72 protein-coding genes and 1 other RNA gene (1 of these 73 running past the window's edge) are annotated in these 85,416 nt (G+C 56.4%); 28 read left to right on the plus strand and 45 right to left on the minus strand.

From position 1 onward, the window contains the following. Window positions 1-201, minus strand: partial view of a calcium-binding protein gene (locus tag H7848_RS07015; protein WP_208349352.1) — the beginning only. 993 nt of this gene lie to the left of the window's left edge; 201 of the gene's 1,194 nt are visible here — the first part of the coding sequence; its start codon is at window positions 199-201; the stop codon falls past the left edge of the window. 251 nt (window positions 202-452) lie between these two features. Continuing rightward, window positions 453-1,610 carry a calcium-binding protein gene (locus H7848_RS20175; RefSeq protein ID WP_272874388.1) on the minus strand — a complete coding sequence of 386 codons (1,158 nt, stop codon included), beginning with the start codon at window positions 1,608-1,610 and terminating at the stop codon, window positions 453-455. A gap of 214 nt (window positions 1,611-1,824) precedes the next feature. Here H7848_RS20175 and H7848_RS07025 point away from each other — a divergent pair, with 214 nt between their 5' ends. The 3 genes from H7848_RS07025 to H7848_RS07035 are packed head-to-tail and all read left to right on the plus strand — an operon-like array spanning window position 1,825 to window position 3,937. Beyond that, window positions 1,825-2,598 (plus strand): 3-hydroxybutyrate dehydrogenase, encoded by a 774-nt coding sequence (locus H7848_RS07025; RefSeq protein WP_208349358.1) that lies wholly within the window; start codon window positions 1,825-1,827, stop codon window positions 2,596-2,598. Next, on the plus strand, window positions 2,595-2,909 hold the full coding sequence (locus tag H7848_RS07030; RefSeq protein WP_208349360.1) for a pentapeptide repeat-containing protein: 315 nt from the start codon (window positions 2,595-2,597) through the stop codon (window positions 2,907-2,909). The genes H7848_RS07025 and H7848_RS07030 overlap by 4 nt, the downstream gene beginning before the upstream one ends. After that, window positions 2,906-3,937 carry a patatin-like phospholipase family protein gene (locus tag H7848_RS07035; protein WP_208349362.1) on the plus strand — a complete coding sequence of 344 codons (1,032 nt, stop codon included), beginning with the start codon at window positions 2,906-2,908 and terminating at the stop codon, window positions 3,935-3,937. Before H7848_RS07030 ends, H7848_RS07035 begins: the two co-directional genes overlap by 4 nt. Window positions 3,938-3,962: 25 nt before the next feature. Here the strand turns inward: H7848_RS07035 and H7848_RS07040 are convergent, their stop codons facing one another. The 5 genes from H7848_RS07040 to H7848_RS07060 all read right to left on the minus strand — a co-directional run bounded on the left by H7848_RS07040 (window position 3,963) and on the right by H7848_RS07060 (window position 8,284). After that, window positions 3,963-4,787: an isocitrate lyase/PEP mutase family protein gene (locus tag H7848_RS07040; RefSeq protein WP_208349364.1), complete on the minus strand. Its 825-nt coding sequence runs from the start codon at window positions 4,785-4,787 to the stop codon at window positions 3,963-3,965. Window positions 4,788-4,863: 76 nt separating this feature from the next. Beyond that, window positions 4,864-5,568 (minus strand): DUF502 domain-containing protein, encoded by a 705-nt coding sequence (locus tag H7848_RS07045; protein ID WP_208349365.1) that lies wholly within the window; start codon window positions 5,566-5,568, stop codon window positions 4,864-4,866. 54 nt (window positions 5,569-5,622) lie between these two features. Then, the gene (locus H7848_RS07050; RefSeq protein WP_208349367.1) at window positions 5,623-6,567 is read right to left on the minus strand and encodes a pseudouridine-5'-phosphate glycosidase; all 945 of its coding nucleotides are present in this window, start codon (window positions 6,565-6,567) and stop codon (window positions 5,623-5,625) included. Further along, window positions 6,564-7,454, minus strand: coding sequence for a PfkB family carbohydrate kinase (locus H7848_RS07055; RefSeq protein ID WP_208349370.1), 891 nt, complete (start codon window positions 7,452-7,454; stop codon window positions 6,564-6,566). The genes H7848_RS07050 and H7848_RS07055 overlap by 4 nt, the downstream gene beginning before the upstream one ends. 29 nt (window positions 7,455-7,483) lie before the next feature. Next, window positions 7,484-8,284, minus strand: a complete 801-nt coding sequence (locus H7848_RS07060) for a DUF4198 domain-containing protein (protein ID WP_208349371.1) — start codon at window positions 8,282-8,284, stop codon at window positions 7,484-7,486. Between H7848_RS07060 and H7848_RS07065 the strand changes: the two genes are divergently transcribed. Beyond that, window positions 8,271-9,404 (plus strand): HupE/UreJ family protein, encoded by a 1,134-nt coding sequence (locus H7848_RS07065; protein ID WP_208349372.1) that lies wholly within the window; start codon window positions 8,271-8,273, stop codon window positions 9,402-9,404. The two genes, H7848_RS07060 and H7848_RS07065, sit on opposite strands and share 14 nt — an antisense overlap. A 116-nt stretch (window positions 9,405-9,520) precedes the next feature. Then, the gene (locus tag H7848_RS07070) at window positions 9,521-11,278 is read left to right on the plus strand and encodes a sugar phosphorylase (protein ID WP_208349373.1); all 1,758 of its coding nucleotides are present in this window, start codon (window positions 9,521-9,523) and stop codon (window positions 11,276-11,278) included. A gap of 36 nt (window positions 11,279-11,314) precedes the next feature. Here the strand turns inward: H7848_RS07070 and H7848_RS07075 are convergent, their stop codons facing one another. Further along, window positions 11,315-11,821: an RNA polymerase sigma factor gene (locus H7848_RS07075; RefSeq protein ID WP_208349374.1), complete on the minus strand. Its 507-nt coding sequence runs from the start codon at window positions 11,819-11,821 to the stop codon at window positions 11,315-11,317. Between the two features lie 265 nt (window positions 11,822-12,086). On the opposite strand from H7848_RS07075, the gene H7848_RS07080 reads away from it, so the two are divergent. Next, window positions 12,087-12,329: an EF-hand domain-containing protein gene (locus H7848_RS07080; RefSeq protein WP_208349375.1), complete on the plus strand. Its 243-nt coding sequence runs from the start codon at window positions 12,087-12,089 to the stop codon at window positions 12,327-12,329. Between the two features lie 264 nt (window positions 12,330-12,593). On the opposite strand, the gene H7848_RS07085 is transcribed toward H7848_RS07080, so the two are convergent. The 3 genes from H7848_RS07085 to H7848_RS07095 are packed head-to-tail and all read right to left on the minus strand — an operon-like array spanning window position 12,594 to window position 14,588. Continuing rightward, window positions 12,594-12,905, minus strand: coding sequence for a P-II family nitrogen regulator (locus H7848_RS07085; RefSeq protein ID WP_208349376.1), 312 nt, complete (start codon window positions 12,903-12,905; stop codon window positions 12,594-12,596). 3 nt (window positions 12,906-12,908) lie between these two features. Beyond that, a complete protein-coding gene (locus H7848_RS07090) occupies window positions 12,909-13,889 on the minus strand; it encodes a sodium-dependent bicarbonate transport family permease (protein ID WP_208349378.1) in 981 nt (326 codons plus the stop codon). Between the two features lie 51 nt (window positions 13,890-13,940). Next, the gene (locus H7848_RS07095) at window positions 13,941-14,588 is read right to left on the minus strand and encodes a carbonic anhydrase (RefSeq protein WP_208349379.1); all 648 of its coding nucleotides are present in this window, start codon (window positions 14,586-14,588) and stop codon (window positions 13,941-13,943) included. A 151-nt stretch (window positions 14,589-14,739) separates the two neighbouring features. Here H7848_RS07095 and H7848_RS07100 point away from each other — a divergent pair, with 151 nt between their 5' ends. The 4 genes from H7848_RS07100 (at window position 14,740) to H7848_RS07115 (ending at window position 19,436) form a co-directional block, all read left to right on the plus strand. Then, complete coding sequence (locus tag H7848_RS07100; RefSeq protein WP_208349380.1) at window positions 14,740-15,120, plus strand: hypothetical protein; 381 nt, start codon at window positions 14,740-14,742, stop codon at window positions 15,118-15,120. Between the two features lie 69 nt (window positions 15,121-15,189). After that, entirely contained in the window at window positions 15,190-16,575 is a 1,386-nt protein-coding gene (locus tag H7848_RS07105) for a leucyl aminopeptidase family protein (RefSeq protein WP_208349381.1), read from the plus strand. Beyond that, window positions 16,575-17,402 carry a C40 family peptidase gene (locus H7848_RS07110; protein WP_237072633.1) on the plus strand — a complete coding sequence of 276 codons (828 nt, stop codon included), beginning with the start codon at window positions 16,575-16,577 and terminating at the stop codon, window positions 17,400-17,402. Before H7848_RS07105 ends, H7848_RS07110 begins: the two co-directional genes overlap by 1 nt. 282 nt (window positions 17,403-17,684) lie before the next feature. Continuing rightward, entirely contained in the window at window positions 17,685-19,436 is a 1,752-nt protein-coding gene (locus H7848_RS07115; RefSeq protein WP_208349383.1) for an acetolactate synthase 3 large subunit, read from the plus strand. 49 nt (window positions 19,437-19,485) lie between these two features. On the opposite strand, the gene H7848_RS07120 is transcribed toward H7848_RS07115, so the two are convergent. Next, window positions 19,486-20,103, minus strand: coding sequence for a YceI family protein (locus H7848_RS07120; protein WP_208349384.1), 618 nt, complete (start codon window positions 20,101-20,103; stop codon window positions 19,486-19,488). 210 nt (window positions 20,104-20,313) lie between these two features. On the opposite strand from H7848_RS07120, the gene ilvN reads away from it, so the two are divergent. Then, window positions 20,314-20,877: an acetolactate synthase small subunit gene (ilvN, locus tag H7848_RS07125; RefSeq protein WP_208349389.1), complete on the plus strand. Its 564-nt coding sequence runs from the start codon at window positions 20,314-20,316 to the stop codon at window positions 20,875-20,877. A gap of 58 nt (window positions 20,878-20,935) precedes the next feature. Here the strand turns inward: ilvN and H7848_RS07130 are convergent, their stop codons facing one another. From H7848_RS07130 to H7848_RS07175, 10 genes are all read right to left on the minus strand, one after another. Then, window positions 20,936-21,166: a hypothetical protein gene (locus H7848_RS07130; protein ID WP_208349392.1), complete on the minus strand. Its 231-nt coding sequence runs from the start codon at window positions 21,164-21,166 to the stop codon at window positions 20,936-20,938. A 189-nt stretch (window positions 21,167-21,355) separates the two neighbouring features. Continuing rightward, entirely contained in the window at window positions 21,356-22,381 is a 1,026-nt protein-coding gene (locus tag H7848_RS07135) for an aspartate-semialdehyde dehydrogenase (protein WP_208349396.1), read from the minus strand. Between the two features lie 115 nt (window positions 22,382-22,496). Continuing rightward, window positions 22,497-22,845: a transfer-messenger RNA gene (ssrA, locus tag H7848_RS07140) on the minus strand. Next, entirely contained in the window at window positions 22,812-23,639 is an 828-nt protein-coding gene (locus tag H7848_RS07145; protein WP_208349530.1) for a DUF817 domain-containing protein, read from the minus strand. The genes ssrA and H7848_RS07145 overlap by 34 nt, the downstream gene beginning before the upstream one ends. A 64-nt stretch (window positions 23,640-23,703) precedes the next feature. Then, window positions 23,704-24,312 carry an SH3 domain-containing protein gene (locus H7848_RS07150; protein WP_208349398.1) on the minus strand — a complete coding sequence of 203 codons (609 nt, stop codon included), beginning with the start codon at window positions 24,310-24,312 and terminating at the stop codon, window positions 23,704-23,706. A 57-nt stretch (window positions 24,313-24,369) separates the two neighbouring features. After that, window positions 24,370-24,720 carry a DUF4345 family protein gene (locus tag H7848_RS07155; RefSeq protein ID WP_237072634.1) on the minus strand — a complete coding sequence of 117 codons (351 nt, stop codon included), beginning with the start codon at window positions 24,718-24,720 and terminating at the stop codon, window positions 24,370-24,372. A gap of 118 nt (window positions 24,721-24,838) precedes the next feature. After that, window positions 24,839-25,867, minus strand: a complete 1,029-nt coding sequence (locus H7848_RS07160) for an extracellular solute-binding protein (protein WP_208349401.1) — start codon at window positions 25,865-25,867, stop codon at window positions 24,839-24,841. Window positions 25,868-25,969: 102 nt separating this feature from the next. Then, complete coding sequence (locus H7848_RS07165) at window positions 25,970-27,418, minus strand: TRAP transporter large permease (RefSeq protein WP_208349403.1); 1,449 nt, start codon at window positions 27,416-27,418, stop codon at window positions 25,970-25,972. Window positions 27,419-27,421: 3 nt separating this feature from the next. Beyond that, on the minus strand, window positions 27,422-28,054 hold the full coding sequence (locus H7848_RS07170) for a TRAP transporter small permease subunit (protein WP_208349404.1): 633 nt from the start codon (window positions 28,052-28,054) through the stop codon (window positions 27,422-27,424). Window positions 28,055-28,099: 45 nt separating this feature from the next. Continuing rightward, window positions 28,100-29,104 carry a C4-dicarboxylate TRAP transporter substrate-binding protein gene (locus H7848_RS07175; protein WP_208349406.1) on the minus strand — a complete coding sequence of 335 codons (1,005 nt, stop codon included), beginning with the start codon at window positions 29,102-29,104 and terminating at the stop codon, window positions 28,100-28,102. Window positions 29,105-29,351: 247 nt separating this feature from the next. Here H7848_RS07175 and H7848_RS07180 point away from each other — a divergent pair, with 247 nt between their 5' ends. The 4 genes from H7848_RS07180 (at window position 29,352) to H7848_RS07195 (ending at window position 36,329) form a co-directional block, all read left to right on the plus strand. Then, entirely contained in the window at window positions 29,352-30,686 is a 1,335-nt protein-coding gene (locus H7848_RS07180) for an NAD(P)-dependent oxidoreductase (protein ID WP_208349409.1), read from the plus strand. 17 nt (window positions 30,687-30,703) lie between these two features. Then, window positions 30,704-32,008, plus strand: a complete 1,305-nt coding sequence (gene preA / locus H7848_RS07185; RefSeq protein WP_208349411.1) for an NAD-dependent dihydropyrimidine dehydrogenase subunit PreA — start codon at window positions 30,704-30,706, stop codon at window positions 32,006-32,008. Window positions 32,009-32,239: 231 nt separating this feature from the next. Further along, on the plus strand, window positions 32,240-33,388 hold the full coding sequence (locus H7848_RS07190) for an ABC transporter substrate-binding protein (protein ID WP_208349414.1): 1,149 nt from the start codon (window positions 32,240-32,242) through the stop codon (window positions 33,386-33,388). 64 nt (window positions 33,389-33,452) lie between these two features. Beyond that, window positions 33,453-36,329: a methyl-accepting chemotaxis protein gene (locus H7848_RS07195; protein WP_208349417.1), complete on the plus strand. Its 2,877-nt coding sequence runs from the start codon at window positions 33,453-33,455 to the stop codon at window positions 36,327-36,329. Window positions 36,330-36,441: 112 nt separating this feature from the next. Here H7848_RS07195 and H7848_RS07200 read toward each other — a convergent pair whose 3' ends face one another. Next, entirely contained in the window at window positions 36,442-37,605 is a 1,164-nt protein-coding gene (locus H7848_RS07200) for an NAD(P)/FAD-dependent oxidoreductase (protein WP_208349420.1), read from the minus strand. A gap of 101 nt (window positions 37,606-37,706) precedes the next feature. Here H7848_RS07200 and aroQ point away from each other — a divergent pair, with 101 nt between their 5' ends. Together aroQ and H7848_RS07210 are read left to right on the plus strand one after the other, a co-directional pair. Further along, the gene (gene aroQ, locus H7848_RS07205; RefSeq protein WP_208349422.1) at window positions 37,707-38,150 is read left to right on the plus strand and encodes a type II 3-dehydroquinate dehydratase; all 444 of its coding nucleotides are present in this window, start codon (window positions 37,707-37,709) and stop codon (window positions 38,148-38,150) included. Continuing rightward, window positions 38,147-38,902, plus strand: coding sequence for a helix-turn-helix transcriptional regulator (locus H7848_RS07210; protein ID WP_208349424.1), 756 nt, complete (start codon window positions 38,147-38,149; stop codon window positions 38,900-38,902). The genes aroQ and H7848_RS07210 overlap by 4 nt, the downstream gene beginning before the upstream one ends. 475 nt (window positions 38,903-39,377) lie before the next feature. On the opposite strand, the gene tsf is transcribed toward H7848_RS07210, so the two are convergent. From tsf to H7848_RS07235, 5 genes are all read right to left on the minus strand, one after another. Next, complete coding sequence (tsf, locus tag H7848_RS07215; RefSeq protein ID WP_208349426.1) at window positions 39,378-40,253, minus strand: translation elongation factor Ts; 876 nt, start codon at window positions 40,251-40,253, stop codon at window positions 39,378-39,380. Window positions 40,254-40,325: 72 nt separating this feature from the next. Continuing rightward, window positions 40,326-41,132: a 30S ribosomal protein S2 gene (gene rpsB / locus H7848_RS07220; RefSeq protein ID WP_208349428.1), complete on the minus strand. Its 807-nt coding sequence runs from the start codon at window positions 41,130-41,132 to the stop codon at window positions 40,326-40,328. A 153-nt stretch (window positions 41,133-41,285) separates the two neighbouring features. Then, complete coding sequence (locus H7848_RS07225; RefSeq protein WP_208349431.1) at window positions 41,286-43,694, minus strand: ATP-dependent helicase; 2,409 nt, start codon at window positions 43,692-43,694, stop codon at window positions 41,286-41,288. A 93-nt stretch (window positions 43,695-43,787) separates the two neighbouring features. Further along, window positions 43,788-44,564: a hypothetical protein gene (locus H7848_RS07230; protein ID WP_208349441.1), complete on the minus strand. Its 777-nt coding sequence runs from the start codon at window positions 44,562-44,564 to the stop codon at window positions 43,788-43,790. 14 nt (window positions 44,565-44,578) lie between these two features. Then, a complete protein-coding gene (locus H7848_RS07235; RefSeq protein WP_208349443.1) occupies window positions 44,579-45,097 on the minus strand; it encodes an RNA polymerase sigma factor in 519 nt (172 codons plus the stop codon). 123 nt (window positions 45,098-45,220) lie between these two features. Here H7848_RS07235 and H7848_RS07240 point away from each other — a divergent pair, with 123 nt between their 5' ends. Then, window positions 45,221-46,750 carry a S8 family serine peptidase gene (locus tag H7848_RS07240; protein WP_208349445.1) on the plus strand — a complete coding sequence of 510 codons (1,530 nt, stop codon included), beginning with the start codon at window positions 45,221-45,223 and terminating at the stop codon, window positions 46,748-46,750. Window positions 46,751-46,753: 3 nt separating this feature from the next. On the opposite strand, the gene H7848_RS07245 is transcribed toward H7848_RS07240, so the two are convergent. Beyond that, window positions 46,754-47,068, minus strand: coding sequence for a phosphoribosyl-ATP diphosphatase (locus H7848_RS07245; RefSeq protein WP_208349447.1), 315 nt, complete (start codon window positions 47,066-47,068; stop codon window positions 46,754-46,756). Beyond that, window positions 47,069-47,827 carry an imidazole glycerol phosphate synthase subunit HisF gene (hisF, locus tag H7848_RS07250; protein ID WP_208349449.1) on the minus strand — a complete coding sequence of 253 codons (759 nt, stop codon included), beginning with the start codon at window positions 47,825-47,827 and terminating at the stop codon, window positions 47,069-47,071. Between the two features lie 86 nt (window positions 47,828-47,913). Between hisF and pdeM the strand changes: the two genes are divergently transcribed. From pdeM to yaaA, 3 genes are all read left to right on the plus strand, one after another. Beyond that, the gene (gene pdeM / locus H7848_RS07255) at window positions 47,914-48,588 is read left to right on the plus strand and encodes a ligase-associated DNA damage response endonuclease PdeM (RefSeq protein WP_208349451.1); all 675 of its coding nucleotides are present in this window, start codon (window positions 47,914-47,916) and stop codon (window positions 48,586-48,588) included. A gap of 101 nt (window positions 48,589-48,689) precedes the next feature. Then, window positions 48,690-50,726, plus strand: coding sequence for a DNA helicase RecQ (gene recQ, locus H7848_RS07260; protein WP_208349453.1), 2,037 nt, complete (start codon window positions 48,690-48,692; stop codon window positions 50,724-50,726). A 51-nt stretch (window positions 50,727-50,777) separates the two neighbouring features. Further along, window positions 50,778-51,551 (plus strand): peroxide stress protein YaaA, encoded by a 774-nt coding sequence (yaaA, locus tag H7848_RS07265; RefSeq protein ID WP_208349456.1) that lies wholly within the window; start codon window positions 50,778-50,780, stop codon window positions 51,549-51,551. 6 nt (window positions 51,552-51,557) lie between these two features. On the opposite strand, the gene H7848_RS07270 is transcribed toward yaaA, so the two are convergent. Further along, window positions 51,558-53,747, minus strand: a complete 2,190-nt coding sequence (locus tag H7848_RS07270) for a response regulator (protein WP_208349459.1) — start codon at window positions 53,745-53,747, stop codon at window positions 51,558-51,560. A 148-nt stretch (window positions 53,748-53,895) separates the two neighbouring features. Here H7848_RS07270 and H7848_RS07275 point away from each other — a divergent pair, with 148 nt between their 5' ends. Together H7848_RS07275 and pbpC are read left to right on the plus strand one after the other, a co-directional pair. After that, on the plus strand, window positions 53,896-59,316 hold the full coding sequence (locus H7848_RS07275) for an alpha-2-macroglobulin family protein (RefSeq protein WP_208349462.1): 5,421 nt from the start codon (window positions 53,896-53,898) through the stop codon (window positions 59,314-59,316). After that, on the plus strand, window positions 59,313-61,337 hold the full coding sequence (gene pbpC, locus H7848_RS07280) for a penicillin-binding protein 1C (protein ID WP_208349465.1): 2,025 nt from the start codon (window positions 59,313-59,315) through the stop codon (window positions 61,335-61,337). Before H7848_RS07275 ends, pbpC begins: the two co-directional genes overlap by 4 nt. Before the next feature lie 163 nt (window positions 61,338-61,500). Here pbpC and H7848_RS07285 read toward each other — a convergent pair whose 3' ends face one another. The 8 genes from H7848_RS07285 to acs form a co-directional block, all read right to left on the minus strand. After that, window positions 61,501-62,922, minus strand: a complete 1,422-nt coding sequence (locus H7848_RS07285) for a 3'-5' exonuclease (RefSeq protein ID WP_208349468.1) — start codon at window positions 62,920-62,922, stop codon at window positions 61,501-61,503. Window positions 62,923-62,926: 4 nt separating this feature from the next. Beyond that, window positions 62,927-63,448 (minus strand): hypothetical protein, encoded by a 522-nt coding sequence (locus tag H7848_RS07290; protein WP_208349471.1) that lies wholly within the window; start codon window positions 63,446-63,448, stop codon window positions 62,927-62,929. A 37-nt stretch (window positions 63,449-63,485) separates the two neighbouring features. After that, the gene (locus H7848_RS07295; protein ID WP_208349474.1) at window positions 63,486-65,309 is read right to left on the minus strand and encodes a DUF294 nucleotidyltransferase-like domain-containing protein; all 1,824 of its coding nucleotides are present in this window, start codon (window positions 65,307-65,309) and stop codon (window positions 63,486-63,488) included. 100 nt (window positions 65,310-65,409) lie between these two features. Next, window positions 65,410-65,919: a hypothetical protein gene (locus tag H7848_RS07300; RefSeq protein ID WP_208349477.1), complete on the minus strand. Its 510-nt coding sequence runs from the start codon at window positions 65,917-65,919 to the stop codon at window positions 65,410-65,412. Window positions 65,920-66,009: 90 nt separating this feature from the next. Next, complete coding sequence (locus H7848_RS07305; RefSeq protein ID WP_208349479.1) at window positions 66,010-67,800, minus strand: sodium:solute symporter family protein; 1,791 nt, start codon at window positions 67,798-67,800, stop codon at window positions 66,010-66,012. 6 nt (window positions 67,801-67,806) lie between these two features. Next, the gene (locus H7848_RS07310; RefSeq protein WP_208349481.1) at window positions 67,807-68,091 is read right to left on the minus strand and encodes a DUF4212 domain-containing protein; all 285 of its coding nucleotides are present in this window, start codon (window positions 68,089-68,091) and stop codon (window positions 67,807-67,809) included. A gap of 79 nt (window positions 68,092-68,170) precedes the next feature. After that, window positions 68,171-68,854 carry an adenylate kinase gene (locus H7848_RS07315; RefSeq protein WP_208349483.1) on the minus strand — a complete coding sequence of 228 codons (684 nt, stop codon included), beginning with the start codon at window positions 68,852-68,854 and terminating at the stop codon, window positions 68,171-68,173. Window positions 68,855-68,858: 4 nt separating this feature from the next. Beyond that, window positions 68,859-70,835 carry an acetate--CoA ligase gene (gene acs / locus H7848_RS07320; RefSeq protein ID WP_208349485.1) on the minus strand — a complete coding sequence of 659 codons (1,977 nt, stop codon included), beginning with the start codon at window positions 70,833-70,835 and terminating at the stop codon, window positions 68,859-68,861. A gap of 739 nt (window positions 70,836-71,574) precedes the next feature. On the opposite strand from acs, the gene H7848_RS07325 reads away from it, so the two are divergent. Further along, window positions 71,575-71,961, plus strand: a complete 387-nt coding sequence (locus H7848_RS07325) for an ankyrin repeat domain-containing protein (RefSeq protein WP_208349491.1) — start codon at window positions 71,575-71,577, stop codon at window positions 71,959-71,961. Between the two features lie 73 nt (window positions 71,962-72,034). On the opposite strand, the gene H7848_RS07330 is transcribed toward H7848_RS07325, so the two are convergent. From H7848_RS07330 to H7848_RS20245, 3 genes are all read right to left on the minus strand, one after another. After that, complete coding sequence (locus H7848_RS07330) at window positions 72,035-72,976, minus strand: hypothetical protein (protein ID WP_208349493.1); 942 nt, start codon at window positions 72,974-72,976, stop codon at window positions 72,035-72,037. A gap of 280 nt (window positions 72,977-73,256) precedes the next feature. After that, window positions 73,257-75,068 carry an ABCB family ABC transporter ATP-binding protein/permease gene (locus tag H7848_RS07335; protein ID WP_208349495.1) on the minus strand — a complete coding sequence of 604 codons (1,812 nt, stop codon included), beginning with the start codon at window positions 75,066-75,068 and terminating at the stop codon, window positions 73,257-73,259. 67 nt (window positions 75,069-75,135) lie between these two features. Then, window positions 75,136-76,164: a LysM peptidoglycan-binding domain-containing protein gene (locus H7848_RS20245; protein WP_208349497.1), complete on the minus strand. Its 1,029-nt coding sequence runs from the start codon at window positions 76,162-76,164 to the stop codon at window positions 75,136-75,138. Between the two features lie 95 nt (window positions 76,165-76,259). Here H7848_RS20245 and H7848_RS07345 point away from each other — a divergent pair, with 95 nt between their 5' ends. Further along, window positions 76,260-76,829, plus strand: coding sequence for an LOG family protein (locus tag H7848_RS07345; protein WP_208349498.1), 570 nt, complete (start codon window positions 76,260-76,262; stop codon window positions 76,827-76,829). Window positions 76,830-76,897: 68 nt separating this feature from the next. On the opposite strand, the gene hemB is transcribed toward H7848_RS07345, so the two are convergent. Further along, the gene (hemB, locus tag H7848_RS07350) at window positions 76,898-77,902 is read right to left on the minus strand and encodes a porphobilinogen synthase (protein ID WP_208349500.1); all 1,005 of its coding nucleotides are present in this window, start codon (window positions 77,900-77,902) and stop codon (window positions 76,898-76,900) included. Window positions 77,903-78,182: 280 nt separating this feature from the next. Between hemB and H7848_RS07355 the strand changes: the two genes are divergently transcribed. Together H7848_RS07355 and mfd are read left to right on the plus strand one after the other, a co-directional pair. Further along, entirely contained in the window at window positions 78,183-78,548 is a 366-nt protein-coding gene (locus H7848_RS07355) for a hypothetical protein (RefSeq protein ID WP_237072635.1), read from the plus strand. Window positions 78,549-78,590: 42 nt separating this feature from the next. Continuing rightward, on the plus strand, window positions 78,591-82,052 hold the full coding sequence (gene mfd / locus H7848_RS07360) for a transcription-repair coupling factor (RefSeq protein WP_208349505.1): 3,462 nt from the start codon (window positions 78,591-78,593) through the stop codon (window positions 82,050-82,052). Window positions 82,053-82,303: 251 nt separating this feature from the next. Here mfd and H7848_RS07365 read toward each other — a convergent pair whose 3' ends face one another. Further along, window positions 82,304-83,260, minus strand: a complete 957-nt coding sequence (locus tag H7848_RS07365; RefSeq protein ID WP_208349514.1) for a calcium/sodium antiporter — start codon at window positions 83,258-83,260, stop codon at window positions 82,304-82,306. Between the two features lie 51 nt (window positions 83,261-83,311). Beyond that, window positions 83,312-84,535, minus strand: a complete 1,224-nt coding sequence (locus H7848_RS07370) for a multidrug effflux MFS transporter (protein WP_208349516.1) — start codon at window positions 84,533-84,535, stop codon at window positions 83,312-83,314. A 475-nt stretch (window positions 84,536-85,010) separates the two neighbouring features. Here H7848_RS07370 and H7848_RS07375 point away from each other — a divergent pair, with 475 nt between their 5' ends. Further along, the gene (locus H7848_RS07375) at window positions 85,011-85,322 is read left to right on the plus strand and encodes a hypothetical protein (RefSeq protein ID WP_208349518.1); all 312 of its coding nucleotides are present in this window, start codon (window positions 85,011-85,013) and stop codon (window positions 85,320-85,322) included. The last annotated feature ends 94 nt before the right edge of the window (window positions 85,323-85,416 follow it).

Genomic DNA, 85,416 nt, shown 5'->3' on the forward strand with positions numbered 1-85,416 from the left:
ATTCCCATCTTCGCCGAGTAGCCTGTCGTTGCCTTCGCGGCCACGGATCACGTCATCACCCGCGCCACCGGCCAGCGTATCGTCGCCAGGGCCTCCTTCTAACGTATCATTTCCGGGTGTGCCTGTCTGGCTGATCGCATTTGCCACCAGATCCGATGCTGGTAGTTGCGTGTCCAATTCGAATGTAAGGTCCGTTGTCATCTTACGCTCCTAAGGATGCTGAAAAGAGTAACTGGACCTAAGGGCAAATGAATTTGGCTCACAAATGATTGTTTTGTAAACCGCAACAATCCCGAGTTTCCGCCGATCTGGTTCGAAAAGGATAAGAAATTAGTCGCCTATTTGATGTTTTTAGAACCCCACGGCTTCAACCCATGATAGCAAAAGCAGCATCTGCCAAAGGATCGGGCAAAGGCCCGTGATTAAAATCACAGGCCTATTAAGTTGCTTGTTCAAAACATCGCCGGTTCGTCGACTGCGAAGTTGTCGACTGTCAGATCATCCAAGTCAACATTTCGGAAGCGGACCGTGACCGTGTCGTCTTCATTCGTCCAGATAACGTCATTTCCAACCTGTTCAGTTTCCAGCAGGAACAGATCGAACTGTTCTTCGACAGTGACAAATCGACCGCTAATAAGAATACGGTCTTCCGATGCCGTGAAGTCATTTACAGTGAAATTGCCTGTATCTGAGTGAGCTGGGTCGTTTGGGGAAATCTGATCAAAGAAAACAAACGTGTCTGAACCGCTATTCCCGACAAGAGTTCCTGTTCCAGAGATAGCGCCGATAAAGTCGTCACCCGCACCACCCCGCAGAATGCTGTTACCGTTTTCCATTACAATGCCATCATTGCCTGCGCCGCCATTCAAAACGTCATTACCGCCGTATGAAATAAGAAAATCTGCGCCATCGCCACCGTTTAAGGTGTCATCGCCATACACGGGTGTGTTGGTCCCAAATGGGGTGTCGTCATCAAATAATGTGTCGTTACCGACGCCACCAATAATTAGATCATCTCCGTCTCCTCCTGAGAGTTGATCATTTCCATCATCACCATAAATCCGATCATTTCCGTCGCCGCCTCCTATTACGTCATCACCTGCTTTGCCGCCGATGCGATCATCGCCACCGCCACCTCCTAACCAATCATCACCATTGCCACCACGTATTACATCGTTACCATTGTTGCCGAATATAGAATCATTGCCATCCCCGCCGTTGATCGTTTCTGCAGCATCTGTTGCGTTCAAGAAATCATCTTCGGCGCTAAGATTTGTTCGAGCTGCCGTCAGAATGTTATCAAAGCCATAGTATTCATTCAGCTTAAACCAATCAGGGTCATCCATATTCAACTGAGCCACGTCATTTTCGAATGGATCGAACACTTTAACAACTTTTAGTACTGGATCGAATCTGCCATTCGTATCCACAAAGCCATATTCAATTGATGTGATAGTACCGCTGACTGGCACCATATTCATGCCATCGCCCGCATAGGTTAGATTTACGCCTGTTACGGTTATGCCTGCAAAAAACATATCTGGGGCTGTGAAGCCAAACCGGAAACCAGTGGGCGTGGCAAAAACGAAGTCTGAAACAAAGCCAGACATCATGGTATCCTCATATTTTTCATCAACTTAAATGCGAATGCATACACTTATACACACGCCATTTATCGGGAATGTGAATTGGTTTAATCATTAACAGTTTTGTAATGTTGAAAATCTGCATCATGTGCTTTGTTGCGGTTTTTTGACGAAGGCAAACATTTCTTTGCAGTTGCAGCATTCCAACCTATTTATCTGATAGCAAAAGGATTGAACGATGCATTTAAACGGAAAAACAGCCGTCATCACCGGGTCGAATTCGGGCATTGGCCTTGGGGTCGCGAAAGAGCTGGCGAAGGCGGGGGCGAATGTGGTCTTGAATTCGTTCACCGACAATGACGAAGATCATGCGTTGGCTCAGGAAATCGCCGATGTCACCGGGGTCGAGGCGCGGTATATCAAGGCGGATATGTCCAAGGGCGATGAATGCCGGATGCTGATCGAGGAAGCCGGGGCCTGTGACATCCTGATCAATAATGCGGGTATTCAGCATGTGGCGGGCATCGATGAATTCCCACCCGAAAAATGGAATGCGATCATCGCGATTAACCTCAGTTCGGCTTTCCACACCACCGCGGGGGCCTTGCCGTTGATGCGCAAGGCCGGTTGGGGCAGGGTGATCAACATCGCCTCGGCCCATGGGTTGACGGCCTCGCCCTATAAATCGGCCTATGTGGCGGCCAAGCACGGAATTGTGGGCATGACCAAAGTCGTGGCGCTGGAAACGGCCGAAGAACCGATCACCGCCAACGCGATCTGCCCCGGTTACGTTCTGACACCACTGGTCGAGGAACAGATCCCCGATACGATGAAAAAATACGACATGGACCGCGAAACAGCGATCAAAGAGGTGATGCTGACCCGCCAGCCGTCGAAGGAATTCGCGACGGTCGAACAATTGGGGGGGACGGCGGTGTTTCTGGCCTCGGACGCGGCGGCACAGATCACTGGCACAACCATCAGCGTCGACGGAGGGTGGACCGCATTATGAGCGATAAGCTTCAGATCAAGGATCAGGCACTGAACGGGTCAGATTTTAAAAGCGTCAGTCTGAAAAACAGCCAATTTCAAGATGTTGATATGGTCGATACGAAAATTGTCGACACCAATATGACTGGCCTGACCTTTGAAAACGTCAATCTGACCGATGCAACCTTTGACGATGTCAATCTGTCCGGCGCCAGCATCAATGCCGCCAATCTGACGGGGCTAGAGATTACGAATGCTGATCTGACCGACGCCATGATCGACGGCATTCTGATCACCGATCTGATCGCGGCCTATGAAGCGAGCCAGCTGTGAAGCGCATCAATCTGGCCCTGCAGGGGGGTGGGGCGCATGGGGCTTTTACCTGGGGTGTGCTGGATCGGCTGCTGGATGAGGATGACATTGAAATCGCTGGTATTTCCGGCACATCGGCCGGAGCTCTGAACGGTGCGGCCTTCAAGGCCGGCATGCTGGAGGGCGGGCGCGAGGGCGCGCGGGAAAACCTGGATTGGTTGTGGCGCAGTGTGGGCGCGATCAACGATCTGCGGATGGCCAGCTGGATGACTGCGCTTATGCCGTCGCTGTCGCAGATCAGCCGGTCGATTGAATACAGTCTGCCGTTTTCCTTTATCGACAGTGCCAGCCGCATTTTTTCGCCCTATAATTATGGGCCGTTCTATCGCAATCCTTTAGAGCGGATTGTCGAACAGTTTTCCTATGACAAGGTCTGCGCGCACGAAGGACCGGCGTTTTTCGTCTGCGCCACGAATGTCCGCAACGGCAAGATCAAGATTTTCGAAGGCGATCAGATTTCGACCCAGGCCATTCTGGCGTCGGCATGTCTGCCGACACTGTTTCAGGCCGTTGAAATCCACGATCCCGACACCGACCAGGTCGAGGCCTATTGGGATGGCGGATACACCGGCAATCCTGCACTGTTCCCGCTGTTTACGGCGGAGTTGCCCGACGATATCGTCATCGTGAACATCAATCCGCTGGAACGGTCCGATGTGCCCAAAACCGCGCAGGAAATCCAGAACCGGATCAATGAGATCAGCTTTAATTCGTCCTTGCTGCGTGAGCTGCGCGCGATAAATTTCGTCAAGCGCCTGCTGGATGAGGGGTCGCTTAAGCCCGGCTCAATGGAGGATGTTCTGGTCCATATGATCGCCGATGATGATCTGATGAATATGCTCAGCGTGGCGACCAAACTGGTGCCGTCCCCTTATGTTCTGTCCGAGCTGAAACAGGCCGGTCAGCAGGCAGCGGATCGTTTCATCGCCGCGCATAAAGACAGCCTGAACGTCGAAAGCACAATCGATCTGCCCGCTATGTTTAACTAGGCGCAGTCTCGGACCTCAAGTGCCTTCAACGCCGCTTCTCATCCGACATCAACCGGCTGATTTGGGCGTCAGGTATAGCATCTTGGGCGTAGGTGAAGGTGCCATGATCGCGCACCTCTTCCGCGGCGCGTATCATTGCACCCCAGGCCGCGCGGGCGAAGGACCCGCCGACGCTGATGCGTGTGACACCGGCATCGGCCAGTTCGGAAACAGTGTATTGCCCACCGCTTAGGCCCATCACGACGTTGACCGGTTTGCTGATCGATGCGCAGACCGTTCTTATCGCGTTCAGATCTGGCAAATCGGGCGCATAAAGCACATCGGCACCGACAGCTTCAAAGGCTTGCAGCCGCTTGATGGTATCATCCAGATCCGGGCGACCGTATGAGAAATTCTCGGCCCGCGCCGTCAGCAGGAACGGGCGATCTTGTTTTGCTTCGACCGCGGCCTGAATGCGTTCGACCGATAACTGCATGTCGATGATCGGGTTCGCGGCGTCGCCGGTCGTATCTTCGATTGTGCCGCCAACAAGACCGATATCGCAGGCCTGCCGGATTGTTTCTGCGCAGGCGTCGGGGGTGCGCCCGAAACCGTCTTCCAGGTCGGCTGATACCGGCAAATCGGTCGCTTCAACAATTGTTTTGGCGTTCAACAGAACCTCATCGCGGCTTAATCCGGCAGTTGCATCGCGCCGCCCGACGGAAAAGGCATAACCTGCGCTGGTCGTGGCGAGCGCAGGAAACCCAAGATGTGTCAGAATACGTGCCGACCCAGCATCCCAAGCATTGGGAATGACAAAGGTGTTCCCCTCGGCGTGCAACGTTTTGAAGGTTTCAAATTTTGCCGTCATAACTTCCCCATTATTGTTCATAAAATACTCTGGGGGATGAGCGCTCTTGGGCGCGAAGGGGGCAACGCCCCCTTAACTACTCGGCCGCTTGATCAGGCACGTGTTCTTCGATCGCCTTTTTGGCGTCGTCCCCATTTGGATAGACCAGCCCGGCCGAAATCACCAGTTTCGCCGCGTCTTCGACCCCCATGTCCAGCTCGATAATATCGGACGTCGGGAAAAACAGCAAAAAGCCCGACGTCGGGTTGGGCGTTGTCGGAACAAAGACGCTGGTCATGTCCTCTGCGCCGCCCTTATCCAGGATCTCGCCTTTGGTCTTGGTCGAGATAAAGCCAACCGCCCAGATGCCGCGGCGGGGGTATTCAACCAGACAGGCACGGTCGAAATTCGTGTCAGATTGTGCAAAAACGGTTTCCGCGATCTGTTTCACGCCGCCGTAAATCGACCGGACCACCGGCGTGCGTTCCACCAGATGTTCGGCCCATCGGATCAGGGACCGGCCAATAAGACCCTTTGCGATCCAGCCCACCATGATAGTGAACAAAAGGAAAATAATGACACCGACGCCGCGCAGATTGATGCCGATATATTGTTCGGGTCGCAACTGATAGGGCACCAGCGGCAGGACAAAGCCGTCGATCCAGCCGACCACTGTCCAGATCAGCCAGGCCGTCAGACCAATGGGGGCAATGACCACTATACCGGTCAGAAAGCTGGCGCGAAGTCCGGCAAAAAGCCCGCGTTTTTGTTTCGGGGGGGCCTTGTCAAATGGGGTCGTCATATCGGGTGTATTCCTGAAATCGTTAGTTTTCGATGTATGCTGTTTTGCGCCATTCTACAACGCCGCAAGGGGTTTGACTGATAAATCCTCGGTAAGTGTGATAAGTTCCCCCGCTATTTCAGCGGCCAGGCGCGCATTGTTCAGAACCAGGGCCGTATTCGCGGTCAGTGATGCACCATTGGTCAACTCAAAAATGCGTTGCAACAGAAAAGGCGTGACCGATTTGCCGGACAGACCCAGGCGCCGGGCCTCGGCCAGGGCTTTGTCGATCAGGGGCATGATCTGGCTGTGTGGGATCTCATCCTCCGCCGGAATCGGGTTGGCCACCAGCTGGCCGCCCGGCAGATCAAGCGCCTTCCGCATCATGTGGGCCTTGGCGATATCATGGGCGCTGTCCATTCGGATCGGTGCCGCCAGGCTTGATCTTCGCGACCAGAAGGCAGGCAGACTGTCTTGACCAAAGGCGATCACTGGCACGCCAAGCGTTTCCAGTACCTCAAGCGTTTTGGATAGATCCAGGATGGCTTTGGCCCCGGCGGCCACGACCGTTACAGAGGTTTGCGCCAGTTCCTGTAAATCGGCCGAGATATCAAAGGTTTCTTCAGCCCCCCGGTGCACCCCCCCGATACCGCCAGTGGCAAAAACAGCGATGCCCGCCAGTCGCGCGGCGATCATCGTAGCCGCCACTGTCGTGGCGCCCGTGCCGCCCTTGGCCAGACAGGTGGCCAGATCGGCACGCGACAGTTTGGCGACATGTTTAGCGGTAGCAAGCCGGTCCAGTTCGGCCGGTTCCAGGCCGATGTGCAGCGTGCCATCCATTACAGCGATGGTTGCGGGCACAGCGCCATTGTCGCGCACCGTCTTTTCGACCGCCTGCGCGGTTTCGACATTTTGCGGGTGCGGCATGCCGTGGGTGATGATCGTGCTTTCCAACGCGACGACGGGTCGGCCGTTTTCGCGTGCCTCGGCGACCTCGGTGGAATAGGCGATGGGGATCATAGGGGTGTTCCTCCGGATACATAGGTGGCTGCGGCCTGAAGCGCGCGGGTCAGGGATTGGTCGGCGGATGTACCTGTGGCCTCAGACGCCACATGCGCCGCCATGAATGTGTCGCCGGCACCAGTGACGCGGGTGACCAAAACCTCGGGCGGGCAGGCGGTGATCAGACCGTTCGGCCCGGCCTCGGCCGCCGTATCGCCGCCGTTTGTAACCAACACGCGAGCCGCGCCGCGGTCGATCAGCGCCTTAGCTGCGGTGGGGGCATCGGGAAAGGGTTGCTGGCACAGCAGCCCGGCCTCTTCCAGGTTCACATAAAGCGTCGCGCGGTGGTGACGTAGAAAGGGCATCAGGCGTTCGGCCTTGCCGGGGGATGCGGGGGCAACCCGCAGATCAGCCGTTGAAAACAAAGGGCTGCGGGCGATTTTTTCGATCAGCTTCAGCGTCAGGTTGCCGTCCAGCGCGACCATGCCGCCATAGGGCTGATCGGCTGACCCAAGGCGACCGTCTTCCAGTGCGTGCAGGATCTTGTCGCCCGCGGCTTCCAGCGAATGGGCGTCAGCAATCGCGGCGATCAGGCCATTTGCGCCCTCAATCGCCATGTAGCGGTCTGTTGGAAGATCATCCGAGCGATAGATATGGTCTGTCCGCAGCCCCAGACGCTGACAGGCGGCCAGCAGTTCGGTGCCCTCATCATCGCGCCCGACAGCGGTCAGCAGAACGGGTTGCATGCCAAAACGCGCCAAGGTCATGGCGATGTTCATCGCAACCCCGCCCGGCACCCGTGTGATCCGGCCCGGCACGTCTGATCCATGGGCCATATGGCTGGGGCAGCGACCGATCACATCCCACAGGACGGACCCGATGCAGATGACCTCTGTGGCTTGCATTCTTCTTCCCTGGCTACGTCGTCTTACATTTATTGAGGAATTTCAAAGGTAAGGGAAGCCCAGAGTGTTTCCCAAACGGCCCCGGTATCGGCCTGCACCTGATCCGACGGGACGCGCAGCACGACGGCATCAACCAGATAGTCGTGCCCCGCGCGAACAGGCAGGGTGACACGGCCCTGACCGTTGGTGCGGTGCAGTGTGATCTGCACGCTGCCGTCGGGGGCGCGTTCGAACAGCTCAACCTGGGCATCCGCACGCGGCGCGCCCTGATAAAGCAACTGCAGCGGCATGCCACCCGCGACATCATCGGTATAGGGATTGGCCAGCGCCACGAATTCAGTTTCCATCCCGGTGATCTGATCCTGACCCACAGCACCGCCTACACCAACCAGGGCCTTGACATAACGCACGTAGGCTTCCTTAAAACCGGTCTCGGGCAGGCCGCGCGATTCATGGCGCGCCTGAATATCGGCGAAATCCTTATGGGCGGCGAAGGCTGCGAATTTGTCCCAGGCCCGATAGGTCAGCTGCGCCATGGTGCTTTCGTGGACAAAGACATGCAGACCCTCGTCCAGGGGGCGTTCTGAAACGGCGGGCCGGTCGCCCAGTCGGCCCAGAACCGGATAAATCCGACCGTCGTGCCAGCGTTCGAACCGCACAAAGCGGCGGTCATTGTAAACCAGGTCCGATCCCTGAAATTCCTCGCCATTCTGAAGGGTTAGGCTGATCGGGGTTTCGGCGGGAACGTAAAAATCTGTTGTGTCCAGCCAGACTTCATGGGCAAAAAGGGGCGCAGGCAGCAACACGAGGTACGGGATGATCCATTTCATAAGCGCTAGGGTGTGGATGTTTGCGCTGGTGTCAAGTCTGGTTGTGCCATGGGTCGTGACCGCGCATGAGGTCGACCCGGCGGTTGTCAATGTTGCCGTCGGCGCGGATCAGATTGAAATGCGCATCAGCATGACGCTTGAGGCGGTCCTGGCGGGAATTGATCTGGAAGCCGTTGAAAATACGGATGATACCGCCCAGTCGGCCGACTATGACGCCCTGCGCGCGCTGGAACCCGCAGCGCTGCAGGACGCCTTTCACGCCTATTGGCCACAAATGCAAAACCGGTTGCAGATTGTCAGCGGCGGGCAACCCTTGCAGCCACAGCTGCAATCCGTCATCGTGCCCGAGGTCGGGAATATCGAACTGCCCCGCACGTCCGAGATGACTCTGACGGTCGATCGCCCCGCAGGACAACCCGTTCAGATCGGGTGGGATCGCAGCTTTGGCGCGATGATCCTGCGTCAGATCAGTGATCAGCCCGACGCCTTTACCGGATATCTCGCGCCCGGTCAGCTAAGCCCGCCGCTGTCGGATACCGCGGTTAGCGCCGAGACAGGCTGGCAGACCTTTGTCAGATATGTCCCCGTCGGGTTTGATCACATCATTCCCAAGGGGCTGGATCATATTCTGTTTGTTCTGGGCCTGTTTTTTCTGGCTGCACGACTTGGGCCGCTGATCTGGCAGATATCGGCCTTTACGCTGGCCCATACGGTGACGCTGGCCCTTGGCGCTTTGGGTCTGGTCAATATCGCGCCCGAGATTGTCGAGCCGCTGATCGCTGCATCGATCGTGTATGTCGCAGTGGAAAATATCTTTGCGCAGAAACTGACACCCTGGCGGCCTGCGGTAATCTTTGCCTTTGGTCTGCTGCACGGGCTGGGCTTTGCTAGCGTTCTGGGTGAATTCGGCCTGCCGACGGCGCAGTTCATTCCCGCCCTGATCGGGTTTAACGTGGGGGTTGAAGTGGGGCAACTGACCGTCATCGCGATTGCCTTCCTTGCCGTGGGCCTATGGTTTCGCAACAAAAGCTGGTACCGTCCGGCGATCGCGATCCCTGCGTCCTGCATCATCGCGGCGGTCGGGGCATTCTGGTTCGTCGAACGGGTCTTTCTGGCCTGAGGTCCTATAAATGCCTGAATTTTGTGCGTTTGATCGACCCTGCGCCTCTGTTGGCTTGACCGGGGGCCACGCTAACTGCCTTAACAAACGCTGATGCACGCAAAACAGGCGCTGGAATGAAAGACCTTACGACCTCATTCAGTCAGAAACTGGCCGATCTGCTGGCGCAGATTTATCCTGATCTGCAGCATGATATTCTGGCCAGTCAGGTGCTGGAGGCGTTTTTTCCCTATGGCAGTGCGCGCCGCAAACGCACCCGCGCGCCGGGCAACAATATGTGGTCGGAACATGATGCGCTTTTGATCACATATGGCAATTCCATTGTCGATGGCAGTCACAAGCCCCTGGATTTGCTGCGGGATTTCCTGCTGCGCTATATGAAAGACACCGTAAATGGTGTGCATATTCTGCCGTTCTTTCCCTATACGTCAGACGATGGGTTTTCGGTGACGGATTACCGCGCGGTGAATCCGACATTGGGCGACTGGGCCGATATCAACCGCATTGCGGACGACTTCATGCTGATGTCCGATCTGGTTCTGAACCATGTGTCCAGTCAGGGCACCTGGTTCAATGCTTACCTGCAAGGGCATGATCCTTATGATAAATTTTTCTTTGAGGCGTCGCCCGATGATGATCTAAGCGATGTGGTCCGCCCCCGCACCCATCCGCTGCTGCGCGAGGTTGAGACAAGCCGCGGCACGCGCCACGTCTGGTGCACATTCAGCCATGATCAGGTCGATCTGGATTTTCGCAACCCCGAGGTATTGCTGGAATTCCTGCGGATCATGCGGTTGCATATCGATAACGGTGTGCGGATCATCCGGTTGGATGCGGTGGCCTTTATCTGGAAGGAAATCGGCACGCGGTCGATCCACATGCCGCAGACCCACGCGATTGTGCGGCTGATGCGGCTTTTGTGCGATTTTGCGGCGGAACCGATTATTCTGCTGACCGAAACGAATGTGCCCAAGACCGAAAACCTTAGCTATTTCGGCAACCGGAATGAGGCGCACGCGATCTATAACTTTCCGCTGCCGCCCCTGTTGTTGCACGCCATGATGACCGGGGCCGCGCGTGAGCTGAACCGCTGGCAGATTTCCATGCCGCCGGCGCAGCTTGGGTGCGCTTATCTGAATTTTTCGGCCAGTCACGACGGGATCGGCATGCGCCCGGTCGAAGATATCCTGTCTGAGGACGAAAAGTTCCACATGATCCAGAAGGTCAGAGAATTTGGCGGTCAGGTGTCGATGCGCGCCCTGCCCGGCGGGGGCGAGGCCCCCTATGAGCTGAACATCACCTTCTTTGACGCGATGAAGGGGACGCTGAAGGGCGAAGACGATTGGCAGGTCGAACGTTTTCTGGCCAGTCAGACCATTGTCATGGCACTTGAGGGGATACCGGCCTTTTATATTCATGCCATGCTGGCCACGCCCAACGATCAGGCCGCGATGGAAAAGACGGGCCGGGCGCGGTCGCTGAACCGGCACCGATGGGATTATCCGACGCTGCGGAAGCTGCTGGACGACCCATCCAGCCCGCAGTTCCGAGTCATGAATGCACTGAAGGCCCGGATTGCCATTCGTGGCGCGCAGCCCGGATTTCACCCCAACGCCACGCAATTCACCCTGCAACTGGATGATCGGATTTTTGGGTTGTGGCGGCAGAGTCTGGATCGGGATCAATCGATTTTCGCGCTGCACAATGTCAGTGATGAAACCGTTGTGATGCCGCTAAGCACGATCAATCTGATCGAGGGGGACAGTTGGGTCGATGTTCTGTCAGGCCAGCCAATTATTGCCGCGGGCGAAGATCTGGTCTTTGAACCCTATCAGTGCCGTTGGATTACCAACAGATCCTATCGTCATGGATAGTCGGGGCTGACGATCACGCGCCCCGACCGGTTGGTTTTAGTTGGGCTGGGTGTCGTCCAGCAACGCATCGACGGATTTGCTGCGCGGCAGATCCAGTGCCTTTCTGATCTCGGCACGGGCGCGCGACAGGCGTGACATGATGGTGCCGATGGGCAGGTTCAGCTTTTCAGCCAATTCACCATAATGCGCTCCGGACTGGATCAGTTCCTGCAGCAGGCTGGCCCGTTCTGCGGGAAGCTTGTCGATCACCGCCAGAACATCACGCAGGGCCATGTGGGCCTCGGTTTCGCTGCAGCTGTCGGGCAGGATGTCTTCGACCAGATTTTCGGTCACGGGCAGGGTTCTGCGGCAGCGGTGCCTTAGGGCTGCCATCGCATAGGCCCGCAATTGTTCTATGTCTGCGCCATCCTGGATGCGGGCCCAGACCGCCAGTAACGCGTCTTGTGCGCAGTCTTCAGCGATCTCTTTCGTCGGTGTCAGTTTATAGGCCAGCCTAAGTATTTCTGGCTGAAGTCGTGCCAGATCGTCTGTTGAGGTATTCATCAAGATACACTCCGTTGTTGGTGCCTAGACATTGGTGATCCGTTTGAATTGATACAAGGCCGAGAATTTTCGCCATTGCCACAATTTCGCCATTTTTCGGCAAAGCTTCGCGCATTTGGGGTATTCACTGCGCGATCTCTCGCGCGAATGGGCCTTATTTTGCTGCTGATTGGCAACGTTGGGAATAAAACGGCTTTTGTATGCTCTTCTATTGTGAAGGCATAAGAAAGGCCTTCGCTCAGTAACCTCTTAAGGAGCGATTAAAATGAAAACTCTGACACTTACCGTTGCAGCCGCTGCCCTGATGTCTTTGTCCGCATTCGCGCAGGACGTCACAATCGATGCGGATGGCGACGGTGTATACAACATGACAGAGCTTCAGACGGCTTTCCCAGAACTGACCGAAGAGCTGTTCACAGCGATTGATGTGAACGCAGACGGCGCAGTTGACATGGAAGAAATGCAGGCCGCACAAGACGCAGCTCTGCTGCCTGCAACGGACGGCTAATCTAGTCCCGAGCAGGGCGCGGGTGGTTTTAGGTGTCCGAGCTGCCCAAAGCATGACCCCGCGCCCAATGGCCCACACCCCAAGTGGGCCAGCCCCTGCGTCCTATGCCATTCCGGGATGTCAGGGGCTTTTCTATTAATCTGCTATTAAAAGGAATGCGCTGCGCGCATGTTTCTTCTGGCACTTCGTGCGATTGGGGCGCTGCCCCAAGCGCCCTGGGGGCGCTTGCCCCGGAGTATTTTATGGAACAATAATGGTGCAGTTTCAGAAGCGTTCGGCGCGTAGGACCTGGCAGTCGGTGATGCAGACGACGCCCATGTGACGGTCGACGACAGAGAAAGCGGCGTCGAGCAAGGCGTCCAGGCGTTCGGGGCGGATGATGCAAATGACCTGAACCATGCCCCCGGCGCGGCCAACCTGGCCTTCGCGGCTCCAGACGCCAGACCGGCCTGATCCGCCGACGACTGGTGTGATGGTATAGCCTTGAACGCCAGCATTTTGCAGGGCGTCCGTCAGGCGTCGTTCCATCGGGGCTTCGATGGTGATTTCGACGCGTTTGGCCTGGTGGGTTTCCATGGGTCAGGATGCTCCGATGACGGCGGTGGCGATGGCCAGATAGATGGGGATGCCGATGGTCAGATTGAAGGGGAAGGTCACGCCAAGCGACAGGGTCAGATAGATCGCCGGGTCGGCCTCGGGGAGAGCGACGCGCATGGCGGCGGGCACCGCGATGTAGGACGCCGAGGCGGACAGCACCATCAGCAGGACGACACCGCCAAGCGAAAGACCAATGGCCAGACCGGCGCCCAGACCGACCATCGCACCGCAGAGCGGCATGATGATCCCAAAGGCCAGCGCGCCCAGTTTCAGCACGCTGCGGCTGCGGCGCAATCCGCGCCCGGCGACCAGCCCCATGTCCAGCAGGAACAGGCACAGAACGCCCTGGAAGGGGGCCACGATGAAACTTTCGATCCTTGCCAGGCCTTCGGCCCCTGTGATTAGGCCAATAAAGAATGCCCCGACCAGCAATACGATCGATCCATTCAGAAGGATTTCTCGCAAGAGCGCACTGTCCATATCGGTGTTTTTGGCACCGCGGGACACCAGCCAGAGGGCCGACAGGATCGCGGGGGCCTCCATCACGGCGGCGACGGCGACCATATAGCCTTCGGATGAAATGCCGGCGTTTTGCAGGACGGATGTGCCCGCAACGAATGTCACGATTGAGATCGAACCATAGTGCCCGGCGACGGCGGCGGCATTTGTTGTGTCAAGTTTGGTCAGTATTTTAAGCAAAAAGAACGCCAGAAGCGGCAGAGCGCCCGAAAGGATCAACCCGGCGATCAATGACAGGGCCAGCGTCCCGTCGATGCCGTGATCCGCCACGCTGACGCCGCCCTTGAACCCGATGGCAAACAGCAGATAGATCGACAGCGCTTTGGCCGCCGCTTCGGGAACGGTCAGGTCGGATCGTGCGAGGGCTGCAAAGACGCCCAGGGCAAATGACAGAATAATGGGCGAGATCAGGTTATCTGCTGCCAGTGCCAGAATGCCGTCCATTGTGCCTGTCCCTTGGTTTGTTGCGGGGGCTTAGCGGAAGTCGACATGCAATTACAAGGGGACAAATCCACCGTGGCCGTCGTTCATGTAAAGCTCTCCTTCGGCGATATCGGTCCAAAGACCATGTAGGGAAAGCTGGCCGCGATCGACGGCTTCGGCCACAAAGGGGAAGTCGTAAAGATTTTGCAGCGAAATGATAACCGATTGTTTTTCCAACGCTTCTATGCGTTCTTCGGGGTTGGCAACATGCTTGATCAGCTCATATCCCGGGCGCAGGACATTCATCCGCCGACCGATGAAACTGTTGGTGTCTTCCAGTTCAGGGGCGTTACCGACACACATATCATGACATGCTCTGACGCCGCCGCAATTGGAATGTCCCAGCACAATCAGATGTGCGACTTTCAGTACACGAACGGCGTATTCAACCGCAGCCGAGGTGCTATAGGCCTCGCATTCAGGGTCATAAGGTGGCACCAGATTGGCAACGTTGCGATGGATGAAGAATTCACCGGGATCAGCGCCAAAAATTGATGTAACATGAACCCGGCTATCGCAACATGAAATGACCATGGCGCGCGGGTGCTGGCCTTGGTCCGCCAGGCGTCGGAACCATGCCTGGTTATTGTCGTATGTTGTGTCCTTCCAAGCCTGATATCGTTGTACCAGATAGGCGGGCAGTGGCTTTGCCTGTTTCATGGGAATAATGGTCCTGTCCCGGTTTTTAAGAATAATTAAAACGTATTTTTCTGAAATTCGACATTTTTTTGCCTTGGTCTTCAACCTTTTAGGAACTGTCATTGGTCATGTTGCGCAAAGCCGTGGGGGCTGAAGACCAGGGGTGAGTGGAATGACGATGATAACAGTATTGGTGCATGATGAAGTGGTGCGAACAGATCAGGACCGCATTGCGTCGCTGTGTGCCCAGCTTGGAAATGGTGCGGCCGAAGATGTGATTTGCCGCGCTATGGAAGAACTGGCGGTGCGTCTGCGAAAGACGGAAGTGGCCTTTCAAAGGGATGATCACGCCTTGATGCGCAAATGCGCGCGCAGCATGATTGCGATTGCCGATCAGGTGGGCCTTAGCACGCTGGCGCGGGTGGCGGCAGATGTGGCCAATTGTGTGGATGCGATGGATGACGTGGCCTTGCAAAGCACCTATTCGCGTCTGATCCGGGTGGGCGATCAATCGTTGACCGCGGTCTGGGATGCGCAGGATTTATCGCTATAGGCCTGATGGGGCTTGCAGGTGATGGCAAGGCGGCTACTGTGCGCGGGCACGTAACCAGATGGGGATCCCATGCCACTTGCCTTTGCCGCGTCCGATGTTGACTCAGTTCCGCTTTACGTTTTGACCCAGGGCGACATGCATGCCTGGTTGGATCATCAGGATGATGTCACGCGCGCCTGGGTTGGCCGGAACGGCTTCAAGGCCGGTCTTGGGCAGCAACTGGCAATTCCGGATAAGGATGGTGCGATCAAATCGGTGATCCTGGGCTATGGCACCGATGATGCACGGCGGCGGGTTCGGTTCGGGTTGGCTGATGCGGCAAAACAACTTCCCAAGGGTGTTTATCACCTGGAAACCGATCTGCCGGACGATGAAAAGGCGGAATTTGCCTTGGGGTGGCTGCTGGCGCAGTACCGCTTTGCCTATTACGCGAAACAGGATGAACCGGCAGCCCAGCTGAAACCGCCCGCCGGGATTGATGCGAACCGGCTTGAGATCATTGCCGCGGGCGAAGTCCTGACGCGTGATCTGATCAACACGCCAGCCTCGGACATGGGGCCCGACGCGCTTGAGGTCGCCTTCCTTGATCTGGCCGGTCAGCATGGCGCAGATACCAGGGTGATCACGGGCGAGGATCTGCTTTTGCAGAATTTCCCGATCGTGCATGCGGTCGGTCGCGCCTCGGCCAAGGCACCGCGGTTGTTGGACATGCGGTGGGGCGATCAGGGGCCAAAGGTGACGCTGGTGGGCAAGGGCGTTTGTTTTGACACGGGCGGGTTGAACATCAAGCCTGCGTCATCGATGGCGTTAATGAAAAAGGATATGGGCGGTGCGGCGACGGTCATGGGCTTGGCCCACATGATCATGGCGCTTGATTTGCCGTTGCAACTGCGTGTGCTGATCCCGGCGGTTGAAAATGCCATCGACGGATCGGCCTTTCGCCCGCAGGATATCCTGACATCGCGCAAGGGGCTGACGGTTGAGATCAACAATACCGATGCCGAGGGGCGTCTGGTGCTGGCCGATGCCCTGGCCTATGCCGACGAAGAACCCAGTGATTGCATCATCTCGATGGCCACGTTGACCGGTGCTGCGCGGGTGGCTGTTGGCCCCGATCTGGCGCCGTTTTATACGGATCAACCCGATATCGCGGCGGCATTGGCGCAGGCCGCTGCGACCGTGCGCGACCCGGTCTGGCAATTGCCGTTCTGGGACGCTTACGAAAAAATGATCGAACCCGGTATCGCCGATCTGGACAATGCGCCATCGGGCGGCTTTGCCGGATCAATCACCGCGGCGCTGTTTTTGCGGCGGTTTGTGACGGAAAACCCGAACTACCTGCATTTCGACATCTATGGCTGGCAACCGTCTTCGGCGCCCGCGCGGCCCAAAGGAGGTGTGGGGCAGGGTGCGCGTGCGGTGCTTGAGGCGCTGCCGCAGATGGTCAACCTGTGATGGACCCGCGCCTGACACCAGCCAACGATCGCGTCGCCGCCAGCTTTCTGCAGGGGCAGGTGCAGGCCGAGCGTTTTGTCGAGGGTGAACGCCGTCAGGTGACGCAGTCGTTCGCCGACTTGCTGCGCCGTCCCGATGGTGCGCGGGATCGGCAGGTTTTATTTGGCGAGGACGTGCAAGTCTTTGAACAGACTGGCAATTATAGCTTCGTGCAAGCGGCGAAGGATGGCTATTGCGGCTATGTCCTCAGCACGGCGTTGGGCGAAGTGCCTGATGCCACACACATCATCTCGGCCCGCAGCACGCATCTTTATCAGGCCCCGGATTTCAAGTCACCCGATCACATCGCCCTGTCCTTTGGCGCGCGGGTGGCTGTTGCCCATGAAGAGAAAAAATTCTTTGAACTGACCAATGGTCTTTGGGTGCCGAAACCGCATTTGCGCCCTGTAGATCATCCGTTCCAGGACCCCGTGACGATTGCGCAACTGCATTTCGGCAGCCCATATCTGTGGGGGGGCAACACGGTCTGGGGGCTGGATTGTTCAGCCCTGGTGCAAGCGGCCTTGGTGGCCTGTGGCGTGGAATGCCCCGGCGACAGTGACCTGCAGGAACAGGCCCTTGGGCGCGACATTCCAGCTGATGCGCCACTGCAACGGGGCGATCTGCTGTTCTGGGATGGGCATGTGGGGTTTATGGTGGATGCCGATACCCTGATCCATGCCAACGTACATCATATGGCGGTCGCGTATGAACCGGTGCAGCCCGCCATTGTTCGCATTGAAGCGCAGGGCGATGGTCCTGTGACCGCCCGCAAAAGGCTGGGCTAAAGATAGGCTTTGACAGATATTGAAAGAAAATTGCGAAAAAACGCCGCTATGCGACATTTTATCTATAAAAGCGGTTGACCTTTCTGCAGGCCTGAATATTGTGCACCCAACTAGGGAGAAGTTTTCAGGCATGATTAGTCTTGTCGTACTTGTGGGAAAATGGCACATGGGCCGGTAGCGGAAACCCTGATCCTGACCCATGTGCCCTCGAAACCGCTCGGGGGCTTTTTTTTGTCTGAAAGCAATATGTTACAGTAACGCGTCATGAAACGGAGCAAAGCGATGACACGTCAGATGACCGGAGCCAAAATAGTCGTTCAAGCCCTGAAGGACCAGGGTGTGGACACCGTGTTCGGATATCCCGGCGGCGCCGTCCTTCCGATTTATGATGAGATTTTTCAACAGAACGACATTCGCCACATCCTGGTGCGCCACGAACAGGGCGCGACCCATGCCGCCGAAGGATATGCGCGGGCGACGGGCAAGCCGGGTGTCGTTCTGGTGACCTCTGGCCCCGGTGCGACGAACGCGGTGACGGGCCTGACCGACGCGCTGATGGATTCGATCCCGATTGTCGTTCTGACGGGGCAGGTGCCCACGTTCATGATCGGCTCAGATGCCTTTCAAGAGGCAGATACCGTAGGCATTACAAGGCCTTGCACCAAACACAACTGGCTGGTCAAGGACACCGATGAGCTGTCGGGCGTCATTCATGAGGCGTTCCATGTCGCGATCTCGGGGCGTCCTGGGCCGGTTCTGATCGACATTCCAAAAGACGTTCAATTCGCCAACGGCAGTTATTCTGACCCGAAACCCGCCGCCAGCCACTATCACCCGCAGGTCAAGGGCGATATGGCTGAAATCGAAAAGCTGGCCGATGCCATCGCTTCGGCGAAACGTCCGGTTTTCTATACGGGCGGTGGTGTCATCAATTCGGGCCCCGCGGCCAGTCAGTTGCTGCGTGAACTTGTCGATGCAACGGATTTTCCGATTACCTCGACCCTGATGGGTTTGGGATGCTATCCGGCATCGGGCAAAAATTGGTTGGGTATGCTGGGTATGCACGGTCTGTACGAGGCGAACATGGCCATGCATGACTGCGACCTGATGATCAACATCGGCGCGCGGTTTGATGACCGGATCACCGGTCGCATCGATGCCTTTTCGCCTAAGTCATTGAAAGCGCATATTGATATCGATCCGTCGTCGATCAATAAAGTGATCCGCGTTGATATTCCGATCCTGGGAGACGTGGCCCATGTGCTGGAAGATTTGCTGAAGGTCTGGAAGGCCAAGGGGCGCAAGACCAACAAGGAAGCCGTGCAGAAATGGTGGGGCCAGATCAAGGACTGGCGTGCGGTTGATTGCCTGGCTTTCACGCAGAAGGGCAAGACGATCAAACCGCAATATGCACTGGCCCGGCTGGAAGAACTGACCAAGGACATGGACCGCTATATCTGCACCGAGGTCGGCCAGCATCAGATGTGGGCCGCGCAGTATCTGGGGTTTGAGGACCCGAACCGCTGGATGACCTCGGGTGGGCTAGGCACAATGGGCTATGGCACCCCGGCGTCGATCGGCGTTCAGGTCGCTCACCCCGACGCGCTGGTGATCAACGTCGCGGGCGAGGCCAGCTGGCTGATGAACATGCAGGAAATGGGCACCGCCGTTCAATATCGCCTGCCGGTCAAGCAATTTATCATGAATAATGAACGGCTTGGTATGGTCCGCCAATGGCAGGAGCTGCTGCACGGCGAACGCTATTCGCACAGCTGGTCCGAGGCCTTGCCCGATTTCGTAAAACTGGCCGAGGCGTTTGGGGCCAAGGGCATCATGTGTGACAATGCCGATGATCTGGACGAGGCGATCAAGGAAATGCTGGCCTACGACGGCCCGGTGATCTTTGACTGCCTGGTAGAAAAGCACGAAAACTGCTTTCCCATGATCCCGTCGGGCAAAGCGCATAACGAGATGTTATTGGGCGAGGCCGACACCCAAGGCGTGATCGACGCTAAGGGATCTGTGTTGGTGTGACGTGTTCAGGTCGCTAGAGGTCCCGGATCAAGTCCGGGACCGCTGCGGGTTAGGATGTTTGCTGCAGGAATTCGACCTCGATCAGCAGTTCGACATCGGAGCCGATGGCGGGGGTGCCAGTGGCAAAGCCGAACTCGGTGCGGTCAATCATGCCTGTGGCGGAAAACCCAACGGCCGCTACGCCTTCGCGCATTGGATGTTCTGGCAGTTGCGCGTTCATCGTCACGTCCAGCGTCACGGGCCGTGTTTCACCCATCAGGGTCAGATCGCCGGTCATCGTTCCAGTTCCGTCGTCATTCATCGTCAGTTCGGTCGAAGTAAAGGTGATTTCGGGATGCTCGCCCGTGTTAAACCATTCCGGCGCGGTGCTGAGTTTGGCGTCGAAATCGACCTGTTCGGGGTTCGGGAAGCCCGTGGAAATGGACGTCGGATCGATCATGACAGACACGGAACTGGCCGTCGGGTTTTCGGCGTCCAGCTGCAGCGTGCCAGAGATACGGTTGAAGCGGCCGGTGTAGTTCGACAGGCCGAAATGGCTGACCTTCCAGTGCACGCTGGCGTGCGTCGAGTCCAGATCATAGGTGCCCGATGGGATCACCAGTTCGGTTGCGAAACTTGTTGTCGAAAGCGCCAGACTGGTCAATCCGGCCATCATCAGTGTGCGCATCTTAAATCCTTTGTCCATGTTATGACCGGGCAAATCATGGCCCGTCAACTACGGGGTCAGATAGCGGGACTTTCCCCAACAGCAAGTTCACAATCCTGTTTGTGCATGACTTCGCTGACGGGCATAAATATCTGCGCCCAAACTTCTGAAAATACTGGCAATTTTCGGCAAACGCGTTACAAGAAATGGCCAGTACAGATGGGAATTGCCATGTCACCGCTCAAGATCAAAAAGGGCTCAAGCAGCCATTCCGCCTATAACCTGCGTCCGACGTTCAGCGATGTTCAGGAACGCCATACGCTGGCTGTAATGGTTGATAACGAAGCCGGCGTGCTGGCGCGGGTGATCGGGCTGTTTTCCGGGCGGGGTTACAATATTGAAAGCCTGACCGTGGCCGAGGTTGACCATGAAGGCCACCTGTCACGCATCACGATCGTGACGACCGGGACACCGCAGGTGATTGAGCAGATCAAGGCGCAGTTGGGCCGGATTGTTCCGGTACACGAAGTGCATGATCTGACGGTCGAAGGCCCGTCAGTGGAACGGGAACTGGCCCTGTTCAAAGTGGCCGGCGATGGTGACAAGCGGATCGAGGCCCTGCGCCTGGCCGAGATATTCAGGGCAAATGTGGTCGATAGTACGTTGAATTCATTTGTTTTTGAGATCACAGGCGCACCGGATAAGATTGATGCGTTTGCCGACCTGATGCGGCCGCTTGGGCTGCAGGAAGTTGCCAGGACGGGTGTGGCGGCGCTGGCCCGCGGCGCGGAATAGCAAACATGAAAAAAGCCCCGCACGGATGTGTCAGGGCTTTATCGGATTTCGCGGAACTTTACTTGGATGCGTTGCGCAACGCTTCCTGTGGTGGTGTAACCTCACGCTCGGACAGAGACTGTTTCAGGTCTGATCCGAACAGGTCCAGAACCTCGGCACGATTGTCGGTGATTTCAGATGAAATAGCTTCGGTCACAGTTTTATCGCGTAAACCAAAACTTGGAATAGCAACTCGTAAAACCGGACGACGACGCGATGATGGCACTCTACTCTGACGCGGTATTAACATTTACTTGCCCCCTGTGACAAACTGGAACTATTGGGCCTTAACAACTGTTTTATAGCATTTATTACTATCAAAAATAAATCAACAATTAACCGCAATTTAGTGAATTGGGCGAAGGTTACGTAAGGTTCTGTCGCTTTTCTGCCTCAATTCAGACCAGCGACAGACACAGATGCTAAGCGTAACCCTGGGTCATGACGCCTTTTTTAAGATGCGATTCCCCAAGGTTTCGGCGATCTGGACGGCATTCAGTGCCGCCCCCTTGCGCAGGTTGTCCGAGACACACCACAGGTTCAGCCCGTTTTCGATGGTGCTGTCCTGACGGATGCGGCTGATGAAGGTTGCAAAATCACCGACACATTCCACGGGCGTCACGTATCCGCCGTCTTCGCGTTTGTCGATCACCATGATGCCGGGGGCCTGACGCAGAATATCGCGGGCCTCATCTTCGTCCAGGAAATCCTCGAACTCGATATTGATCGCCTCGGAATGACCGACAAACACTGGAACACGGACGCAGGTCGCCGTGACCTTGATTGAGGGGTCGATGATTTTTTTCGTCTCGGCGATCATCTTCCATTCTTCCTTGGTCGAGCCGTCTTCCATAAAGACATCGATATGTGGGATGACGTTGAAGGCGATCTGCTTGGTGAATTTCGACGGGGGCACGTCTGACGTGGGATTGTAGACCGCTTTGGTCTGGTCCCACAGTTCATCCATACCCTCTTTGCCCGCACCGCTGGCGGACTGGTAGGTCGACACAACCACCCGCTTGATCCGTGCGCGGTCGTGCAGTGGTTTCAGGGCAACGACCATCTGTGCGGTCGAACAATTCGGGTTGGCGATGATGTTTTTCTTGGCATAACCGTCAATCGCGTCCGGGTTCACCTCGGGCACGATCAGAGGCACGTCAGGGTCATAGCGGTAAAGCGATGAGTTATCGATGACGATGCAGCCGACCTTGGCGGCCTTGGGGGCGTATTTCTTGGTGGCCTCGGACCCTATGGCAAACAGTGCAATGTCCCAGCCCGTGAAATCAAAGGTGTCCAGATCCTTGGTGGTCAGTGTCGTTTCGCCAAAGCTGACCTCGGTGCCCAGGGATTTGCGGCTGGCCAAAGCCTCAATCCGGTCCACAGGAAACTGGCGTTCAGCCAGAATGTTCAGCATTTCGCGGCCCACATTCCCTGTGGCACCCACGACAACGACGTTATAGCCCATCTGGGGTCTCCTTGGTTTCGCAGTCCGCGTCATACGGGGATTTGCTATGGGGGGAAAGAGAAATGTGCTGTGTTCAAGCTGAAAGCCAACAGCTTAGCCGGGCGATCTTGATGAAAATGCAGGCTTCTGTTGCCAGGTGCCTGCGAACCCCGCCTAGCGCTGCAAAGCACTAGGGCTTAGATTTCAGTATTACGCACAGCTTAAGCTGCGAGTGCTACTGGAGCTTTGTTGTCATTTGCAACTAGCTTATGTGTACCGATAACGGTGGTAACTCACCGGGACAAAGCCAACCCCTTTAGACGTTCGTCGATCCTATTTCGGCCCCATGATCCCCAAATGAAGGATGTTGGTGGAGCCGCCGGGTACCGCCCCCGGGTCCGATCCGCTTATTACGAGCGCGTTTATGTCCATAGTCCCGAAGGACAATGATTTATATAGCAACAGTTTGCGCCGGTTTAAAGGGGTTTGGTTGCCAGGGCGTGCGTGAAAGGGCGTCGCGAAAGACAAGTGTGACCAGAAGGAAACTGACATAAAGCAACAGATACCAGGACCCCATCTTGGCCAGTCGCACCACATCCAGCTGCGATTGGCCCGCGTAAAGCCATGTGCCGGTCATCGTGCCGATATTTTCTGCGACCCACATGAAGAATGCAGTCAGAAAGGCTGCCAGGGGCAGGGGCATCCAGCGTGGGGTGCAGCCTATATGAAACCAGATGCGGGTGCGCCAGAACAGGATCAGCGTGGCGGCGAAAAGCGCATATCGGATGTCGATGGTAAAGTGATGCAGGAAGAAATTGGCGTAAATGGCGATGGCCAGCAGAACGGTCATCCAAAACGGTGGATAGGGCGCAAAGCGCATGTCAAACAGACGGATCACCCGCGCCATATAGCTGCCCACCGCAGCATACATAAAGCCGGAAAACAGCGGCACACCCATCAGTTTGATATACCCCGGTTCGGGATAGGCCCAAGACCCGGCGTGGATTTTGAAGATTTCCATGACGGTGCCGACCACGTGAAACAGCAAGATCACCTTGGCCTCGCGCCAGCTTTCCAGTTTGAAGATCAGAAAGCAGATTTGCAGTGCGATCGCGCAGGCAAACAGGAAATCATAACGATAGATGGGCCAGTTGTCTTGCCAGAGTAGCGACGTGGTGATGATCAGGATCAGTAATATTCCACCGAACAGGCAGGCCCAGGCCTGTTTCAGGATGAACATGATCAATTCGCTGGCTAACGGGTACAAACGGGCGCGCATCCAGTCGCCAAGGCGGCGTTCAATAGTTAGATTTTGTTTCACTGGGTCCCGTAGTATGTTGATATTATTTCATATTTTCTATTGAGCAACAGCCCGCTCCGAACACATCACTAATGGCATGCAGCGCGTAGATATGTTCTGACATGCCATCTGAACAGCGCCCTGGCAGCACACGGATCGTATGTGTGCCATTGTCACCTGTTACGTCGATCATCATGCCATGGAAATCCTGCAGATATTGTGCAGGAGATGTGCTGTTTATCTGAAATATTTCGATAACTTCGTCTAGCTGCCGCGCCAAAACCAATGTGCCGGGCCTGGGCGTAAGCGTCCAGAAGGGCTCGGTCCCAAAGCACCGCAGACCCATGGGCAGACCATTGTCGTCCAGTGCAATCGGCTGTTGTTTCAGATAGGCCATCGACATCCAGCCGGTTTGGCCGGCCACATTGACCTGCGCCCAATTTCCTTTTGCGCTGAAACCCACGACCTCAAGCCCCTCGGTCAGGGTATCATAGCTTCCCAGTATTTCTGATGAGGTATCGGGCGCCGTCCGCACATTCAAGCGATCATCGGATGAGACGCCGTGGACCTTGAATAAGGCGGGCAAGGGGATTTGTGGCTGATCTGCTAGAACAGGCAGGGTCAACAAAAGCCATAGTATCGTGATACGCATCACAAATCCTTCACTGCAATGCGCCATGTTTAGTGTGATCCGGGCCGTCTGGCAATTCTACCAGATGTTTATGCCGATCAGTATCACCCCCACGGCTATTTCACACCCAAAGAATATCCATTTCTTGCGGGTCGCGCCGTCAAGTATGATTGAGGTCATGCGCCCCACCGATGCGAACCCCCAGGCAAAGCCGACCATGGCATAGGCCGCGGGTGTTGCGAGAAACAGCGCGCCAACGCCAAGGCCCACGAACAATGCGCCCGAGGCCGCACGGATTTCGGAAAAGCCCATCGTCGTTTCACCGGGCTGCAGATCCACGGCTTTCATTGTGTATCGGGGGGCCAGCCAGCCAAACAGGCCCAGGGCGATGCTGAACAGCGCCAATACTATATTGATTATGTCGATCATTGTCCCTCACTCTCGTACAGATATACGCCTGAGGGTTGAAATTGGTTCAATAACGCTTGATGTGGGGAAAGTCGGGTGCCCCGGCCGTCCTCCCAAACGGGCCGGGGCGCAGCGGGTCTTAAAACCCCGCTTTGATCCGTTCAAAGGTTTCAGCCTGCTTGTTGCGCAGCTCTTCCGTTGTGGGAAGCTGTGCCAGAACCGGGCCATCTATGGGGCCAAGGCCAACGGCGGTGCGATCTGCGTCACTGAAATTCGCCATGCCGCGTTCATTGGCCTGACCATAGCCGAAATCCAGAAGCGCCTGCGCAGACACCGGGTCAAGCAGGGCGTTGATGTAATCATAGGCCTTGTCTTCGGTGCCTTCGCCATCCTTCAGATTGACGTAGCCACACATCCAGAGCGATGACCCTTCGGCCGGTTCGCGTTCAAACCCGATGGGAAAGCCCTGATCCTGCATTGTGGGCAGGGTTTCGTTCCAGGCCCAGGCCAGCACCACTTCACCCGTGGCCAGCAATTGTGCCAGTTCGGCCGGGTCAGTCCAATAGGTGCGCAGGTTGCCGTGGACCTCACGCAGCCAGGCGCTTGCGGCTTCGAATTCGTCGTCTGTGGCCTTTGTCCAGTCGGTCACGCCAGTGGCCAGATAGGCCAGCGCATAGCTGTCAGCGGCGACATCGGGCAGGGTAATCCGACCTGCATAGGCGGGGTCCTTAAAGATCTCAAGCGTCGTAACGGCTTCAATTTGTTCGGTATTGTACGCCACCGCGGTTGAGCCATAATCGACCGGAATGAAGTAAACCTCGCCCCCAGTCAGGTCCTGCCCGGCCAGATTTTTGTTCAGATTTTCATATTCAGGAATGCGGCTGATATCCCAGGGTTCCAACAGATCGCCAGCGGTCCATTTTGTGACTGAGTCACCGCAGATATGGGCGACATCCGCGCGAAAGCCTGAGCGGATTTTCTGAAAGGCTTCGTCTTCGTCACCAAAGAATGTGAACTGCGGGCTGGACCCGTGCTTTTCGATAAAGGGCTGGTGAAACGCAGTATTTTCGAAACCGGAATAGTCGAAAACCAGCAGGTCTGCGTCCTGCGCAAAGGCAGATGTTGCCGTCAACAGTGTCAGTGACCCCAGAAAGGCAGCCGTTCTCATTATGCGTCCTCCAATGAGACATCCATGCGTGACACGCCCCTATGTCGGTCCCGCTTGGGGCGGGACGTTACGATGGCGCGCAAGAATTGGAAAGAGGCGATTTTAACCAACCTGACTGGGCAGCCACAAAACGATCATCGGAAACGCCACAAGCAATCCGATGGTGATGGCGTCAGCGATAAAGAAGGGGGTGACGCCCTTGAACACGTCCTGCACGCTAAGGTCATCACGCACACCGGCCACGACAAAGCAGTTCAGGCCGATGGGCGGTGTGATCAGACAGAACTCGGCCATTTTCACGACCAGTATGCCGAACCAGATCGCGCACATCGGGCCGGACATACCGAATGTGCTGTCTTCGGCACTGACAAACGGCCCACCGTTCAGCGCCATAACTGCGGGGTAGACCACGGGCAGGGTTAGCAGCAGCATCCCGATGGCGTCCATGAACATGCCCAGAATGGCATAGGCCAGCAGGATGCAGATCAGGATCAGCATGGGCGAAAATGTCAGCGACGTGATCCAGTCGGAAAAGGCGTTTGGCAGGTCAGCAAAGCCCAGAAAACGCACATAGATCAGCACGCCCCAGATGATCGTAAAGATCATGACGCTAAGCTTTGCGGTTTCCAGCAGGGCCGATTTCAGCTCGGGCCAGCGCATGCCGCGGTAAAGCGCCATCAGAAACACGACAAAGGCCCCAAGCGCGCCGCCCTCGGTCGGTGTGCCCCAGGCGTCGCCGCCGATCAGGGTTGGGATCGTTGCCCCAAGTACTGTAACTGTTTCGGGTATTGGATTGTAGACAAAGAACAAAATGATGATGACAACGAAGAAGATGGGCAGCGCGGGCAGTAATGCCGAAAACCGTTCGCCCCAGGTGAAGCCCCCGACAGGCGGTCCGAATTTTGGTAAAGCCAATGCCAGCCCCACGATCAGCACGCCGTAGACAAGGGCGGAAAACATGCCTGGGATGAAGCCCGCCAGCAGCAACCGCCCGACGTCCTGTTCGACGATGATGGCATAGATGACAAGGATTGCCGATGGCGGGATCAGGGATGCCAGCGTGCCGCCCGCGGCGACCACACCGGCGGCAAAGCGTTTGTCGTAGCCGATCTTCAGCATCTCGGGGATGGCAATGCGGGCGAAGACGGCGGATGTGGCGACCGAGGCCCCTGATACGGCCGCGAACCCGGCTGTGGCGAACACGGTGGAAACCGCCAGGCCACCGGGCACCCAGGCCACCCATCGTTTGGCGGCCTCAAACAAGGCTTTGGTCAGGCCAGCGTAATAGGCCAGATAACCGATCAGGATAAAGGTTGGGATCAGGCTAAGCGCTTGGCTGGCGACCTTGGAATGGGGCACTTGGCCTGCGGTTTTCGTGGCGATGGTGATCGCGCGTCCTAGACGGTCGGGGTCATAATCAAACCGCGCCCAGTTGATCCACAAAAGGCCCACCAGACCGGCCAACGCCGCGGCAAAAGCCACACGCATGCCCAGAACGACCATAACCAGCAGGCCGATGGAAACGATTATGCCGATTTGTGTGGCGTCCATGGATTAATCCTTTTCAGCCAACAGGCTATCGGCTTCGTGCGCCGCTTGGGTTGCCGCGTCTTCAATCATCGGAACGGCGACCGGGCGGTCCAGCCCAAAGACAAAGGCGCGGGTATAGCCCCAAAGTTGCAGCACCAGCCGCACGCACAGGACTGAAAACGCCACAGGGGCCAGCAGCTTCGCGGGCCAGATCGGCAGGGCGATATCCATCGAACTATCGCGGCTCCACAATGGGGCGTTGAAATCGAAGCTACGCTGGAAATGCGACCAGGTACCCCAGACCAGCAGCAGCATCAGGATCAGGATCAAAAGCACGCTGATGATCTCGGCCAGCCACAGCAGCCGCCCTTTAAGCTGGCCGATCAGGATATCCATCCGGATATGCCCGCCATTGCGTTGGGTGTAGGCGATGCCCATGAACGCAATCAGCGGCATGGCCTGTTCGATCCAGTCAACATAGCCGGGCAGGGGGCTGTTAAAGAAGTTCCGTCCCCCGACGGACGCCACAGCCAGCATCATCAGACCGAAAACGGCCAACCCGCTGATCAGCGCCAGAAGAGTTTCCAGTTTGTGAAGGGAACGGTCCAATATGCTTAAGACCGAGTCGTCCTCAAGAACCGAGGTGCTGCCCGCCATGTGTCACCTATAGATAAGCCGCCCCGGATATGGGGCGGCGGTTGATTATTCGGCGATCATACCGGTGACGAAGTCATATAGTTCTTGCGCCGGCAATCCCCGGGCCGCATTGTCGGTGATCCAGGCCTGAGCGGCAGGTTCGGCCGCCGCAGTCCGGAAAGCGTCCAGTTCATTATCGCTGAATGTCACTTGGGTGATGCCTTTTTCCTGCAACAGTGGCCCCCAGGCTTGCATGGTGTTGTTTTCATAGTAATCGATGTAGTGATCCAACGCTTCGTCGATTGAACTCATCAGCGCGTCACGGTGTTCATCGCTCAGATCATTCAGCGCGTCGGTGTTCACGACCACAGGGCAGTTCACCGTGCCGGGGTTCAGGTTTGTGGTCCACCAATTGGCCGATTCCACCGTGCCGAATGACATATGCGCATGCGGGGCGAAGGACACCGCCTTGACCACGCCACTGTCCAGCGCCTGGCGCACCTCAGTCGCGGACATCGACGTCGGCACAGCGCCCACGGTTTCCATAGCGGCCCCAATGCCACCCGTTGCGCGCACGCTTAGCCCTTCGAAATCGGCCAGTGTTTCGGGCGCATCGCCGACACCCACAATATTATACTGTGGCAGCGGCGACGGCATCAGCAGTGTCGCATTCCACCGCGCCAGATCAGCGACAACGGCGGGGTGTTCATAAAGCGCCTGACTGATCTTGCGTTCTTGCTCAAGCGTTTCGACCCCCAGGAAAGGCAGCTCAAGCACCGTGATCGACGGGTTCTTATCACGGTGATAGCCCGCGCAGAACTGCGCCATCTCAAACGCGCCGATGGAAATCCCATCAAGGTTTTCGCGGTTATTCGACAAGCCACCGTATGAGATATTCATGGTAAACTCGCCACCGGTCTTTTCCGACACCAACTCGGCCAGTTTTTCCACATGCTCGGTAAAGGCCCGGCGTTTGCCCCATAGCGACACGTTCCATTCAGTCGCCAAAGCCTCGCCCGCGAAGGCCATGGTCAATGCGGCAACGGTCGTACCTTTTAGAAATCTGTTCATTTTATTCCTCCCCTGTTGATCCATCTCTGGACAGCTTGCAATTCACCAATAGTGCGGGCCCTTGGCAAGCGTATTTTCCAAATTGTGATGCGTCTCTATTGCGCAACTGATTGAATTTTGAGCATATTGGTCGAAAGGATAGCGATGCAACACGTCAGTCCCGCGCCCTGAGATTTACCGGTTGCCAATTCTGAAAGCTGTGGCACGTTACCCTTTCAAGCAAGCAAAGTTGCAGAAAGGACCCTGCATGGCAAGCACACCCTGGACCCCCGGCATTACCGCTGGCCGATTGTCCCAAGAAGAAATAAAACAGAATTTCAGTGATATAGACCCGCTTTTTGAACCGCATGAGGCCGCCGTCGCTGCAGATCGGTGTTATTTCTGCTATGATGCGCCTTGTATTACGGCGTGTCCGACGGCCATCGATATTCCGCTGTTTATCCGCCAGATTCAGACCGGCACACCCGAGGCGGCCGCCAAGACGATCCTGGATCAGAACATATTGGGCGGCATGTGTGCCCGCGTTTGCCCGACCGAGACATTGTGCGAAGAAGCCTGTGTGCGCGAGGCGGCCGAGGGCAAGCCTGTTGAGATCGGGCGCCTGCAACGCTATGCCACAGATACGTTGATGGCTGCCAGTGTGCATCCGTTCGAACGCGGCCCCGAGACCGGCAAGACGATTGCCGTCGTAGGTGCCGGTCCCGCCGGTCTGGCCTGCGCCCACCGTCTGGCGATGAGGGGGCACAGTGTCACTTTGTTTGAGGCGAAGGAAAAGCTGGGTGGGCTGAACGAATACGGAATCGCCGCCTATAAAACCGCTGGTGGCTTTGCTGAGCGTGAGGTAGACTGGTTGCTGCAGATCGGCGGGATCACTGTTGAATACGGTAGGAAACTGGGCAGTGGTCTTGAGTTGGGCACGCTGACGTCCGAATACGATGCTGTTTTTCTGGGCGTCGGTCTGGGCGCGGTGAATGCGCTGCGGGCCGAGGGCGAAGATAAGGACGGGGTTCAGGACGCCGTCGCTTTTATCGCCGACCTGCGCCAAAGCGACGATCTGACCAAGCTGCCCATCGGGCGTAATGTCATCGTCATCGGTGGCGGGATGACCGCTGTGGATGCTGCTGTGCAATCGAAATTGCTTGGGGCCGAGAATGTGACCATCGCCTACCGTCGCGGGCGTGACCGGATGGGCGCCTCGGGCCATGAACAGGATCACGCGACCTCGGCCGGGGTGCGTCTTCTGACGCATGTGGTCTTGCGCCAGGTCATCGGCAACGGTGCTGTGCGCGAGGCTGAATTTGAATATGTCACAGAAACCGACGGTGGTCTGGCAGGCACAGGCGAAACATTCCGCCTGCCCGCCGATCAGATTTTCAAAGCCATCGGCCAGACTCTGGAAGCCGGCCCTGAGGGTCTGACCCTGCAAGGCAACAAGATCGCAGTCGATGAAAACGGCCGCACCTCAATCGATGGTGTCTGGGCTGGCGGCGACTGCGCTGCCGGTGGCGACGACCTGACCGTCACCGCCGTCGCCGAAGGCCGCGATGCGGCTGAGGATATTCACCGCGCGCTGAGCCAATAACTGAAAAGGACGACACAATGGCCGACCTGACAACAGACTTTCTGGGTATCAAATCGCCAAACCCGTTCTGGCTGGCCTCGGCGCCGCCAACGGATAAGGAGTACAACGTCCGCCGCGCTTTTGAGGCGGGGTGGGGCGGTGTCGTGTGGAAGACGCTTGGGTCCGAAGGCCCGCCCGTCGTCAACGTCAACGGCCCGCGGTATGGCGCGATTTACGGGGCGGACCGGCGGCTTTTGGGGTTGAACAACATCGAACTGATCACCGACCGCCCGCTTGAGGTCAACCTGCGCGAAATCAAGACGGTCAAGCGCGATTACCCGGATCGGGCGATGATCGTGTCGCTGATGGTCCCGTGTGAGGAAGAGGCATGGAAAGCCATTCTGCCGCGGGTCGAGGACACAGGCGCCGACGGGATTGAGCTGAACTTCGGCTGCCCCCACGGGATGAGCGAACGTGGCATGGGCAGCGCCGTCGGACAGGTGCCTGAGTATATCGAGATGGTGACGCGCTGGTGTAAACAGCACAGCCGTATGCCGGTGATCGTGAAACTGACGCCGAATATCACCGATGTCCGCTATCCCGCCCGCGCGGCCAAAGCGGGTGGCGCGGATGCCGTCAGCCTGATCAACACGATCAGCTCGATCACATCGGTTAATCTGGACGATTTCAGCCCCGAACCCTCGATCGATGGCAAGGGCAGCCATGGGGGCTATTGCGGCCCTGCCGTGAAGCCCATCGCAATGAATATGGTGGCCGAGATTGCGCGTGACCCCGAAACGCATGGCCTGCCGATCAGTGGGATCGGCGGTATCACCACATGGCGCGACGCGGCCGAGTTCATCAGCCTTGGGTGCGGCACGGTTCAGGTCTGCACTGCCGCGATGACCTATGGTTTTAAGGTGGTCGAAGAAATGAAATCCGGCCTAAGCCAATGGATGGACGAAAAGGGCTATGCCCGTATCGATGATTTCATGGGCCGCGCCGTTCCGAACGTGACGGATTGGCAATATCTGAACCTGAATTACGTCACCAAGGCCCGGATTGATCAGGACAGCTGCATCAAGTGCGGCCGCTGTTACGTGGCTTGCGAAGATACCAGCCATCAGGCCATCAGCATGTCACCCGACCGTGTGTTTGAAGTGATCGATGAGGAATGCGTGGCCTGTAACCTGTGTGTCAACGTTTGCCCGGTCGAGGATTGCATTACGATGGAAAAAATGCAGGTGGGGCAGGTTGATCCGCGCACGGGCAAAACGGTTGAGCCTGACTATGCCAACTGGACAATGCATCCCAACAACCCGTCCTCTCAGGCGGCCGAGTGAAACTGAAGCGTTACGGCCAAAAATAGGACAAAGTTTATTTAACGGGGTGCAAAGGTTATCGCGTTAGATGTAAAAAACTTTGTAACATTCTGAAGTATAATAATTATTTTTTCTCTTGGGGTGGATAAAGTTTTAATGCGCAGTTCGCCCAGTTCATAAATCAGACGATAAAATAAACCAATTCGTAATTCCCTTGCGCGATCTTCGGTCAAAGAAAAGCCGGAGACAGATATGAAATCGATTAAAAATACATTCTTTGCAGCCGCCATCAGTGGTTTGGCCGCATCCATAACAGCCACTGGCGCCCACGCCGAAAAAACTGTGAATTTTGCTCAGGTTGCTGCTTTTGAAGGGCCTGCAGCTGCACTTGGCACAGGAATGAAGCAGGGCATTCTGGCCGCTTTTGAGGAAGCGAACCGAAATGGCGGCGTGAATGGCTATAAACTGACGCTTGAGACGATGGATGACGGATATGAACCCGATCGGTCTGTATCTCAGGTCAAAAAGGTCATTGCTGACGAAAAATACCTTGCGCTGATCGGGCCTGTTGGCACGCCAACCACCAAGGCGACGCAACCGCTGGCCACCAAAGCTGGCATGCCGTTCATCGGCCCCTTTACCGGTGCGGGTTTCCTGCGTGATGCCTCTTACGGCAACGTTTTCAACGTCCGCGCGACATACGCGGCCGAAACCGAAGCCTGGATCAAGCATCTGGTCGATGATCAAGGCATGAAAAATATCGCAATTCTGTATCAGGACGATGGCTTCGGTCGTGTTGGTTTGGCCGGGGTGCAAGAGGCGCTTGATCGTCGCGGCATGACGCTGGTGGCCGAAGGCACCTATACGCGCAACACGACAGCCGTCAAAACAGCTTTGCTGGAATTGCGGACCGCAAAACCTGATGCAGTCGTGATGGTTGGCGCCTATAAGCCCATCGCTGAATTCATCAAACTGTCCAAGCGGCTGAAATTTGAGCCGCAATTCGTCAATATCTCGTTCGTTGGATCCAAGGCGCTGGCCGCAGAACTGGGCCCCGATGGTGACGGCGTCATCATTTCCCAAGTCGTACCGTTCCCTTGGGATGCCTCGCAGCCGATCGTGGCGGAATATCAGGCGGCGCTCAAGGCGGTTGATGCCAGTGCTGAACCAGGTTTCGTGTCGCTTGAGGGGTATATGGTCGGTCGCCTGGCGATCGAAGCGCTGAAAAAAGCAGGACCCGAGATGACACGCGCCGATTATGTAAAAGCGTTCTCCGAAATCGAAACGCTTGATTTTGGCGGCGCCACTCTGAGTTTTGGTGCAGGCGATAATCAGGGCATGGATAGCGTTTTCATGACCAAAATCACCGCTGACGGCAGTTTCGCACCCATCGACGGTTAACACACTTATCGTCGGCCCCCCCCCTGCGGGGCCGACATTGAAATCTCAGCTGCGAGTTGTAAAAATGTTCAAGAAATTCAAAGATATCTTTGGCAGTATTGCTGTAAAGTTTACTTTGATCCTGCTGATGCTGGCTGCAACGACGGCCATTGCTGTTGTACTGAGTTATCTTGTTTTTGGAAATACATCGCAGCAGTTGTCGGGTCTAAGCCGGGATCGTTTGCCCGAGTTGCGTAGAAGCACGGCCCTGGTGGTGGCGGCCAGTGATTTGCAGGATGGTCTGGCTGCTACACTGGCAGCGACAGAACTGGCGGATCTGGCTGAACAAAGACAAAATGCACAACAGCACATTGACCGCCTTCAAGGTATTATAGATCAGCTTGGGGATCAGCATAGTGTCGCAATTCAACCCGCACTTGAAGACGTTGCGCAAAATCTTCCGCAGCTGATCGAGGCGAGGGTCGTGGATTTTGAGACAGAAGAAGCGATCTCAAAATCGATCAATGATTGGCGTGACCAAAGTGCACGTATCACAGAACGGGTCATTGAACTGTCTGATAACGCATTTTTCGATTTGACCATCGGTGGTGAGGAAACGGTCGGCAGGGTCGACGCGACCTTGAGAAGCATCGTCGAAAACGATGTTGCGGCATTGCAATTGGCTTTGCAGGCAAAGTCGGAAATCAGCTTGTTGTCCGGCGTTGCCATTGCCGCTGCGCAAGTGCGTGACCCCTCGGTGAAATCCATTTTGCGTGATTTGAACGAATCTTCACTTAATCGTCTTGAGAATTTGATGGCCGCAATTGCGGAAAACCCTCGGCTAGAGCTTGATCTTGAACAGTTGAATCAGACCGCTGAAGTGTTCCGTCGTGCCAGCGCGGAAAATGCAATCATGACCCAAGCGCTTCGCGAACGCATTTTGTCTGAGCGTCAGAAAAGCGATGCAGCCATTTCGACCGCTGTGGACAATGCGATCTTTGAGTTGACGATTAATTCTGAACTGGCTAGTTCAGAAAATACCGATGCGATTCAATCGTTACTATCGGTTCAGGTTAAGAATTTGCGTGATCTGGCCGAGCTGAATATCGCAAAAGAAACGTATTTTGCCACGATCCTTGAGGTCGCTGTTGCCCAAAATGCGGCTGACCTTAACGTGACCTCGCAAACGCTGGATACGTCCTATGCGGCACTGACAGGCTTGCTTGCAAGTGCAGATGCCGAGCTGCAAGAAATGTTTCAACCGCTTCTGAGTGCCCATGATGAAGGGACGGGCATAAAGGCTCTGCGTGGCAAAACGATTTCAGCACAACAGCAAACGCGTGAGCTGTCAGAGTCAGCACTGCAAAGTGTAAGCGAGATTGCTAATCAAGCTGCTGATATCGGCCAACAATCGGTTGTTTTGATCGAACAGACAGCAACAGACATCACATCAGATGTGGTGGATGCGAAACAACAAATGGTTGCTGTGGCTATTGCGTGTATCGGTCTTTTGGTTGTGACGCAGATTATGACGTACTTCGTTGTCATACGACCGATCAAACGCCTTACCAGCACAACAGAACGTCTGGCTGCCCAAGATCTGGAACCTGTTGTCGGATTTGACGAAATGTCCGGCGAAATCGGTCGTATGGGCCGGGCTTTGAAGGTATTCCGTGACGGTATGGTTGAAACGAACCAGCTTCGGCTTGAGGAAGAACAGCGCAAAGCAGACGAAATAGAAAAGCAGCGTTTGATCGAACAAGAGAAGCGTGATCGTGAGGAAGCAGAACGCGAAGCGGCTCTGAACGCAGAAAAGGCCGAGCGGGAACGGCTTGCAGCAGAAGAAGCCGAGCGGGATCGACTGCGCAAAATGGCCGATGCCGAGCGTCAGGCGCATGCCGATGAACAGTCTGCCGTCGTAACAGCTTTGGCTGACGGGCTGAAAAAACTGGCCGCCGGAAACCTTGATGCCCAAATCAACGAAGAATTCGCAGGCAGCTACGAAGATCTTCGCAAGGACTATAATGTCGCGGTCGGGCAACTTGCTACAGTGATTGGAAACATCACTTCCAGCGGCCATACGATTGCTGATACGTCAACGGAAATATCATCGGCGGCCAGCGATCTGTCAAAAAGAACCGAAAATACAGCAGCAACACTGGAAGAGGCTGCAGCTGCGCTTGAGCAACTGACAGCATCTGTCAAACAGGCCAGTGAAGGTGCAGTTCGTGTTGACACTGTTGTAAAACATGCCAAGGACAATGCTGAGAAAAGCAGCAAAGTTGTTGAAAACACGATTGTAGCGATGGGCCAAATTGAAACATCGTCGGGTAAAATTGCCAAGATCGTGGATTTGATCGATGACATCGCCTTCCAGACCAATCTGTTGGCGTTGAACGCCGGTGTAGAGGCCGCGCGGGCTGGCGATGCTGGCCGTGGTTTTGCAGTTGTCGCGTCAGAAGTGCGCAACCTTGCCCAAAGGTCATCCGACGCTGCCCGCGAGATTGGTCAACTGATCTCTGAAAGTGGAAGCCAAGTCAGTCGTGGTGTGGAACTGGTCGGTGAAACAGGGCAGGCCCTGGATGCCATTGTGGTGTCAGTCTCGGAAATTGCATCGCAGATTGCTGAAATCGTCACCGCCGCGCAGGAACAGTCCCATGGTATCACTGAAATCAATCAAACTGTCAGCGCGATCGAACAATCGACACAGCAAAACGCAGCAATGGTTGAGGAAACGACGGCCGCGAGTGTGTCGATGAAACAGCAGGCCGATATACTGGCACAGGCGATTTCAAGCTTTAAAATACCGCCGCAATTTGCGAAGGGTGAAAAACCGGCGATGGATGACAGTCAGCCAGAACCAAGCCGACGAAAGCAAAAGCTTTCGGTTGTCTCAACCTCTGGAAATCTGGCTGAGGTCGCCGAGATTGATGATCTTGACGACGACTGGCAAGATTTTTGACATTGAACGATCAGGATAAGAGTTGCCATAATGACTTGCGGCGACTCTTATCCTGACCACATGATCATATGACACTTACTATTCTGAATTTGCCGGGAGGCACGATTAAGCTTTATACAATTGCATCTTCCCTGAAGGGCTTTTTGCTGAGTATGCGATTGACGTTCAGACAACTCAGATCGATTGATCTGTATTCACCAAAGACAAGCATTTCAGCCAACCCGCGGCCGACCGCTGGCGCTTGTTGAAGGCCATGGCCGCTAAATCCATTTGCAAGAAAAAGGCCTTTTAACTTTGGATGTGGTCCGACGATTGCATTCTGATCCAAGACATTAAATGCGTAGTGACCGACCCAATATCGCAGAACCTTAACAGCATCAAAAAGGGAAGAGCGCCTGTAAAGTTTCGGCCAGATTGAGTCCTCAAACTGATTGTAGTCGGCGGTAAAATCATCCAAGGCAACGGCCCTATCGTTTGATGGCACCGTTGCACAGATCCATTGGTTGCCCTCGGGGCGAATATAGTAGCCTGCAGGATCGATAATTAACGGTGCATCCGGAAAACGGGCATGAGGCGCGTCGATGAAGAATACAGTGCGTTTGCGCGGTTCGACGGGCAGATCCAAGCCGACCATTTTCAATATGTTCGCCGCATTGGTCCCGGCGGCATTCACGACGGCACCAACACTGATTACACCCTTTTTTGACAGAACTGCACGCGAAATCATCTTGTTTTTAGTCTGGATGGCCTGAACGTCGTCCTGAATGAAATCGCATCCTTGCTGCTTGGCGGTTTTTTGAAAGGCATGCAGAAGGCTCATGTTGTCAAACCAGCCTTCATTGGACGATCCGAATGAACCTGATGTGATATCGTCAAACTGCATCCAGGGAAATCTTGAGACCAGCTCATTCGGGGACAAAAAAATAGTTTCCGCACCAAGTTTATTTTGAAGTGAGGCGGCCTTTGAAAGATGCCGCGCGGCATCTTCGGTTGATGATAGAAAAAGATAACCGTTTTCGTGAAATGGTATTGGATCGCAGTCAAGATACTCTGGGGCCGATTTTAGAAATTCCGCGCCAAACTGCGAAATCTTGATGTTAACTGCGGTTGTAAATTGCTGCCGAATGGACGCGACCGACAACGCTGTTGACGCATATCGGTACTGCATATCGCGTTCTACCACCAGAACCCGAAGGCCTGGTGACAGACGGGTTAGCCAATATGCAACCGCACTGCCAGTGATCGCGCCGCCAATAATCAGAACATCGTATTGCATCAATTATCCTCAGTACAATGTGTTATTTCAGCAAATCCACCCAGAGGCGATAGACTTCACCCGCTGCCTATTCTAAACCAACGAAAAAATATGGAACAAGAATGCAGTCGATCCTGATTTTAAATGGTCCGAATCTGAACCTTCTGGGGACCCGCCAGCCTGATGTCTATGGCAGCGTAACGCTTGATCAGATCGAGGCGCAGTGCCGGTCAAAGGCGCAGGACGCAGGCATTTCTGTTGCGTTTACCCAAAGCAACCACGAGGGCACCTTGGTTGATGCAGTTCAAGAGGCATCGTCGCAATATGACGGGATCGTACTGAACGCCGGGGCTTACACCCATAGCTCGATCGCCTTGATGGATGCTATTTCGTCCGTCGGTTTACCTGTCGTAGAAGTCCATCTGTCCAACATTCATGCCCGCGAAGCATTTCGTCACACATCCTTTATCGCACCCGTTGCAATTGGCCAGATTTGCGGGTTCGGGGCGCATGGATATATTTTGGCACTTGACGCGCTGATATCGTATCTGGAGGCTGAGACATGATTGATCGTGCGTATCTTGAGTCGATCCTAAAATCCCATTCGATCGAAGAGATTTGGACGTTGCACACCGCCAAAATGTCCGAATATGGCTTCGATCGGCTAATGTATGGATACACGCGGTTTCTGACGGCCAGTTCATTGGGCGACCCCGAAGATCTGTTGGTTCTGACCAATCATCCGACAGACTATACCGATCAGTTCCTGAATGAACGGCACTATTATCATGCGCCATTGACGCGATGGGCGCGGGAAAACAATGGCGCCGTCAGTTGGAATATTATCACCGAGATGGAAAAGAAAAACATGCTGACCCCAAGTGAGCGGCGTGTGATCGATTTTAACCATTCAAAAGGAGTGGTTGCAGGCTATTCGATCAGTTTCCATTCGGTTTCGGTGCGTTCCAAAGGGGCAATATCGCTGACGGCCAGAAATGGTATGGCGCAGTCCGAAGTTGATAAGCTTTGGAAAGAACATGGGCGTGATATTGTTGTTATGAACAACGTCGCGCATTTGAAAATTATCACGCTTCCTTATTTTGGTGCACGCCGCAGCCTGACAAAACGCCAGCGCGAGGCGCTAGAATGGGTAGGTGACGGGAAAACCACCCAGGATATTGCTAAAATTATGGGTTTGACGCCCGCAACGATTGAAAAACATCTTCGTCTGGCGCGTGAGGCGTTAGACGTCGAAACAACTGCCCAAGCCGTTTTGAAAGCAAGTGTTCAGAATCAGATCTTCATTCTTGAAGTTTGACACAACCGAAAACAACTTTTCGAAGAACTATACACTCGTAAGGCGATAATTGTTTCCGATTCAGCCGTATTAAAGAGGCTGACTGCAGAAAAATGACGAAGTAAAAGGGGAAAAACCGCTAATTATTCGTCATTTTTTCGAAAAGGTAAGGAATCCCGCACTTCCTTAACGCCAGGTAAATTTGCATTCTACACATGTTCCGTGAGTGGAGGCTAAGCCTTTGGAACAGGGCCGTATCCCCTGAGATTACAGGGCAATGCGGCCCGCCCGGTACTATTCCGGGAGCCGGTGACAGGCCTGGTTTTAAACCTGCTTATCGGCAACCCGATGCGTCCTGCCTCATCCCCAAGTGGGGCGCAAAGGTTAGCGGTGTCGTCAACGCCCGGCGGCACCGCTTCAAAACCAAAGACTTTTAAAGCAGTCTTTTCAGCACGAAAACGCCCCGGAATTTTCCGGGGCATTTCTTTTTCATGCTTTAGCCTTGGGCCGCCTTGGCAACTTCGGCGGCAAAGTCTTCTTCAACTTTTTCGATGCCTTCACCGACTTCCAGGCGCTTGAAACCTGTGATTTCAACATCTGCTTCCTTAGCGGCGGCTTCGACGGTCAGATCGGGGTTCAGCGCGAACTGTTGACCCAACAGTGTGACCTCGGACATAAATTTCTTCATCCGACCTTCGATCATCTTTTCGATGACTTGCTCGGGCTTGCCGCTTTCACGGGCCTGTTCGGTCAAAATCTGTTTTTCGCGTTCAACCACTGCAGGATCAAGGTCATCGGCCCCAAGCGAGGCTGGGTTTATCGCGGCAATGTGCATCGCCACCTGGCGCGCAAATGTGTCGTCGCCACCGTTGAAAGCAACCAGAACGCCGATCTTACCCATGCCTGCAACAGCAGGGTTGTGCACATAGGACACAACGTTTTCACCGGTCAGAGACGCCATGCGACGCAGCGACATGTTTTCACCGATTGTCGCGATTTTGTCGGTGATCATGTCTTCGATCTTTTTACCGTCAACGTCGGCCGCCTTCAGGGCGTCGACATCATCAGCGGTCAAAGCCGCGCTTGCAATCTTACCGACCATGTCCTGGAATTCGGCATTTTTCGCAACGAAGTCAGTTTCCGAGTTGACTTCAACCGCCACACCTTTTGCGCCATCAACCTGTACGGCCACCAGGCCCTCGGCTGCGGTGCGGCCGGATTTCTTGGCCGCCTTCGCCAGGCCCTTTGTACGCAGCCAGTCGATAGCGGCTTCCATGTCGCCATTGTTTTCAGTCAGCGCTTTTTTCGCGTCCATCATGCCCGCGCCTGTTTTGTCGCGCAGCTCTTTCACCAATGCAGCCGTGATCGCCATCTTGGGTCTCCTTGATTATCTGATAGCTTCGCCGCGGGCCTAGCCCGCAGCCGATGTCAGTTTTGTGACGGTTCAGCCTTCTGCGGTTTCCTTCGCAGGGGCCTCTTCTGGCGCCTCAGTCGGCGCGGCTTCGGCAACGGCTTCTTCAACAGGGGCCTCTTCCATCTCGCCCAGGTCGATACCTGCAGCACCCAATTGCGCGCTCATACCTTCCAGCGCGGCGCGTGCGGCCAGATCACAATAAAGGCTGATGGCGCGCGCGGCGTCGTCATTGCCTGGGATGATATAATCAACACCATCTGGCGAACAGTTCGTGTCGACCACGGCGACAACAGGAATGCCTAATTTCTTGGCCTCGGCAATTGCCAGATCTTCCTTGTTCACATCAATGACAAACAACAGATCAGGCACGCCGCCCATTTCGCGGATACCGCCAAGGGATGCCTGCAGTTTGGCTTGTTCGCGTTCCATGCCCAAGCGTTCTTTCTTGGTCAGACCTTCGGCGCCGGTTTCCATCTTTTCATCGATTTCGCGCAGACGGTTGATCGATTGCGACACTGTTTTCCAGTTTGTCAGCGTACCACCCAACCAGCGGTGGTTCATGTAATACTGCGCGCATTTTTCAGCCGCTTCAGCAATCGGGCGCTGTGCCTGACGCTTGGTGCCGACAAACAGAATGCGACCACCCTTGGCGACAGTTTCCTGAATGACCTGCAGGGCGGCGTCCAGCATCGGGACGGTCTGCGTCAGGTCAAGAATGTGAATACCATTGCGAGAGCCATAGATGAACTCTTGCATACGGGGATTCCAGCGTTGTGTCTGGTGTCCAAAGTGCACGCCCGCTTCAAGAAGCTGACGCATGGTAAAATCGACGGCCATGTCCGTATCCTTTCCGGTTTGAGCCTCGGCGGGGTATCAGGATTCTCATCCAACCGGCGGATCTGAAAGGGATTTTTCCCCTAACGGACCCAACCCCGCCTGTGAAGTGAAGCCGCCATATAGCGAAGGTTTTTCAAGGATACAAGGGCTATTCTAAAATGGAACATCATCGGCGTTGTCGGCCGTTACAACAAACCGTGCGACGACCTTTTTGCTGCCGGCTTTGTCGAATTCGATATCCAGCTTGTCCCCTTCGATTTCCATCACGGTGCCGTAGCCGAATTTCTGGTGAAAAATCCGATCCCCGGCGGTAAAGGCTGACACCGCATCAAGATCGATGATCATATTGCTGGTTTCTTTCGGCTGGCTCATCCCGCGGGTCTGGCTGCGGGCTTGCAGGCGACGCCAACCGGGCGAGTTATAGACATTGGCCTCGGCCGCGGCGTCCTCAAGCCCGCCGCCCGCCGCCGCGCCATATCCGCCGCCGTAAAGCCCGGGCGGGGTCAGAACGTCGACGTGTTCGGCAGGCAATTCGTCAATAAAGCGCGAGGGCAGGGCGGATTGCCATTGCCCATACACCCGCCTGTTGGCGGCAAAACTGATGGTGCAGATTTCCTCGGCCCGCGTGATGCCGACATAGGCCAGACGGCGTTCTTCCTCTAGCCCCTTCAGGCCGCTTTCGTCCATCGAGCGCTGGCTGGGAAACAGCCCGTCTTCCCACCCAGGCAGGAACACGGCGGGAAATTCCAGCCCCTTGGCCGCGTGCAGCGTCATGATCGACACTTTTTCGCCGTCGCCATCGGTTTCATTGTCCATAATCAGGCTGACGTGTTCCAGAAACCCTTGCAGATTTTCAAAGTTTTCCAGGGCCTTGACCAGTTCTTTCAGGTTTTCCAGACGGCCCGGCGCCTCGGGCGTTTTGTCGTTCTGCCACATCTCGGTATAGCCGCTTTCGTCCAGAATGACCTCGGCCAGTTCGATGTGGCTTGTCTTGCCCTGTCGGACGCTGCTGACCCATCGATCCAGCCCGTCCAGCAGTTTTGCCAGTTCATTCGCGCCCTTGCCGCCGATCCCCTTGGTCGCCAGAATCAGCCGCGCCCCTTCGACGAGTGACACACCATTCGTGCGCGCCGCCATCTGGATTTTCTGCTGCGCTTTGTCACCCAGGCCGCGTTTGGGGGTATTCACGATCCGTTCAAACGCCAGATCATCGTCAGGCGACACGGCCAACCGGAAATAGGCCATGGCATCGCGGATTTCCATCCGTTCATAGAAGCGCGGGCCGCCGATCACGCGATAGGGCAGGCCGATGGTCAGAAAGCGGTCTTCAAACGCGCGCATCTGGTGGGATGCACGGACCAGAATAGCCATTTGGTCCAGCCGAAAAGGGTTCAACCCGCGGGTGCCGGTTTGCATCGCCTCAATCTCATCCCCGATCCAGCGCGCCTCTTCCTCGCCATCCCAATGGCCGATCAGACGGACCTTTTCGCCATCATTGCGATCGGTCCACAGCGTCTTGCCCAGACGCCCCTGATTGGATGCGATCACGCCAGAGGCCGCACCAAGGATGTGATGGGTCGACCGATAGTTTTGTTCCAGCCGCACCACATGCGCGCCTGGAAAATCCTTTTCAAATCGCAGGATATTGCCCACCTCGGCCCCCCGCCAGCCGTAGATCGACTGATCATCGTCGCCGACACAGCAGATGTTCTTGTGCCCACCTGCCAGAAGTCGCAGCCACAGATACTGCGCGACGTTGGTGTCCTGATATTCGTCGACCAGAATATAGCGGAACCAGCGCTGATATTGTTCCAGAACGTCCTGATGTGATTGAAAAATTGTAAGCATGTGAAGCAAAATATCGCCAAAATCGACTACGTTCAGTTCGCGAAGTCGTGGTTGATACAGCTTATAGAAGTCAATGCTTGAGAAGATGCTATTTTGTCGTGGTGCACCCTCCATTGATCGATATTCTGTTCCAGTTTCCAAATCGATCCAACGTTCTTCGCTTGATGGAACATTTTGAGGAGTCCATGCGCTATTTTTATATCTATCAATAATGCCCGCAAGCCAGCGATCTGTCGAAGCTCTAATCTCGACATCTGCCGCCGCAGCAATTTGTTTAATCAAACGCCGTTGATCGTCGGTATCTAGAATCGTAAAATTAGATTTCAATCCAACCAGTTCTGCATGACGACGTAGTAGTTTTACGCAAACTGCATGAAAAGTCCCAAGCCACGGCACACCTTCGACGGCATGACCCAACAGGGTTTCGACACGCTTCTTCATCTCGCGCGCGGCTTTGTTGGTAAAGGTCACGGCCAGAATTTCATTCGGTCGTGCGGTGCCGGTATTCAGCAGATGCGCAATACGTGTGGTCAGCGCTTTGGTCTTGCCCGTACCGGCGCCAGCTAACATCAGAACGGGGCCTTGCAGCGTTTCGACCGCCTCGCGTTGTGCAGGGTTCAGATCATCCAGATAGGACACGGGTCGCGCGGCCATCGCCCGTTGTGATAGCGGAACGGCCGCATCAAAGGCATCATCTTCAGAAAACTCATTCATGGGGCGCAACCTAGCTTGGTTGCGCCTCAAAGAAAAGAGGTGTTCACAGAATGTTCGCCCATACAGCCAGTTATTTCAAGCCTTCCACAAAGGCTATTGCAGGGCGCGCAGGGCTTCGGCCTCGTCTTCGGGCGACAGGGGCAGATCAGCGCCGGTCGAGGCCAGATATGTATCCAGCGTTTCCATCGATGACGCAGGCGCATAGCCACTTTCGTTACCGGCCGGCGCGGCAACGGCAAACTGGACTGTCCAGCTATTGTCGCGGTGACAGGCGACCGACACGATCGTTCTGCCCGTTGCCTGATCATATTCGAATTCCCGGCACAGAGTGCCTGCAGCATCGCGGAAGGTCGCAACGGCAGCAAAACGGTGCCCGCCCTGCAGTATTAATGTTTCACCAGATGGCGCGGCTGTCAGCGCCTGAACGATAGCGGGGTCCGCCAATTCAGTGATTTGCAGACTTGCGGGATTGGTTGATGGCTTTTCGGTCAGCATAAAGCCCGCGCCAAGGCCCACAACCAGGGCCACGCAGGCGGCGACGGCTGTCTGCCACATAGGCGTGCGGTTGGTGTTTGCTGGGGCAGGCGCGGTGGATGGGGCGCCGGTGAGCTGAGTGACCGCATCGGGTTTGCGGCGCGTTTTATCATCCAACTCGTGTACCCTTGCGATCAATACATCCGGCACAGGCTGATCCAGATCGGGGGCATAGGCATCGGATATCGCGCCACGACTGCCGGTGAACATCGCCAACCGATCAGCCAGTGCTGCATCCGCCGCAAGTGCCAAATCGATCTGTGACGCACGCGCTTCGTCCAGTTCACCATCGGCGTAGGCCATCAGTTCTTCGTCTGTAAAACCGCGATCGGCCATGACAAAACTCCTGTTCATTCCCCTGAAGAACGGGCGGGGTCCGAATTTATTCCCAATTTTTTTGCAACGGCGATTCTGGCGCGGGACAGTCGGCTCATGACAGTGCCGACGGGGACGCCCAATACCGCTGATGCTTCTTTATAAGATAGTTCTTCGACGCAGATAAGCATCATGACGTCACGCTGGTCATCGGGCAGGCTTTGCATCGCAGCCCGTGCGGATTTCAACATGAGCGATGTTTCGACCGTTTGAACCCCGTCGATCACACGTGCGTCGGGGGCGTCATCAATGTCGATCTCGGTGCCCTGGGTGGTCTGACGTCGCACCATATCGATCCAGGCATTGCGCAAAATGCGAAACAGCCATGCGTCCAGACGGGTTGTCGGATCAAACTGATCACGGGCGCGAAAGGCGCGTTCGACAGTGACCTGAACCAGATCGTCTGCCGTATTCGCATTCCGGCAAAGCGACAGCGCAAATCGCCGCAAATTTGGTAAAAAAGCAATAATATCATCAGCAAAATGATCAGACATGCGGTGATCTATCCAGAAAACCGATCTGTTGAAACCCCGAAAAACCAGGCGCGTTGTGGACAGGGCGGGTTTATGCCTTAATGATTACGTGAGAGGTCTTCTATTCCGGTAAGAGGCGACGTCATGTCAAAACTGCTACATCGGTTGACCGTTATTTTGGCGGTTTTCATCATTTTAGGGGCGATCTTGCCAGCAATGCGGCCCGACTGGGGTGTTGTCTCGTTCGCATATGCGGATGATGACGATGACGATGACGACGATGATGATGACGATGACGATGACGACGACGATGATGATGATGATGATGACGATGACGACGACGATGATGACGATGATGAGGAGGAGGAGGACGACGACGACGATTATGACGACGATGATGATCTAGAAGAATTGGACGACGATGATGACCGCTCTGGTCGGAACAGTGATGATCGGGAAAGATCGTCGCGTCAGTCGCGCCAAAATCAGTCCAGCGATCCCATTCGCCGTCAGGCCCGATCCGACAATGAAATCGTGGCCCTTGGTCTGAACCGTGATCAGATCAATGCGCTGCGCCAACAAGGATATGAGGTTCTGTCGTCTCGTACCGTCAATGCCGTTCAGGGGCAGACGGTGCGTCTTCGGGTGCCACGGGGCACGACATTGGACGCCGCACGGTCACAGATACAATCGATAAATGATGATGCGGTCGCAGATTATAACCATTTCTACAGGACCGAACAGTGGCAGTGCAGTGGTCTTCATTGCACCCAATTCAACCTGATTGCCCTGAACACCCCCGCTGAGACGCGCGGTCAGTGCGGGCAGAATGCGCGGATCGGAATCATCGATACTGCGGTGAATGCTGATCATGAAACATTTTTGGATCAAAACCTGAAGGTCATTTCGGAAACGCCCGACGCGCTGACCCCGTCCAGTGCGCAACATGGCACTGCCGTCACCGCGTTGCTGATCGGCAACCCTGATAGCCGATCGCCCGGCGTACTGCCGCAGGCAAATGTGGTTGCCATCGATGCCTTTTATCGTGCGGGTCAGGACGAACGCAGCGATGTTTTCATGCTGATCGACGCGATGGAACGTCTGGCTGAACAGAATGTCGACGTCATCAACATGAGCCTGTCCGGTCCACCCAATGCTCTGCTGGAAGAGACGGTCGAACGGCTGACTGAACAGGGTATCGTTATCGTCTCGGCTGCAGGTAATGGTGGCCCCAATGCGCAACCGGCTTATCCCGGCGCCTATGATGACGTAATCGCCGTCACGGCAACCGATCGCTTTAACAGTATCTATCGTCGGGCAGGGCGGGGGTCCCATATCGACATTGCCGCCCCCGGGGTTGAGGTCTGGACGGCGGCCTCAATCCGTGGCGCGCGGCCCAAGACTGGCACGTCTTTCGCGGTGCCCTTTGTCAGTGCGGCGGCTGCCATTATCAAGGCGCAGCACCCCGATCTTGGTCCTGATCAGGTTGCCGACATCCTGCAATCTCATGCGATCGACCTTGGCGCAGATGGTCAGGACGATATCTTTGGCGCAGGCCTGGTCCAACTAGACGTTCTATGCGATCGGCGGTGGCTGCAGCCCTATCTGTTGTCAGCGGGTACATTGGCCGCTGAAACCGGTGAAAAATCGGACGATGCCACGCAAAACCAGTAAGTCCTAAGGGTTGCGGCTTTGCTTTTCCGCCAGACCGGACTGATGTTGTCTGGCGTCCAGTTCGGCCAGAACGTCTGCCAAAGTCACATCGCGCGATTGCAGCATAACCAGCAGATGATACAGCACATCCGCCGCTTCGTTTGTCAGCGCCGTTTTATCGCCTTTAACAGCTTCGATCACCGCCTCGACCGCTTCTTCCCCAAATTTTTCGGCGCATTTTGCAGGGCCTTTTGCCAGCAGCTTTGCTGTCCATGAACTGTTGGGATTGGCCGTGGCGCGGTCGGCAATTGTCTGGGCCAGTTGATCAAGGGTATGCATTCAAAGCCTCATCGGTATGCCGGCGGCCGCCATATGTTCCTTGGCTTGCCGGATCGTGAAATCGCCGAAATGAAAGATCGAGGCGGCCAAAACAGCGCTGGCACCGCCTTCGGTCACGCCTTCGACCAGATGATCTAGCGTACCGACCCCGCCCGAGGCAATCACAGGGATATTCACCGCGTCTGAAATCGCGCGTGTCAGCGGAATGTTAAAGCCAGCGCGCGTGCCGTCGCGGTCCATTGAGGTCAGCAAAATCTCACCAGCGCCTTTGGCCGTCACGGTTTTGGCAAATTCGACCGCGTCGATGCCGGTGGGCTTGCGGCCACCATGGGTAAAGATTTCCCATTTGCCGAGCGCGACCGTCTTGGCGTCGATGGCCACCACGATGCACTGCGATCCAAATCGATCGGCCGCGCGGGCCACGACATCGGGGTCAGCGACGGCTGCAGAATTGAAGCTGACCTTATCAGCACCGGCCAGTAGCAGATCGCGCACATCGTCAGGCGCGCGCACGCCGCCGCCGATGGTCAGCGGCATAAAGCATTGCTCGGCCGTGCGGGTGGCCAGATCATACATCGTGCCGCGATTTTCATGGGTGGCGTGGATATCTAGAAAGCACAGCTCATCCGCGCCCGCCGCATCATAGGCGCGCGCGGACTCAACGGGATCGCCCGCATCGATCAGATCGACGAAGTTCACACCCTTGACCACGCGGCCATCGGCGACATCAAGGCAGGGGATGATACGGGTCTTCAGCATTGCCCGACCCTGATAACCGCGAATGCCCTGCGGGATCAATGGGCATTCCCCTTGCGCAACTCTGCGCATCAAGGCATGAACAGACCATGAACGAATATGCGTTTTCCCTTGCCGGTGCTGATCTGATCGCCCGCCCGTCCGGCGTTTTGTGGTGGCCTGATAGACGCGTGCTTTGCGTTTCGGACCTGCATCTGGGCAAATCCGACCGTGTGGCGCGCCGGTCGGGCGTCATGTTGCCGCCCTATGAAACCTGTGACACGCTGAACCGGCTTGAGACCGAAGTAACGGCTTTGAAACCCGCGGTTGTGATTTGCCTTGGCGATAGTTTTGACGATCTAAAGGCGGCAGACAGCCTGAGTGAGGACGAGGTGCTGTGGCTTGCGCGCCTGCAGGCCGGACGCGAATGGATATGGATCGAAGGAAACCACGACCCCGGACCGGTCGAATTCGGCGGCACACATCTGGCAGAAATGATTGTGGGTCCGTTAACTTTTCGCCATATCGCGGATCCGTCGCAACAGGCCGAGGTTTCGGGCCACTACCACCCCAAGGCGCGACTGAATGCCCGCGGCCGCGTGGTGACTCGGGCCTGTTTTCTGTACGACGACGACCGCCTGATCATGCCCGCGTTTGGCACGTACACGGGCGGTCTTTACAGCCATTCGGCAGAACTATCACAGCTTATGGCACCCGCGGCCCGTGCGGTGCTGACGGGTCAAACCGCCCAAAGCATCCCGATGCCGCGTGCTGCCGCGGTGTGACGGTACTAAAAATCAACATTTAGACATTGTTAAGACTTGTTCACCTATTCTTAGTGTGGGATGCTACATGAAAAGAGCAGTGAGAATAATCGACAGGTCCCATGCCGCACCCGAACGAGCTTTTGCGCGATATTTTTGGTTTTGATGTCTTTCGCCCCGGCCAGGAACAGATCGTCGAGGCTGTTCGCACGGGCCAGAATACCTTGGCCATCATGCCGACGGGCGGCGGAAAATCCTTATGTTATCAATTGCCTGCGCTTTGCCGGCCAGGCGTGACGCTGGTCATCAGCCCGCTGATCGCCCTGATGCGGGATCAAGTGCGCGCACTGCAAGAGGCAGGCGTGTGCGCAGGGGCCCTGACTTCGGCCAATACCGAGGATGAAACCGATGCGGTTTGGTCGGCCATCGAAAAGGGTGACCTGAAACTGCTTTACATGGCGCCCGAACGTCTGGCGACTACGGCGGCGCGCGATATGTTGCGCCGCGCCCATGTCAGCCTGATCGCGGTGGATGAGGCGCATTGCGTCAGTCAGTGGGGTCATGATTTTCGACCCGATTATCTACGCATTGGTGAACTGCGGCGACTACTGGATGTGCCACTGGCGGCCTTTACCGCGACGGCCGATAAAGAAACGCGCGCTGAAATTGTTGAAAAACTGTTTGACGGGATTGCCCCGCAGTCTTTTCTGCATGGCTTTGATCGACCCAATATCCATCTGGCTTTTGCCGTCAAAAACGGCCCTCGCCGCCAGATTTTGGATTTTGCCGATGCGCGTAAGGGACAATCGGGTATCGTTTACACAGCCACTCGCGCCAAGACCGAAACCCTGGCGCAGGCGCTGCGTGAGGCGGGGCATAGCGCCTGTTATTATCATGGCGGTATGAATCCTGACGACCGCCGTCAGGTTGAGACGCGGTTTCAACGTGAAGACGGTCTGATCGTCGTCGCCACGGTGGCCTTTGGGATGGGGATCGATAAGCCGGATATCCGGTGGGTGGCCCATGCCGATCTGCCCAAGTCGATCGAGGCCTACTATCAGGAAATCGGTCGCGCGGGGCGCGATGGGGCGCCGGCAGAAACGCTGACGCTTTATGGTCCCGATGATATCCGTTTGCGCCGGTCACAAATCGACGAAGGCTTTGCCCCCCCTGAACGTCGCGGGGCAGACCATGGCCGGCTGAATGCTCTGTTGGGTTTGGCCGAGGCCTTGGACTGTCGTCGTGCCAGCCTTCTGCAGTACTTCGGTGAAACGGGCGTCACATGCGGCAAATGTGATCTGTGCGATGCCCCGGCCGATGTATTTGATGGCACAACTGCGGTCCGCAAAGCCCTGTCAGCCATCTTGCGGACGGGCGAATATTTCGGGGCCGGGCATCTGATCGACATCCTGCTTGGGACTGAGACGGATAAGATCAAGGCGCGTGGGCATGATGCCCTGCCGACATTTGGTATTGGTAAGGAATATGATCGCCGCCAATGGCAAGCGATTTTTCGGCAGATGATGGGGCATGATCTGGTTCGTCCTGATCCCGAACGGCACGGTGCGTTGCGGATGACAGACCGTGCCCGTCCGATCCTGCGCGATGAGGACAAGATCACGCTGCGCCGCGATACGATCAAACAGGCGCTGACCCGCCCCGCCGTTAAAACACTGGTGTCCGAAGAAGATGCGCCGCTTTTGTCAGCCTTGAAGGCAAAGCGGCGTTCATTGGCCGAGGCTGCTAAAGTGCCCGCCTATATTATATTTAACGATCGTACTCTGATCGAAATGGCCGAAACCCGCCCTGCGACTCTGGACGATATGGCGAGCATCAGTGGGGTGGGTGCCAAGAAGCTGGAACGCTATGGCGCTGATTTTCTGACCGTGATCGCGGGCGAAGTCGAGTCGCTGCATCCATCCCGCCGTAAGCTGGCCGGTCGGGCCGAGGGCACGGTCTATGATCGTTTGCTTCAGGTTCAGGCGGAACTGGCCCGTGGTCCTGACGGCTGCGATAAACCGATGAGTTGTTCCGCGTCGCTTTTGGCCAAGGTGGCACAGTTGAAAACCCATGATGACGGCGCCTTGACCCGAATATTGGGTGACAGGCGCGCCGAACGGTTCGGTGCGGCCTTTCTGAATGTCCTGCGAGAGGCTTGAGGCATCACGATACGCCCCTAGATAACATCGAAATTCAAAGATTGAGGTCCCATGCTGGTCGTTGTTTCCCCTGCAAAAAAACTTGATATGAGTCCGGCCGAAGGTCTTCAGCCGACGCAGCCGCAATTTCAGGATCAAGCCAATGTGCTGGCCAAGGTCGCGCGGGGCCTGTCGGTCGGGGATCTGCAAAAACTGATGGGTATCAGTGAAAATCTGGCGCGGCTGAATGCGGATCGATTTGCCGATTTTACGCCCGCTTCTACAGTTGAAAATGCCAAACCCGCCGTTCTGGCCTTTGCTGGTGATACCTATGTCGGGCTAGATGCCGGTACCATGGATGATCAGGATCTTGTCTGGGCGCAGGGTCATTTGCGCATTTTGTCAGGTCTTTATGGCATTTTACGCCCGCTGGATTTGATGCAGCCTTATCGGTTGGAAATGGGCAGCCGCCTGAAAACGGAACGTGGCGCATCGCTTTATGATTTCTGGGGTGGGCAAATTGCACAGGCCTTGAATGAACAGGCCGCGCAAGTGGGGACTGGCATTCTGATCAATTGTGCCAGTCAAGAGTATTTCGGTGTTGTCGATCTGGGTGTGTTGAAGCCAAGGGTTGTTACGCCCGTCTTTATGGAAAACAAGTCAGGTCAGCCCAAGATCGTCAGTTTCTATGCCAAGAAAGCCCGAGGCGCGATGGCACGTTTTGTCATTGACAACCGCCTGACGGATGTCGAGGCCGTGAAAGAGTTCGATACTGGCGGATATAAGTTCCACCCGGAACTGTCCGAAGGGGATAAGTGGGTCTTTACACGCCAGTACCCTCAATAAATTTTCTTACGCCGCGGTCGTATCTTCGTTCATCTGCAAAACACAGCGTGCCTCCGTGGGCAGCGTTGATCTGATAATCTGCAATATATCGGTTTTTCGCAAAGGTTTGGTCAGGAAAAAGTCAGCCCCGGTTTCCAGGATTTGGCGGGCGTCTTCCTCCATCGCGTGGGCGGTCACGGCGCAGATCGGGACGTGTCTTTCACTGCCTTGTTCAGACGCGCGGATCTGACGTGTGGCCTCGATCCCGTCCATGACGGGCATCGAGATATCCATAAAGATAAGATCCGGGTCAAAGTCTTGACAGGCGCGCACAGCTTCCGCGCCATTTTCGACCAGTTTCAAATCCATCACAAGATCGTCCAGCATCTTGCTTAGGACAAGACGGTTGGTTTTGTTGTCTTCGGCCGCAAGAACTCGCATCTTACGACCGGTTGACCGAGCGATTATGCGATCAGCGACCGAGTTTTCGCGATTATGTTCAATTTTTTCAATGGCCTCCAGTACCGCGCGGCGTGGTACGGGCTTCAGCAGTATACCACTGATGGACTGCAGTGTTTCCTGATTGGTGATTTGTTCGCCATAAGTGCCCAAAAGAAAGATATGGCCATTTCGTCTTTCATTTGCAGCAACCTTTGTGATTTCGTCCGCGTAGATCATAGGGGCACGATCTGCGGTCATGATCATATCGAAATTACGCTCTTGTAGCAGTGCAACAGCGGCGGCTGAGGTTTCGCAAGACGTCACATCGATGCCAAGGCGCTGTAATTGACGGGTCAGTATTGATCGCGCCACGGCTTTTTGTTCAACGATCAGCGCGTTTGAGATATTGGCGGGGCATCTGGGCAGGTCGCGTTCTTCGTCCAGATCTTGGTCCAGACGGATGCGGAAGCCAAAGCACGATCCCTTGCCAAGTTCGCTTTCTACCCAGATTTGACCGTCCATCATTTCGATCAACTCTTTCGAAATCGCAAGTCCCAGTCCGGTGCCACCTGAATTGCGTGTTGATGAGCTGTTGATCTGATTGAATTTTCCAAAAATATGGTCGATCTGATCTTCGGCGATCCCAATTCCGGTATCCTCAACCGTAATATGAAGCTCCATCCGGTTGTCGGGCAGGCTGACGCCCGTGACCCGCATCAGGATATGCCCGGCTGCAGTAAATTTGATGGCATTGCCGAGAAGGTTGGTGACAATCTGACGAATGCGCACAGGATCACCTATGAAACGGGCGGGCATGAACAGATCATAATCGATCAGCATTTCAACATTGTTGGCCCTTGCTGCGGGGTTCAAAAGTGTCAGAACATCATACAAAAGTTTTTCAAAATCAAAGCATTCAGTGTTCAACGTCAACTTTCCAGCTTCGATTTTTGAATAATCCAGCACCTCATTTATGATCACCAGCAATGCCTCGGCCGAACTTTTGATTGTGTCGACATAAAGCCGCTGATCCTGCGTCAGGTCGGTATCCCGCAGTAACTCGGACATGCCGACGACCCCATTCATCGGGGTGCGGATTTCATGGCTCATATTGGCAAGAAACATGGATTTCGCCTGATTGGCCTCTTCGGCTTTCTGACGTGCTGTCTCAAGCTCGTTTTGTTGTTCCATAAGATGGTTGATTTTCCATCCCAGACAAACGATGTCGCCCGTCGATGTGCGACGATCAATTAGCTTTATGTAATCGCCGTTCCACATCTTCAGCGTATGCTGTGGAATTTTGTCCGCAATCCAACGGTCCAGCATCATTTTTTGCCAGGCGTCCGGTGACAGAGGCGCTGTATCAACAATGCCTTCTTCGCAGGCCAGTTGCAGAATGCGTTCGTAGGTGACGCCGGGACGGATTTCATCAAGTCCTTCAAAAATATAGAAATAGGCGTCATTGGCCGTGATCAGGCAGCCGGATTTATCGAAAATTGCAAATCCGTTGGTGGCAGCCTGAAGCGAATTCCATAGCCTGCGTTCGGCGGCCCCGGCCTGGCTTTGGGCTGATTGCAGGTCAGCCAGAATGCGGCGATTTTCGTCTTCGACGTATCTGGTTTTAGAGGTCAGCTTGGTGATTTCGGCGGCATGCAGGTTTTCCTGCGCAGAAAGCTGCGACTTTATCTGTGCAAGATCGCATTGCGCCTGTTCCAGCAGCTTTTCCGCCGCCAGACGCGCCCGGCGTTCTTCGGCCAGCAACATCGCCATGTCCATAAGCACCCTCCGCAACCATGCCCGTGGCACCCTAGAGGACGGAGTGTGAAGATTTCTTTAACACATTCTGCACAACCCGCCCCTTGATGACGCGCTGTTGAAATGTTCAACTGAGATTGACCCAACGTTATTCAATAGGGGCTGACCCATGCGTATTCTGGCAATTATCTTTTGTTTTCTAGCGATTACATCGGCCTGGGCCGAGAATCTGGTTCCTGAAAAATATGTCTCGGTGACGCCCGATACGGATTTCGCCGGGAATGATATCCGACAGATCTTTGATACGACCTTCGATGCCTGCCGTCAGGCGTGTCTTGCAGACAACAGTTGTGTGGCCTTTACCTTTAATTCTGTATCGAATTCCTGCTTTCCCAAAAGCCAGGTTACTGCATCAGAACCCTATCAGGGTGCTATTTCTGCGCAGGTGCGGCAGGTCGAGCCTGGGATTCTGGCCAATGTCGAAGCCCGCGTGAACGAATTGGGTTTTCTGAGCCGCGGTGATTTCACACGTGCCCGTGCGTTGGCCAATGATATGGCGTCAAGTTATCCGGTGGGGGATCGGTCGTTGACCGAACTGATGGCGCAACAGAACCTGTATCGTCTGCGGGGCGAAAAGCTGGGCGCGGCGCGGGCAGTGGGGGCGGCTATTACTCTGACCGATCGCAGTGATCTTTGGGCGGAATATGCGCGTGTGATTGTGGACCTGCGCGTCAATAATCGCACATATATCGGAACTGCGCGCAGCGCCGGCATCAATGCCTATATGCGCGCGGAAGATGACGCGCGCCGGTCAGATGCGCTGATCATTCTGGCTGAGGCGCTGATCAAATCCGACCGTGGCCGTACCGCGATCGAGGCGCTGAAACTGGCACAGGATATTCGGCCCAACGACGACACCGAGCGCAGGCTGCAGGATGCTGTCGAACGCTATGGCTTCCGGATCGTTGAACATCAGGTTGAATCCGATCTGGCCAATCCCAAGGTTTGCGCACGGTTTTCAGAACCGCTGGAAACCATTGGCGTCGATTACGAACCCTTCGTCAATCTGGATGGCGCCGATCTGGCGGTTGAGGCGCAGCGGGATCGTCTGTGTCTGGAAGGTCTGCGGCATGGTGATACACAAACGGTTGTTTTCCGTCGCGGGCTGCCTGCGAAAAGCGGGTTGATCCTGGAACGCGATATCTCGCTTGAGTTTTATGTGGGCGACCGGTCGCCTGTCGTGCGCTTCCCGGGGCGGGCCTATGTGCTGCCTAAGACGGCTGACGTCACGCTGCCGGTTGAGACGGTCAATATCGAACAGATCGACCTGCGCCTGCATCAAGTCAGCGACCGCAACCTGATCCGCGCCTTTCAGCAGCGCTATTTCGAAGGCCAGATGTACGGTTGGTCTTTGGATCAGTTCACCAGCGAAATCGGCCCTGTGGTCTGGCAAGGCACAGGTGATGTTCCGCTGGAAATGAACCAGGATATGACGACGCAGCTGCCCATGGCCGAGGCGCTGCAGGGGCAGGTGCCGGGCGTCTATGTGCTGCAGGCCCGTGTGCCGGGGGAAAGCGTCTATGAAAATGGCGCGGCGATGCAGTGGTTCGTCGTTACTGATCTGGGTGTCAGCACGATGTCAGGCACCGACGGGCTGCATGTCTTTGTCCGCGGTCTGGGCGATGCGCAGGCGAAAGAGGATACCAAGATCACCCTGATTTCCCGTGCGAATGCTGTTTTGGGCGAAGTGACGACCGATGCCGATGGATACGCCGTTTTTGATGCGGCCCTGGCGCGGGGCACAGGCGGTGCTGCACCCGCGATGGTCACGGCTGAACTGGGCGACGACATGACATTCCTGTCGCTGATCGACCCGGCCTTTGATCTGTCTGATCGCGGGGTCGAGGGGCGCCAGCCCGCGCCACCTATCGACGTTTTTCTGACAACCGACCGTGGCATCTATCGCGCGGGCGATACGGTGCATGCCACTGTTCTGGCCCGTGATCCACAAATTCGCGGGCTGCAGGATGTGCCGATGACCGCGATCCTGACCCGCGCCGATGGGGTCGAATACACCCGCCAGACCAGCGCAAACGGCGTTGCGGGCGGCCATGTCTTTTCCTTTGACATCGGTGCTGCTGTCCCGCGCGGATCGTGGCGGTTGGATATCAAGGCCGACCCCAAGGGCTACACCCTGGCCAGCACCGCCGTTCTGGTCGAGGATTTCATTCCCGACCGTATCGAATTCGACCTGACGATCGAGGAAGAAAAGCTGGCGCCCGGCGACAAGATGAACCTGACCGTCGAAGCCGATTACCTGTTTGGTGCGCCCGCCGGTGATCTGCCCGTGCGCGGCGAATTGCGTCTGATCCCGCGTACAACTTTGGCTGAATTTCCGGGATTTAGCTTTGGCCGCTATGACCAGCGGGTGTCGACGCAAACCAATGCCCTGCCAAGTGAGCAACGGACAAGCGCAGACGGCACCACAACGATCGAGGCCACCATTCCAGCCGCTGAAATCACCAACCGGCCTTACCGGTTGCAGGCTAATGTGCGCGTTCTGGAAGGTTCGGGCCGGCCCGTCGAACGCAGCCTGACACACGATCTGTCGCCCGCCGGATCACTGATCGGGATCAAACCACTGTTTGAATATGGCGAGATCGGCGAAAACTCTACCGCCGGATTTGAGATCATATCGATCAACAGCGATCTGCAACCCGAACCGATGGACCTGCAATGGACCGTCAATCGCGTCACGACCCGCTATCAGTGGTACCGCCAGAACGGCCGCTGGAATTGGGAACCGATCACCGAACGCCGATCCGTGGCTGCGGGCAAGATCCAGACGGGCGCTGATCCGGTTCAGATCGAAGCCCCCGTCACGTGGGGCCGGTATGAGATCGTGGTTGAACGCCCCGATGGCACCTATCTGTCCTCATCCAGCAGTTTCTATGCCGGGTGGTATGTGCCCGCCGACACCAGCACAACGCCCGATATGCTGGAATTGTCGCTGGATCGCCCGGACTATGCCATCGGCGATACGGCCACGCTGCGCATGGTGCCGCGCATGGCGGGGACGGCGCTGGTGACTGTGATGTCGAACCGCCTGATCACCATGGAAACGGTGCAGGTGGCCGAGGGCGAAAATCTGATCCAGCTTCCTGTGACCGAAGAATGGGGGGCAGGGGCCTATGTCACGGCAACGGTCGTGCGTCCGATGGATGTCGCTGCCAAGCGTAACCCGACCCGCGCCTTGGGTTTGTCTTATGCCAAGGTTGATCCGGGCGACAAGGCTTTGCAGGTCGCGCTGGATATGCCTGAAAAGATTGAACCGCGTGGTCCCCTGACGATTAGCCTGCAGGTTGACGGTGTTCGGGCCGGTGACACAGCCTATGCCACGATTGCCGCCGTCGATGTGGGTATTTTAAATGTCACCCGGTTTGAAAGCCCCGATCCGTCGGATCATTACTTCGGTCAGCGCCGACTGGGCATGGAAATCCGCGATATCTACGGTCGTCTGATCGACGGGCTGAACGGCGCGCAGGGGCAGATCCGGTCGGGCGGCGATGGTGGATCTGCCGATCAGCGCACCTCACCCCCGCCGAATGAGGAGCTTGTGACATTCTTCAGTGGTCCCGTGACCATTGGGCCAGACGGCACCGCACAGGTGACATTCGATGTGCCTGATTTCAACGGCACCCTGCGCGCCATGGCCGTCGTCTGGAGCGAGACCGGAGTAGGACAGGCCGATGCTGAGATTCTGGTGCGCGATCCGGTTGTGGTGACCGCTAGCCTGCCGCGGTTCCTTAGCCCCGGCGATACTAGCCGCCTGTTGCTGGAAATTGTCCATACTGAAGGACGTGCGGGCGATATGCCGCTGCGCGTGACGTCGAACGGCCTGGCGCTGGATATGTCGGACGTGCCGCAGGCTGTGACAGTTGCCGAACAGGAAAAGGTCAAACTGAACGTGCCTATCCGCGCAGATGAGGTGGGCGTTTATCAGGTGGATATCGCCCTGACCCTGCCCGATGGGCGCGAGCTGACCAAGGCGCTGACGCTTGGCGTTCAGATCAACGATCCGCCTGTGGGCCGCACCAGCCGCTTCACCCTTGCTGCCGGCGATACGTTCACCTTTGACGACAATGTCTTTGCGGGTTTGCATCCAGGCACCGGGTCGTCCAGCATCGCTATTGGGCCGATCGCCCAGTTCGACACGCCCGGTCTGTTGCAGATGTTGGATCAGTACCCCTATGGCTGCACTGAACAGACCACATCGCGCGCCATGCCGCTGCTGTACCTTAGCGAAGTGGCCGAAGCGATGGGGCTGGCCCACAGGTCACAGGTCAACGAACGTGTGGATCAGGCGATTGAACGCGTGTTGTCGCGCCAGTCGTCCTCGGGCAGTTTTGGCCTTTGGCGCGTGGGCAGCGGCGATCTGTGGCTGGATGCCTATGTCACTGATTTTCTGAGCCGGGCAAATGCGCAGGGGTTCGACGTGCCCGAACGCGGCTTCAGAATGGCCGTTAACAACCTGAAAAACCGCGTGAATTACGAAGGTCAGTTTGATACAGGCGGTGAATCCTTTGCCTATGCCATGATGGTTTTGGCGCGTGAGGGCGAGGCTGCCATGGCCGATCTGCGCTATTACGCGGATATCAAGGGACGCGATTTCAGCACACCGCTGGCGGCCGCCCAGATCGGCGCAGCGTTGGCGATGTACGGGGATCAGCAACGTGCCGACCGGATGTTCAGCATTGCGACCGAAAAGATGCAATATGTTTGGCGGCAGGCGCCGAACAATACATGGCGCCTGGATTACGGCACGCGCCTGCGCGATGCGGCGGGTCTGTTGGCCCTGGCGACCGAGTCGGGCAGTACGGCCATCAATCGCGATGCTCTGGTTGACCGTGTCTCGGCCAGTTCGGGGCGTATGTCCACGCAAGAGGCCACGTGGTCCCTGCTGGCCGCCCGGTCACTGGTCCGCGATGGCGGGGCGCCTGACTTTCTGATCGACGGGGCACCGGTCGATGGCCCGATGGTGCGTCTGCTGCAGGACACCCCTGATGCCGCGCCGATCCGTCTTCAGAATAATTCAAATCGGGATGAGGTCATCACGATGACGACCTATGGCGTACCGAGTGAGCCTGAGCCCGCCGGTGGCAACGGCTATCAGATCGCGCGCAGCTATTATGATATGGAGGGCGTGCGGCTTTCACCTTCGGAGGTGAGTGTGGGCGATCGTATGGTCGTTGTGATTGAGGTCGATCCCTTTGGATCATCCGATGCACGTCTGATGATCGATGATCCACTGCCCGCAGGGTTCGAAATCGACAACCCACGCCTGCTGCAGGGCGGTCAGATCCGCGGCTTCGATTGGCTGAAACCCGTCTATGCGCGACATTCTGAATTCCGCAGTGACCGCTTTCTGGCCGCTGTGGACTGGCGCAAAAGCGACAGCTTCCGTCTGGCTTACATCGTTCGCGCAGTGTCACCTGGCACCTTCCATCACCCCGCAGCCATTGTCGAGGACATGTACCGCCCGCAGTTGCGCGCCCGCACCGATACCGGTCAGGTCGTGATCACGGAATGAGACGCCATGCGCCTTTCCTGCTGGCAGCGCTGCTTTTTGCGGGCGCGGCGCTGCGGGATGCGGGGGACCGGTGGGTCGACCGCACGGTTCTGCCGCCGCTGACGCCCGATACCTCGGTCGAGGTGCGGGATCGTGATGGCGACCTGCTGCGCGCCTATACGGTGGCAGATGGGCTGTGGCGGCTTGGTGTGACCACCGATCAGGTTGATCCTGACTACATCGCAATGCTGGTCGCCTATGAGGACAAGCGGTTCTATCGCCATAGTGGTGTCGATCCGGTGGCGATGGCGCGGGCGGCATGGCAGGCGGTTTGGGCGGGCGAGGTTGTGTCGGGCGCCTCGACCCTGACGATGCAGGTCGCAAGGTTGCTTGAGGATGGGCCGACCGGCGAATGGCAGGGCAAGCTGCGCCAGATCCGGTTGGCCCTTGCGCTGGAACGACGTCTGGATAAATCCGAAATCCTGCAGCTTTATCTGACCCTTGCGCCCTATGGCGGGAATATCGAAGGGGTGCGTGCGGCCTCCTATAGCTATTTCGGCAAGGAACCGCGCCGCCTGACACCGGCACAGGCCGCGTTGCTGATCGCTCTGCCGCAATCGCCCGAGGCGCGCAGACCTGATCGCAACCCCGGTCTGGCATTGACTGCCCGCAACCGCGTTCTGACCCGCATTGTCGATGATCCGACCGTGATCGAAGCGGCCTTGACCGAACGCATCCCCGACCGCCGCCGTCCGTTCCCTGCATTGGCGCCACATCTGGCCGATCGTGCGTTGGCGTCCCATCCTACAAAGCTACGCCACTCCCTGACGGTTGATGCGGATCTGCAGCGCCGCCTTCAGGTACTGGCGGCCAAAGCTGTACGCCCCCACGGTGACCGCGTCTCGATTGCGATGATGGTGTTGGACCACCAGACGGGGCAAGTGATGGCCAGTGTCGGGTCTGCCGCCTATCGCCCCGACAAACGCCAGGGGCATGTGGATATGACACGCGCACTGCGGTCGCCCGGATCGACGCTGAAACCATTGGTCTATGCCATGGCCTTTGATCAGGGCCTGGCGCATCCCGAAACGATTATCGCCGATATTCCACGGGATTTCGATGGCTATGCCCCGCAGAACTTTGACGGTGAATACAGGGGCGAGTTGCGCGTCCGCTCGGCCCTGCAACAATCGCTGAACACAACGACCGTTGTCCTGACCGAGGCAATAGGCCCCAATCGCCTGATCGGCCAGTTGCGCCGTACCGGGGCCAGCCCCGTTATTCCGGGTGGTAAGCCGGGTTTGGCCGTGTCGTTGGGTGGCATCGGCCTGACGATGGAGGATTTGGTCCAGCTTTATGCAGCCCTTGCCAATGGCGGTCAGTCGGTGCCGCTGATCTGGCAGATGGATCAGCCTGTGCCCGATACGGCCCGTGTGATGTCGCCCGAGGCCGCCTGGCATATCGGCGATATTCTGTCGGGTATCACGCCACCGCCCAATGCGCCGCGTGATAAGGTCGCGTTCAAGACGGGCACGTCCTATGGTCACCGCGATGCCTGGGCTGTGGGCTATGACGGGCAGCATGTGGTCGCGATCTGGATGGGACGGCCCGATGGCACGCCGGTCCCGGGGGCATTCGGCGGTGATCTTGCTGCACCCTTGCTGTTCGAAGTCTTCGCCCGCATCAAACCCATTTATGACCCGCTGCCACCGCCACCGCCCGCGACTTTGATGGTCAGCACGGGGGAATTGCCCCAACCGCTGCAACGCTTCCGGGGCAGGGGCGATGCTGTTGCACGTGATCAGGGGGGGCCGGACATCGCATTTCCGCCCGACGGGTCAGTTGTGGAAACCGATGGCACGCTGTTTGCCAAGGTAGATGACGGTGCAGCCCCCTTTACCTGGATCGTGAACGGAGCACCGATGATCACCAGCGCGCGGGACCGCACCGTTGCGCTGAACGGTCTATCGCACGGGTTTCACACACTGGCTGTCATTGACGCGCAGGGCCGGTCCAGCCGCACGCAGATTGAGCTAAGATAGACATCTGCTCCTTAAGATATTTGTTGAACTAATGACCTCGCCCGGTGTGAAACACCGGGCCGCGCCGACCCGCCCCCCAGGGCGGCGCGTTTGCGCCACCCTCGGGTCGGCGCTGCCCTTCGTTCTCGATTGCTTGGTTCTGGATGAATGATCAGCAAAACGATCAGGCGTTCATATCCTCGACCAGGTTCTGGTGTTTGCGCATTTCGCCCAGAACGTCCCCGAATGTGTTGAACCCCTTTGCCTCAAGCATCGGGATCATCTTCTCAAAGACCTGGGCCGTGGCGACGGCATCGCCCATCGCCGTGTGGCGCAACTGGGCGGGAATGCGGATGCCCAACCGATCAGACAGCGCATCCAGAGTATGGGGGGACGATCCGCCAAACAGCGCGGCCGATAATAAAACGGTGTCAAAAACCGGATGGTCGAACGTTTTGCCAATCCGCGCCTTGTGCCGATGCAGGAACGCCATGTCAAAAGGCGCGTTGTGGGCGACCAGGACGGCATCGCGGGCAAAGTGGTGAAATGACTTGCCTGCCTCATCGATCACCGGGGCGGTGGCCACCATGTCATCTGTTATACCATGCACCTTGCTGGAACTGGCGGGGATCGCCCGCCCCGGATTGACCAGTGTTTCAAATTTTTCGCCCGGTACGATCCGCCCTTTTACCATCCGCACGGCACCGATCTGCACGATTTCGTCCTTATGCGGCAAAAGCCCTGTGGTTTCGGTATCAAAGACCACATAGCAAAGATCGCGCAGGGCTTTGTCGTGAATATCGCAGCGCTTTTCACGCTCTATCAGGCTGAAATCATAGACCAGCGGGCGTTCGGCGCCTGGGCTGAGCGCCTCGGTCATATCCTCCATCGGTTCCAGCGTCAGCATATAGCTGCCATCCCGACCCATTGGGCGTATCACGGCATCATAATCGCGGCTGGATCGGCTATGCGCGGTAAAGGTGATGCGGGGCAGATCATCGGCTTTCAAGGCTTTCAGGGCCGTCTTGATCTCGGCCGCTTGCAGATAGTCGAAAAGATAGGCGTTCAAGCGCGCAGGCCCTTCGAAGGCCAGCAGGTCAGCCGCCTGACCATCGTAAAGTACGATCTGATGATTGGGATTCACCAGAATGACGGCGATCGGGATATCGGACAGAATGGCTGTCAGGCGTTCTTTTTCGGCTTGCAGACTGGCGGTGCGTTCCGCAATCGTCTGAGCATTGTCCAGCGTCGCCGCGCTAAGCTGTTGTGTCATGGCCTGGGCTGCAGGGGCCAGATCGCCCAGATACTTCGCGGCATCCCTGTCGATTTCCTTATTGATCCCGGCATGGGCGCGGGCGCGCATTTCGGCAGCGATCCGTTCAATCGGCTTGGCAATGTTTTCGTCAAACAACAACCAAACGCCCGCAGTCAGCATCAGCGACAGTAAACCGGCAAAAAGCGCGGTGAACAGAAACGCGGACGAGGCACCGGGGTCGCCATACTGCTGATAGCCAAGCCAGGCTGCGACGCCGGAAAAGACGACCATGCCAGCAGCCAATGCGCAGAAAAACAGAAAAATGCGAAGGCGTAGACTTAGGTTCAACATCGGCTCACACCTCGGCGCAGGCGGTCATCAGGACCGGATTGTCGGGCGGTATCGTCACCCAATTGGCATTGCGCAGGGCACCACTGTCGCTGAATTCAACACCCTGTACGATATCGGCCCGCCGCCCGTTGGCGCAGTCAAAGACAACAGGAACCTGTCGCACGGGTGCCCAACGTCCAAAGAGAAGCAGCGTGACCATCTTTTGGTCCGGGAAATCGGTGTTGGTGCGCGCGGTGCCCTGATCGACGGCGATAAAACGTGTCGTTTGCGGGAATACATATGTCCAGGGGCGATAAACGGCTGTTTCTTCAACGGTCTGGGCGACCACGATACCCTCAGGCAGCGCCTGTTCGGTACGGCTGTACCAGTTGTATTCAAGACTGATGGTCGTGCCCAGCATCGCAACCCCGGCCGAAATCGGAATCAACGATCGGGGTAGGCGGCCGCCCAGCATTTTGTTCAATAACATAACCATGCCTGCCGCAGCGAACCCGGCCGCAAAGGTTCCAATCAGTTCCAAAAACATAACCATTTCCTCCCACCGGTCTGTTTGCAGACCGTCTTTATGTCAGTATGCCACGCCCCTGTGACAGCGCCGACTGCATTGTTCTTACCACAACAAAAGCGTTTCGTAGATGACTTCGCTCAAAGTCCGATAACGTGCCCGGCGATAGAAAATTGTTCGGCGTCTTTCCCTTTTTGATCAGGGTGGCCTGATTTTCCAGCCGCGTCTGTGCGATCAGATCATAGGCATCCAGCAGATCACGCGCACCGCTTTTGCTGATGGCGCCTGCATCGCGGGCCGCGGTCAGACGGGCACGTGTGTTCACCGGCGTCAGCTGATGTTGTAGCGCATACATCCGGCCCAGATCGACGATGGGCACGACCCCGTTGTGTTTCATATCCAAGCGATGCTTGTGTTCGCCCGACCGCACCGTCGCAAAACCACGCAGCAGACCAAGGGGCGGCGTGTGTTTCAACGAATTCGACGCCATATGCGCGGTAAAGATCGAATTGCCAGCGGCCTGCTTCAGTGTTTCTTCCTGTAGATTGTCGAACAGACTGACGTCCCCGCCGATGGGGCGCAAATCGAACATGACCGAGGCCAGCATCTGCGCCTCGGGGTTTGGGGTGGCGATCCAACCGGCAAAGTATTCGCGCCAGACCTTTAAGGGCTGTCGCCAGCGCGGGTTCGTGGCCATCATATCGCCGGGGCAATAGACATAGCCGCATTGGTTCAACCCGTCGGACACGATCTTGGCCAGGGCGTCGAAATATTCAAAATCCGCCTCGGTTGCGTCATCGTGCAGAAACAGGCAATTGTCCTGATCTGACACGCCCGTTTGTTCCTGTCGCCCCTGACTGCCGCAGGCCAGCCAAAGATAGGGCACAGGCGGGGGCCCAAGCTGGGCCTCGGCCATCTTCAGCAGGCGCCGTGTGACGGCATCAGCGATGTCGGTGATCAGGCGCGTGATCACATCATGCCTGTTGCCTGCCGCGACCAGTTGAACCAGCAGCCGTGGGATCTGGGCGGTGACCTTGGCCATCGCCTCAACCGACGCCGCACCGGAAATGCCTTCGACAAACTGAACCGAACTCAGCGCCTGAAACCGCGTCAGATCGGTCTGCGTGATCATCCCCACCAATTCGCCCGATTGCATGATGGGCAGGTGGCCCAGATTATGTTCCACCATCTTGTGCAAGACATCCGTGCCAAGCGCGTTCGAGGGCAGGGTGATCGGGTTTCGCGTCATAACCTGCGACACCGGTGTATCCAGGGGCAGCGCATCTGCAATGGCGCGATTGGTCAGATCGCGGATCGTTAAGATGCCCTCCAGCCCGTTTTCGCCCGGAATACAAAGGCAGGATATCCGCATATCGCGCATGATCTGCGCGGCCTGATGAATGGTCGTGCCGGGCGGACAGGTGATGGGGTTTTTCGCCATGATCTGATCCACCGTGATCGTTGTCAGATCGCTGGTCTTGGCATCGGTGGCTCGTGTGCGTGTAAAAAAGCGCTTGAACGCGGGTTGCGACTTCATCAACTGATGAAAGCTGTCCGGGGCCAGGCGCAGCAATGTGCTGTCTTCGGTCGCATGGGCCGTGGTGACGGCCATACCGTCACGCATCAGACCGCGTTCCCCGAAAGAATTGCGCGGGCCCAGAACGCTGATCTGCACATCATTCTGATCGCGCACAGTGACCTGACCGCGCGTGATGACATAAAGCCCCGGCATGGGTTCACCGGCATGATAGATCGCATCGCCCTGCGCAATGTCCAGCCGCTGCATCTGATCTGCAATCTGGGTCAGGGCATCGGTTGGCAGCCTGTCGTAGGGCTGCATGTTGCCAAGAAAGTCCGCTATTGCTTCGGTGCTTTGTGTCATCGCTTATCACCCGCCATCAATGGCCCCACTATGCGGATCAATCCCAGCAATGAAAAGCCATTCCGCGCGACCCCGGTTCGTTGCCGGCGGGGCAGGCTGATTATGACGCATCCCGATCCCAAGCACGCGCCTGATCCTTTGCATGAAGGTACGCCGCAAGCCAATCATTAATCTGGTGGCTGACCGTAAAAGCCGTTTGATATTGGAACATGTAAGAGGTCAGCGGTACGTTTGGCTCAGTACTGTCAGATGTCAGCATAATACGGGCGGTTGAGCCCCGTTCCGCCCAGGGTGGTTCCAGAACGGCGCGGGTATCAGGTGTCAGCATGATCTGCTGCTTCGTGCTGGACAACAGCCGACGCTGATCAATGATCACATGGTCGTCTGCGGCAACAAAGTGAATGACCGCACGTTCACCGGCCATTACCATGGTGCCGATCATGACAAGACTTCCGACCGAGCCGATCACTGTTACAACAGTGTTGTTCGCATAAATGCCCGCAAACAGGCAAACACCAAAGAAGGCAACCGTGATCCCCAAAACCAATAGAACAATCCACGACAGATGCCAAAGCACCAGCTGTTCCGGGGTATTCTTGGCGATATTCATAAAGTGGCCTTCTGAAACCAAAACATCCTGCCTGAAAAACAGGCAGGATGCCGTGAGTGGTCGGGCCCGATGGCAGGCCCGATCAGTATCTTAGTGATCGGCGGCCGCAGCACTTGCACCGCGTGGGATGCGGACGCTTTCGACCAGATCCTGAACCTCTTGTGGGGGTTCCTCAGTCATCGAAGACACGATGAAGGCTGTGGCAAAGTTCAGAACCGCACCGATTGGGCCAAAGGCTAGGGGCGAGATGCCGAACAGGTGGTTGACCGCAGTGTTTTCCAGCAGGTTTGTGCCCGGAATGAACAGGATCCCCAGATAGGTGAACAGATAGGCCAGTGTGACCAGAAGGCCGACCAGCATACCTGCGATTGCACCGGCCGAGTTCACCCGCTTTGAGAAGATACCCATCATCAGGACCGGGAACAGCGTTGCTGCCGCCAGACCAAAGGCCAGCGCCACAACCTGGGCCGCAAAGCCCGGTGGATTCAGCCCCAGATAGGTCGCCAGAACAATCGCACCCGCCATCGACACCCGCGCCCAGAGAAGTTCGCTTTTCTCGGAAATCTCGGGGTTGAAGGTGCCTTTGATCAGGTCGTGGCTGATTGCCGAAGATATGGCCAGCAGCAGACCCGCCGCCGTTGATAGCGCGGCTGCCAGACCACCGGCCGCGATCAGGGCGATGACCCAGGGCGGCAGGTTGGCGATTTCAGGGTTGGCCAGCACAAGGATGTCGCGGTTAAACGTCACCAGTTCGTTGCCTTCCCAGCCACGCTGCGCCGCAAGGGCCTGCATTTCGGCATTCCCATCATTGTAGTACTGGATCATGCCGTCGCCGTTCTTGTCTTCGAACCGCAACAGACCTGTCTGAACCCAGTTTTCCATCCACTGATAGGTTTCTTCGGTTTCGATCTGCTGAACCGTGACCGCGTCACCATTGACACCGCCATTGGGCCACATCTGTTCGGTGATGTTCAAGCGGGCCATCGCACCAACGGCAGGGGCCGTCAGGTACAAAAGCGCGATGAAGACCAGCGCCCAACCGGCCGACCAGCGTGCGTCAGCAACCTTTGGCACAGTGAAAAAGCGGATGATCACGTGTGGCAGACCGGCAGTACCGATCATCAGCGACAGCGTGAACAGCGCCATATTCAGGGGCGAGGTCGCGGCGGTATACTGATTAAAGCCAAGTTCGGTCACGACCTGATCCAGCTTTGTCAGCAGTGGCAAGCCGGATTCGGTGTGGGTCGAAAACAGCCCCAGACCCGGGATCGGATTGCCTGTCAGCTGCAGCGAAATGAAGACCGCCGGAATGGTATAGGCGACGATCAGAACACAGTACTGTGCGACCTGGGTGTAGGTGATGCCTTTCATCCCGCCCAGAACGGCGTACATGAAGACAACGCCGGACGCGATGAACAGACCCTGCCAGCTTTCGACTTCCAGAAAGCGGGAAAAAGCCACGCCGGCGCCGGTCATCTGACCGATCACATATGTGATCGAAATCACCAGCAGACAGATCACACCGACCACACGCGCGCTTGTGCTGTAGAAGCGGTCGCCGATAAATTCAGGCACGGTGAATTTGCCGAACTTCCGCAGATACGGGGCCAGCAGCAGCGCCATCAGCACATAGCCACCAGTCCAGCCCATCAGGAAGGACGAGTTATTATAGCCCACAAAGGCGATCAGACCGGCCATTGAAATGAACGACGCCGCAGACATCCAGTCTGCCGCCGTTGCCATCCCGTTCATGACCGGGTTCACACCACGCCCTGCGGCGTAGAATTCAGACGTTGATCCGGCGCGTGCCCAGATCGCGATGCCGATGTAAAGCGCAAATGATGCGCCCACCACCAGCAGGTTTAGCATATACTGGTCCATTACTCTTTACTCCTCATCCACGCCATATTGCTGGTCGATCTTGTTCATCCGCCAGGCGTAGAAAAAGATCAGTCCCAGGAAGACAAGGATTGACCCTTGTTGTGCAAACCAGAAGCCCAGATCGGTGCCCCCGATTGCGATGCCCGACAACATTGGGCGCAGCAGTATGCCAAATCCGAATGACACCAAGGCCCAAATGATCAGACAGATCACGATAAGCCTTAGATTTGCCGACCAGTACGAACTTGCGTCCTGTGCTGCCCCGGTTCGGTTTGAGGTTTGATCCGCCATGTGGCGCTCCTCCCTTTTCTCTCTGTTGGTTTTCCCCACATTCCGGATGACCGCCTCCTTCGGTCATCCAGCCAGTTCTTCAGGCCGACACGTCTTTGACGATCGAACCCATGTCAGATGCAATCTTGTCGATTGTCCCCATTGCGTCAATACGCCTTAACGCGCCCTTTCTGTCGTAGTAATCGATCAGGGGTGCGGTTTGCGCATGATACGCGGCCAGTCGGGCGCCGACGGTTTCAGCGTTATCATCGGCGCGGCGCTTCATTTCGGTGCCGCCGCAATTGTCGCAAACCCCCTCAACAGCGGGTTTTTTGAAACTGTCGTGATAGCCTTCGCCGCAGGTCGCACAGGTATAACGGCCCGAGATACGCGTGACCATCGCGTCATCGTCAACTTCCAATGAAATGGCGGCATTGATGCTTTGGCCGGTTTGATCCAGCAGATCATCCAAGGCCTCGGCCTGAGCCGTTGTGCGCGGGAAGCCATCCAGAATGACGCCCTTGGCGGTGTCAGGTTCGGCCAGACGATCTTTCAGAATGGCGATGACGATATCATCGCTGACCAGATCGCCGGCTTCCATCACCGCCTTGGCTTTCTTTCCGGCTTCGGTCCCCGCCGCGACTGCCGCGCGTAACAGATCGCCGGTGCTAAGCTGCACCAGACCGAATTTATCCTGCAGCATCCGCGCCTGAGTGCCTTTGCCCGCGCCGGGCGGGCCAAGCAGGATCAGAACAGAGGGTTTCGTGAGTGTTTGCACATCCATCACGCTATCCCTTGTTCATACGGTTTTCGATCAGATCATCGACAACCGATGGATCAGCCAGGGTCGAGGTATCGCCAAGGGCGCCAAAATCATCCTCGGCGATCTTGCGCAGGATACGACGCATGATCTTACCCGATCGCGTCTTGGGCAGGCCCGGCGCCCACTGCAGCAGATCGGGCTTGGCGATGGGGCCGATTTCGCTGCGCACCCATGTCTCAAGCTCTTTGCGCAGCTCATCCGTCGGCTCGATCCCGTTCATCAGCGTCACATAGGCGTAGATGCCCTGGCCCTTGATATCATGGGGGTATCCGACCACGGCAGCCTCGGCCACCTTGGCGTGAGCGACCAGTGCGCTTTCAACTTCGGCGGTGCCCATGCGGTGACCACTGACGTTGATCACATCATCCACACGGCCCGTAATCCAGTAATCGCCATCCGCATCCCGGCGACAGCCGTCACCGCTGAAGTAATAGCCTTTGTATTGTTCAAAATAGGTCGACTGGAACCGGTCGTGATCGCCCCAGACGGTGCGCATCTGGCCGGGCCAACTGTCTTTCAAGCAAAGCACCCCTTCGGCGGCGGTTGTGGTGATTTCTTCGCCGGTTTGTGGGTCCAGCACAACAGGCTGTACCCCAAAGAATGGCTTTGTCGCTGATCCGGGTTTTAACGCGGTTGCGCCGGGCAGGGGGGTCAGCAAGTGACCGCCGGTTTCGGTTTGCCACCATGTGTCGACGATGGGGCATTTACCCTTGCCCACGACATCATTGTACCAGTTCCAGGCCTCGGGGTTGATGGGTTCGCCGACGGTGCCAAGCAATTTCAGATCGCTTAGATCGCATTTTTCCACCGGCTCATTGCCATGCGCCATCAGTGCGCGAATTGCGGTGGGGGCCGTGTAGAACTGGTTGACTTTGTGCTTTTCGCAGACTTGCCAGAACCGGCTGGCGTCTGGATAGGTGGGCACGCCTTCGAACATCAGCGTGGTGGCACCATTGGCCAGCGGCCCATAAACGATATAGCTGTGACCAGTGACCCAACCCACGTCTGCGGTACACCAGAAGACATCGCCATCGTGATAATCAAACACATATTGATGCGTCATCGCGGCATAGACCAGGTAACCACCGGTGGTGTGTACCACTCCCTTGGGCTGCCCGGTTGATCCGCTGGTGTAGAGGATGAATAGCGGATCCTCGGCCCGCATTTCGGCCACAGGGCAGTAATCATCGGCCTCTAGCAGCATTTCATTATAGTCGTAATCGCGCCCGTCGATCCATGTCGTCTGACCGCCGGTGCGTTTGACGACCAAAACCTTGACGCTGTCTTTCGCGTGCAGCAGCGCCTGATCGGTGTTGGATTTCAATGGTGTTTCGCGCCCGCCGCGGGGCGCATAATCGGCCGTGATCACGACCTTGGCGTCACAGCCGTTCACCCGCGCACCCAGGGCATCGGGGGAAAAGCCCGCAAAGACAATCGAATGAATGGCCCCGATCCGCGCACAGGCCAGCATGGCATAAGCGGCTTCGGGGATCATCGGCAGATAGATCACGACACGGTCGCCCTTGCGCACGCCCATCTCTTCCAGAATGTTGCCCATCCGGCAAACCCGGCGGTGCAGCTCAGCATAGGTGATGTGCTGCGCTTCTTCGTTGGGGTTGTCGGGCTCAAATATGATCGCAGTCTGATCGGCGCGGTCTTTCAGGTGACGGTCAATGCAGTTCGCGGCCACATTCAGTGTGCCATCCTCAAACCATTTGATCGCCACATCACCAAAGCTGAAATCGGTATTCTTGACCGTGCTATAGGGCTTGATCCAATCCAGCCGCTTCCCGTGTTCCCCCCAGAACGCCTCAGGATCCTTGACCGAGGCCTCGTACATTTCCGCATATTTTTCAGCATCGACATGCGCATTGGCTGCAAATTCAGCCGATGGCGCATATACCGGTGCCTCGGCACCTTCCTGTTGCGCTTGAGCTGTCATAGTCTCCTCCATTCGTCATTCGTCAATTTTCTGAACATTTCGACCGACCGCTTTGATCAGGCTTGGTAAACTGTTCTTTTCACTCGTGACGATACTGTTGTACGCGTGGCCCGCGTTTTTTCGTTTCACCATATCTGTTGGATGATCCAAGGCAAGACCGTGAAACGCCATGCCTGCATTTATCTGTCCCCGGCCCAGTGCGCGAACTTGATAAGGCCCCCCGTCAGCACCAAACCAATTTGCCCTTTTCACGATGCGTTACGTTACGGGTGACACTATCAGGTGTGACGTAGGGTTCCGTACTAGACCAAAGTCGTAGAATGCCTTGTAAAAACTGCCGTTAGCGCCAGTTGGCGTTGATTTTTAAGGGGAAATGGTCGGGTAATTTTATTTCGTTGAACCGCGTTATGGGGTGACCATAGGAAACAAAGACCTGGATAATGACTTTTGGTCTGGCCATAACCAGATTGTTTCGTATACAGTTGTATGCTGATTTTTTGCGACTAGATTCGTATTGGTTGCAAGGAAGACAATGAAAACTCTGATTGACCGGACATTGGCTTTGGCAAAAGCGCTTCAAAAGCCCGGATGTATACACTTAGGTTGACACATCGGGTCAGTCATAACACAACGTTTAGACAGATACCCAGGATACGTTGCAACAGTTTCAAAAGTGGTGAAAAAGTATCTGCCTTTCACCAGTTGCCAGAGTTTCGCGAGTTCTGAAGGATATTAACCGATGCCAAAGAGATTGAAAGAAAGATGCAGCTTGGAAGATATTCTGGCGTCGTGTTCGGATACTCTTTTCCCGGCGGAGATGGGTAATGCAAAGGTGTCGATCAACAGCAGGGATTGTGACGGTGATACGCCGCTGCATGTGATGTTATGGCGAAACGACACCTATGCTGCGCTGGAACTTATACGCTCAGGTGCGGATATCGATGCTGTGGGCGATATGTCTGAAACACCGCTGCATGTTGCCCTCAGAAAGCAGAACGTTGCTGTTATTCAGGCGCTGCTTGATGCGGGGGCCGATGTGTCTTTGGTGTCGGAATTCGGCCAGTCCCCCGCCAGCCTTGCCGCTGGCTTGAAGGGTCAGATCAAAAGGCTTTTTGAAAACCTTTAGTGTTGAATGGCAAGCATCTTCATCCTAACATTATTTAGGACCGGCGTGGATCAGGTGCACGACAGCGCGCGGATTATTCCGACAGTTGGCTGCACTCAAAATCCGGAACGATCTTAAGACAAAGCTTTTGATCACCGCCAAAAGGAATAGCCTCGGTTCTTGGATCGTAGGGAAACAGTTGCCCAATCGCTTGCAAGGCAAGCACATTGTCACCCTTCACGATGGCTATGGCGTAGTCATGTGTTTTTTCAGGCGGCAGAAACATCAGGGACGCGCGGTTGTTTCTTATCATATATGTTGCAAACGGTCGTCCAGGATCGGAGGTGCTGACAATCAGTGCCATAGCATTTTCCGGCACCCCATCCGGCCAATCTGTAAAACGAACGTCGACACCCATCAGTGAAAGCGGGATTGTCATCGCATTTTCTGTCTTATCTATCACGATCGAAGGCGTGACCTTAGACGTTGATCGGATCGGAATATGAAATCTTTCAGAAAATGCTATCCTGGCGTTATATGTGCCATGTTGCCATCTGCCAGCGTCAAATTGATTATCATGACGGTGCAGAAAGCGACGTCCATGTTCTGTCATGAGCACAGGCTTTGGCGATAGTTCGTCAAATGTAAAAGACGTCTCAATGTTTACGGTTAGCCTGCCGATTTCGCTGTGGATGACCAGAGTTTGTGTCGTCCCGGCGATAACATTTATGCTTTCTGTCTTGGTCTCCAAACCTCGACCCGCCTGAAAGATCTGTTCGCCTGCCGGCACGGTGAATGCGACACCATCAGAGAAACGGTCATTTACATCAAACTGCCCATCCGGGCCGACAAACCAGATATTCGGGCTGCCGGTATTCGGGGGCCGTTCCGCCGTGACCTGCACAACACCAGCATTCAATATGAAATCATGCGTCAGATGTTGGCCTTTGCTGACACGGACGATCGATTGGAAAGGAGGCACGCCACGAGACAGGACAAAAATACCGATATCCTTGTCAGGCGGCACCTCATACATATTTTCGTCTTCGGCATTTGGCCGGATGACCTGTATCGTTCCAAGTGTTAGTTCTTCGGACCTGCCCTCTGGCACAAAGCCCACGTAGGTTCTGAATTGCCCTGTCACATCGGGGCCGCCGTCAACCAGTCTGACGACGATTTCCAATGTACCAGGTGCGGTTGTGCTGTGTATGATCCCGCGAATGATCGAAGCCACGATCAGCAAACAAACGATCAGCGCAATAATCTTTTTCATTGAATGAGGTCCATAAATGGGGCGTCACGTCGAATTAAATCGTTTACGCGGCGTCTTCCTCGGACAGTTGTCGGTGCCACATCCGCGCGTAGCGGCCGTTCATGGACAGCAATTCATCATGGGTTCCGCGTTCGGTGATCACGCCGTTTTCCAGCACGATGATCTGATCGGCATCGACAATCGTCGACAGGCGGTGCGCAATGGTGATGACAGTCCGGCCTTCGCCCATGGCGCGCAGGCTGTCCTGGATATCGCGTTCGGTTTCGGTGTCCAAAGCGCTGGTCGCTTCGTCCAGTAGCAGGATCGGAGGGTTCTTCAACAGTGTACGCGCGATACCCACGCGTTGCTTTTCCCCGCCTGACAGCTTTAGCCCGCGTTCGCCCACCAGTGTTTCATACCCATCGGGCAGGGCGTTGATGAAATCATGAATTTTCGCGGCGCGTGCGGCGTCTTCGATATCGCGCCGTGGGGCATCGGGTCGGCCATAAGCGATATTATAATAGATTGTGTCATTGAACAGTACTGTGTCCTGCGGCACGACGCCGATCTGGGCATGCAGACTGTCCTGGGTGACATCGCGGACATCCTGCCCGTCAATCCGCAGCGCGCCGCCGGTCACATCATAAAACCGGAACAAAAGTCGCCCGATCGTGGATTTACCCGACCCCGACGGCCCCACGATCGCCACGCGCTGGCCCGCCCCGACAGTCAGACTGACGCCCATCAGAATGGGACGTTCGGGGTCATAGCCAAAACTGACGTCATCCAGTTCGATCGTGCCGCCATTCACCTGCAGGGCAGGGGCATCGGGTTTGTTCTGAACTTCCGAGGGCTGTTCCAGCAGATCGAACATTTCCCCCATATCGACCAGTGATTGCCGGATTTCGCGGTAAACCGTGCCAAGGAAGTTCAGCGGCAGCGTGATCTGCAGCATATAGGCGTTCACCATCACGAAATCGCCCACGGTCAGATCACCGCGATCCACGCCAAGGGCTGCCAGAACCATGACGACGACCAACCCGGTCGTGATCAGGAACGACTGCCCGAAATTCAGAAAAGAGAGGCTGTAGCTGGTTTTTAGTGCGGCTTTTTCATACCCCTGCATGGCCACGTCATAGCGCGCGGCCTCACGCGCCTCGGCCCCGAAATACTTTACCGTTTCGAAGTTCAGAAGGCTGTCGATGGCCTTTTGATTGGCATCGGTGTCCTGGTCGTTCATTTCCTTGCGGATGCGCACGCGCCATTCGGTGACGGTAAAGGTAAACCAGACGTAAACCGCGATGGTGATGACAACGACCAACAGGTAACTGATGTCAAAAACGACGGCCAGAATGACGCCGATCATCAAAAGTTCCAGCACCAGGGGGCCGATGCTGAACAGAAGGAAACGTAGCAGAAAATCCACGCCCTTGACGCCCCGCTCGATAATGCGGCTAAGGCCGCCGGTCTTGCGCGTGATGTGATAGCGCATGCTCAGCCGGTGGATATGAGAGAATGTTTCTAGCGCCAGCGCCCGCAATGCGCGTTGGCCCACACTGGCGAAAACGGCGTCGCGCAATTGTTGAAAGCCGACCGTCAGCAATCGAACCATGCCATAGGCCACCGTCAGCCCCACAGCACCGATAGCCAGCATCCAGGCCGTGCCGTCGGCTTCCTCGGCCAATGCATCAACCGCACCTTTGTAGAAAAATGGCGTGGTCACCGCGACCAGTTTGGCCAGTACCAGAATAGCCAGCGCAGCCACCACCCGGCGTTTGACCCAAGGCTGATCGCGCGGCCAAAGATAGGGGGAAACCTTACGGATCGTCCGCCACCCGCTGCGGCGTTCGGCGGCGTCAATGTCGGCATTGCTCACGGTGGGCTGCGTCCTGTGTCTTTGTCTGAGGCGCTAACCTAGGGCGCTAGACGCGGAATGCCCAGTCTTATTGTGGTACTGTGAAAATCTGCCCCGGATAGATCAGGTCAGGGTCGCGGATACGATCACGGTTGGCCTCAAACACCTTCAGATACTGAAATCCGTCGCCATAGGCGTCCTCGGCAATGGCCCAAAGGGTCGCGCCGGGTTGAACCGTCTGCACCGACACCCGTGCGCTGCCGTTTTGCTGTATGGCAACGGCCAGATCTTCGGGCGCTTCGCGTTTGAAGGGCGTTTCGATCCGTGAGGTCACCCGACCGTCATCGCTGACCTCGTCAATCCGCAGGGTGTAGGTGCCCGCATCAACTTGCGGCAGGGCCAGTTGCCATTCACCGTCATCGGTGATCTGCGCCGTCGTTACGGGGCGGTTGTCGACATAGACACGCACAAAACCATCGCCAGCGGCGCGCCCGGTCAGTTCAACCGTGCCCGTGTTGTCGTACCCGATCGCATCCAGTGCCACGTTTTCGGCAAGCTCGGGCGGCGGTGCTGAGGCCTGCAGCAGCTGCAGGCCGTCCGTGCCGGCCATCACAATCGTCGGGCTTTGCGGGATCTTCGGTGCGGCGGGGGCCTGGGACAGTTGGGCGGGCGCACTGCCGTCAAAGGGCGATACGATGATTTCCTGGGTCGATCTGATCTCGTCGCCTTCGGGCGATGTCATGGTCAGAGTGATGACACGGGGGCTCGCGCTGGGCTCAAGGTTCAGAAACATCGCAAAGCGGCCACCGGCATCAGCGGCCTGATTCTGAACAGGTTGCCCATCCACCAGCACACGTACATCTGCGCTTGCCACAGACCGGCCTGCCACCAGTGTCCGCCCGTCAGGATCGATGCGCACAACATCAAAGGTGGGCCGCAGCACATCTGTGGTATCCTCAAGTGTGACAGGTGCATCGGGCGCGGCAGGTGCCCTATCGGCGACCAGAACGGCCTCATACCCACCGGGTGCGGGCAGCAGATTATAGGTCGCAATCCCGACCAGGGCTGCAATTACCACACCTATGGCCGAGGTGATTATGACTCTTGAATTACGCACGTTCGTGATCACCCGTTTCCCTTCCCGATCTTCCCTTGCGGGATGCTAGCAGGGCCGCTATCAGAGGTCAAAATTCTTCTCAAACAGGTTTCACCATGCAGGGATTAAAACCATCCATTTGTGTCTTTTGTGGGTCACGGTCAGGACATCGCCCCGCCTATGAACGCGACGCGCGCCATGTGGGCCGCGGGATTGCCGCCGCCGGTTGGCGTCTGGTCTATGGCGCGGGGGATGTGGGACTGATGGGCGTGGTGGCAAATGCCGCACAAACCGCAGGAGGTGAGACATTCGGCGTGATCCCACAGCATTTGCTGCAACGTGAGGTCGGGAAACGCGATCTATCCCGCTTTGTCGTCACCGAAAACATGCACGAACGGAAGAAGGTGATGTATATGAACTCGGACGCCGTCGTAGTGCTGCCTGGCGGCGCGGGGTCCTTGGACGAATTTTTCGAAGTCGTGACCTGGAAACAGCTTGGCTTGCACCGGAAGCCAATTTTTCTTTTGAATACAGAAGGCTATTGGGACAAGCTGATTGGCCTGATCGATCACATGATCAAAGAAGGCTTTGCCGAAGACAGCTTTCGCGATTTTACCGAAGTTGCGGATACGGCTGATGCGTTAGTCGATAGGTTGCGGGATTATTTTGTCGGACGTCTGTCTTGAACCGCCTATAGATACTTCCTCTGCGAAAGCGCTTGCCTTCAGCGAGAGTATTTGGGGAACAATGATGTTTATCTGGTTTGTTGCAGGTATTCGGCGACGCGGGGGGCGAAATAGGTCAGGATGCCGTCGCAGCCTGCGCGCTTGAAGGCGATCAGGCTTTCCAGCATGGCCTTTTCGCCATCGATCCAGCCGTTGGCAGCGGCCGCTTCGATCATCGCGTATTCGCCCGAGACCTGATAGGCGAAGGTGGGCGCGCCGAAGGTGTCTTTCACGCGGCGGCAGATATCCAGGTACGGCTGGCCGGGTTTGACCATGACCATATCCGCGCCTTCTTTCAGGTCACGTTCGATCATGCGCAGGGCTTCATCGGAATTGGCCGGGTCCATTTGATAGGTTTTCTTGTCACCCGTCAGCGCGCCCGAGGCCCCGACCGCATCGCGGAATGGGCCATAGTAGGCGGATGCGTATTTGGCGGCGTAGCTCATGATCATGGTATCTTTGTGCCCGGCGCTTTCAAGGGCGTCACGCATGGCGCCGATGCGGCCGTCCATCATGTCAGACGGCCCAAGGATGTCGGCACCAGCGTCGGCCTGGGCCAGCGCCATTTTTGCCAAAGCGTCGTTTGTTTCATCGTTCAGGATAATGCCGTCGCGCACAATGCCGTCGTGGCCGAAGATGTTGTAAGGGTCCAGCGCGACATCGGTCATGACGGCGATGTCGGGGATTTGGGTTTTGATGACCCGGATGGCGCGGTTCGACAGGTTGTCGGGGTTCCAGGCATCGCGGCAGTCTTCGGTTTTCAGTGATGGCTCGACATAGGGAAAGACGCAGATGGCCGGGATGCCCAGATCGCGCGCGCGGGCGGCGGCTTGAACGGCGAGGTCGATTGTCAGACGGCTGACATGGGGCAAGGAGGCGACGGGGTTTTCCTGATCTTCGCCTTCTTGCACGAAAATCGGCCAGATCAGGTCATTGACGGTCAGCGTGTTTTGCGACACCAATCGCCTGATCGCATCGGATTGCCGCAGGCGGCGCGGACGGGATCGGGGAAAAGTCGAAAGGGTGGGTTTCATATTGGCCTGCCTGATCTATGTCTGGCAGACTGGGTCGCATGAATTCAGAACGTGCTCAAGGGTAGGCAGTGGCAAAAAACCGGTTTAAACGGGCAAAGTGATGAATGATCCGTATCTTGATATAGTCTACAACACCTTTGTCCGTTACATCAATCTGCGGTCGTTTTCCAGTATGTGGTACTGGGCTAGCGTTCTGGTGATGTGGTCAGTTCTAGCCAATTGGGTTATGGGGGTGCCCTATGACATGGTGTCCCGCGCGCGCAGAAAGAAAGGTCAAGCGATGACCGATTTCGAAGATATGGTGCGCATTAACGTGAACCGTATTGATCATTTACTGGGGCGTGGAACAGGGTTTGCGACAGGGTTCTTCTGTTTTATGCTGACAGGCCTGGGCTTGCTTGGATTTTATTACTCATTCGAAACGGCTCAGGCGATTTTTCTTTTGGCGATGCCTGCGTCGATCGTGTTGCTGATGACTGTCAACAAGGCGCGCAAATTTCAACAACATATGCCGACTGGGGATGACCTTCGAAAGCAGATATTGATGCTGAGGTTCTGGATACAGTTAATTGGTGTCATTGCGATTTTGATTACATCGTTCTGGGGCATGTATTACAACACGTTGCACAATACAGCTTGGTTCTGATCTGCGGTTGACTTCGCCGCCCGGCGCGGTAGGTGACGCATCATGTCTGCATCCCACATCACCGTCAGCGGCGCGCCCGAGGGGTTTGATGCCAAGCTGATCCTTCAGGAACTTACCCGCGCAGATGCGCCGGTGTGTCATGTCGCGCGCGATGACAAGCGGCTTGAGGCGATGCGCGCGGCATTGCAGTTCTACGACCCCGCACTGCCGGTTTTTTCGTTTCCGGGCTGGGATTGTCTGCCCTATGATCGCGTGTCGCCACATGCGGATATTGCGGCTGCACGGATGGCGGTTCTGGCCGGATTGGTGCATGGGATGCCGCAACGCTTTGTACTGTTGACCACGCTGAACGCCGCCACGCAACGGGTGCCTGCGCGCGAGGTGTTGCGTGATGCCAGCTTCAAAGCCCAGGTGGACAGCCGCGTGGATGAAGCGGCGCTGAAGAATTTTCTTGTGCGTATGGGCTTTACGCAGGCCCCCACAGTGATGGAGCCTGGGGACTACGCCATTCGCGGCGGCATCATCGATGTCTATCCACCCGGTGAAAGCGGCCCTGTGCGGCTGGATTTGTTCGGCGATGTGCTGGATGGGGCGCGGCGGTTTGATCCGGTCAGCCAGCGGACAACTGAAAAGCTGACCACGGTCGAATTGGCCCCGGTCAGCGAGGTGATCCTGGACGAAGCTGCGATCACCCGGTTTCGGCAGACGTATCGCATCGAATTCGGCGCGGCGGGAACCGATGATCCGCTGTATGAATCCGTCAGTGCGGGGCGTAAGACGGCTGGTATCGAACATTGGCTGCCGTTTTTCCACGACAAGCTGGAAACGCTGTTCGATTATCTGCCCGATGCGGTGATCACGCTGGATGATCAGATGACGCCCGCGCGGCTGTCGCGGTGGGACAGCATCGCCGATCAATACGATGCCCGGCGCGAGGCGATGAGCCAGAAAAACCGCGCGGGCACGGTCTATAAGCCCTGTCCGCCAGAGTTGCTTTATCTGGATGATGCGGCCTGGCAGGCGCAGGTTCAGGGGCGGCGTGTGCTGCAGTTTGCGCCATTGCCGCAGCCGACGGGGCCTGGGGTGATTGATGCTGGTGGGCGCATCGGCCGAAACTTTGCGCCCGAACGGCAGCAGGAAAACATCAGCCTGTTCAATGCGTTATCGGATCATGTTAAGAAACGGATCAAAGCCGCGCCGGTGGTCGTCGCCAGCTATTCCGAGGGCGCGCGCGAACGTTTGCGGGGGCTGATGCAGGATGAGGGGCTGGAGGGCACGCGGCTGATTTCGACTATGGCCGACGTGCAGGATGGCGCTGTGCATCTGGCGGTCTGGTCGCTGGAACATGGGTTTGAGGCCCCCGGTGTCACCGTCATTTCTGAACAGGATGTCTTGGGTGACCGTCTGATCCGCGCGCCGAAGAAAAAACGCCGGGCCGAGAACTTCCTCACTGAAACCCAATCGCTGTCCCCCGGTGATCTGGTGGTGCATGTGGATCATGGGGTCGGGCGGTACCATGGGCTTGAGGTCATCACCGCCGCCGGTGCCGCGCATGAATGTATTTTTCTGGAATATGCCGAAGGCGCCAGGCTATACCTGCCCGTTGAAAACATTGAGCTTTTGTCAAAGTTCGGCCATGAGGAAGGGTTGCTTGACCGGCTTGGCGGTGGGGCGTGGCAGGCCAAGAAAGCACGGCTGAAAGAACGCATCCGTGAGATCGCCGATCGCCTGATCCGCGTGGCGGCTGAACGGGCCCTACGCACTGCGCCCGTGCTGGAAGCGCCGCCCGAAAGCTGGGACGCCTTCCAGGCCCGCTTCCCCTATCAGGAAACTGACGATCAGCTATCGGCCATTCACGATGTGCTGGACGATATGGCCAGCGGGCAACCGATGGACCGACTGATCTGTGGTGATGTGGGTTTTGGCAAGACCGAGGTCGCACTGCGCGCGGCCTTTGTCGCCGCCATGTCGGGTCTGCAGGTGGCGATCATCGCGCCGACCACGCTGCTGGCGCGTCAGCACTATGCCAATTTCGCCGAACGGTTCCGCGGCTTCCCGCTGCAGGTGCGGCAGTTGTCGCGCTTTGTCAGTGCCAAGGACGCCAGCAAAACCCGCGAAGGGATCAGTCGTGGCACGGTCGATATCGTGGTGGGCACCCATGCGCTGCTGGCGAAAACCGTGAAGTTTCAGAACCTTGGCCTGCTGATCATTGATGAGGAACAACATTTCGGCGTGCAGCACAAGGAACGCCTGAAACAGATGCGCACCGATATCCATGTGCTGACCCTGACCGCCACGCCCATTCCGCGCACGTTGCAATTGTCGCTGTCGGGCGTGCGCGATCTGTCGATCATCGGCACGCCGCCCGTCGACCGGCTGGCCATTCGTACCTATGTCAGCGAATTTGATACCGTTACCGTGCGCGAAGCCTTGTTGCGCGAACATTATCGCGGTGGGCAGTCGTTCTATGTCGTCCCGCGCATCAGCGATCTACCTGAAATTGAAGAGTTCCTGCGCGAACAGGTGCCCGAGGTGACGTTTATCACCGCCCATGGTCAGATGGCCGCGGGTGAGCTGGACGACTGCATGAACGCCTTCTACGACGGCAAGTATGACGTGCTGCTGGCCACAACGATTGTGGAATCCGGCCTGGATATCCCCACTGCTAATACAATGATCATACATCGCGCGGATATGTTCGGCCTGGCGCAGCTTTACCAGATCCGGGGTCGGGTGGGGCGATCAAAAACGCGGGCCTATGCCTATCTGACAACAAAGCCGCGTGTGAAACTGACAACCCAGGCGGAAAAGCGGCTGCGGGTTCTGGGCAGTCTGGATACGCTTGGGGCAGGCTTCACCCTGGCCAGTCAGGACCTGGACATTCGCGGCGCGGGCAACCTGATTGGCGAGGAACAGTCAGGCCAGATGCGCGAAGTGGGCTATGAGCTGTATCAGACCATGCTGGAGGAGGCGATTGCCAAGATCAAATCCGGCCAGATGGAAGGCCTTAGCGACGATGACGGCACCTGGGCCCCGCAGATCAATCTGGGCGTGCCGGTTCTGATCCCCGAAGACTATGTGCCCGATCTGGATGTGCGTCTGGGATTATATCGTCGCCTCAGCGGGTTAACCAGCAAAGTTGAACTGGAAGGCTTTGCCGCCGAACTGATCGACCGCTTTGGTCCCTTGCCGAAAGAGGTCAACACCCTGATGCTGATCGTTCGTATCAAGGCGATGTGTAAAAAGGCCGGCATTGCCAAGCTGGACGGCGGGCCCAAGGGGGCGACGATCCAGTTTCACAACGACAAGTTCGCCTCGCCCCAGGGTTTGGTCGAGTTCATCGAGGCACAGCGCGGATTGGCGAAAGTTAAGGACAATAAGATCGTCATCCGACGTGACTGGGCGAAAAGCGCAGACAAGATTAAGGGCGCATTTGGCATTGCCCGTGATCTGGCTGAAAAGGTCGTGGCCGAGAAGAAGCGGAAAAAGACAGTGGCGGGGTAAAGAGAGCTTATTGTTTACAAGTACCTTCTGAATGTTGCGGAGTGCAAGTGATGAAAAAGGGCAGCGACCGTCTGCGGGTGGGCGAGAAGCGCCCGCCAATGGGGGGCGGTCGGGCGCTGCCCGGTGGTGCCCACCGGGCGGGGGTGGTTGAGCCAAGCGATATAGAGTTGCACGACCGTATTTACTTGGTCTTTGAGGCCCCGGCGCGTGGGCCGGGACTGCGCAGGATGATAGATGCGCTTTTTCAGACCTTACAGCGTGGTTACCACCAGAAAGCTGACATAAGTGACATAGCCTGCCAGCAGTACACTGCCTTCAATCCGGGACAATTTGCGGCCTGTTACGGCGAAAATCAGCAGTGCCAGCGTCGCCAGCGCCATGATCCAGATATCCAGCGTAGCGATGCTGGCAGGGACGGCGATGGGGTATAGCAGCGCGGTGGTGCCAAGGATACCCAATATGTTGAAAATGTTGCTGCCGATCACGTTGCCCAATGCCACATCCCCCTGACCTTTGCGGGCGGCGATGATGGATGTGACCAACTCGGGCAGGGACGTGCCGACAGCAACGATGGTCAGGCCGATCACGGCTTCGGGCAGGTTAAAGCTTTGTGCGATGAAAATCGCGCCCTGCACCAGAAACTGCGCACCCGCCAGCATGATCACCAGCCCCGTGACGAAGACCAGCAGCGACCACCATATGGATGGCCCGACGGGCGCGATCAGATCAGCTTCGGCCTGATAGGTTGCAGCAGCGGCGGTTTGGGGCCGTTTTTCCAGCCAGATCGTGACGCAGAGATATGCGATGAGTAGCGTAATGAAGATTGCCCCGACGGTCCGACCGACAGTGCCTGTCAGGACGACACCGATGCAGAGAACCGTTGCCAGAACCAGCACACCACCGTCGCGGCGCAGGCTGGCGGGATGGGTGACCATGGGGCGAACAAGTGCTGCGCAAGCCAGGATGAGCAGGATATTGGCAATATTGCTGCCCACGACGTTACCGATCGCAATGCCCGGCGATCCGGCAAAGGCGGCCTGAACGCTGGTCGCCAGTTCAGGCATCGAGGTGCCAAAGCCCACCAGCGTCAAACCAATGATCATCGGTGAAATATGCAACTGCGTTGCCACGGCAACAGCGGACCGCACCAGCAGTTCACCGTCGATCACAAGGCCGATCAAGCCTATGATGATAAAAAGGAAATCCATTTTGATCCCTTACCCCAGACCGATGCGAAATGGCCCTTGCGGTGCGTTGCTTCAAGCCTTGGTCGAGACGATATTTTCATCAACCGCCCGCAGCCGCAGCATCAACAAATACGCAAGGGTTGCACAGGCCAGAACGCCCATGGCCACATATGTCGGCGTGCCGTCAAACAACTGCCCGATCGGGATGGCGATCAACACCGATCCGACTGTGGAAACCGCGCCAATGGCCGAGGCAGCCATGCCAGCGATATGGCCCAGGGGCTCCATCGCGATGGCGTTCAGGTTGCCGATTGTCATGCCCGCCAGAAAGAAAACCGACGTCACCCAGACGACATAAAGCGCGAAGTAGGCCAGTGGGGGCAGTATGTCTGTCATCGAGGCCATCACCATGACGCCCGAGATACAGATCTGCACCATCAGAGTTATCCGCACCATTTTCTGCATTCCCAACCGGACAACAAGGGCCGCATTGATCAGGCTGGCGCTGGCCGCGCAAACGGCTGTCAGTGCGAACCACAATGGAAACTGTGCCTCGCGGTCAAAAGTGACGTCATAGACGGAATGCGTCGTGATCAAGGCGGTGAACAGCATGGCAAAGCACAAGGTCTGCACCATGACCGACAGTCGGACGGACCGGTGGGTAAAGACCTCTTTCAAGGCAAGTGTCAGCGCGGGGGCACGCAGGGGACGGCGGGCGTCGCGTGGCAGGGATTCAGGCAAGCGCAGCATCATCCATGCGAGGACAATCAGAATAAAGACCACGAATATCGGAAAAATACCGCGCCATCCCAAAATGCCCATCAAGACGGCGCCAATAGCCGGGGCAAAGGCCGGGATTAACGAAAAGATCAGCATGATGAAGGACAGAATGCGCGCCATTTCGCGCCCTTCGTACAAGTCACGGACGATGGCCAGCCCAACGATCCTGGGCGCTGCGGCACCGATGCCTTGCAAGATACGGGCGGCAATCATCAATTCCAGCGTCGGGGCGATCCAGGCCAGCAACGCACCAACAATATATATAGCAGCGCCCGCGATAACGATATTTTTGCGCCCGAACGTGTCCGATAACGGGCCCACCACAAAGGTTCCAACACCCAGTCCGAACACAAAGCTGGTGATTACCAGTTGCGCCAGATTCAAATCGTCAGGGCTGAGCGCCCGACCGATGTCATCCAGTGCGGGCAACATTGCATCAATGGAAAAAGCCACCGTTGCGGTTAGCATCGCCATCAACGCAATGAATTCTGTACGGGAAATCAGTTTCTGGCCCATAGTGCCGCGCTATCACGGGTCGTCAAGACTGACCAGAGGCTTTTGGAGAGTATGGTACTATGTCTTTGCGGTTGCTTTCTGGCGTTGCTTAAGCATCAGTATTCCAACCCGAAGACACATAAGATCTATCTGAAGAAAACGTGGCCAAGCAGATCCGCAGGCAAACCCAATCTGCCTGCGATCATCCGTTCATAATGTTGCCGTTCTGAGCTTTTCATTCACAAACACATAGCCTACCGGCCTTTTTTGATCATCAACATGCTCAAAATTAAATCATATTTCTGCCCTATAATTGCATTCGGGCTTTTGGTTTGGTCTGACCGGTGCTTTTATTTGACACAGCTTTTTTGCTGGATACTGTCAGATCGGACCATGCCTTTTGTTTGAATAGTGTTTATCTTTTTTCGTATTCTGATTGATTTCGAGCGAATTGGTCGCATGGGCTGGAATATTGAACATAAACAATAGGTTTTCCATGCTACCTTATGCTATTGATGATAAGCTGACACCGGAAGTCTTTTGTTTTGACCCTGAACTGATTGTCGAAGTGACAAGCGTCTGTGACCTGAACTGTCCGGGATGCTATTCGCCCACGCTGCGCACGACAGAAAAGCCAGAAATCACCTTTGCGCAATATCCTGATATGTTCATGCTGCCCCGGACCCTGGCGCAGGCGTTGTTCAGTCTGCACCCTGCGCCGCGTCGTCTGTCATTGCGTGGGGGTGAACCGTCGCGCCATCCCCTGCTAGAGCAAGATGAGATCAGGTTGAAGCGTATCCTGAGTTGACAAGGTAATTCGCACATTCCTGCGGGGTGAAGCGGTCGAGCAGCTTACCGATCCTGCGCCATGTTGCCTCTATCGTGCGTTCGGCGGCGTCTCG

The organism is Pseudaestuariivita rosea (assembly GCF_017592335.1).
GTDB lineage: Bacteria > Pseudomonadota > Alphaproteobacteria > Rhodobacterales > Rhodobacteraceae > Parasulfitobacter > Parasulfitobacter rosea.

What these genes read in the sequence shown, in the direction of transcription:
- H7848_RS07325 (WP_208349491.1), top strand. Translation starts at nt 71,575, where the DNA reads ATGCCAAAGAGATTGAAAGAAAGATGCAGCTTGGAAGATATTCTGGCG.
- hisF (WP_208349449.1), bottom strand. Translation starts at nt 47,827, where the DNA reads ATGCTGAAGACCCGTATCATCCCCTGCCTTGATGTCGCCGATGGCCGC.
- yaaA (WP_208349456.1), top strand. Translation starts at nt 50,778, where the DNA reads ATGCTGGTCGTTGTTTCCCCTGCAAAAAAACTTGATATGAGTCCGGCC.
- ilvN (WP_208349389.1), top strand. Translation starts at nt 20,314, where the DNA reads ATGTCACCGCTCAAGATCAAAAAGGGCTCAAGCAGCCATTCCGCCTAT.
- H7848_RS07195 (WP_208349417.1), top strand. Translation starts at nt 33,453, where the DNA reads ATGTTCAAGAAATTCAAAGATATCTTTGGCAGTATTGCTGTAAAGTTT.
- H7848_RS07050 (WP_208349367.1), bottom strand. Translation starts at nt 6,567, where the DNA reads ATGATCCCCATCGCCTATTCCACCGAGGTCGCCGAGGCACGCGAAAAC.
- H7848_RS07225 (WP_208349431.1), bottom strand. Translation starts at nt 43,694, where the DNA reads ATGAATGAGTTTTCTGAAGATGATGCCTTTGATGCGGCCGTTCCGCTA.
- H7848_RS07310 (WP_208349481.1), bottom strand. Translation starts at nt 68,091, where the DNA reads ATGGCGGATCAAACCTCAAACCGAACCGGGGCAGCACAGGACGCAAGT.
- H7848_RS07105 (WP_208349381.1), top strand. Translation starts at nt 15,190, where the DNA reads ATGCCACTTGCCTTTGCCGCGTCCGATGTTGACTCAGTTCCGCTTTAC.
- H7848_RS07375 (WP_208349518.1), top strand. Translation starts at nt 85,011, where the DNA reads ATGCTACCTTATGCTATTGATGATAAGCTGACACCGGAAGTCTTTTGT.
- H7848_RS07315 (WP_208349483.1), bottom strand. Translation starts at nt 68,854, where the DNA reads ATGGATGTGCAAACACTCACGAAACCCTCTGTTCTGATCCTGCTTGGC.
- H7848_RS07160 (WP_208349401.1), bottom strand. Translation starts at nt 25,867, where the DNA reads ATGAGAACGGCTGCCTTTCTGGGGTCACTGACACTGTTGACGGCAACA.
- H7848_RS07270 (WP_208349459.1), bottom strand. Translation starts at nt 53,747, where the DNA reads ATGGACATGGCGATGTTGCTGGCCGAAGAACGCCGGGCGCGTCTGGCG.
- H7848_RS07060 (WP_208349371.1), bottom strand. Translation starts at nt 8,284, where the DNA reads ATGAAATGGATCATCCCGTACCTCGTGTTGCTGCCTGCGCCCCTTTTT.
- H7848_RS07170 (WP_208349404.1), bottom strand. Translation starts at nt 28,054, where the DNA reads ATGGCGGGCAGCACCTCGGTTCTTGAGGACGACTCGGTCTTAAGCATA.
- H7848_RS07230 (WP_208349441.1), bottom strand. Translation starts at nt 44,564, where the DNA reads ATGGCCGATCGCGGTTTTACAGACGAAGAACTGATGGCCTACGCCGAT.
- H7848_RS07165 (WP_208349403.1), bottom strand. Translation starts at nt 27,418, where the DNA reads ATGGACGCCACACAAATCGGCATAATCGTTTCCATCGGCCTGCTGGTT.
- H7848_RS07030 (WP_208349360.1), top strand. Translation starts at nt 2,595, where the DNA reads ATGAGCGATAAGCTTCAGATCAAGGATCAGGCACTGAACGGGTCAGAT.
- recQ (WP_208349453.1), top strand. Translation starts at nt 48,690, where the DNA reads ATGCCGCACCCGAACGAGCTTTTGCGCGATATTTTTGGTTTTGATGTC.
- H7848_RS07245 (WP_208349447.1), bottom strand. Translation starts at nt 47,068, where the DNA reads ATGCATACCCTTGATCAACTGGCCCAGACAATTGCCGACCGCGCCACG.
- H7848_RS07025 (WP_208349358.1), top strand. Translation starts at nt 1,825, where the DNA reads ATGCATTTAAACGGAAAAACAGCCGTCATCACCGGGTCGAATTCGGGC.
- H7848_RS07305 (WP_208349479.1), bottom strand. Translation starts at nt 67,800, where the DNA reads ATGGACCAGTATATGCTAAACCTGCTGGTGGTGGGCGCATCATTTGCG.
- H7848_RS07110 (WP_237072633.1), top strand. Translation starts at nt 16,575, where the DNA reads ATGGACCCGCGCCTGACACCAGCCAACGATCGCGTCGCCGCCAGCTTT.
- pdeM (WP_208349451.1), top strand. Translation starts at nt 47,914, where the DNA reads ATGAACGAATATGCGTTTTCCCTTGCCGGTGCTGATCTGATCGCCCGC.
- H7848_RS07150 (WP_208349398.1), bottom strand. Translation starts at nt 24,312, where the DNA reads ATGCGTATCACGATACTATGGCTTTTGTTGACCCTGCCTGTTCTAGCA.
- H7848_RS07210 (WP_208349424.1), top strand. Translation starts at nt 38,147, where the DNA reads ATGATTGATCGTGCGTATCTTGAGTCGATCCTAAAATCCCATTCGATC.
- pbpC (WP_208349465.1), top strand. Translation starts at nt 59,313, where the DNA reads ATGAGACGCCATGCGCCTTTCCTGCTGGCAGCGCTGCTTTTTGCGGGC.
- H7848_RS07365 (WP_208349514.1), bottom strand. Translation starts at nt 83,260, where the DNA reads ATGGATTTCCTTTTTATCATCATAGGCTTGATCGGCCTTGTGATCGAC.
- H7848_RS07345 (WP_208349498.1), top strand. Translation starts at nt 76,260, where the DNA reads ATGCAGGGATTAAAACCATCCATTTGTGTCTTTTGTGGGTCACGGTCA.
- aroQ (WP_208349422.1), top strand. Translation starts at nt 37,707, where the DNA reads ATGCAGTCGATCCTGATTTTAAATGGTCCGAATCTGAACCTTCTGGGG.
- H7848_RS07235 (WP_208349443.1), bottom strand. Translation starts at nt 45,097, where the DNA reads ATGTCTGATCATTTTGCTGATGATATTATTGCTTTTTTACCAAATTTG.
- H7848_RS07075 (WP_208349374.1), bottom strand. Translation starts at nt 11,821, where the DNA reads ATGAATACCTCAACAGACGATCTGGCACGACTTCAGCCAGAAATACTT.
- H7848_RS07135 (WP_208349396.1), bottom strand. Translation starts at nt 22,381, where the DNA reads ATGGGCTATAACGTCGTTGTCGTGGGTGCCACAGGGAATGTGGGCCGC.
- H7848_RS07240 (WP_208349445.1), top strand. Translation starts at nt 45,221, where the DNA reads ATGTCAAAACTGCTACATCGGTTGACCGTTATTTTGGCGGTTTTCATC.
- H7848_RS07065 (WP_208349372.1), top strand. Translation starts at nt 8,271, where the DNA reads ATGATCCATTTCATAAGCGCTAGGGTGTGGATGTTTGCGCTGGTGTCA.
- H7848_RS07175 (WP_208349406.1), bottom strand. Translation starts at nt 29,104, where the DNA reads ATGAACAGATTTCTAAAAGGTACGACCGTTGCCGCATTGACCATGGCC.
- H7848_RS07295 (WP_208349474.1), bottom strand. Translation starts at nt 65,309, where the DNA reads ATGACACAAAGCACCGAAGCAATAGCGGACTTTCTTGGCAACATGCAG.
- H7848_RS07130 (WP_208349392.1), bottom strand. Translation starts at nt 21,166, where the DNA reads ATGTTAATACCGCGTCAGAGTAGAGTGCCATCATCGCGTCGTCGTCCG.
- H7848_RS07055 (WP_208349370.1), bottom strand. Translation starts at nt 7,454, where the DNA reads ATGCAAGCCACAGAGGTCATCTGCATCGGGTCCGTCCTGTGGGATGTG.
- acs (WP_208349485.1), bottom strand. Translation starts at nt 70,835, where the DNA reads ATGACAGCTCAAGCGCAACAGGAAGGTGCCGAGGCACCGGTATATGCG.
- mfd (WP_208349505.1), top strand. Translation starts at nt 78,591, where the DNA reads ATGTCTGCATCCCACATCACCGTCAGCGGCGCGCCCGAGGGGTTTGAT.
- rpsB (WP_208349428.1), bottom strand. Translation starts at nt 41,132, where the DNA reads ATGGCCGTCGATTTTACCATGCGTCAGCTTCTTGAAGCGGGCGTGCAC.
- H7848_RS07290 (WP_208349471.1), bottom strand. Translation starts at nt 63,448, where the DNA reads ATGTTTTTGGAACTGATTGGAACCTTTGCGGCCGGGTTCGCTGCGGCA.
- H7848_RS07070 (WP_208349373.1), top strand. Translation starts at nt 9,521, where the DNA reads ATGAAAGACCTTACGACCTCATTCAGTCAGAAACTGGCCGATCTGCTG.
- H7848_RS07180 (WP_208349409.1), top strand. Translation starts at nt 29,352, where the DNA reads ATGGCAAGCACACCCTGGACCCCCGGCATTACCGCTGGCCGATTGTCC.
- H7848_RS07200 (WP_208349420.1), bottom strand. Translation starts at nt 37,605, where the DNA reads ATGCAATACGATGTTCTGATTATTGGCGGCGCGATCACTGGCAGTGCG.
- H7848_RS07355 (WP_237072635.1), top strand. Translation starts at nt 78,183, where the DNA reads ATGACCGATTTCGAAGATATGGTGCGCATTAACGTGAACCGTATTGAT.
- H7848_RS07370 (WP_208349516.1), bottom strand. Translation starts at nt 84,535, where the DNA reads ATGGGCCAGAAACTGATTTCCCGTACAGAATTCATTGCGTTGATGGCG.
- H7848_RS20175 (WP_272874388.1), bottom strand. Translation starts at nt 1,610, where the DNA reads ATGTCTGGCTTTGTTTCAGACTTCGTTTTTGCCACGCCCACTGGTTTC.
- H7848_RS07145 (WP_208349530.1), bottom strand. Translation starts at nt 23,639, where the DNA reads ATGCGCGCCCGTTTGTACCCGTTAGCCAGCGAATTGATCATGTTCATC.
- H7848_RS07120 (WP_208349384.1), bottom strand. Translation starts at nt 20,103, where the DNA reads ATGCGCACACTGATGATGGCCGGATTGACCAGTCTGGCGCTTTCGACA.
- H7848_RS07080 (WP_208349375.1), top strand. Translation starts at nt 12,087, where the DNA reads ATGAAAACTCTGACACTTACCGTTGCAGCCGCTGCCCTGATGTCTTTG.
- H7848_RS07095 (WP_208349379.1), bottom strand. Translation starts at nt 14,588, where the DNA reads ATGAAACAGGCAAAGCCACTGCCCGCCTATCTGGTACAACGATATCAG.
- H7848_RS07155 (WP_237072634.1), bottom strand. Translation starts at nt 24,720, where the DNA reads ATGATCGACATAATCAATATAGTATTGGCGCTGTTCAGCATCGCCCTG.
- tsf (WP_208349426.1), bottom strand. Translation starts at nt 40,253, where the DNA reads ATGGCGATCACGGCTGCATTGGTGAAAGAGCTGCGCGACAAAACAGGC.
- H7848_RS07040 (WP_208349364.1), bottom strand. Translation starts at nt 4,787, where the DNA reads ATGACGGCAAAATTTGAAACCTTCAAAACGTTGCACGCCGAGGGGAAC.
- H7848_RS07285 (WP_208349468.1), bottom strand. Translation starts at nt 62,922, where the DNA reads ATGTTGAACCTAAGTCTACGCCTTCGCATTTTTCTGTTTTTCTGCGCA.
- H7848_RS07300 (WP_208349477.1), bottom strand. Translation starts at nt 65,919, where the DNA reads ATGAATATCGCCAAGAATACCCCGGAACAGCTGGTGCTTTGGCATCTG.
- H7848_RS07100 (WP_208349380.1), top strand. Translation starts at nt 14,740, where the DNA reads ATGACGATGATAACAGTATTGGTGCATGATGAAGTGGTGCGAACAGAT.
- H7848_RS07275 (WP_208349462.1), top strand. Translation starts at nt 53,896, where the DNA reads ATGCGTATTCTGGCAATTATCTTTTGTTTTCTAGCGATTACATCGGCC.
- preA (WP_208349411.1), top strand. Translation starts at nt 30,704, where the DNA reads ATGGCCGACCTGACAACAGACTTTCTGGGTATCAAATCGCCAAACCCG.
- H7848_RS07045 (WP_208349365.1), bottom strand. Translation starts at nt 5,568, where the DNA reads ATGACGACCCCATTTGACAAGGCCCCCCCGAAACAAAAACGCGGGCTT.
- H7848_RS07115 (WP_208349383.1), top strand. Translation starts at nt 17,685, where the DNA reads ATGACACGTCAGATGACCGGAGCCAAAATAGTCGTTCAAGCCCTGAAG.
- H7848_RS07330 (WP_208349493.1), bottom strand. Translation starts at nt 72,976, where the DNA reads ATGTATGAGGTGCCGCCTGACAAGGATATCGGTATTTTTGTCCTGTCT.
- H7848_RS07090 (WP_208349378.1), bottom strand. Translation starts at nt 13,889, where the DNA reads ATGGACGGCATTCTGGCACTGGCAGCAGATAACCTGATCTCGCCCATT.
- H7848_RS07085 (WP_208349376.1), bottom strand. Translation starts at nt 12,905, where the DNA reads ATGGAAACCCACCAGGCCAAACGCGTCGAAATCACCATCGAAGCCCCG.
- H7848_RS07190 (WP_208349414.1), top strand. Translation starts at nt 32,240, where the DNA reads ATGAAATCGATTAAAAATACATTCTTTGCAGCCGCCATCAGTGGTTTG.
- hemB (WP_208349500.1), bottom strand. Translation starts at nt 77,902, where the DNA reads ATGAAACCCACCCTTTCGACTTTTCCCCGATCCCGTCCGCGCCGCCTG.